General features: G+C 67.2%; 109 protein-coding genes and 1 pseudogene (2 of these 110 only partly in view). 49 read left to right on the plus strand and 61 right to left on the minus strand.

From position 1 onward, the window contains the following. Positions 1-964 carry the 5' portion of an aromatic ring-hydroxylating oxygenase subunit alpha gene (locus tag GFK26_RS32330; protein WP_153285571.1) on the minus strand. It extends 110 nt beyond the left edge of the window, so only the first 964 of its 1074 coding nucleotides appear in the window; its start codon is at positions 962-964; its stop codon lies beyond the left edge, outside the window. 349 nt (positions 965-1313) lie between these two features. On the opposite strand from GFK26_RS32330, the gene GFK26_RS32335 reads away from it, so the two are divergent. The 3 genes from GFK26_RS32335 to GFK26_RS32345 are packed head-to-tail and all read left to right on the plus strand — an operon-like array spanning position 1314 to position 3725. Then, complete coding sequence (locus tag GFK26_RS32335; RefSeq protein ID WP_153285572.1) at positions 1314-2342, plus strand: ABC transporter substrate-binding protein; 1029 nt, start codon at positions 1314-1316, stop codon at positions 2340-2342. Further along, positions 2339-2866 carry a nucleoside deaminase gene (locus tag GFK26_RS32340; protein ID WP_153285573.1) on the plus strand — a complete coding sequence of 176 codons (528 nt, stop codon included), beginning with the start codon at positions 2339-2341 and terminating at the stop codon, positions 2864-2866. Before GFK26_RS32335 ends, GFK26_RS32340 begins: the two co-directional genes overlap by 4 nt. Before the next feature lie 28 nt (positions 2867-2894). After that, the gene (locus GFK26_RS32345) at positions 2895-3725 is read left to right on the plus strand and encodes an urease accessory protein UreD (RefSeq protein WP_153285574.1); all 831 of its coding nucleotides are present in this window, start codon (positions 2895-2897) and stop codon (positions 3723-3725) included. Between the two features lie 157 nt (positions 3726-3882). Here the strand turns inward: GFK26_RS32345 and GFK26_RS32350 are convergent, their stop codons facing one another. Further along, a complete protein-coding gene (locus tag GFK26_RS32350) occupies positions 3883-4578 on the minus strand; it encodes a DAPG hydrolase family protein (protein WP_153285575.1) in 696 nt (231 codons plus the stop codon). 111 nt (positions 4579-4689) lie between these two features. On the opposite strand from GFK26_RS32350, the gene GFK26_RS32355 reads away from it, so the two are divergent. Then, positions 4690-5349, plus strand: coding sequence for a TetR/AcrR family transcriptional regulator (locus tag GFK26_RS32355; protein ID WP_153285576.1), 660 nt, complete (start codon positions 4690-4692; stop codon positions 5347-5349). 56 nt (positions 5350-5405) lie between these two features. Here GFK26_RS32355 and GFK26_RS32360 read toward each other — a convergent pair whose 3' ends face one another. Both GFK26_RS32360 and GFK26_RS32365 read right to left on the minus strand, forming a co-directional pair. Continuing rightward, positions 5406-5825 carry a sel1 repeat family protein gene (locus GFK26_RS32360; protein ID WP_153285577.1) on the minus strand — a complete coding sequence of 140 codons (420 nt, stop codon included), beginning with the start codon at positions 5823-5825 and terminating at the stop codon, positions 5406-5408. A 105-nt stretch (positions 5826-5930) separates the two neighbouring features. Beyond that, the gene (locus GFK26_RS32365) at positions 5931-6983 is read right to left on the minus strand and encodes a YeiH family protein (RefSeq protein ID WP_153285578.1); all 1053 of its coding nucleotides are present in this window, start codon (positions 6981-6983) and stop codon (positions 5931-5933) included. A gap of 70 nt (positions 6984-7053) precedes the next feature. On the opposite strand from GFK26_RS32365, the gene GFK26_RS32370 reads away from it, so the two are divergent. Continuing rightward, positions 7054-7947: a LysR substrate-binding domain-containing protein gene (locus GFK26_RS32370; protein ID WP_153285579.1), complete on the plus strand. Its 894-nt coding sequence runs from the start codon at positions 7054-7056 to the stop codon at positions 7945-7947. Positions 7948-8000: 53 nt separating this feature from the next. Here GFK26_RS32370 and GFK26_RS32375 read toward each other — a convergent pair whose 3' ends face one another. Beyond that, positions 8001-8207, minus strand: a complete 207-nt coding sequence (locus GFK26_RS32375) for a YbdD/YjiX family protein (RefSeq protein ID WP_153285580.1) — start codon at positions 8205-8207, stop codon at positions 8001-8003. A gap of 5 nt (positions 8208-8212) precedes the next feature. Further along, positions 8213-10285: a carbon starvation CstA family protein gene (locus GFK26_RS32380; RefSeq protein WP_153285582.1), complete on the minus strand. Its 2073-nt coding sequence runs from the start codon at positions 10283-10285 to the stop codon at positions 8213-8215. 220 nt (positions 10286-10505) lie between these two features. Here GFK26_RS32380 and GFK26_RS32385 point away from each other — a divergent pair, with 220 nt between their 5' ends. The 9 genes from GFK26_RS32385 to GFK26_RS32425 all read left to right on the plus strand — a co-directional run bounded on the left by GFK26_RS32385 (position 10506) and on the right by GFK26_RS32425 (position 20808). Beyond that, positions 10506-10937, plus strand: a complete 432-nt coding sequence (locus GFK26_RS32385) for a type IV pilin protein (RefSeq protein ID WP_153285583.1) — start codon at positions 10506-10508, stop codon at positions 10935-10937. Then, on the plus strand, positions 10928-11395 hold the full coding sequence (locus GFK26_RS32390; RefSeq protein ID WP_153286180.1) for a GspH/FimT family pseudopilin: 468 nt from the start codon (positions 10928-10930) through the stop codon (positions 11393-11395). Before GFK26_RS32385 ends, GFK26_RS32390 begins: the two co-directional genes overlap by 10 nt. After that, positions 11396-12013 (plus strand): type IV pilus modification protein PilV, encoded by a 618-nt coding sequence (gene pilV, locus GFK26_RS32395; RefSeq protein ID WP_153285584.1) that lies wholly within the window; start codon positions 11396-11398, stop codon positions 12011-12013. Positions 12014-12024: 11 nt separating this feature from the next. Then, positions 12025-13080 carry a PilW family protein gene (locus tag GFK26_RS32400; protein WP_153285585.1) on the plus strand — a complete coding sequence of 352 codons (1056 nt, stop codon included), beginning with the start codon at positions 12025-12027 and terminating at the stop codon, positions 13078-13080. Further along, positions 13077-13628, plus strand: coding sequence for a pilus assembly PilX family protein (locus tag GFK26_RS32405; protein WP_228121830.1), 552 nt, complete (start codon positions 13077-13079; stop codon positions 13626-13628). The genes GFK26_RS32400 and GFK26_RS32405 overlap by 4 nt, the downstream gene beginning before the upstream one ends. Beyond that, a complete protein-coding gene (locus GFK26_RS32410; protein ID WP_153285586.1) occupies positions 13622-16951 on the plus strand; it encodes a pilus assembly protein in 3330 nt (1109 codons plus the stop codon). The genes GFK26_RS32405 and GFK26_RS32410 overlap by 7 nt, the downstream gene beginning before the upstream one ends. A 242-nt stretch (positions 16952-17193) precedes the next feature. Further along, a complete protein-coding gene (locus GFK26_RS32415; protein WP_153285587.1) occupies positions 17194-18036 on the plus strand; it encodes a DUF6502 family protein in 843 nt (280 codons plus the stop codon). Next, complete coding sequence (locus GFK26_RS32420; RefSeq protein ID WP_153285588.1) at positions 18033-19394, plus strand: DUF5666 domain-containing protein; 1362 nt, start codon at positions 18033-18035, stop codon at positions 19392-19394. Before GFK26_RS32415 ends, GFK26_RS32420 begins: the two co-directional genes overlap by 4 nt. A gap of 106 nt (positions 19395-19500) precedes the next feature. Further along, positions 19501-20808: an FAD-dependent oxidoreductase gene (locus tag GFK26_RS32425; RefSeq protein ID WP_153285589.1), complete on the plus strand. Its 1308-nt coding sequence runs from the start codon at positions 19501-19503 to the stop codon at positions 20806-20808. A 21-nt stretch (positions 20809-20829) separates the two neighbouring features. Here the strand turns inward: GFK26_RS32425 and GFK26_RS32430 are convergent, their stop codons facing one another. From GFK26_RS32430 to GFK26_RS32500, 15 genes are all read right to left on the minus strand, one after another. After that, positions 20830-21387 carry a C40 family peptidase gene (locus GFK26_RS32430; RefSeq protein ID WP_153285590.1) on the minus strand — a complete coding sequence of 186 codons (558 nt, stop codon included), beginning with the start codon at positions 21385-21387 and terminating at the stop codon, positions 20830-20832. 105 nt (positions 21388-21492) lie between these two features. Beyond that, positions 21493-22137: a DUF938 domain-containing protein gene (locus GFK26_RS32435; RefSeq protein WP_153285591.1), complete on the minus strand. Its 645-nt coding sequence runs from the start codon at positions 22135-22137 to the stop codon at positions 21493-21495. A gap of 143 nt (positions 22138-22280) precedes the next feature. After that, positions 22281-23072, minus strand: a complete 792-nt coding sequence (locus tag GFK26_RS32440; protein ID WP_153285592.1) for a HEPN domain-containing protein — start codon at positions 23070-23072, stop codon at positions 22281-22283. Next, entirely contained in the window at positions 23069-24190 is a 1122-nt protein-coding gene (locus GFK26_RS32445; protein WP_153285593.1) for a DUF262 domain-containing protein, read from the minus strand. The genes GFK26_RS32440 and GFK26_RS32445 overlap by 4 nt, the downstream gene beginning before the upstream one ends. A 977-nt stretch (positions 24191-25167) precedes the next feature. Then, positions 25168-25845, minus strand: coding sequence for a response regulator transcription factor (locus GFK26_RS32450; RefSeq protein WP_153285594.1), 678 nt, complete (start codon positions 25843-25845; stop codon positions 25168-25170). A gap of 5 nt (positions 25846-25850) precedes the next feature. Then, a complete protein-coding gene (locus GFK26_RS32455) occupies positions 25851-27215 on the minus strand; it encodes a cache domain-containing protein (protein ID WP_153285595.1) in 1365 nt (454 codons plus the stop codon). Positions 27216-27245: 30 nt separating this feature from the next. Continuing rightward, the gene (locus GFK26_RS32460) at positions 27246-28184 is read right to left on the minus strand and encodes a VTT domain-containing protein (RefSeq protein WP_153285596.1); all 939 of its coding nucleotides are present in this window, start codon (positions 28182-28184) and stop codon (positions 27246-27248) included. 150 nt (positions 28185-28334) lie between these two features. Continuing rightward, positions 28335-29345, minus strand: a complete 1011-nt coding sequence (locus GFK26_RS32465) for an aldo/keto reductase (protein WP_153285597.1) — start codon at positions 29343-29345, stop codon at positions 28335-28337. A 244-nt stretch (positions 29346-29589) separates the two neighbouring features. Then, the gene (locus GFK26_RS32470) at positions 29590-30846 is read right to left on the minus strand and encodes an MFS transporter (protein WP_153285598.1); all 1257 of its coding nucleotides are present in this window, start codon (positions 30844-30846) and stop codon (positions 29590-29592) included. Positions 30847-30955: 109 nt separating this feature from the next. Continuing rightward, complete coding sequence (urtE, locus tag GFK26_RS32475) at positions 30956-31648, minus strand: urea ABC transporter ATP-binding subunit UrtE (RefSeq protein WP_153285599.1); 693 nt, start codon at positions 31646-31648, stop codon at positions 30956-30958. Between the two features lie 261 nt (positions 31649-31909). After that, complete coding sequence (gene urtD, locus GFK26_RS32480) at positions 31910-32788, minus strand: urea ABC transporter ATP-binding protein UrtD (protein ID WP_153285600.1); 879 nt, start codon at positions 32786-32788, stop codon at positions 31910-31912. Next, on the minus strand, positions 32785-33999 hold the full coding sequence (gene urtC, locus GFK26_RS32485; protein ID WP_153285601.1) for an urea ABC transporter permease subunit UrtC: 1215 nt from the start codon (positions 33997-33999) through the stop codon (positions 32785-32787). The genes urtD and urtC overlap by 4 nt, the downstream gene beginning before the upstream one ends. After that, on the minus strand, positions 33996-35543 hold the full coding sequence (urtB, locus tag GFK26_RS32490; RefSeq protein WP_153285602.1) for an urea ABC transporter permease subunit UrtB: 1548 nt from the start codon (positions 35541-35543) through the stop codon (positions 33996-33998). The genes urtC and urtB overlap by 4 nt, the downstream gene beginning before the upstream one ends. Positions 35544-35725: 182 nt before the next feature. Beyond that, positions 35726-36994, minus strand: a complete 1269-nt coding sequence (urtA, locus tag GFK26_RS32495) for an urea ABC transporter substrate-binding protein (protein WP_153285603.1) — start codon at positions 36992-36994, stop codon at positions 35726-35728. Between the two features lie 115 nt (positions 36995-37109). Beyond that, the gene (locus GFK26_RS32500; protein WP_153285604.1) at positions 37110-37433 is read right to left on the minus strand and encodes a nucleotide pyrophosphohydrolase; all 324 of its coding nucleotides are present in this window, start codon (positions 37431-37433) and stop codon (positions 37110-37112) included. Here GFK26_RS32500 and GFK26_RS32505 point away from each other — a divergent pair. Genes GFK26_RS32505 through GFK26_RS34405 form a run of 3 tightly spaced genes read left to right on the plus strand, consistent with a single transcriptional unit; the run spans position 37416 to position 38523 of the window. Beyond that, positions 37416-38111, plus strand: a complete 696-nt coding sequence (locus GFK26_RS32505) for a nucleotidyltransferase domain-containing protein (protein WP_228121831.1) — start codon at positions 37416-37418, stop codon at positions 38109-38111. The two genes, GFK26_RS32500 and GFK26_RS32505, sit on opposite strands and share 18 nt — an antisense overlap. Then, positions 38095-38256 (plus strand): hypothetical protein, encoded by a 162-nt coding sequence (locus tag GFK26_RS34400; protein WP_228121832.1) that lies wholly within the window; start codon positions 38095-38097, stop codon positions 38254-38256. The genes GFK26_RS32505 and GFK26_RS34400 overlap by 17 nt, the downstream gene beginning before the upstream one ends. 27 nt (positions 38257-38283) lie before the next feature. Continuing rightward, positions 38284-38523, plus strand: a complete 240-nt coding sequence (locus tag GFK26_RS34405) for a hypothetical protein (RefSeq protein WP_228121833.1) — start codon at positions 38284-38286, stop codon at positions 38521-38523. 48 nt (positions 38524-38571) lie between these two features. Here GFK26_RS34405 and GFK26_RS32515 read toward each other — a convergent pair whose 3' ends face one another. After that, positions 38572-39609, minus strand: coding sequence for an alpha/beta hydrolase family esterase (locus tag GFK26_RS32515; protein ID WP_153285605.1), 1038 nt, complete (start codon positions 39607-39609; stop codon positions 38572-38574). A gap of 50 nt (positions 39610-39659) precedes the next feature. After that, positions 39660-40586, minus strand: a complete 927-nt coding sequence (ppk2, locus tag GFK26_RS32520; protein WP_194273993.1) for a polyphosphate kinase 2 — start codon at positions 40584-40586, stop codon at positions 39660-39662. Positions 40587-40782: 196 nt separating this feature from the next. On the opposite strand from ppk2, the gene GFK26_RS32525 reads away from it, so the two are divergent. The 7 genes from GFK26_RS32525 to GFK26_RS32555 all read left to right on the plus strand — a co-directional run bounded on the left by GFK26_RS32525 (position 40783) and on the right by GFK26_RS32555 (position 47141). Then, complete coding sequence (locus tag GFK26_RS32525) at positions 40783-41817, plus strand: transporter (protein WP_153285606.1); 1035 nt, start codon at positions 40783-40785, stop codon at positions 41815-41817. Positions 41818-41914: 97 nt separating this feature from the next. Further along, positions 41915-42772 carry a 3',5'-nucleoside bisphosphate phosphatase gene (locus GFK26_RS32530; protein ID WP_153285607.1) on the plus strand — a complete coding sequence of 286 codons (858 nt, stop codon included), beginning with the start codon at positions 41915-41917 and terminating at the stop codon, positions 42770-42772. Continuing rightward, positions 42769-43746: a DMT family transporter gene (locus GFK26_RS32535; RefSeq protein WP_153285608.1), complete on the plus strand. Its 978-nt coding sequence runs from the start codon at positions 42769-42771 to the stop codon at positions 43744-43746. Before GFK26_RS32530 ends, GFK26_RS32535 begins: the two co-directional genes overlap by 4 nt. A gap of 16 nt (positions 43747-43762) precedes the next feature. Next, a complete protein-coding gene (locus tag GFK26_RS32540) occupies positions 43763-44398 on the plus strand; it encodes an L-threonylcarbamoyladenylate synthase (protein WP_153285609.1) in 636 nt (211 codons plus the stop codon). A gap of 43 nt (positions 44399-44441) precedes the next feature. Then, positions 44442-45113 carry a site-2 protease family protein gene (locus GFK26_RS32545; protein WP_153285610.1) on the plus strand — a complete coding sequence of 224 codons (672 nt, stop codon included), beginning with the start codon at positions 44442-44444 and terminating at the stop codon, positions 45111-45113. A gap of 17 nt (positions 45114-45130) precedes the next feature. Further along, positions 45131-46462 (plus strand): tryptophan--tRNA ligase, encoded by a 1332-nt coding sequence (locus tag GFK26_RS32550; protein WP_153285611.1) that lies wholly within the window; start codon positions 45131-45133, stop codon positions 46460-46462. Between the two features lie 76 nt (positions 46463-46538). Next, positions 46539-47141, plus strand: a complete 603-nt coding sequence (locus GFK26_RS32555) for a LuxR C-terminal-related transcriptional regulator (protein ID WP_056578680.1) — start codon at positions 46539-46541, stop codon at positions 47139-47141. Between the two features lie 86 nt (positions 47142-47227). Here GFK26_RS32555 and shkS read toward each other — a convergent pair whose 3' ends face one another. Beyond that, entirely contained in the window at positions 47228-48643 is a 1416-nt protein-coding gene (gene shkS / locus GFK26_RS32560) for a surface-behavior sensor histidine kinase ShkS (protein WP_153285612.1), read from the minus strand. A 198-nt stretch (positions 48644-48841) separates the two neighbouring features. On the opposite strand from shkS, the gene GFK26_RS32565 reads away from it, so the two are divergent. After that, entirely contained in the window at positions 48842-49243 is a 402-nt protein-coding gene (locus GFK26_RS32565) for a phage holin family protein (protein WP_101489232.1), read from the plus strand. 22 nt (positions 49244-49265) lie between these two features. On the opposite strand, the gene GFK26_RS32570 is transcribed toward GFK26_RS32565, so the two are convergent. Further along, positions 49266-50630: an amidohydrolase gene (locus GFK26_RS32570; RefSeq protein ID WP_153285613.1), complete on the minus strand. Its 1365-nt coding sequence runs from the start codon at positions 50628-50630 to the stop codon at positions 49266-49268. A gap of 182 nt (positions 50631-50812) precedes the next feature. Here GFK26_RS32570 and GFK26_RS32575 point away from each other — a divergent pair, with 182 nt between their 5' ends. The 4 genes from GFK26_RS32575 to GFK26_RS32590 all read left to right on the plus strand — a co-directional run bounded on the left by GFK26_RS32575 (position 50813) and on the right by GFK26_RS32590 (position 57807). Beyond that, a complete protein-coding gene (locus tag GFK26_RS32575) occupies positions 50813-51763 on the plus strand; it encodes a LysR family transcriptional regulator (protein ID WP_153285614.1) in 951 nt (316 codons plus the stop codon). A gap of 198 nt (positions 51764-51961) precedes the next feature. Then, entirely contained in the window at positions 51962-53182 is a 1221-nt protein-coding gene (locus GFK26_RS32580) for an efflux RND transporter periplasmic adaptor subunit (RefSeq protein ID WP_153285615.1), read from the plus strand. A 9-nt stretch (positions 53183-53191) separates the two neighbouring features. Further along, complete coding sequence (locus GFK26_RS32585) at positions 53192-56353, plus strand: efflux RND transporter permease subunit (RefSeq protein ID WP_153285616.1); 3162 nt, start codon at positions 53192-53194, stop codon at positions 56351-56353. After that, positions 56353-57807 (plus strand): efflux transporter outer membrane subunit, encoded by a 1455-nt coding sequence (locus GFK26_RS32590; RefSeq protein ID WP_153285617.1) that lies wholly within the window; start codon positions 56353-56355, stop codon positions 57805-57807. Before GFK26_RS32585 ends, GFK26_RS32590 begins: the two co-directional genes overlap by 1 nt. An 86-nt stretch (positions 57808-57893) precedes the next feature. Here the strand turns inward: GFK26_RS32590 and GFK26_RS32595 are convergent, their stop codons facing one another. From GFK26_RS32595 to GFK26_RS32625, 7 genes are all read right to left on the minus strand, one after another. Beyond that, the gene (locus tag GFK26_RS32595; protein ID WP_153285618.1) at positions 57894-58211 is read right to left on the minus strand and encodes a hypothetical protein; all 318 of its coding nucleotides are present in this window, start codon (positions 58209-58211) and stop codon (positions 57894-57896) included. Positions 58212-58293: 82 nt separating this feature from the next. Further along, positions 58294-58788, minus strand: a complete 495-nt coding sequence (locus tag GFK26_RS32600; protein ID WP_153285619.1) for a pentapeptide repeat-containing protein — start codon at positions 58786-58788, stop codon at positions 58294-58296. Beyond that, positions 58785-59108 carry a hypothetical protein gene (locus GFK26_RS32605; RefSeq protein ID WP_228121835.1) on the minus strand — a complete coding sequence of 108 codons (324 nt, stop codon included), beginning with the start codon at positions 59106-59108 and terminating at the stop codon, positions 58785-58787. The genes GFK26_RS32600 and GFK26_RS32605 overlap by 4 nt, the downstream gene beginning before the upstream one ends. 85 nt (positions 59109-59193) lie before the next feature. Beyond that, positions 59194-60747, minus strand: a complete 1554-nt coding sequence (locus tag GFK26_RS32610; protein ID WP_153285621.1) for a DUF6396 domain-containing protein — start codon at positions 60745-60747, stop codon at positions 59194-59196. 95 nt (positions 60748-60842) lie between these two features. Continuing rightward, positions 60843-62969: a phospholipase D-like domain-containing protein gene (locus GFK26_RS32615; protein ID WP_153285622.1), complete on the minus strand. Its 2127-nt coding sequence runs from the start codon at positions 62967-62969 to the stop codon at positions 60843-60845. Continuing rightward, on the minus strand, positions 62966-65809 hold the full coding sequence (locus GFK26_RS32620) for a type VI secretion system Vgr family protein (protein WP_153285623.1): 2844 nt from the start codon (positions 65807-65809) through the stop codon (positions 62966-62968). Before GFK26_RS32620 ends, GFK26_RS32615 begins: the two co-directional genes overlap by 4 nt. A 249-nt stretch (positions 65810-66058) precedes the next feature. Continuing rightward, positions 66059-67486 carry a short-chain fatty acyl-CoA regulator family protein gene (locus GFK26_RS32625; RefSeq protein ID WP_153285624.1) on the minus strand — a complete coding sequence of 476 codons (1428 nt, stop codon included), beginning with the start codon at positions 67484-67486 and terminating at the stop codon, positions 66059-66061. Between the two features lie 120 nt (positions 67487-67606). Between GFK26_RS32625 and GFK26_RS32630 the strand changes: the two genes are divergently transcribed. From GFK26_RS32630 to GFK26_RS32650, 5 genes are all read left to right on the plus strand, one after another. Next, positions 67607-68017 carry an acyl-CoA thioesterase gene (locus GFK26_RS32630; protein ID WP_153285625.1) on the plus strand — a complete coding sequence of 137 codons (411 nt, stop codon included), beginning with the start codon at positions 67607-67609 and terminating at the stop codon, positions 68015-68017. Then, on the plus strand, positions 68014-69171 hold the full coding sequence (prpC, locus tag GFK26_RS32635) for a 2-methylcitrate synthase (RefSeq protein WP_153285626.1): 1158 nt from the start codon (positions 68014-68016) through the stop codon (positions 69169-69171). Before GFK26_RS32630 ends, prpC begins: the two co-directional genes overlap by 4 nt. A gap of 63 nt (positions 69172-69234) precedes the next feature. Next, entirely contained in the window at positions 69235-71829 is a 2595-nt protein-coding gene (gene acnD, locus GFK26_RS32640; RefSeq protein WP_153285627.1) for a Fe/S-dependent 2-methylisocitrate dehydratase AcnD, read from the plus strand. Between the two features lie 2 nt (positions 71830-71831). Further along, complete coding sequence (gene prpF, locus GFK26_RS32645) at positions 71832-73022, plus strand: 2-methylaconitate cis-trans isomerase PrpF (RefSeq protein WP_153285628.1); 1191 nt, start codon at positions 71832-71834, stop codon at positions 73020-73022. Positions 73023-73051: 29 nt separating this feature from the next. Further along, positions 73052-73915, plus strand: coding sequence for an isocitrate lyase/PEP mutase family protein (locus GFK26_RS32650; protein ID WP_153285629.1), 864 nt, complete (start codon positions 73052-73054; stop codon positions 73913-73915). A gap of 6 nt (positions 73916-73921) precedes the next feature. Here the strand turns inward: GFK26_RS32650 and GFK26_RS32655 are convergent, their stop codons facing one another. The 24 genes from GFK26_RS32655 to fliE all read right to left on the minus strand — a co-directional run bounded on the left by GFK26_RS32655 (position 73922) and on the right by fliE (position 98218). Then, the gene (locus GFK26_RS32655) at positions 73922-74656 is read right to left on the minus strand and encodes an RNA polymerase sigma factor FliA (protein ID WP_153285630.1); all 735 of its coding nucleotides are present in this window, start codon (positions 74654-74656) and stop codon (positions 73922-73924) included. A gap of 25 nt (positions 74657-74681) precedes the next feature. Then, positions 74682-75485 (minus strand): MinD/ParA family ATP-binding protein, encoded by an 804-nt coding sequence (locus tag GFK26_RS34410; RefSeq protein WP_153285631.1) that lies wholly within the window; start codon positions 75483-75485, stop codon positions 74682-74684. Between the two features lie 5 nt (positions 75486-75490). Beyond that, positions 75491-77830: a flagellar biosynthesis protein FlhF gene (gene flhF / locus GFK26_RS32665; RefSeq protein ID WP_228121836.1), complete on the minus strand. Its 2340-nt coding sequence runs from the start codon at positions 77828-77830 to the stop codon at positions 75491-75493. Next, positions 77827-79938, minus strand: a complete 2112-nt coding sequence (gene flhA, locus GFK26_RS32670; RefSeq protein WP_153285632.1) for a flagellar biosynthesis protein FlhA — start codon at positions 79936-79938, stop codon at positions 77827-77829. Before flhA ends, flhF begins: the two co-directional genes overlap by 4 nt. Beyond that, positions 79935-81077, minus strand: a complete 1143-nt coding sequence (gene flhB / locus GFK26_RS32675) for a flagellar biosynthesis protein FlhB (protein ID WP_153285633.1) — start codon at positions 81075-81077, stop codon at positions 79935-79937. The genes flhA and flhB overlap by 4 nt, the downstream gene beginning before the upstream one ends. 123 nt (positions 81078-81200) lie before the next feature. Then, a complete protein-coding gene (gene cheZ / locus GFK26_RS32680; protein ID WP_153285634.1) occupies positions 81201-81833 on the minus strand; it encodes a protein phosphatase CheZ in 633 nt (210 codons plus the stop codon). A 316-nt stretch (positions 81834-82149) separates the two neighbouring features. Continuing rightward, a complete protein-coding gene (gene cheY, locus GFK26_RS32685) occupies positions 82150-82545 on the minus strand; it encodes a chemotaxis response regulator CheY (RefSeq protein WP_180288722.1) in 396 nt (131 codons plus the stop codon). Positions 82546-82584: 39 nt separating this feature from the next. Next, positions 82585-83613: a protein-glutamate methylesterase/protein-glutamine glutaminase gene (locus GFK26_RS32690; protein WP_416222579.1), complete on the minus strand. Its 1029-nt coding sequence runs from the start codon at positions 83611-83613 to the stop codon at positions 82585-82587. Between the two features lie 65 nt (positions 83614-83678). After that, on the minus strand, positions 83679-84272 hold the full coding sequence (gene cheD, locus GFK26_RS32695; protein ID WP_153285635.1) for a chemoreceptor glutamine deamidase CheD: 594 nt from the start codon (positions 84270-84272) through the stop codon (positions 83679-83681). After that, positions 84269-85096 (minus strand): CheR family methyltransferase, encoded by an 828-nt coding sequence (locus GFK26_RS32700; RefSeq protein ID WP_228121837.1) that lies wholly within the window; start codon positions 85094-85096, stop codon positions 84269-84271. The genes cheD and GFK26_RS32700 overlap by 4 nt, the downstream gene beginning before the upstream one ends. A gap of 91 nt (positions 85097-85187) precedes the next feature. Continuing rightward, positions 85188-86474, minus strand: a complete 1287-nt coding sequence (locus tag GFK26_RS32705) for an EAL and HDOD domain-containing protein (protein ID WP_153285637.1) — start codon at positions 86472-86474, stop codon at positions 85188-85190. A gap of 25 nt (positions 86475-86499) precedes the next feature. Further along, a complete protein-coding gene (gene cheA, locus GFK26_RS32710; RefSeq protein ID WP_153285638.1) occupies positions 86500-88524 on the minus strand; it encodes a chemotaxis protein CheA in 2025 nt (674 codons plus the stop codon). 52 nt (positions 88525-88576) lie between these two features. Beyond that, complete coding sequence (gene motB / locus GFK26_RS32715; protein WP_153285639.1) at positions 88577-89485, minus strand: flagellar motor protein MotB; 909 nt, start codon at positions 89483-89485, stop codon at positions 88577-88579. A 13-nt stretch (positions 89486-89498) separates the two neighbouring features. Next, positions 89499-90359: a flagellar motor stator protein MotA gene (gene motA / locus GFK26_RS32720; RefSeq protein WP_099791973.1), complete on the minus strand. Its 861-nt coding sequence runs from the start codon at positions 90357-90359 to the stop codon at positions 89499-89501. Positions 90360-90421: 62 nt separating this feature from the next. Continuing rightward, positions 90422-91012, minus strand: coding sequence for a flagellar transcriptional regulator FlhC (gene flhC / locus GFK26_RS32725; protein WP_153285640.1), 591 nt, complete (start codon positions 91010-91012; stop codon positions 90422-90424). Continuing rightward, a complete protein-coding gene (gene flhD, locus GFK26_RS32730) occupies positions 91009-91314 on the minus strand; it encodes a flagellar transcriptional regulator FlhD (RefSeq protein WP_319361120.1) in 306 nt (101 codons plus the stop codon). Before flhD ends, flhC begins: the two co-directional genes overlap by 4 nt. A 409-nt stretch (positions 91315-91723) precedes the next feature. Further along, positions 91724-92008: an EscU/YscU/HrcU family type III secretion system export apparatus switch protein gene (locus tag GFK26_RS32735; protein WP_153285642.1), complete on the minus strand. Its 285-nt coding sequence runs from the start codon at positions 92006-92008 to the stop codon at positions 91724-91726. Then, positions 92005-93219: a flagellar hook-length control protein FliK gene (locus GFK26_RS32740; protein WP_153286186.1), complete on the minus strand. Its 1215-nt coding sequence runs from the start codon at positions 93217-93219 to the stop codon at positions 92005-92007. The genes GFK26_RS32735 and GFK26_RS32740 overlap by 4 nt, the downstream gene beginning before the upstream one ends. Positions 93220-93250: 31 nt before the next feature. Then, positions 93251-93616, minus strand: coding sequence for a flagellar protein FliT (locus tag GFK26_RS32745; protein ID WP_228121839.1), 366 nt, complete (start codon positions 93614-93616; stop codon positions 93251-93253). Further along, on the minus strand, positions 93616-94035 hold the full coding sequence (gene fliS / locus GFK26_RS32750; RefSeq protein ID WP_153285643.1) for a flagellar export chaperone FliS: 420 nt from the start codon (positions 94033-94035) through the stop codon (positions 93616-93618). The genes GFK26_RS32745 and fliS overlap by 1 nt, the downstream gene beginning before the upstream one ends. 14 nt (positions 94036-94049) lie before the next feature. Continuing rightward, complete coding sequence (gene fliD / locus GFK26_RS32755) at positions 94050-95498, minus strand: flagellar filament capping protein FliD (protein ID WP_153285644.1); 1449 nt, start codon at positions 95496-95498, stop codon at positions 94050-94052. A 55-nt stretch (positions 95499-95553) separates the two neighbouring features. Continuing rightward, positions 95554-95916, minus strand: a complete 363-nt coding sequence (locus GFK26_RS32760) for a flagellar protein FlaG (RefSeq protein WP_153285645.1) — start codon at positions 95914-95916, stop codon at positions 95554-95556. A gap of 170 nt (positions 95917-96086) precedes the next feature. Beyond that, on the minus strand, positions 96087-97733 hold the full coding sequence (locus tag GFK26_RS32765) for a FliC/FljB family flagellin (RefSeq protein WP_153285646.1): 1647 nt from the start codon (positions 97731-97733) through the stop codon (positions 96087-96089). A 164-nt stretch (positions 97734-97897) separates the two neighbouring features. Continuing rightward, positions 97898-98218: a flagellar hook-basal body complex protein FliE gene (gene fliE / locus GFK26_RS32770; RefSeq protein ID WP_153285647.1), complete on the minus strand. Its 321-nt coding sequence runs from the start codon at positions 98216-98218 to the stop codon at positions 97898-97900. Positions 98219-98500: 282 nt separating this feature from the next. Between fliE and fliF the strand changes: the two genes are divergently transcribed. The 13 genes from fliF (at position 98501) to fliR (ending at position 109546) form a co-directional block, all read left to right on the plus strand. Then, a complete protein-coding gene (gene fliF, locus GFK26_RS32775) occupies positions 98501-100204 on the plus strand; it encodes a flagellar basal-body MS-ring/collar protein FliF (RefSeq protein WP_153285648.1) in 1704 nt (567 codons plus the stop codon). Next, positions 100197-101195, plus strand: coding sequence for a flagellar motor switch protein FliG (fliG, locus tag GFK26_RS32780; RefSeq protein ID WP_153285649.1), 999 nt, complete (start codon positions 100197-100199; stop codon positions 101193-101195). Before fliF ends, fliG begins: the two co-directional genes overlap by 8 nt. Further along, complete coding sequence (gene fliH, locus GFK26_RS32785) at positions 101182-101940, plus strand: flagellar assembly protein FliH (RefSeq protein WP_153285650.1); 759 nt, start codon at positions 101182-101184, stop codon at positions 101938-101940. The genes fliG and fliH overlap by 14 nt, the downstream gene beginning before the upstream one ends. Positions 101941-101944: 4 nt before the next feature. Continuing rightward, positions 101945-103369 (plus strand): flagellar protein export ATPase FliI, encoded by a 1425-nt coding sequence (gene fliI / locus GFK26_RS32790; protein ID WP_153285651.1) that lies wholly within the window; start codon positions 101945-101947, stop codon positions 103367-103369. After that, entirely contained in the window at positions 103366-103824 is a 459-nt protein-coding gene (gene fliJ / locus GFK26_RS32795) for a flagellar export protein FliJ (protein ID WP_153285652.1), read from the plus strand. The genes fliI and fliJ overlap by 4 nt, the downstream gene beginning before the upstream one ends. A 19-nt stretch (positions 103825-103843) precedes the next feature. Continuing rightward, complete coding sequence (locus GFK26_RS32800; RefSeq protein WP_153285653.1) at positions 103844-105166, plus strand: flagellar hook-length control protein FliK; 1323 nt, start codon at positions 103844-103846, stop codon at positions 105164-105166. 117 nt (positions 105167-105283) lie between these two features. Beyond that, complete coding sequence (gene fliL, locus GFK26_RS32805; protein ID WP_153285654.1) at positions 105284-105799, plus strand: flagellar basal body-associated protein FliL; 516 nt, start codon at positions 105284-105286, stop codon at positions 105797-105799. A gap of 30 nt (positions 105800-105829) precedes the next feature. Then, positions 105830-106831 carry a flagellar motor switch protein FliM gene (gene fliM, locus GFK26_RS32810; RefSeq protein ID WP_101489195.1) on the plus strand — a complete coding sequence of 334 codons (1002 nt, stop codon included), beginning with the start codon at positions 105830-105832 and terminating at the stop codon, positions 106829-106831. Further along, positions 106824-107252, plus strand: coding sequence for a flagellar motor switch protein FliN (gene fliN / locus GFK26_RS32815; RefSeq protein WP_153285655.1), 429 nt, complete (start codon positions 106824-106826; stop codon positions 107250-107252). The genes fliM and fliN overlap by 8 nt, the downstream gene beginning before the upstream one ends. After that, on the plus strand, positions 107249-107731 hold the full coding sequence (gene fliO, locus GFK26_RS32820) for a flagellar biosynthetic protein FliO (protein ID WP_153285656.1): 483 nt from the start codon (positions 107249-107251) through the stop codon (positions 107729-107731). The genes fliN and fliO overlap by 4 nt, the downstream gene beginning before the upstream one ends. Positions 107732-107754: 23 nt before the next feature. Beyond that, positions 107755-108486 (plus strand): flagellar type III secretion system pore protein FliP, encoded by a 732-nt coding sequence (gene fliP / locus GFK26_RS32825; RefSeq protein WP_373696566.1) that lies wholly within the window; start codon positions 107755-107757, stop codon positions 108484-108486. Further along, a complete protein-coding gene (gene fliQ, locus GFK26_RS32830; RefSeq protein ID WP_062469313.1) occupies positions 108483-108752 on the plus strand; it encodes a flagellar biosynthesis protein FliQ in 270 nt (89 codons plus the stop codon). The genes fliP and fliQ overlap by 4 nt, the downstream gene beginning before the upstream one ends. A 44-nt stretch (positions 108753-108796) precedes the next feature. Beyond that, on the plus strand, positions 108797-109546 hold the full coding sequence (fliR, locus tag GFK26_RS32835) for a flagellar biosynthetic protein FliR (protein WP_153286188.1): 750 nt from the start codon (positions 108797-108799) through the stop codon (positions 109544-109546). 164 nt (positions 109547-109710) lie between these two features. Here fliR and GFK26_RS32840 read toward each other — a convergent pair whose 3' ends face one another. Both GFK26_RS32840 and GFK26_RS32845 read right to left on the minus strand, forming a co-directional pair. After that, entirely contained in the window at positions 109711-110142 is a 432-nt protein-coding gene (locus GFK26_RS32840) for a GNAT family N-acetyltransferase (RefSeq protein WP_153285658.1), read from the minus strand. A gap of 96 nt (positions 110143-110238) precedes the next feature. Beyond that, positions 110239-110751: a DUF1579 domain-containing protein gene (locus tag GFK26_RS32845; protein ID WP_153285659.1), complete on the minus strand. Its 513-nt coding sequence runs from the start codon at positions 110749-110751 to the stop codon at positions 110239-110241. 151 nt (positions 110752-110902) lie between these two features. Here GFK26_RS32845 and kdsA point away from each other — a divergent pair, with 151 nt between their 5' ends. Continuing rightward, on the plus strand, positions 110903-111754 hold the full coding sequence (gene kdsA, locus GFK26_RS32850) for a 3-deoxy-8-phosphooctulonate synthase (protein WP_153285660.1): 852 nt from the start codon (positions 110903-110905) through the stop codon (positions 111752-111754). Positions 111755-111825: 71 nt separating this feature from the next. On the opposite strand, the gene GFK26_RS32855 is transcribed toward kdsA, so the two are convergent. Together GFK26_RS32855 and GFK26_RS32860 are read right to left on the minus strand one after the other, a co-directional pair. Continuing rightward, positions 111826-112491, minus strand: a complete 666-nt coding sequence (locus GFK26_RS32855) for a carboxymuconolactone decarboxylase family protein (protein ID WP_153285661.1) — start codon at positions 112489-112491, stop codon at positions 111826-111828. 93 nt (positions 112492-112584) lie between these two features. Beyond that, positions 112585-112857 (minus strand): annotated as a pseudogene (locus GFK26_RS32860) (cupin domain-containing protein); the annotation flags it as partial. 16 nt (positions 112858-112873) lie between these two features. Here GFK26_RS32860 and GFK26_RS32865 point away from each other — a divergent pair. Continuing rightward, a complete protein-coding gene (locus GFK26_RS32865; protein WP_265590118.1) occupies positions 112874-113446 on the plus strand; it encodes a LysR substrate-binding domain-containing protein in 573 nt (190 codons plus the stop codon). Here GFK26_RS32865 and GFK26_RS32870 read toward each other — a convergent pair. Beyond that, positions 113443-113541, minus strand: partial view of a cyclophilin-like fold protein gene (locus GFK26_RS32870; protein WP_153285662.1) — the end only. The gene runs 243 nt beyond the window's last position; the window shows 99 of its 342 coding nt (coding positions 244-342); its start codon lies off the right edge, out of view; it ends in the stop codon at positions 113443-113445. The two genes, GFK26_RS32865 and GFK26_RS32870, sit on opposite strands and share 4 nt — an antisense overlap.

Here is a 113541-nt window from a genome sequence, read left to right on the forward strand (position 1 = left end):
ACTCCATCGAATACTCCACGCCGCGCCGCCGCGTGTCGACCAGCGCATCGGGGTCGGTCGATTCGAGGATGTCCTTGTCCTCGCGCGTGATCTCCTCGTCGAAGTCGATCAGCATCTGCGCCGCGCAATCGGCCTCGGTGTCGTTGCGGAACAGCCACTGGCACAGCTGCATGCGCCCGTCGTCGATGGGCGTGAAGCAGTTGATGATGATGTGGCGGATGCCGCTCGGGTACTCGATGTCGAGCCGGCGCGCGAACGGCAGGAAGTAGGCGTTGCGCATGTGACGCGTGGTGATCGCATCGGTCACGCCGCTGATCGAATGGAACTTCACCGGGTTGGTCGCTTCGATCACCGTCTCGGCGTAGAAGCCCGACTCGTTTTCCACCAACTCGTACTTGCTTGGCTTCGGGCTCGCGGCCACGCCGAAGGTGGCGCGGTGCACGAAACTGAAGTGCGAGTTGTCGAACGAATTTTCGAGTGCGCGCATCGGACTGGTCTGCCATTCTTCGTAGAACTGGAAGATCGTGCGATAGCCCGGGTCTTCGAATTCGGGAATGGCCGGGATGTCGGCGATGGGCTCCTCCAGCGCCACCCAGGCGTAGCCGTAGCGCGCGGTGCAGTGGTAGGCGGTGGTCTTGTACTCGGGCGAGATCTTGCGGTCGGGCTCGTACTGCGGGATGCGTACTACCTGGCCGCTGCGGTCGTAGGTCCAGCCGTGGTAGCCGCACTGGATCGCGCCCTGCCCGCAGGCCTTGCCTTCGGTGTCCACGCACCAGCCCTTCGAGAGTTTGGCGGTGCGGTGGCAGCAGCGGTCGCGCAGCGCGGCCGGCTGGCCGTTGGCATCGAGAAACAGAACGATGTCTTCGCCCAGCAGCCGGAAAGGCTTGGGGCCGTGGGCCAGTTCGGTGAGCGGCATGACGGCATGCCAGAACTTGCGGAAGACGGGTTGTTGGGTGACGAGCATGGGCGAACTCCTTCGATGTTGCGTGTGGGGACGAACGTGAAAGAGCAATTTCCTGCTTCGTCGGCATGCTTGATAAAAAACATGCGCGAGGCTGAACGCTTCTACTCTGCGCCGATCGACTTGCAATTAGCGCGCCCGGATTGTGGCGCGCCCCGGCCGCGCGTCCAAGCCCCGTGCCCCGATGCCCGAGCGCCGCACCCTGGCATGCCTCATGCAAGACAGCTGGCAAGAGTAGAAGCGTTCAGCAGCGCACGCACCATCCCCGTGCGCCCGCCCGGAAATTGCTCTTGAGGCGCCTCCCGCCCTGGTGGGAGGCATCCGTCAAGACCACCGACTCCGAGGCCCCACCATGCAACGCCGATCCTTTCTTGCCGCAGCTGCCACCACCCTCGCCGCCCCTGCCGTGTTCGCGCAGGGCGGCAAGCTCACCCCGCTCAAGTTCACGCTCGACTTCCGCATCAACGGCCAGACCGCGCCCTTCTTCCTGGCACACGCCAAGGGCTACTACCGCGACGAAGGGCTGGACGTGACGATCGACACCGGCGCCGGCTCGGTCGCCTCGATCACGCGCATCGCGAGCGGCGTGTACCAGCTGGGCCTGGGCGACATCAGTTCGCTGGTCGAGTTCAATGCACAGAACCCGGGCACGCCCGTGGTGCAGGCCGTGTACCAGTACTACAACCGTGCACCGTTCGTGATCATCGGCCGCAAGGACCGCGGCGTGACCGGCGACTTCAAGAGCCTCACGGGCAAGAAGGTGGCCGCCGCCGCCGTCGAGTCCACGCGCCGCGCCTGGCCGATGGTGGCGCGCAAGCAGGGCATGCGCGGCGATGCCTTCCAGTGGCAGACCACCGACTTCAGCGCGCGCGACAACGTGATGGTGCGCGGCGACGTCGATGCCGCCACCTACTTCCACGACTCGGCCGTTTCGCTCTTCGCGCGCATGAAGGCCGACGAACTCTCGGTGCTCAAGTATTCGGACGCGGGCGTCAACCTGTACGGCAACGCGATCCTTGCGAGCAGCAACCTCATTGCGCAAAATCCGAAGGTGGTGGCGGCCTTTCTGCGCGCGACCAACCGAGCCATCGTCGAAACTTTTTCCAACCCCGCACCGAGCATCGCGGCCATGCGCCAGCGCGAACCGATCCTCGACGAGAAGGTCGAACTCGAACGCTGGAGCCTCACGGCGCAGTACGTGGGCGCGGCGGACACGCGCGGCCACGGGCTGGGCGACATCCGCAAGCTCACGCTCGAACAGCAGGTCGACGAGGTGGCCGACACCTACGGCCTCAAGACGCGGCCCTCGGCCGACGCCCTCTTCAACAGCTCGATGCTGCCTGCGCGCAGCGAGCGCCTTCTTCCCGCACCCAAGGCATGAACGTTCCTGAAAATTCCACCCCCGCCTTCCCCGACGAAAACACGCTCGACGAGCGCGACGGCCGCTACCTGCGCAAGGCCATCGTGTGGTCGCATGCCGCGCGCCGTCGAGGCAACCGGCCCTTCGGTTCGGTCATCGTCTCAGCCGCCGGCGAAGTGCTGGCCGAGGCCGCGAACAGCAACACCGAAACCGGCGACTGCACCGCGCACGCCGAGGTGAACGCGCTGCGCGCGCTGGCCGGTCGCGGCCTCACGCGCGAGGAGCTGGCCGGCGCCACGCTCTACGCCTCGGGCGAGCCCTGCGTGATGTGCGCGGGCGCGATCTTCTGGTCGAACATCGGCCGCGTGGTGTTCGGCATCGACGCGCAGCGGCTGCGCGTGTTCCGCGGCGAGCGGCAGGACCAGCGCGACGCGGAGCTGTCGTGCCGCGACGTGTTCCGCGCGTCGCCGCATCCAATCGATTGCATCGGGCCGGCGCTCATCGATGAAGCGGCTGCCGCGCATGACAGCGCGTGGAAGACCTGAGCCTGTGACGGCGCACTAGACTCGCCGCATGCCCTGGCACGCCCGTCTCCACCTCGCCTACCAACAAGAAGCCGACCGCAGCGTCGCCCGTTTTCGCCACGACGGCCCGCTGCGCGTCCTGCAGAGCCTCTACCCCGAGGGCGATGCGGTGTGCCACCACGTGCTGGTGCACCCACCGGGCGGGCTCGTGGGCGGCGACACGCTCGACATCGACATCGAAGCCGCCGACGGCAGCCACGGCCTGATCACCACGCCCGGCGCCTCGCGCTTCTACCGTTCCGAAGGCGAAACCGCGCTGCAACGCACGCGCATCCGGCTCGCCTCCGGTGCGCGGCTCGAATGGCTGCCGCTCGAAGCGATCTGCTACAGCGGCTGCCAGGCCGAGAACCGGCTCACCGTCGAAACTGCACCGGGCGCCGAGATGATCGGCTGGGACGTGTGTGCGCTCGGCCTGCCGAACGCCAACCAGCCCTTCGAACGCGGCACCTACCTGCAGCACATCGAAGCCCCCGGCGTGTGGCTGGAGCGCGGACGCATCGATGCGAACGACCACCGCCTGCTGCAAAGCCCGCTGGGGCTGGGCGGCCACCGCTGCCTCGCCTCGCTGTTCGTGGTGACCGGCTCGCCGATGATCAAGGCACGGCGCGAAGCCCTGCTGACGCAGGCGCGCACGCTGCTCGAAGCGCACGAACTGCACGAGAGCGCGGGCGCGACCAGCCCGCACGCGGAAGTGGTCGTGCTGCGCGTGCTTGCGCCGGTGGTCGAGCCCGCGATGCAGCTGCTGCGGCAGGTCTGGCAGGCGTGGCGCAGCGAGTTGTGGCAACTGCCGGCGGCCACGCCGCGCATCTGGGCGACCTGAGAAGCGGGCGACAGTGCGGCGTATCAGGCCGGGACGTCGGTCCCCGGCAGTCGCCGCTACTTTCGTTTTTTCCGGCGTGGTGCGCACGGACAACGTGCGCACGAGTCGGCCTCGCTTCTTCAATCCGGGGAGGCCCTTCGTTGACGACTCTTGTCGGCTACCAGGGCAGAGGCGCGGCCTCGCCGTTGGCATGCTCGCCGTAGTACAGCGACGGCAAAAAACGAGAGAGGTACGTGAACTCCGAATAGCAATGGCGCAGCAGCCCCAGGCCCAGTTCGTCCGGCACGTCGACCGCCGGCTGCGCGCTCGACTGTCCCAACAGGAAGCGGCTGCGCAGCACGCAGCCAAAGGGCGTGTCGCGGGCTAGGTGAATCATCTGCCCGTCCTGCGGATCGCCGTTGGCGTCCAGCGTGATGTGCTCGCCGAAGCCGATGCGCGCATACACCGCCGCCGACGCGCGCTTCTGCGCGAAGGCCAGGTCGAGTTGCTCCGTGTCGAACAACTCGCGCGGGTCATGGAACTTGAGTTGCGCAGCCACCGGCGGAATGTCGGCCAGCGACTCCACCGCGCGAATCGACGCACCGATGTAGCTTTCGCCCTTCTTCCAATGCGTGTCCCAGCCGCGGTGTTCGACGTGGTCGTGCGGATGCCACCACTTGATGTGCTGCGTGGTCTCGAAGAACTTGAACCACCAGTCGAGCATGCGGCCGGTGCAGCCATGAAGATCGGTGCGCACGGCCACGACAAGGCAACCGCTGGGCAGGCGGGAAATGCCGGTTTCCAGCCGCAGCGGCGCGATCTGCAACAGGTCGTCGATGCGGGAAATCTCTGGATGGAAGGGATGCTCGATCATGTGTTTTCCGATCATTTCTTGAAGAGGAGAAATGATCTTACATTAAGGAAACGCTTTGCGTTTCTTTAAATTGGATAATGCCCCACGGAAGGCTCCGCAACGAAAGACCGCATGGAACACACAACGAACCCCACCGCCCGGCCACGCGGGCGGCCGGCAAGGCCCGAGCACGAGATGGGCGAGGCTGCAGTGGCCGCCGCCACCTGGCTGCTGCTGAACGAAGGCTATGCCGCCACGACGATGGAGGCCGTGGCCAGGCGCGCCGGCCTTGCCAAGAAGTCGCTCTACCGGTTCGCGGCCAACCGCGAAGACCTGGTGGCGTTGGTCGTACGCAGCTGGACCGACGAATTCAAACCCGTGCTGGCGACCGAAGTTCGTTCACAGGCGGACGTGTTGCCCGCGCTGGCGGAAATACTGCGGGTGATCGCGGCGCGCGTGCTGTCGGCCGACGCGGTCGGCCTGTTCCGGCTGCTCACCACTGACTTTCCGTCCAAGGCGGACCTGCTGGAGGTGTACGAACGCAACGGCATCGAGCGCGGCCGGCGGATGCTCGTCGACTGGCTCAAGCGCCAGCGCAAGAACGGGCTGCTGCAGGTGAAGGAGCCCGAAGCGGTGTGCGACCTGATGCTGTCGATGGTCATCGCCGAGCCCTTGCGGCAGATGGCGCTGGGCGTGACACCACCGGTGCCGGCGTGGGATCCGTCGCCGCGCATCGAGGCGGCGCTTCGGCTGATGAACGGCGAAGCGTTCTCGGTCGCGGCAAGCGCCTAGGAGGGAACGGGTGTCACCACCCGGTGCGCACGAAGTCCCTTGCCATCAGCCGCAAATCAGCCGCAAGCCACCTTGCCGGACGGCGCGCTGCGCAACCTGTTGAGAAACGCCAGTTGCACCCTGGCCGTTTCGCTCCCCTTCTCGGCGGCGCGCAGCATCCACGTGCGTGCCTCGCAGCGGTCGGCCTTCACGGCGGACCCATACAGCGTGGGGCCCGTCAGCAGCACCATGCCCAGCATCTCCTGCGCCTCGGGATGGCCTTCGGTGGCGGCCTGGCGCAGCTGCACGAGCATCGTGCGGTAGTCGCGCCCGGCCTGGGCTTCGAGGGCGAGTTGATAGCGCTGCTCGGTTTGCAGGTCGGCGTTCACATCGAAAGGCTTCGCTGCAGCGCCGGCGGCGACCAGGCACAGCGCGCCTGACAGGAAGATGCGCCAGCGCAGCGACCAGTTGGCGATCTGTTTGAGTTCGGATGACATCGGTTTTTTCTCCACCAGTTGCGTGGCACCGATGGTCCCGCGAAGGGGCGCGCAGGAGAAACTGGAATTCACGCAGGACGCCTCAGGCGCCGCCTGAGCCCGGGCTTAGAACACCGCCAGCACGGCCGCATTCACCGCATAACCGCCGACCGTCAAAAACACGAACAGCAGCGCCCCCAGCTTGAGCGGCTGCGCCCCGGCCTTGCGCAGGCTCGCGGCGCTGGTGCGCAGGCCCATCGCGGCCATGGCGGTGGCGAGCAGCAGCGTGTCGAGCTGCACCAGCGCGGCGACGAGTGCGCGCGGCAGCACGTCGAGCGAATGCACGGCGCTCACGGCGATGAACAGCACCGCGAACCATGGCACGCGCACCTGGCGCCAGCAGGCGCGCAGGCTCGCGGTGCCCGGCGTCGATGCCGCCACGCGGAACGACAGGCCCATGAGGAACGGCGCCAGCATCATCACGCGCAGCATCTTCTCGACCACGGCCGCATTCGCCGCGCCCGGGCTGACCGCCTCGCCGACCGCGACCACCTGCGCCACCTCGTGGATGGTCGATCCCGCGAAGAGACCGAAGGCATGTTCCGTGAGGCCGAGGTACGGATAGACCAGCGGGTACAGCACCATCGACAGCGTGCCGAACACGACCACCGTGGCGACGGCGATCGACACCTTGTGCTCTTCGCCGCGCACCACGGGCTGCGTGGCCATCACGGCGGCGGCGCCGCAGATGGCGCTGCCCGCGCCGATCAGCGCGGCCGTCTCGCGGTCGAGCCCCAGCCAGCGCGTGCCGATGCGCACGGCGAGGCCGAAGGTCAGCGCCACCATCGCCATCGCGATCAGCACGCCGGGCCAGCCGACGGCGCCGATGTCGCTCAGCGAGATGCGAAAACCGTAGAGCACGATGCCCGCGCGCAGCAGCACGCTGCGCGCAAAGTCCACGCCGGCGCCGGTGCGGTCCGACACCGCGGGGAACACCGTGTTGCCCGCCACCATGCCCAACGCGATGGCCAAGGTCAGCGCGCTCAGGCCCAGGTGCACCATCGGCGGCCACTCGGCCAGCAGCGCGGCGGCAGCCGCCAGCGCTGCGGCGAAAAGCACGCCGGGGCCGCAGCGGCGAACGAAGGAAAAACCGGGCAAGGAGGCGGCAAGGGACGACATGGGCCCAAGCTTAGAAATCGACAGACCATGAGTCAAAGACATAAACTTCACCGATGCATGAAGTTAAGTTATGACCCTCAACCTGCACCTGGTGCGCCTGTTCGTCGCCGTGGCCGAGGCGGGCAGCTTCTCTCGCGCGGCCGAGGGCCTGTGGATCAGCCAGCCCGCAGTGTCCAAGGGCATCCGCGAGCTGGAGCACCAACTCGACCTGACGCTCATCGAGCGTGGCGCGGGCAAGGGCTTCCGTCTCACCGAGGCCGGCGCGTCGCTGCTCACGCATGCGCGCGGCATCTTCGCGATGGAGCGCGCGGCGCTCGACGATGTGCGTGCGCGCGTCGGCGTGCAGCGCGGCAGCCTCACGCTGGGCGCCAGCACCACGGTGGCGAGCTACTGGCTGCCACCGCAGATCGCGGCCTTCTGCGCGGCCTTTCCGGCGGTGGTGCCGCGCGTCACGGTCGGCAACACGCAGTGGGTGTGCGAGCAACTGCTCGAATGCCGCATCGACCTCGCACTGGTCGAAGGCCGTGTGGACGCAGACAGCGAAGCGCGCATCGACGTGCGCGAATGGACCACCGACCCGCTCGCCATCGTCGCGCCGCCCGACGCCGCGCTGCCCCGCCGCGGCGTGACGGCTGCGCTGCTGGGCCGGCAGAACTGGATCCTGCGCGAGCCCGGCTCGGGCACGCGCCAGGCCACCGAGGCGCTGTGCGCGACGCACGGCATCGATGCGCCGCCGTGGATGGAAATGGCAAGCAACGAAGCCATTGCGCGCACCGTGGCCAGCGGCGTCGGCATCTCGATGCTGCCGCGCGTGGTGGTGGCCGACATGCTCGCGCTGGGCACGCTGCGCGAGCTGAAGCTGCCAGGCGCGGTGCTGTCGCGGCCGCTGTACCGGCTGAGCCTGAAGAACCGGCCGCTCTCGCCGGCGGCGCTGCGGATGGCGCAGATCCTCGACGCCTCGTGAAATGAAAAAAGGGCGCATCGTGTGCGCCCTTTGTCGTTGTCAGCCGCTGCGTGCTAGCAGCAGCGCCCCTTGCCCCCGCCGTAGCGCGCCTCGAGCCGTTCGCGAAAGAAATCCTCGTAGCTCATCGGCGCCCGGTCGGGGTGGGTGGCCATCATGTGCGTCAGGTAGACGTCGTAGTCGGGCAGCCCGACCATGAGCCGCAGCGACTGCTTGATCGAGCGGGCGATGTAGCGCCCGGCTTCGGATAGGGCGAGGCCCATGGCGTTCAGTGGGCGGCGGACGAGGCCGCGCCCATCGACTCGAACGGCGTCTCCTGCGTGGTCGGCCGGTTGGCCGCGCGCGCCGCGAAGCAGGCCTTGATGCTGTAGACCAGCACGCTCAGCACCACGAAGATGAACAGCGCACACAACGCCGCGTCGAGCCGGTCGTTGAAGACGATGCGCGACATGGCTTCGGGCGTCTTGGCCGGCGCAATCAGCACGCCGTTGGCCAGGCCGTCTGCGTACTTCGACGCATGCGACAGGAAGCCGATCTTCGGATCGCTCGAGAAGATCTTCTGCCAGCCCGCCGTCAGCGTGCAGGCCAGCAGCCACACGGCCGGCGCTGCCGCCACCCAGGCGTAGCGCTCGCGCTTCATGCGGAACAGCACGACCACACCCAACATGAGTGCCACCGCGGCGAGCATCTGGTTGGAGATGCCGAACAGCGGCCACAGCGTGTTGATGCCGCCCAGCGGATCGACCACGCCCTGGTACAGGAAGTAGCCCCAGGCCGCCACGCACAGCGCGGTGGCGATCAGGTTGGCCGGCAGCGAGTCGGTGCGCTTGAGCGCGGGCACGAAGCTGCCCAGCAGATCCTGCAGCATGAAGCGGCCGGCGCGCGTGCCGGCGTCCACCGCCGTGAGGATGAACAGCGCCTCGAACAAAATCGCGAAGTGGTACCAGAAGGCCATCATGGCCTGCCCGCCGATCACCTGGTGAAGGATGTGGGCCATGCCCACGGCCAACGTCGGCGCGCCGCCGGTGCGCCCGAGGATGGTGGTCTCGCCCACGTCCTTGGCCGTCTGCAGCAGCATCTCGGGCGTGACTACGAAGCCCCAGCCCGAAATGGTGGCGGCGGCCTGTTGCACCGTGGTGCCGACCAGCGCGCCCGGGCTGTTCATCGCGAAGTAGATGCCCGGCTCGATGCACGAGGCCGCCACCAGCGCCATCACGGCCACGAACGACTCGGCCAGCATGCCGCCGTAGCCGATGAAGCGCGCGTGGCGTTCGTTGTCGAGCATCTTGGGCGTGGTGCCCGAAGAGATCAGCGCGTGGAAGCCCGAGACGGCACCGCAGGCGATGGTGATGAACAGGAACGGGAACAGGCTGCCCGACCACACCGGGCCGTTGCCCTGCGCAAACTGCGTGAGGGCGGGCATCTGCAGCGTCGGCATCACCACCACGATGCCGATGGCCAGCGCGATGATCGTGCCGATCTTCAGGAAGGTCGACAGGTAGTCGCGCGGTGCCAGCAGCAGCCACACCGGCAGGCTGGCGGCCACGAAGCCGTAGCCCACGAGCATCCAGGTGAGCGCCTTGCCGTCGAACGTAAAGGCCGGACCCCACACCGGATGCTGGCTGACCCACTGGCCGCCGAAGATGGCCGCCATCAGCAGCACGAAGCCGATCACCGACACCTCGCCGATGCGGCCCGGGCGGATGTAGCGCAGGTACACGCCCATGAACAGCGCCACGGGAATCGTCGCGGCCACCGTGAAGCTGCCCCACGGCGATTCGGCCAGCGCCTTCACCACGATGAGGGCCAGCACCGCCAGGATGATGATCATGATCATGAAGGTGCCGAACAGCGCGATCATGCCGGGCACCACGCCCATCTCCTGCTTGACCAGGTCGCCCAGCGAGCGGCCGTCGCGGCGCGTGGAAATGAACAGGATGATGAAGTCCTGCACCGCCCCCGCGAACACCACGCCCGCCAGCACCCACAGCAGACCGGGCAGGTAGCCCATCTGCGCCGCGAGCACCGGGCCCACCAGCGGACCGGCGCCCGCAATGGCCGCGAAGTGGTGGCCGAACAGCACGTTCTTGTCGGTCGGCACGTAGTCCAGGCCGTCGTTGTGGCGGTGCGCGGGCGTCTTGCGGTTGGCGTCGAGCCCCAGCACCTTGTCGGCGATGAACAGGCTGTAGTAGCGGTAGGCGATCAGGTAGGTGCAGAGGGCGGCGGTCACGACCCAGAGGGCGTTGATGCTTTCCCCCCGGCTCAGGGCGACGGTGCCCAGCGCGAAAGCGCCGAGCACGGCCACGGCCAGCCACACCAGATGGCGGCGAATGTTGGGCATGCGGATGTCTCCTCGATATGAACCGGGCGAGTGTTCCCCGCCCGCCGCGGCGCCGCATCCGTCGAACTGCGCGGTCCGGGCGGGTGGAATTGCCTAATGGATAACCCCTAACCACGTTCCGCCGAACGGTCATTGGCGGCGCTGCGAGGCGCTTGGGTTTACGTTAAATGTGATAAATTCACATTCACTAACAATGTGAAACAACTCTGACGAGTCCACGATGACCCAGCATTCGCAGGCGCGCACAAGCGGCGGCTTCACATTGATCGAAGTGATGATCACGGTGGCCATCGTGGCCATCCTGGCGTCGATCGCCTACCCGTCCTACCTGCGCTACATCATTCGGTCCAACCGGTCGGCGGCCCAGGGTTACATGCTTGAGGTCACCAACCTGCAGCAGCGCTATCTGCTGGATGCACGGGCCTACGCCGCCAATCTTGCAACGCTGAATTCGAGCGTTCCTTCCCATGTGTCGTCCAACTACACGGTCACGACCGCCCCCAAGACCGGAACCACGCTGCCGGGCTTTCGGGTCACGGCCACGCCGATCGGCAGTCAACTCGCCAGGGATACCGATTGCGCAGAGCTGACGATCGACGAATCGGGGACAAAGACCGCGTCGGGCAACAGCGGAGTTGCAGGATGCTGGTAGGCCGCCGCTCGCGCGGCTTCACGCTGATCGAATTGGTCACGGTCATCACGATCATGGCGATCCTGGCTGCCATCGCGGCGCCTTCTTTCAGCGCATTCATTGCCAACCAGCGCATTCGCAACGTCTCCTTCGACCTGATGGCAGCCATCACGCTCGCCCGGAGCCAGGCTGTGACCCGAAACGGCAATGTGTCCCTGCGCAAGGTCGGCACCGACTGGGACGGCGGCTGGAAGGTGAGCAACGACACCCTCACGTTCCAGAACCAGGAGGCCTACAAGAACCTCTCCATCACCGACTCGGCGGGCCTGAGCGCCATCACCTACGGCAAGGACGGCCGCCCGGTGACAGCGAGCACGAAATTCACCATCGCACCATCAGCCGCGGTGAGCGGCGTGAGTTCGCGCTGCATCTCCATCGGCCTGAGTGGCGTGCCGAGCAGCAACACAGGAGCCTGCTAGATGTCGCCCCGTCGTTCTTCCAACCGCCGTCTCCATGTGGCCGCGCCCCAGCATGGGATCGCGCTGATCGAAGTGCTGGTCTCGCTCGTCATCCTCTTGTTCGGCCTGCTCGGCCTGGTGGGGGTGAGCAGCCGCTCGAGCCTGGCCGAGATGGAGTCCTACCAGCGGATCCAGGCCCTGCAACTCGTACAAGACATGGCGGACCGTCTCAACGCCAACCGGAAAGTCGCGAGTTGCTACTCCAACGATGCGACCGGCGTGCAATTGGGCACGGGCACTGGCAATACGGGGGCCCCGAGCTGCACCATCGGCAATGCACAGCAACAGGCGCGAGCCACGGCCGATCTTGCGGCCTGGGACAACATGCTCAAGGGACAGGCCGAGATCCAGTCGGGCGCAAACCTCGGCGCCATGATCGGCGCCATCGGCTGCGTAACCCTCGACGATGCCGCCGACAACGTCTACATGATTGCCGTGTCCTGGCAAGGCCTCGCCAAGACGGCCGCGCCGACCCTGGCCGATGGCAGCACCGCGTTTCCCTGCGGCAACGGCAGCTATGGCGATGAAAAACTGCACCGGGTCGTCACCACAAAGGTTCGAATGGGAGCACTGTCGTGAGGATACGAACCATGGTTCACCGCCAGCGGATCAGCCGGGGGTTCACGCTGGTCGAGTTGATGGTGGCTATCACCCTGGGCCTGTTCCTTCTGATCGGCCTGAGCAGCCTGCTCGTGTCGACCGTGAGTTCGCGTTCGGAACTCGACAAGTCCTCGCGGCAGATCGACAACGGGCGCTACGCATTGCAGGTGCTCAGCAAAGACATACAGCTCGCCGGTTTTGTCGGTGCATCCTCAAGCACGGCTTTCGCCAACATGACGCCCGTGGCTTGCCCCACGGGCATTACGGACCTCGGCTACGCGGCGACAACGAGCCCAGGCACCTCCAGCGTCCCCCTGCCGGTCTACGCGCTGGACAGCGTGCCGAGTTGCTTCGACAACGTCATGCCTGGCACTGCCATGCTGGTCGTCACCCGCGTCAGCACCAACGCGGTGAACGTGGCGTCGGCGGCCAGCGGCGAGCGCTACCTGCAGGTATCCACCTGCACGAATGACTCGCTGCCCTTCGTGGCGGCCACCGGGTCCTCGGCGGCGAGCTTCACGCTGAGGCAGAAGGACTGCCTTGCGTCCAGCCTCGCGCCGCTGCGCAAGATCGTGCAGCACGTGTACTTCTTGAGCACCTGCAACGCATGCGGCTCCGACACCACGCCCACGCTCAAGATGGCCGAGTACCTCAACGGCGCAATGACCATCACGCCGCTGGTCGAAGGCATCGAGAACGTCCAGTTCGACTACGGCATCGACATGGATGCCAACGGTTCGCCGGATTGCTATACCAGCAATCCGCACAGCCCTCCCACGACGGAAGTCGCGGCTGCCGTGTGCCCACAAACAACGCCCGCCTATGACTGGACGGCCGCCGCGACCAATTGGGCCAACGTGATGGCAATCCGCATTCACGTGCTGGCGCGCAACACGGAAGCCAGCAGCGGCTGGACCGACGAAAGAACCTACGACCTTGGCCTGGCGACGCCGACCGCAGGGCCATTCAATGACCACGTCAAGCGGCACGTCTACAGCACGGTTGCCCGCCTCTACAACAACTCAGGCCAGAGAGAAGTGCCATGAACCGTTTGAAAAATGACCGCACCCGCCGGGGCCAATCGGGTGCGACCTTGCTGGTCTCGATGATCTTCCTGGTGGTACTGACGCTCATGGTCGTTTCTGCAGTCAAAGTCACCACCGTCAACACAAAGCTGGTCGGCAACATGCAGACCGAGAACGAAGCCAATGCGGCCGCGATGCAGGCAATCGAAGCGGCGATCAGCACCGACTTCACCTCGATGCCGAAGGCCAGCACCACCACAGTGGACATCAACAACAGCGGCCAGGCCGGCTCCGCGTACACCGTCGCCGTGCCGGCGCCCGTTTGTACCGGTATCAAGCCCATCAAGCTCAGCGAGCTGGACGCCAGCCAGGCCAGCGACCAGCCCTGCTATGTGAGCGGCGCCTCGCAGAACACGGGCATCGCCGGCGGGGGCACAGGCGGCGATTCGCTGTGCTCGAACTCGAACTGGGAAGTCAACGCAACTGCCACGCCGCCCGCAGGCGGCGCAGCCGCGGCAACCACGCACCAGGGCATCGCGGTGCGCGTCGTGGTAGGTGCAGCATGTTGATCGAATGGGAGCAGGACATGAAGAGGCCTTCGAATTTCTGGCGGCTGGGTGCCTTGGCACTGCTTGCCCTGGCAAGTGCCGGCGCGCGAGCCGACGACATCGACATCTATCAGGGCACGACCAGCGGCGCCGCCCCGAACCTGTTGATGATCCTCGACAACGCGGCGGCGGCGAGTGCGAGTTCGACCTTCACCTGTTCCGACCCCAACCTGGTGGTGAACGATCCGACGAAGAACCTGGGCTTTGAGCAGTGCGGGCTGTACAGCGCCATCAAGGCCCTCGGCACCGATGCGGCCCTCAAAGGCAACATCAACCTGGGCCTGATGTACTTTCCTTCCGGACAGACCGATGGCGGCACTTTTGTCTTACCCAAACCGTCGCCGGCGCCGAGCTCGCTGGAGCGGATGGATGACACGGGCCTCGACAAGATGCTCAAGCAGGTCGCGGCGCTGAGCCTTGCCACTGACAAGAGCAACAACAACCAGATTTCCCAGGCCATGCAGGAAGCCTGGGCCTTCTATCAGGGGAAGACTGGCCTGTCGGGCACCACCTACCCGGGGCTGGCGAACCAGCAAGCCTGCGGCAGGAATTTCGTCCTCTACATCACGCTGGCCACCAACAACCAGAAGATGCAGGACAGCGGGAACCTGGGCGGCAATGCACTGCAGGCGGCGCAAGGCCTGACGAGCCTGCCGGCGCAACTGCCGATGCTGGCATGGAGTTCTCCGATTGCGCCGAACAAGGTCCCCAAGAGCGGACCTCCGTACGCAACCGACTACTCCGACGAGTGGGCGTACTTCATGTCCACGGGGGCCTCGCCCCACCTGAAGACGCCCTACCCGGGCATCACCACCTACACCATCATCCTGAGCGACGGGACCAATCCCGAGTACGAGCAGCTCATGGCTAGCATGGCCAGCCATGGAGGGGGGCAGTATTTCGTGGTGCAGATCGGCGACGTCAAGGGACTGGCCGCCGCCATCAGCCGGGTGTTCAGTGACGTGCAAGCCGTCAACAGCGTGTTCGCGGCGCCGGTGTTGCCGGTGAGCGCCAACATGCAGGGGACCTACGTCAACCAGATCTTCATGGGCATGTTCCGCCCCGACGGCAGCGAGAACCCGCGCTGGATGGGCAACCTCAAGCAGTACCAGTTCGGCGTGGACACCACCGACCCGACTGCGCCGCAGTTGTTTCTCGCCGACGCCTCGTGGGGAAACTACTCCGCAGGCACCAACGCCAACCGGGCGCTGAGCGCGGCGGGCACAGGTTTCATTTCACCTACGGCGGTCAGCTTCTGGAGCGCCAAGGACATCAGTTCCCTGCCCGACTCCAAGGGCGGTTTCTGGCTCAACGCGTTCAAGGCGCAAGGCGCCAGCGATGGCCATGACTGGGCAGACGGGCAGATCGTCGAGAAAGGCGGGGTCGGGCAGCAGATCCGCCTCAAATACCTGACCGACTCCTACCCCCCGACCTCGACGGCAAGCGCGACAACATCGCGCAATGTGTACACCTGCGTTGGCAGCGGCTGCGTTGCCAACGCGGCACTGAGTGCGATGCCATTCAAGGTCAGCAACACGAACCTCACGGCAACGGCGCTGGGCATCACGGCCAGTTCGGTGACCGCCGCCAACCTGATCAACTGGGCGCGCGGCGACGACACCTCCGCGAGCGGCGACTCCGCCGCCGGCCCGGAGGCCAGCCGCCCCCCCGATACCGGCATCACGGTTCGCGGCTCGGTACATGGCGACGTGCTGCACTCGCGGCCCGCGGTGATCGACTACGGCGGCACGACCGGCGTGGTGGTGTTCTACGGCGCCAACGACGGCATGTTCCGCGCCGTCAACGGCAACCAGCCCAACAACCCCAACGACCCCAGCAAGCCGAAGGGCAACTGCACGTTGTCGCCGACCTGCGCGATCTCCGTGAAGGACGCCACCGACACCACGGCCCGTGTTCCTCCGGGCGGCGAACTGTGGAGCTTCGTGCCTTCGGAGTTCTACTCCGGTCTGCAGCGGCTCTACCAGAACAGCCCGGCGCTGAAGCTGGGCAGTTCCACCGCCGGTGTCGCAAAGACCTATTTCTTCGATGGTGCACCAGGCGTCTACCAGAACAGCGCCACGGGCACGGCCTATCTCTTCCTGTCGGCGCGTCGCGGTGGGCGGCTGCTCTACGCGCTGGATGTGAGCGACCCGGTCAACCCGAAGTTCATGTGGAAGCGCAGCAACGCCGACACCGGCTTCGGGGAGCTCGGGCAGACCTGGTCGCAGCCGAAGGTGGCGATGATCAAGGGCCACGCGAACCCGGTCCTGATTTTCGGTGCCGGCTACGACACCAACGAGGATGCCGAGCCGCCCGCAGCCGACACCATGGGCCGGGGGATCTTCATCCTCGACGCGGTCACCGGCAACCTGCTGTGGCAGGCCGGGCCGGGCGGAAGCGGCACGACCTGCACCGGCAACCCCTGCAAACTGGCGGGCATGAACTACGCGATTCCAGCCGACATCACGCTGGTTGACCGCGACTTCGACGGCTACATCGATCGGCTCTACGCAGCCGACACCGGCGGCAACATCTGGCGCGTGGATCTCCAGCCGACCGGCAGCGGCGACGCGAGCACCTGGCAGGCCTCCCAGCTCGCCGCGCTCGGCGGAACCGGCGCGACCAAGCGCAAGTTCTTCTTCTCGCCCGATGTGGTGCTGACGAAGACCTACGACGTGGTGCTGGACATCACCGGCGACCGGGAGCATCCGCTGCTGACCCAGAAAGCCAGCGGCATCGTGAACCGCTTCTACATGATCAAGGACACCAACGTGGGAGGCGACGGAGCCGGCTGGACACCCGTGCGTGACGACACCAGCAGCACAGCGGACGTCGCACCGACCACACTGTTCCACGCCACCGCCTCCGCCCCTTACAACAACACCCTGAGCGGTTTCTACGTGACCCTGGGCGGCGCGGGCGAAAAGGGCGTGAACGCGCCCACCACCGTCGGCGGCATCGTCTACTTCGGCACCAATCAGCCCATCGTCCCGAGCAGCACCAGCTGCCAGGCCAACCTGGGCACGGCGCGCAGCTACGGCGTCAATTTCCTGACAGGCGCCACGACCTCCAAACTGCTTCACGGCGGTGGGCTGGCGCCGTCGCCGGTGTTCGGCGTCGTCACGGTCACCGTCGACGGCAAGGAGCGGCGGCTGCCGTTTCTGATCGGCGGCGGCGGTGGCTCCGGCGCGGACGGAAGTTCAGGGCTCGGCGCGCAAAAGCCGAACATCCCCATCAATGCAACGAGAAAGAGAACTTATTGGTATCGGGAAACCGACCGCTGAGAGGCATCACCATCTGCCGCGCCACCACCCCCAGCGCCGAGCAGTCCCGCGCCGTGAGCATCAACGCCACCGGACGCACCACCGTCACCCGGTCGAACAGCGTCACCTGCCCCGCAACCTGACGCCGCCCGGCGCGGGCCGCTGGAGGACCGACGACAATAGCGCCCCGTGCCAAGGCCGGGCGCCGGCCCCGCCTTCTTGCTTCGACCACCCCCTCACCAGGAACAACGCTCCCCGCATCCATGGAACACCGGCTGGACTGGGCCCTTGCCGCCTGCGCTCGCATCCTCAGGCCCGTGGTCCGGCTGGCGCTGGCCATGGGCGTCAAGCACCCGCACCTGGAAGCCCTGCTGCGCGACCTGCTCATCGAGGAAGCCCAGCGCACCTGGCGCGGCCAGGGCGTGCCCCGGCCCAACCTCAGCCAGCTTTCGGTCACCACCGGGCTGAACCGCAAGGTCGTCACCGCCAAGGTCCGCGCGACCGTCGACCCGCTGCCCCACACCGAGCTGTCAGCGGCGGCCAAGACTTTTACGTTGTGGTTACAGATGACCACCGACGACGACACCCTGCGCCGCCTGCCCGTCGTCACCGAGGGTGACGGGCCGTCGTTCGAGCGCGTGGCCCGCCTGGCCAGCCGGGGCAACGTGCACCACCGCACCATCCTCGACGAGCTGGTGCGCCTGCAGATGGTGGCCGAAAGCGACGGCACCGCCGAACTCACGGCCGACGGCTTCGTGCCGGTGGAAGACCTGCAATCGATGCTCGCCTTCCTGGGCGACAACGGCCGCGACCACCTGCTGGCCGCCGTCTCCAACACCCTGGGCGACACGCCCCGCATGCTCGAGCGCGCCGTGTACGCGCGCGGGCTCACGCTGGCCGACTGCACAGCCATCGAACGCCTCGTGCGCGAACGCTGGGCCGGCCTGCACCACGAGCTGGCCCGCGAGATGACCCAGGCCGTCGACCGCGCGGCCCCCGACGCCAAGGCGAAGGCGCGCATCCGCGTCGGCATCTACACGTATTACGAAGACGATGAAGGCGCGCCCCCTGCCGGCGCGCCCCAGAAGAACGAGCCTCCCCGATGAACACCACCCTCACCTCCTTGCGACTCGCGCGCGGCCTGCTCATGGCCGGCGTCATGGCCCTGCTTCTGTCCTGCGGAGGCGGCGGCGGCAGTGGCGGCGGCACGCCGGGCTTCGGCGCGCCCGGCAGCGCGGCCAGCGGCACCGGCACCGGCGGTGGGGGCGGCGACGGCGGCTCGGGTGACGCAGGCAGCGGCACCGGCAGTGGTACTGGCAGCAACGGCGGCGGCGACACCACCGCCGGCAACACCAACGGCGACGGCTCGGGCGTGGGCTCCGGCGGCACCGGCGTGAGCGCCGACGCCGCCGGCATCGGCGCGGCCGACGGCCTGGGCAGCGTGATCCTCAACGGCCTGCGCTACAACACCGACAGCGCCACCTTCAGCCTCGAGGACACCACCGAACTGCAGATCGGCATGAGCGCGCGCATCGCCGGCAAGGTCGATGCCGACTTCAACAACGGCATCGCCGCCACGGTCGTCTCGGCCGCCGAGCTGCGCGGCGCCGTGTCGGCCATCGACCCGAAGGACGGCAGCTTCACCGTCATGGGTGCCCGCGTGACCACCGACAACGCCACCGTCTGGGCCGGCGCCAAGGGCGACACCGACCTCGTCGACGGCACCATCGTGCAGGTGTGGGGCCTGCCCGCCGCACCGGGCACGCTGCGCGCCACGCGTGTCCAGGTGGCGCCCGCCACCACCGCCCCGCTGGTGACCGGCACCGTGCAGAACCTCGACCGCGGCGCCCAGCAGTTCACGCTCGGCCTGCTGACCGTCGACTTCGGCGGCGCCGCCTTCGGCCCCGGCATCGACGCCGCGAGCCTGGCCAACGGCGCCATCGTCCGCGTGCGCGGCACGGCGGCACCGGCCGCCGGCCGCTTCACCGCCACCCAGGTGCAGGGCTGGTACGCCATTCCCTCGGCCGACGGCATCGCGCTGCAGCTGGCGGGCGTGGTCACCGACTTCGCCACGCTGGGCGACTTCCGCGTGCTCGGCAACAAGATCGACGCGCGCAATGCGCAGATCCCCCCCGGGACGGTCGGCGCCGTCGGCAACGGCGTGAAGGTCGAGGTCGACGGCTTCCTCTCGGGCCAAGTGCTCGTGGCCAAGAAACTGCGCATCCGCTACGTGCCCGGCACCGGCGGGCCCGTGTCGTTCACCGTGATCGGCCCCATCGCCAACTACGTGTCGGCCGCCGACTTCATCGTGCGCGGCCAGCGTGTGGATGCCAGCGGCTCCGGTACCATCTTCGACAACGGCACCGCCGCCGACCTGGGCAACACCAGGCGCGTGACCGTCGTCGGCGACCGCGTGGTCGACGGCGTGCTCATTGCACAACGCGTGAGCTTCACGTTGCCCTGAGGTCCGGGCCCCGGCGGTCCGGCCGCGCAGTGCGTACACCGAGGGTGCACGCACCGCGCACCCCACAGGCCACGCCACCCATGGCGCGACCGGATCGATCGGAGCCATGGACACGCACACCACCGCTGCCCCCGTTCCCACGTCGCCCCGCTGCTGCATTGCCGGCGGCGGCCCGGCCGGCATGGTGCTGGGCCTGCTGCTTGCGCGCGCAGGCGTGCCCGTCGTCGTGCTCGAAAAACACCTCGACTTTCTGCGCGACTTCCGCGGCGACACCGTGCACCCGTCCACGCTCGAAGTGCTGCACGAACTCGGCCTGCTCGACGCCTTCCTGCAGCGCCCACACAACCGCATCGAAGAGCTGCGCGGCACCTACGAGGGCCGCAGCGTGCCCATTGCCGACTTCAGGCGGCTGCCCACCCACGCCCGCTTTCTGGTGCTCATGCCGCAGTGGGAGTTTCTGGACTTCATGTGCGACGAGGCGCGGCGCTACCCCGGCTTCGAGCTGTGGACCGACGCCGAGGCCACCGGCCTGCTGCAGGACAACGGCCGCGTCAACGGCGTGAAAGTGCGCGTCGGCGCCCGCAGCCCCGACAGCGGCGGCCCGAGAGACATCGAGCTGCACGCCTCGCTCATCGTCGCCGCCGACGGCCGCCACTCCACCTTGCGCGACGCGGCAGCGCTGCCGCACATAAGCTACGGCGCGCCGATCGACGTGCTGTGGATGCGCATTCCCAAGCTGCCCGGCGACCCCGAGGCCACCGGCGGCCACATCGCGGCCGGCCGCTTGCTGGTGACGCTCAACCGCGGCGACTACTGGCAGTGCGCCTTCGTCATCCGCAAGGGCGGCCGGGTCGAACTGCAGTCGCGCGGCATTGCCGCGTTCCACGCCGAGATTGCACGCATCGCGCCCTTCTTTGCCACGCGCCTGCCCGAGGCCCTGCCCGACTGGGAGGCCGTGAAGCTGCTCGAAGTGAGCGTCGACCGGCTCGAATCGTGGTCGTGCCCCGGCCTGCTGTGCATCGGCGACGCCGCGCACGCCATGTCGCCCGTGGGCGGCGTCGGCATCAACCTCGCCGTGCAGGACGCCGTGGCCGCCGCCAACCTGCTGGCCGCGTCGCTCGCCGGCAGCGCCACCGACAAGGAGATCGACACCCTGCTGCCCCAGCTGCAGCGCCGCCGCGAATGGCCCGTGCGCGTCACGCAGGCCGCGCAGCGGCTCGTGCAAGACCGCGTGCTGATGCCGGTGCTCAGCCGCAAGGCGGCCACAGCGGCTGCCGCGTCGTCATCGATCGCGCCCCGCCCCATGCCCTTGCCGCTGCGCCTGCTGGGGCGCTGGCCGTGGCTGCGCGCCCTGCCCGCGCGCGCCGTGGGCATCGGCGTGCGGCCCGAGCACGTGCAGTCGCCGCGGAAGTAGCGAGCAGTCAGGATCGTCGAATCAGCCGGGCCGGCGCGCCTGCGTCGCCTGCCGCGACCAGTACACGCCGTCGAGCCGGTCGAGCCGCACCTCGCCGCCCGTCGACGGCGCGTGCACGAAACGACCGTCGCCCACATAGATGCCCGCATGCGTGGGCGACGCCGAGCCGAACAGCACCAGGTCGCCCGAGCGAAGCTCCGACATCGGCACCGGCCGCCCGAAGCCCGCCATGCGCGACACCGTGCGCGGCGGCACCTGCCCCACGCTCTGGCGGTACACGTAGCCGATGAGCCCGCTGCAATCGAAACCGCCCTCGGGCGAGTTGCCGCCATAGCGGTACGGCGTGCCGACCAGCCCCAGCGCATGGATCGTGATGCTGTTCGACTGCTCCGAGGTCAGCGGCGGGATGTTGCTGCTGGGCACCGAACCACCGGGCACGCGCGTCGGCGGCGGGCTCGCGCAGCCGATGGCCAGGAGGCAGGCGGTGACGGCGGGGATCAGTCGGAACAGCAGCCGCTGCGAGAGCAACAGCGATGCGGGGGAAGAACGTGAGGGCGTCGGCAGGGATGTGTCGAGCATGGGCGCAGGCCGGTCTTGTGGACGTGGCCCGACTCTAGCGCGAGTGAGCCGGATCGCAATGCAGAGCCCCTTGGCGGGCGATGACGCCCTCGCTCTTCTTCATCGTCAGCTGAAGCCGAAGACCAGCAGCAGGTTGTTCGAGGGCATCGCGTGCCGCTCGCGCAACGCGAGGCCGACGCGACGCGCTTCTGCCACCACGTCGTCGAGACGGCGAATGCCCCATGCGGGATTGCGCGCGCGCAGGTCTTCGTCGAACGCCAGATTGCTCGGTGCCGTGGGGCCGTGCTGTGCTTCGTCTTCGAAGTAAGGCCCGTAGGTGATCAGCACGCCGCTGCCGGAACGCAGATGCCGCGCAGCACCGGCCATCAGCGCGGCGCAGGTGGGCCAGGGTGCGATGTGCAGCATGTTGGCGCAGTAGATGGCGTCGAACTTTTCTTCTTCTTTGCCTTGCGCGAACGCGAGGCCTTGCGAGGGCCACTGCGGCGCCATCACGTCGAGCAGCAGCGGCGGGCGCAGATTGGGCAACGCGGCTTGCTCGACGCGACTGGCGATCGCGGGGAGCGAGCGGGCGTCTGCGTCGGTGGGCTGCCAGGTCCATGAAGGCATGGCGGCGGCGAACCAGGCGGCGTGTTGGCCTGTGCCGGAGGCGATTTCCAAGGCGGTGCCGTGCTCATCGAGGATGCGGGTCAGGGCATCGAGGATGGGTTGTTTGTTGCGGTCTGTGGCGGGGCTGAAAGGCAGTTCAAACATCAAATGGGGGCGGACTGGCGGACTTAATGGACATCAAAAACTTTTCTTCTTACTTTCCCAAGCCATCTAAAAATTAACCCCAAAACCACACATTAGGCTGCAGGCCATCAAATTAAATTTGAAATCAGCGTTTTCCAACTTCATTACTTTTTTGCTCGATTTTGTATTTGGTTTTCAATAGCAACAGCAACGGCCGACAAGAGGTATTTATGACTTCTGAGCACCGGCTCCGTGACATCCGAAGCATTGCCTCCAATGTGTGCAATTCTATTCCTGTACCGTGAGATTATTTCCAACTCATCTTCCAAAAGTTTCCTCACATCTCTAGCGGAATTATTTTTTTCCTGCTTAAGCGCAATTTTTATTGCCGGATCTTTTGCCGCCACATCTAGATCCACCCTTTTTCCCAAACCTTCGGCGCGCTCGCAAAAATTTTTCAATCGAATCAAACCGTCAACATCACTCAGAGCTTCACCATTGAATTGAACCGCTTGTGAACCAGTCGCACAGGAACCTAAAATCCTACACAGATCGTCATGATTGAAGGTGATGTAGTCCGGAGGAGAATCCATTCTTCGCAATAGCTTTGCGGTTTCTCGAATATTAAAATTCACCAACGTCTTGTGATGCGCGTTGGGTGGTTTTGCTTCTTGGTTCAAGTTATCGGCCATGGCTTTAAGCGTAGTCCTTAGATACTCTTCAAAACCAGCGGTCATGGTGATGTAAACAGAATTCAGCAACAATTGCCGATTGGGGGCCACTTCATTCAGACGCGACGCAACGAATTTCTTTTCATCGCCCTCTAGCCCGTCAAAATTGACATTCCCCTTAATCAGGCCTTGCAGCTTTGTTGCACCTTCGATCCAGTCGAGCCATTTAAGGCTATTTTCTGTGAGTTGATCGAAGTTAATCTTCTGCGGTGAACCACTGGTCACAGGACATCTCGAAAAATAGATTCAACCAAATTCAGACGCTCTTGAATTGTTTTCGCAGTATTGCCGCGCCCAACGAGGAGTCCATAATTCTCTTCATTGCCAAAAGTCGCGTGAACGCTTCTTTTCAGTTTTGCCTTGTTACGCAGCAGTCGCTGACGAGATGTATAAACCCTGTCACAAGCAATAATTACAGCATCATAAAAGGGTTGCGAAACCTTTTCTTCGGGGTCGAGGGCTGCTTTAAATGCATTTTCACCAAACAATTCGTGCGCCAATTCAACTCTAGATCTAAATTCCACCGTCATTTCCAAGGCTTGATCTTCATTTATGTTTCGATTTCTCTCCATGCATTTATCGAGTATTGATTTCATCGAGCCCTTGATATCCTTTGGATTTCGAAGAGCAAAAAATCTCAACACAATTTCGCAATCTATCATTCGCTTGAATAGCGGGTTACTTTCAAGCGCTGGGCTTACCTGCCCATCAACAAAATGATCTTCGTAACGCGGCACGCCAATAAGATCATTAAACTGAGGAAGTCCCGCAAGCTCTACAAGAAGAGTAGAGAATCTTCCGGAATAGACGCAATTTCTCAATTCTTGCGCATTCAATTTTTGACCGCCGGTATTGAGGCGCTCAAAAACAATTTGACGCAATTCATTAGCACTACTAGGGTCGGCCATACTTTGAAGCACAACGGCGGATATTCTGCGTCGATCCAGCCCTCGCTGCACTTTTGTTGGCAGATCGCTATAAATCTTACCATTGAGCTCTTTCCAATGCTCGAGCCCCACTAATTTCAACCTATTTCCATAGAAAGAAATTATTGATGAAAGTCGTTGCTGCCCATCCATTACTTCATATCTGCTGTATTCCGGCTCAAAGAGGAACACAGGCGGTATTGGAAGATTCATTAGTAAAGATTCTATGAATTCAGATTGACGTCGTTTATCCCAAACTTGTCGTCGCTGATATTCTGGCTGGAGATTCATCCATTGCTTCTTCTGAACGAAATCGATTACTTGCGGCAGCAGAAAATCACTTCTCTCCTGTGCTATTTCTTTATCTTCTTGAGCATATCTACCTTCAATTTCTCGATTTGTTTTTGCTGTAGCCAATTAAGTAACTCCTGAAAATTCACTACGAACGCTTGGTTTTTCGGTCCAGCTTGAGAGTATGGCCTTTCAAGGCTTCCCACAACCAGATCAACTTGAGTTGTCGCAGGCCAACCGCGGATTTCGCTTCGTCAAGCGACCACTTTCAAGGCGTGGAAGCTCAATTTCCGATGAACTCGCCTTCTGCAACAGAGTAAGAGTGTGCTGACAGTTCTGCGCAAATGGGCCCTGATGATGGCGCGCTCTCAGACTCTCCACGCGCTTGCAAGCGTGTGTACTGGCCAGTCGCTCTCGCACACTCATCGAATTTCGGCAACCAGACCACCGCTACCGCCCCGATATCCAACACCAAGGCCAAGCCCCTCACCCTCACCCTCCCCTCCCCACTCTCCTGAAACAACGCCGCCGCATCCCGCGCCAAATCCGAAGCGATCCAAAGCAGGTTGTCCCGATGCCCTGCCCCCGCATCTTCAAACCATCCATCGCCGGCGCCATAGCAGCACCACAGCAGCGAGTTCAGTTGTTCCAGCTTGCATTCCAGCAGGTCTGCTGCACTGGGTGTGGTCGCGTGGGGAGAGGCCGGCCCGGTAGCGCGGGCCATAATTCGATCAGCCATTGGTGTGCTCTCTTTCCAAAGTAAATGCACGTCACTTGGTTAGACGGTCATGGTGTTCGCGCACCGTGGCCGTCGCCTTTTGTGCCTCACGTTCGCATCGATCGATCTGCATCGATGGCCCGCCGTGAGGCGAAGCGGTTCATTCACTCAATCAGTCGGTAGTTCGTGGTGCGCGCCCACATAGCGGGTCGTTTCATCACAGGGGCGTTCACTGTAGAGAAGTCCTGCCCGGCGCACAGAGATATTTCGCCGAGGAATGCGCGGTTCGCGCAAGTAATCGCACTGCGGCAGCGGCGATTCACAAAGCCCTGACAGTCAGGCCCTGAAAGCAGGGCGCGAGCCCCGCATCAACAACAGCAGCGCCTCAGCCCTGCCCGCCGAACTCTCGCGCGTGCTCCACCGCGTACTTGATGAGCTCCGCCTGCCCTTCGATGCCCAGGCGCCGCTTGATGCTCTGGCGGTGCGCCTCCACGGTGCGCACGCTCAGGCCGAGGTCGCGCGCGATCTGCTTGCTCGATTCGCCGCGGCCGAGCGCGCTCAGGATCTCGCCTTCGCGCGGCGTGAGCAGCGGGCGCGGGGTCTGGTTGCGAAAGAGTTTTTTCGACACGGCCGGGCTCAGGAAGGTGCCGCCCGCCGACACGGCCTCGATGGCGGCCACGATCTCTGCAGCCGGCGCGTCTTTCAGCACGTAGCCGCGCGCGCCGACCTGCAGGGCCTTCTGCACGTACTCGGGGTTGTCGTACATGCTGAGCATGACGATGTGCGGTGCGGGCTGGTGCTGTGGTTGTTGTTGCAGCAGCAGCGCCGCCAGCTCGATGCCGTTCATGTCCTTCATGCCGACATCCATGAGCACCAGGTGCGGCTGCGCGGGGCCGATGAGCGCCAGCGCCTCGGCCGCGCTGCCGGCCTCGCCCACGATCTCCAGGCCGGGCATGGAGCCCAGGCGCGCGCGCAGGCCGTCGCGCACCAGCGGGTGGTCGTCTACCAGGAACAGGCGCACGACCACAGGGGCAGCAGCAGCGGTGGCGGGGACTTCATTCATGGTCGCTATTCTGGCTTTGCGCGCCGCACGGGCACTTCGGCCACGATGGACGTGTGGCCCCGGCCCGAGCGCATGCGCAGTTGGCCTTCGATCGATTCCATGCGCTCGCGCATGTTGCGCAGGCCGATGCCGCGGCTCGGGTCGAGCTGCATGGCCTCGACGTTGAAGCCGACGCCGTCGTCGCTGATCTCCAGGCGCACGGCCTCTTCGTCGAAACCCAGTGCAATGTGCACCTGTTGCGCACGCGCGTGTTTGCGCACATTGGTCAACGCTTCTTGCGTGACGCGAAAGAGCGCGGTCTTGGCTTCTTGCGACAGCTCGAAGGGCTCGCCCTCGACCATGATCGATGCGTCCACACCCCCTTCTTCGCCGAACTCGGCGCCCAGGCGCTCCAGCGCGGCGGGCAGGCCCAGGGTGTCGAGCACCGCGGGGCGCAGCCGGTGCGAGATGCGGCGCACCTCGATGAGCGAATCGTTCAGCCGCTGCAGCGCCTTGCCGAGCGCGGGCGGCGGCGACTGGTGCGCGCGGTCGAGCGACTCGACGGCCGATTCGATCAGCAGCTTGGCCGACACCAGCGTCTGGCTGGTGCCGTCGTGCAGCTCGCGCGCGAGGTGGCCGCGCTCTTCTTCCTGCGACTGCACCACGCGGCGCGCGAGCAGGCGCAGCTTGGCTTCGGCGGTGCGGTGCTCGCTGAGGTTGAGCAGCAGCCCGGCCGCGCTGACCACGCCCAGGCACAGCGCGGCGATGCCGGCAATCCACAGCAGCGTGGCGGTGACGTTGGCGTTCATCTGCCGGTCGAGGGTGTCCATGGTCGACTGGATGTCGTCCAGGTACAAGCCGGTGCCGACCATCCAGTTCCAGCGCGGCAGCGCAGTGACGTAGCCGAGCTTGGGCGCCATCTGCGCGCTCGAGGGCTTGCGCCATTCGTACTCGACGTAGCCGCCGCCCTTGTCGCGCGCGCCCTTGATCAGCTCCTGGATGGTGAAGCGGCCATGCGAATCGCGCAGGCCCCACAGGTTCTGGCCGACCAGCTCGGGCTGGCGCGAGTGCATGAGCGAGTTGCCGTCCATGTCGTAGACGAAGAAGTAGCCGTCGTCGCCGTAGTTGAGCGTGGCCAGCCGGCGCAGCGCTTCGGCGCGCGTGGCCTCGTCGTCCAGGCCCGATTCGTACAGCGGCAGCAGGTTGCTCACGGCCAGCTCGACATAGCTGCGCAGCTCGCTGCGGCGCTGCGCCATGTAGCTGCGCTCGATGAGGGCACGCTCGCGCTGGGCCAGGTCGTGCTCCTGGTGGCGCACGGCCAGGGCCACGAGCACCAGCGCGATGAGCAGCGGCGCGACGGCCAGCGCGACGATCTTGGTGCGGAGGTTCATCGGCTGTGCAGGCGCCCCGTGCGTCTCATCTCAATGCATGCTCGTCGGCCGCCCCGAAGCCACCCACGCATCGAGCCCACCCGTCAGCGGCAGCGCCCGCCGCGCCCCACGCGCCAGCAGCACGCGCGCAGCCTGCGCGGCGGAGACTTCGTTGGGGCAATTGCAGTACAGCACCACGTCGCGATCGGGGTCGATCGTCAGGTCGAGGTTGCGCTGCTGCAGGGCCTTGAGGGTGTACGACAGCGCGCCCGGAATGCGGCGCGGGTCGACCTGCACACCGGCTTCGCCGCGCACGTCGATCACCAGCGGCGGCACGTCGCCGCTCATCAGGTCGAACAGTTCGTCGACGCTGATGCGCGGCATGCCGGTGAGCCGTGCGAAGGCACGGCGGCGCCAGTAGCGCACGGCGAGCATCACGAGCAGCACCACGCCCAGCGCGGCGGTGGCGATGCCGCCGGCCTGCGCCAGCATGGCGAGCACCTGCTGGATCTGGTCGCGAAAGAGCCAGCCCAGGCCGAGGAAAAGGCCCGTCCAGACCAGCGCGGCCAGGATGTCGAAGCCGATAAAGCGCCGCACCGACATGCCCAGCGCGCCGGCCATGGGTGGGGCCACCACGGAGACGCCCGGCACGAACTTGGCGGCCACGAGCGACATGCCGCCCCAGTCTGAAATGAGTGATTCGCCGCGGCGCACGCACGAGTCCTGCGACAGCGAGATGCGGCACAAGAGCCGCATGAAGCGGTAGCCGAAGCGGCGTCCGGCATAGAACCACGCGCCGTCGCCCAGCAGGTTGGCGGCCACGGCGGCCAGCACCACGCCGACCACCGACACGTCACCCGCCGCGAGCAGCGCGCCGGTGACGACCAACACGGCCGCAGCCGGCACGGGCAGCCCCAGACGCGCGGCAAAGCTGGCGCCAAACACCACCAGGATCGCGTTCTGCACCAGCAGCGACATCAGCTGCGCCATGCGGGCCGCCGTTCGGTCGATGCCGGCTGCCGCAGGGCGGCGCGCCGGAAGGTGGTGTGGGAAGTCGTCATGCCGGCCGCGATTCTCCTGCATGGCCCAAGCACGTACTGCGCGCAGGCCATCCGGGGGCGCCGGCACGCGCCCGTTCGCTCAGCGAGGCGCGTCGCCCTTGCGGTACTCGGCCGTGAGCGCGTCGAGCTTCTGCTTGAGCGCGGGGTCGAGCACGTAGCTGGCGGCGGCGACGGTGGCGTCGAGCTGTTCGGGGCGGCTGGCGCCCAGCAGCGGCGCGGTGATCAGCGGGTTGGCCATGACCCAGGCGACGGCCAGCGTGGCCAGCGGCACGCCGGCTTCGTCGGCCAGCGCGTGCAACTGCGTGACGGTGTCGAAGCTGCGATCGTTCCAGTAGCGGTCCTGGTACATGTTGCCGGCGGTGCCAAGGGTGAAGCGGGTGTTTTCCTCGGGCTTGGCGCCGGGCTTGTACTTGCCGGTGAGCAGGCCGCCGGCCAGCGGGTTGTAGGGAATCACGCCCAGCCCCTCTTCGCTCGCGAGCGGCAGCAGCTCGCGCTCGATTTCGCGGAACAGCAGGCTGTAGCGCGGCTGCACCGACACGAAGCGCGTGAACCGGTGCAGGTCGGACTTGCCGAGCGCGCGGGCCAGCCGATAGGCCAGGAAGTTCGACACGCCGATGTAGCGCGCGCGGCCCGACTTCACGATGACGTCGAGCGCCTCGAGGCTCTCTTCGAGCGGCGTCTCGCGGTCGTCCATGTGCAGCTGGTACAGGTCGACGTGGTCGGTCTTCAGCCGCTTGAGCGAGAGGTCGATGGCGTCGAGCAGGTGCTTGCGCGAGGCGCCCTGGTCCCAGGGGTTGGGGCCGACCTTGTTGACGGCCTTGGTGGCGACCACGAAGCGGCGGCGGCCGGCGGTGCCCTGCTTTTCGAGCCAGTTGCCGATGATCTCTTCGGTGCGGCCGGTGGTCTCGACGGTGCCACCCAGCGGGTACACGTCGGCGGTGTCGAGGAAGTTGATGCCGGCGTCGGCGGCCTTGTCGAGGATCTGGTGCGACACGGCCTCGTCGGTCTGCAGGCCGAAGGTCATGGTGCCCAGGGCCAGGCGGGACACGGTGAGGCCGGTGCGGCCCAGGCGGGTGGTGGGGATGCTCATGCGCGCGCGCTCCAAGGGGTAGGAGAAGAGGGAGGAGGAAGGGGCGGCGGTCATCATAGGCACGGCCGGGCATTCCTGCAGGCGGGCGAGATTCGGGCGTGCGGCCGGCCTTACAGCCTGCGGGAAAACAGGCCGGCGCGTCCCTGCACGTCGCGCGCATCCGAAGCGCTTCGGGGCTTGCGCGCTTTGGCGTGTCGCCCGGCGATTTCGAGGTCGATCGCCGCCGCCGCCGCTGGACAGTCTCTCACCCCGCCGACCCTTCGCAAGCCACGGCCACCGACCGCCGCGCATCCGCCCGCGCACTCGCCAGCGCCCAGGCGAAGATGCCTACGCCCGCCAGTGCGAGCAGTGCGCCGACCCAGCCGGTCGAGGTCCAGCCCAGGCCGGCCGCGATGGCGACGCCGCCGAGCCAGGCGCCGAGGGCATTGGCCATGTTGAAGGCCGAGTGGTTGAGCGCAGCGGCGAGCGTTTGCGCGTCGCCGGCCACGTCCATCAGGCGGATCTGCAGGGCCGGGCCGATGGCGACGGTGGTGCCGATCAGGAACACGGTGAAGGCCGCCGTCACGACGTGGTGCGCCGCGAAGGTGAAGGTGGCGAGCACCAGCGCCGCATACACGAGCACGCCGCCGATGGTGCGCATGAGCGACTTGTCGGCCAGCCGCGAGCCGACGAGGTTGCCGGTGACCATGCCCAGGCCGAACAGCGCGAGCACGAAGGGCACGCCGCCCAGCGGCAGGCCGGCCACTTCGATCAGCGTGGGCTTGATGTAGCTGAACACGGCGAACATGCCGCCGAAGCCGATGGCGCCGATGCCGAGCGTGAACCACACCTGCTTGCGCTTGAGCGCGCCGAGTTCGCGCCAGGGGCTGGCGCCGGCGGCGGGTGCGATGTCGGGCACGTCGCGGCGCAGCAGCACCACGGCAACCAACGCAATGACGCCGACGAACACGAAGGCCGCGCGCCAGCCGAACAGCTGGCCCAGCCACGCCGCGATGGGCACGCCGACCAGCGTGGCGCCGGTGAGGCCCAGCATCACGAGGCCCACAGCACGCGCGCGGCGCCCCGGTGGCGCGAGCGTGGCGGCCACGAGCGCGGCCACGCCGAAGTAGGTGCCGTGCGGCAGGCCGGTGGCAAAGCGCAGCAGGTTGAGCGACAGGTAGCCGGGCGCCATCGCGCTGGCGAAGTTGCCGGCCGCGAACACGGCCATCAGCGCGATCAGCAGCGCGCGTCGGCCCCAGCCGGCGGCCAGCACCGCGAGCACGGGCGCGCCGATGACCACGCCCAGCGCATAGGCGCTGATGACGTGGCCGGCCTGCGGGATGGTGACGGCGATGTCTTTCGCGACCTCGGGCAGCAGACCCATGATGACGAACTCGCCGGTGCCGATGGCAAAGCCGCCAACGCCCAATGCGAGCACCGCGCGCAGGAACTGCTGGGACGAGACAGACGGCGAAATGGCGGTGGTTTCCGCGCCTTCGCGGGCGGACGGTGAGGCGTTCAAGGCCGGGCTCCTGGGGGGTGCCCGGCGAGCGCGGGCAAGGCCCGATTCTAGGGTAAACCCCTAAATTGTGAAGATGCGCTCGTGCCTGGCATCGGTACCGTCTTGCAATTCAGATCGCAACCAGCTGCCGCACGCCCTGCGCTTCCATGTCCTTGCCCAGGCCGCGCGCAATGACTTCGCCGCGCTCCATCACGAGGTAGTCGTCGGCCAGCTCCTGCGCAAAGTCGTAGTACTGCTCGCACAGCACGATGGCCATGTCGCCGCGGTCGGCGAGCATGCGGATGACGCGGCCGATGTCCTTGATGATGCTGGGCTGGATGCCCTCGGTGGGCTCGTCGAGGATCAGCAGCTTGGGCTGGGGCGCGAGGGCGCGGGCAATTGCCAGCTGCTGTTGCTGCCCGCCCGACAGGTCACCGCCGCGCCTATTGATCATCTGCTTGAGCACCGGGAACAACTCGAACAGCTCCGCAGGAATCGGCGTGCCGCCGCTCTTGTAGGCCAGCCCCATGCGCAGGTTCTCCTCGACCGTGAGCCGCGCGAAGATCTCGCGGCCCTGCGGCACGAAGCCGATGCCGGCGCGGGCGCGCTCGTACGGCGTGGCCTTCTGGATCGGTTTGCCTTCGAGTTCGATGCTGCCGCTCTTGATGGGCACGAGGCCCATCAGCGACTTCAGCAGCGTGGTCTTGCCGACGCCGTTGCGGCCGAGCAGCACGGTGACCTTGCCCAGGTGCGCCTCGAAACTGACGTCCCGCAGGATGTGCGAGCCGCCGTAGTACTGGTGGATGTTCTTGACTGTCAGCATTGGCTTGCGCCTTCCATGGCATTGGCAAGAGGTACCCGGCAGGCGGCACGGCGCGGTCGGCCCCACTGTGCCGGCCCTTCGGGCTGCCCTGCGGTGCTCGCGCTTCGCGGGGTCTCGCAGAACTCGCTTCGCTCAGACAGCTGCGAGCCCTGATCCGCGAAACGCTGCGCTCCTCGGCGGCACAGAGGGGCCGCCCACACCGCACCGCCCGCCGGGCACCTGTCGTGGATTCGGCGGCGGCTGCCTCGGCGTCGGGTGATCTCAGCGGCCAAGGTAGACCTCGATGACGCGCTCGTCGGCCTGCACTTCGTCGAGCGTGCCTTGCGCGAGCACCGAGCCGTCGCACAGCACGGTCACGATCTCGGAGATGGTGCGGATGAAGCTCATGTCGTGCTCCACCACCATCAGTGAATGCTTGCCCTTGAGCGTGAGGAAGAGTTCGGCGGTGCGCGCGGTTTCCTCGTCGGTCATGCCGGCCACGGGCTCGTCGAGCAGCAGCAGCTTCGGGTCTTGCATGAGCAGCATGCCGATTTCGAGCCACTGCTTCTGGCCGTGGCTCAGGTTGCCGGCCAGGCGCGACACGCTGTCGGCCAGGTGGATGGTTTCCAGCACTTCGGCCAGGCGGTCGCTCTGCGCCGAATCGAGCCTGAACAGCATCGACGCGCGCACGCCCTTGTCGGTCTTCAGCGCAAGCTCGAGGTTCTCGAACACGGTGAGGTGCTCGAACACCGTCGGCTTCTGGAACTTGCGGCCGATGCCCAGCTGCGCGATGTCGGCTTCGCGGTGGCGCAGCAGGTCGATGGTGCTGCCGAAGAACACGGTGCCCGAATCGGGCCGGGTCTTGCCGGTGATGATGTCCATCATCGTGGTCTTGCCTGCGCCGTTGGGGCCGATGATGCAGCGCAGCTCGCCCGGTGCAATGTCGAGCGAGAGCTTGTTGATTGCCTTGAAGCCGTCGAAGCTCACGCTCACGTCCTCAAGGTACAGGATGCGGCCGTGGGTGATGTCGACCTCGCCCGGCGTCGCGATGCGGCTGAAGCCTGCGGCGCGGCCGCCCGATTCGGTCTGGCCCGTGGCCGTGTGCAGGCCGGCCGCGCGTGCGGCGCGCTCGGCGCCGGCTTCCATGAGGTCGGGTGTCATGCGCGGGCTCCCTTCGCGTCCACGGGCAGCGAGACGAGTGCCTCAGGCTCGACGCCCTTCTCTGCGGCGATGGCGCGTCGTGCATCCTGCACGGGTTCGGCCGGCGCCGCCTTCTCGCGGGACAACCACTTCTTCACCAACCCCACGATGCCGTTCGGCAGGAACAGCGTGACAGCAATGAACAAGGCGCCCAGGAAGTACAGCCAGTACTCGGGGTAGGCCACGGTGAGCCAGCTCTTGGCGCCGTTGACGATGAACGCGCCGATGATCGGCCCGATCAGCGTGGCGCGACCGCCCACCGCGGCCCAGATCGCGATCTCGATGGAGTTGGCCGCGCTCATCTCGCCCGGGTTGATGATGCCGACCTGCGGCACATACAGCGCGCCGGCCACACCGCACATGATGGCCGAGATGACCCAGATCGTGAGCTTGTACGGCAGCGGGTTGTAGCCCGAGAACATCACGCGCGTTTCGGCATCGCGAATGGCCTGCAGCACGCGGCCGAACTTGCTGCTGATGAGCCACTTGGCGAAGAGGAAGAAGCCCAGCAGCGTGAGGCCCGTGAGCGCGAAGAGCGTCATGCGCATCTCTTGCGTGGCGATCGGGATGTTCAGGATGCGCTTGAAGTCGGTGAACCCGTTGTTGCCGCCGAAGCCCGTCTCGTTGCGGAAGAACAGCAGCATCGCCGCGAAGGTCATGGCCTGCGTGATGATCGAAAAATACACGCCCTTGATGCGCGAGCGAAACGCGAAGAAGCCGAACACGAAAGCGATGAGGCCCGGCACCGCCACGATGAGCAGCAGCGTCATGCCAAAGCTGCCGCTGAAGGTCCAGTGCCAGGGCAGCTCCTTCCAGTCGAGGAACACCATGAAGTCGGGCAGGTCGCTCTTGTAGTTGCCGTCGCGGCCGATCTGGCGCATGAGGTACATGCCCATCATGTAGCCGCCGAGCGCGAAGAAGAGGCCATGGCCCAGCGAGAGGATGCCGGTGTAGCCCCAGATCAGGTCCATGGCCAGCGCGCAGATGGCGTAGCACATGATCTTGCCGACGAGCGCGACGGCGTAGTCGCTCATGTGCAGCGGGCTGTCGGCCGACACCACGATGTTGAGCACCGGCGCGATCGCGCACACCACGATCAGCGCGACGAAGAAGGCCGTCCAGCCCTTGCCGCTCAGCAGCGGCCCTTTGGTTGGCAACGTGACCTTGCTCATGCTTCCGCGCTCCGGCCCTTCATCGCGAAGATGCCTTGCGGGCGCTTCTGGATGAAGATGATGATGAAAACGAGCACCGCGATCTTCGCGAGCACCGCGCCCGCCCAGCCTTCGATGAACTTGTTGAGAATGCCCAGCCCCAGCGCCGCATACACGGTGCCCGCGAGCTGGCCGACGCCGCCCATCACGACCACCATGAAGCTGTCGACGATGTAGCTCTGGCCCAGGTCGGGGCCGACGTTGCCGATCTGGCTGAGCGCGCAGCCCGCCAGGCCCGCGATGCCCGAGCCGAGCGCGAAGGCGTAGGTGTCGATGCGCGCGGTGTTCACGCCCATGCACGAGGCGATCGGGCGGTTCTGCGTGACGCCGCGCACGAAGAGGCCCAGGCGCGTCTTGCCGATGAGCCAGCCCATCGCAAGCAACACCAGCGCCGCAAAGATGACGATGCAGATGCGGTTCCATGGCAGCGTGACGTTGCTCAACATCGTGAAGCCGCCGCTCATCCAGCCGGGGTTTTCTACGCCGACGTTCTGTGCGCCGAAGAGCGTGCGCACGAGTTGCTGCAGCATCAGGCTGATGCCCCATGTGGCCAGCAGCGTCTCGAGCGGGCGGCCGTAGAGGAAGCGGATGACGCCACGTTCGAGCACCGCGCCCACGAGCGCCGAGGCGAGGAACGACACGGGAATCGCAGCGACCAGGTACCAGCCGAACGCCGCCTCGGGCATGTACTTCTGGAAGATGCCCTGCATCACGTAGGTGGCGTAGGCGCCGATCATCATCAGCTCGCCGTGCGCCATGTTGATGACGCCCATCAGCCCGTAGGTGATGGCCAGGCCGAGCGCGGCGAGCAGCAGCACCGACCCCAGGCTGATGCCGCTGAACACGGCGTTGATGCGATCGCCCCAGACCAGCGCGCCGTCGATGTTCGCGATGGAGGCGGTGATGGCCGCCTTCACATCGGCTTCGGTCTCGTCGGCCAGGCGCTGGTTGAGCAGCAGCTTGGTGTCGGGGTTCTGGTTGTTGCCCAGTTCCTTGGCCGCGGCGAGGCGCTTGGCCTTGTCCGTGCTGGTGAGCATGCTCGCGGCGCGCACGAGTTCGAGCTGCGCCTTGATCTTCGGATTCTTTTCGGCGGCCAGCGCCTTCTCGACCATCGGCACGCGCGATTCGTCGGACTCCTTGAAGAGCGCCTGCGCGGCTTCGGCGCGCACTGCGTCGTCGGTGCTCGTGAGCTTGAGCGCGGCCTGCGCGGCATCGAGTGCGCCGCGCATGAGGTTGTTGTTGACGACGTCTTCGGCGGTGTCGGGCACCTTCAGCTCGGCGCCGGTGACAGGATCAAAACCCTTGTCGTCCTTCATCACGAAGACCTTGTCTTCGGTGTACTTCACGGCGTCGTCGGCCATGGCCTGGATGAAGGCGGAGGTCTTGTCGTCGGCAGTGAGCACGGCCTTGTTGAGCGCGGCGATGCGGGCTTCGGACTCGCCGGAGGCGATGGCCCGGGCTTCGTCGGCGGTCAGCGCGTGGGCGGCCGGCGCTGCGAGGAGCATGGCGGCGAAGGCGCAGTGAAGGGTTCGTCGAAGCATCATGAACTTGGAAGTTGGGGTTGGCCCCTTCCCCTTCCGGGGGAAGGTTGGGATGGGGGCACGCGGCGCCCGGACAAGCGCAGTGCTCGAATCGATCGCCGTCAGCCCCCCCCCTGCCCTCCCCCGAAGGGGAGGGAGAAACTCGCTTACATCGACTTGCCGGCAGGCTGATCCGGCTTCTTGTCGTTGCCTTCGATGTACGGGCTCCAAGGCTTGGCCTTCACCGGACCCGGCGTCTTCCACACCACGCCGAACTGCCCGTCGGCCTTGATCTCGCCGATGAACACGCTCTTGTGCAGGTGATGGTTCTTCTCGTCCATCTTCGAGACGATGCCCGACGGGGCCGTGAAGGTCTGGCCGGCCATCGCCGCGATCACCTTGTCGGTGTCGGTCGACTTGGCCTTCTCCACCGCCTGCTTCCACATGTGGATGCCGATCCAGGTGGCTTCCATCGGGTCGTTGGTGAGCGGCTTGTCCTTGTGGCCGGCGATGTTCTTGGCCTTGGCGTAGTCGCCCCATTGCTTGATGAACGCCGTGTTGGTCGGGTTCTTGATCGACATGAAGTAGTTCCATGCCGCGAGGTGACCCACGAGCGGCTTGGTGTCCACGCCGCGCAGTTCTTCTTCGCCCACCGAGAAGGCGACGACCGGCACGTCCTTGGCCTTCAGGCCCGCGTTGCCCAGCTCCTTGTAGAAGGGGACGTTGGAGTCGCCGTTGATGGTCGAGACCACCGCCGTCTTGCCGCCGGCCGAGAACTTCTTGATGTCGGCGACGATGGTCTGGTAGTCGCTGTGGCCGAAGGGCGTGTACTTCTCGTCGATGTCGGTGTCCTTCACGCCCTTACTCTTGAGGTAGGCGCGCAGGATCTTGTTGGTGGTGCGGGGGTACACGTAGTCGGTGCCCAGCAGCACCCAGCGCTTGGCGCCGCCGCCTTCCTTGCTCATGAGGTAGTCGACGGCCGGAATGGCTTGCTGGTTGGGCGCGGCGCCCGTGTAGAACACATTCTTCGAGAGCTCTTCGCCTTCGTACTGCACGGGGTAGAACAAGAGGCCGTTCATTTCCTCGACCACTGGCAGCACCGACTTGCGCGACACCGAGGTCCAGCAGCCGAAGATCACCGAGACCTTGTCCTGGCCGAGCAGCTGCTTGGTCTTTTCGGCGAACAGCGGCCAGTTGGAGGCCGGGTCGACGATCACGGGCTCGAGCTGCTTGCCCAGCACGCCGCCCTTCTTGTTGATGTCGTCGATGGCCATCAGCACCGTGTCTTTCAACACGGTTTCCGAAATGGCCATCGTGCCCGACAGCGAATGCAGCACGCCGACCTTGATGGTGTCGGCGGCAAATGCGGGGGCAGCACCAATGCTGGCCAGCGCGACGGCGGCGGTGAGCGCCTGAAGGGTGAAACGACGTTGCATGTGGACTCCTGCTCCGGGTTGATTGAACCGTTCGCCAGCACAGGGCTGGCGATGGAGGGAGTCTGCGGAACGCACCACCAAGGGGAAATACGCCGGGTGGCGTACACGGAGGTACTCAGGCGGGTGGCGGCACCGGGTACTTCACGGCGTTGGCGAGCATCTTGTGCTTCGCCGCCTCGACCGGGTCGATGTCGAGCTTGTCGGCGAGCTGCAGCAGGTAGAGCAGGACGTCCGCGATCTCGGTGCCGATCTCGGCGCGCTTGTCTTCAGGCAGCGACCGGCTCTGCGCCTCGGTGAGCCACTGGAAGTGCTCAAGCAGCTCGGCGGCTTCGACCGACAGCGCGGCGGCGAGGTTCTTGGGGGAGTGAAATTGCTCCCAGTCGCGGGCCTGCGCGAAGTCGCGCAAGGCCTGGGTCAGCGATTGCAGGTCATCGGCCATGACAGTCCTGTAGAGATTGAACAACCCAATTTGGGCATTAAGATACCCAAAATGGGTAAATTGAAATCACCAGCACCGGTTGTCGAGAAGTCCGCCAGCCTGGCGGACGCCCTGTTCACGACCACGCAGCAGCGTGTGCTGGGTTGCCTCTTCGGCCAGCCGGACCGGAGTTTCTTTTCCAGTGAATTGATCAAGCTTACCGGCGCGGGCTCGGGCGCGGTGCAGCGTGAACTCCAGCAACTGACCGCCAGCGGACTGCTCACGACGTCGCGTGTCGGCAACCAGAAGCACTACCGCGCCAACGCGGACGCGCCGATCTTCGAAGAGCTGTGCGGCATCGTGCGCAAGACCTTCGGGCTCGCAGGCCCGCTGCGCGATGCCTTGCAGCCGGTGGCCGACAAGATCGACGCGGCCTTCGTCTTCGGCTCGGTGGCCAAGAAGAGCGACACCGCATCCAGCGACATCGACCTGCTGCTGATCAGTGACGAACTTGCGTATTCGGATCTCTTTCTCGCCCTCGACACGGTCTCGGCGCGCCTCGGCCGTACAGTGAATCCCACCCTGTTCACGAGGAAAGAACTGATGCGAAAGCTCAAGGACGGCGAATCTTTCGCCACACGCGTCATGGCACAGCCCAAGCTCTGGGTGATCGGCGACGCGCATGCCCTCCCCGCTTGACAACCTGTGCGGTCCGTCGAAACCACTGACGGCCGAAGCACCCGATGCACGCGAGTTCGCGGGCCTGCTTCGCTCCGAGCTGGCGCGTCTGGCCGATGCGCAGGTCGCCCAGCTCTCGCTGGAAAGCCGCTTCGATCTGGCCTAGAACTCGGCGCATGCCTTGTGCCTCGCGGTGCTGCGATGGCATGGCTACCGATCGGGCAACCGCTTCATCGTCTTCCAGGTGCTGCCGCACACCCTGGCGCTGGGGCCGGAAGTCTGGCGCGTGCTGGCCAAGGGGCACGAGATTCGCAACCTCGGTGAATACGAAGGCGACATGAACATCGATGAGCGCATCGTGCGCGACCTCATCGCCGCCTCTCAGCGCGTGGCCTCGGCGCTGTCCGGGTTGCCTCCTCCTGCCACCTCCTAGCGCTGTCGCACACCGCGCGCCTGGTGTGTCCGTCAAGGCGCCAGCCGCTTACCGCACGCGCTTGAACTGCGCGGCCGCAAACGCCCACGCCATGCGCGTCGCATCCGGCCCGATCGGGTCGCTGAACAGCTGCCCCCGCGTCCCGCCGCTCCACGAGTGGCCGAGCCCCGCGATCTCGCACAGCGTGACGACGGTGCGGCCCTGGCGCTTGAAGTCGGTCACGCGCATGGCGCGGCGCTGGCCGCGCTGCAGGTCGCGCGCCACGCCGGCGTGCGCGCCCACGGCGGCGGCCCAGACGGCCGCGCTGCTCACGGCATTGCTGGGCGCGACGACCGCGTCGGCGTCGCCGTGCAGCACCAGCATCGGAGGCAGCGTCGTGAAGACGGCGGCCGCGCCCATGGCCTTGCCGACCGCGGTGACGAGCATCGGCGGCACGTGCTGGCCGCGCATGGCGCCGAGCGCGGTGGCCGACGACTTGGCGGCGCCCGGCGCGACGCCCGAGTGCATGACCACGGCGCGAAAGCGGTTCGCATAGCGCGTGGCCAGCAGCGCCGCCATGCTCGCGCCCGCCGACAGGCCGGCGATGGCCACGCGGTCGCGGTCCACGGGGTACAGCATGCAGGCCTGGTCGACGGCGGCCATCAGCGTGGCGGCCTCGGCGTCGGCCTTGCCCGAGCGGCGTTCGTACCAGTTCCAGCAGCCCTGCGGATGGGCGATGCGGTCCTGCTCGGGATAGAGGACGAGAAAACGCTGGCGCACCGCGAGTGCGTTCATGCGCGTGCTGGCCGCGAAGTCGCGCCCGGTCTGGCCGCAGCCGTGCAGCATGACCATGAGCGGGAGTTTCTCGCCGGGTTGCAGCGCCAGGTCGGCCGGGCGGAACAAGTGATAACCGCGCGCGCCACCCGCGCCCATCGCCATGCCGCTGAGCCAGTCGCCCTTGCCGGGCGGCGGCTTGAGCCGCTTGGCGGTCGCGCGTTGCACCTGACCCGCCACGCGCTTGCCGTTGCTCAGCGTGAGCTTGGTGAGCGCCTTCAGGTTGCGCTCGTAAGCGCGGGCGAAGAAGGAAGCGGTGGAGCGACGGGCCATGGCGCAGTGTGCAGGCAAAAGCGCCGGGCGGCCAAACGGCCGCGGACCCCTCAGTAGATCTCCGGGACGATCATGTTCGCAGGCACAGGCTGACGCAGGTAGTCGTCGTGCCGCTCGCGCGCAGGCAACTCGACCGGCGCATGCGCCACTTCCTGGTAGGGCAGCTGGCCCAGCAGGTGGCTGATGCAGTTCAGGCGCGCCTTTTTCTTGTCGACGGCCTGCACCACCCACCACGGCGCCTCGGGGATGTGGGTGCGCTCCAGCATGATCTCCTTGGCCTTGGTGTATTCCTCCCAGCGGCGGCGGCTTTCGAGGTCCATGGGGCTGAGCTTCCACTGCTTGAGCGGGTCGTGGATGCGGCCCAGGAAGCGCATGTGCTGCTCGTCGTCGGTGATGGAGAACCAGTACTTGATGACCTTGATGCCCGAGCGCACGAGCATCTTCTCGAACTCGGGCACGGTGCGGAAGAACTCCTCGTACTCGTCGTCGCTGCAGAAGCCCATCACGCGCTCGACGCCGGCGCGGTTGTACCAGCTGCGGTCGAACAGCACCATCTCGCCGGCGGCCGGCAGGTGCGCCACGTAGCGCTGGAAGTACCACTGCGTGCGTTCGCGGTCGTTGGGTGCGGGCAGCGCGGCCACGCGCGCCACGCGCGGGTTCAGGCGCTGGGTGATGCGCTTGATGACACCGCCCTTGCCCGCCGCATCGCGGCCCTCGAAAAGAATGACGACCTTCTGCTTGCTGTGCTGCACCCAGTCCTGCAGCTTGACCAGTTCGCCCTGCAGGCGGAACAGCTCCTTGAAATAGGCCTGGCGCGCCGCCTTGTCGGACACGGAAGACGCGGCCGAGGCGGGGTCGAGCCCGTCGAGGTTGCGGTCTTCGATTTCCAGCTCGAGCTCTTCGTCGTAGCTGTCGATCAGGTCGCGGGCGATGCGTTGCATCAGGTCTTCGTGGTCGGGAAGTGCGCTCGTCAGCATGATGAAAAGGGGCAAGAGTGGCGGGTAGACAAAAAGCATGCTGCACCCGCCGCATGACGGCGGCGTGACGGTTTTGCGGCTGATTTCTGTCAGCCGACACGCCGTTGTCACATGGCGCGAACACCATCCGGAGCACGCTAGCAGCCCGCCGACCGGGGGGCGCCTGTTGTTCCCACGTCTTTTCTGACCACGCACCTTGTCGGTATTTCATGACCTCGCCGCGCAGTCCTATGGCGGTGACGAAGCCGGGCTGATCTGCGGCTATCTGTTCGACGCCGCGGCGCCGGAGCCCGCGCGGGCGATCGATTCGGCGCAGGCCGCCACGTGGCTGGCCGACGCGGACCGCGTCGCGGACAGCGGCGCCTACGTGTGGCTGCACTTCAACCTGAGCCATGCCCATGCGGAGCGTTGGCTGACGCGGCACGCGGCGCTGTCGGACACCTTCTACGAAACGCTGCACGAAGGCTTGCCCTCCACGCGCATCGAGCGTGCCGACGACTCGCTGATCGCGGTCATCAACGACGTGCATTTCGAGTTCAGCTTCGAGCCCTCGGACATTTCCACGCTGTGGATCAGCGTCGGCCCGCGCCTGGTGGTCACGGCGCGGACCAAGCCGCTGCGCTCGGTCGACGCGCTGCGCACGGCCGTGAAGGCGGGCGAGGCGCCGCGCTCGAGCACCGAGCTGCTCGAGCACCTGCTGCGCGCGCAGGCCGACGTGCTGGTGAAGATCGTGCGTGGCGTGACCTCGCGCATCGACCGGATCGAGGACGAGCTGCTGGCCGGCCGCCTCGATCACAAGCGCGCGCGGCTGGGCGTGCTGCGCCGGCTGCTGGTGCGGCTGCAGCGGCTGCTGGCGCCCGAGCCGGCCGCGCTGTTCCGCCTGCTGCAGGGCCCGCCGGCGTGGATGGCCGAGGCCGACGCACAGGAGCTGCGCGGCTCGACCGAGGAGTTCTCGGTGGTGCTGCGCGACATGCAGGCGCTGCAGGAACGCATCAAGCTGCTGCAGGAAGAAATAGCGGCCAACGTCAACGAGGACAACAACCGCAGCCTGTTCGTGCTGACGGTGGTCACGGTGCTGGCGCTGCCGATCAACATCCTGGCCGGCCTGTTCGGCATGAACGTGGGCGGCATTCCGCTGGCGGAGCACAGGCACGGGTTCTGGATCGTGGTGGCGATCGTGGCCACCTTCACCGCGGTGGCCGCATGGACGGCATTCCGCAAGAAGCGCTGAGGCGCATGCCCCGTCGCATTAATGCTATTTATTTAGTAGCATCTTCCATAGCATCCATGCGCCCGCGTCAATATTCCAGACCCCCTAGAATGGCGGGGTGTCCTCCATTCTCAATGCCGATCTTCACTGCCACTCCGTGGTCTCCGACGGCACATTGACGCCCGAAGAACTGGCCGCACGCGCCGCCGCCAACGGGGTCGAGCTCTGGGCCCTCACCGACCACGACGAGGTCGGCGGCCAGCACCGCGCTGCCGCCGCGGCCCGCGCGAACGGCATGCGCTACCTCACCGGCACCGAGATCTCGGTGACCTTCGCGAACGAAACCGTGCACATCGTCGGCCTGGGCTTCGACCCCGACGACGCCGCCATGTCGCAGGGCCTGTACGACACGCGCGGCGGCCGCGGCAAGCGCGCGCAGGAAATGTCCGAGGGGCTGGCCAAGGTCGGCATCCATGGCGCCTACGAAGGCGCGCTCAAGTTCGTCGGCAACCCCGAACTGATTTCGCGCACGCACTTCGCGCGCTTCCTGGTCGAGCAGGGCCATTGCCGCGACACGCCCGAGGTGTTTCGCAAGTTCCTCACCGAAGGCAAGCCGGGCTATGTGCCGCACCGCTGGGCCTCGCTGAAAGATGCCGTGCAGTGGATCACCGCCGCCAAGGGCATGGCCGTGATCGCGCACCCGGGCCGCTACAAGTTCACGGCCAACGAGGAGTACGCGCTGTTCCTCGAGTTCAAGGCGCATGGCGGCCAGGCGATCGAGGTCGTCACGGGCAGCCACACGACGGCCGAATACGTCGAGTACGCCGACAAGGCGCTCGAGTTCGATTTCGCCGCCTCGCGCGGCAGCGATTTCCACAGCCCCGACGAGAGCCACTGCGATCTCGGCAAGCTGCCACCGTTGCCCGGCGCCCTCACGCCGGTGTGGGAACTGCTCGGCCACCGCATCCAGCAGTGAGCCAGAGCCCCGGGCCCGGCACCGACAACGCGGCCAGCGCCGCGCTGGCCCAGGCACGCGCCGCGGCGCAAATCAGCCGCCGCACCGAGTCCGAACGCATCCTCGCGGGCATCGGGCTGGTGATGCTGGCCGTGGCCTGCTTCGCCACGCTCGACACCGCCACCAAGTACTCGACGCTCGCCGTGCCCGTGCTCATGGGCGTGTGGTTCCGCTACGCCTTCCAGGCCGTGGCCACCACGCTGGTGCTGCTGCCGCTGCGCGGCACGGCCCTGCTGCGCACGCAGCACCCGCGCTACCAGGCGCTGCGCGGGGCGCTGCTGCTGGGCTCGAGCCTTTTTGCCTTCCTGAGCCTGCGCTACATGCCGCTGGCCGAGTTCACGTCGATCGTGCTGATCGCGCCGCTGGTCATCACGCTGCTGGCGGCCACCACGCTCAAGGAACAGGTCTCGCCGCTGCGCTGGACGCTGGTGGCGGGTGGCTTCCTCGGCACGCTGGTCATCCTGCGCCCGGGCGGCGGCAGCTTCAGCTGGGCCGTGTTGCTGCCGCTGGGGCTGGTGCTGACCAACGCCTGGTTCCAGGTGCTTACCAGCAAGCTCGCACAGACCGAGAACCCGCTGACGATGCACTTCTACACGGGCTGGGTCGGCACGCTGCTCGCCTCGGTGGCCGTGCCCTTCGCCTGGACCGCCCTGCCCTCGTGGGAATGGTGGGCGCTGCTGTGTCTCATGGGTTTCATGGGCACGGTGGGACACTTCATGCTGATCCTGGCCTACCAGCGCGCGCCGGCGTCCACCCTCACGCCGTACCTGTACGCGCAGATCGCCTTTGCGATGCTGGGCGGCTGGCTCATCTTTTCCCACGTGCCCGACCGCTTCTCGCTGATCGGCATGGCGATGATCGCCGTGTGCGGCGCCGCCGGTGCGTGGCTCACCGTGCGCGAGCGGCGTGTGCCGATCGAACCCGCGGAATCCTGATCAGGAGATCTTCCTCATGGCCCAGTACTTCGAAGTCCATCCCGAGAACCCGCAGCAGCGCCTGCTGAAGCAGGCCGTGGCGCTGCTCGCGCGCGGCGAGATCGTGGCGGTGCCCACCGACTCCAGCTACGCGCTGGCCTGCCACCTGGACGACAAGGACGCGGTCGACCAGCTGCGCCGCATCCGCCAGGTCGACGAGAAACACCACCTCACGCTGCTGTGCCGCGACCTGAGCGAGCTGGCCAACTACGCGCGCGTCGACAACAAGCAGTACCGCCTGCTGAAGGCCGCCACGCCCGGGCCCTACACCTTCCTGCTCGAAGCCACCAAGGAAGTGCCGCGCCGCGTGAGCCACCCGCAGCGCAAGACCATCGGCCTGCGTGTGCCCGACCACAAGGTGCTGCTGGAGCTGCTGTCGCTGCACGGCGCGCCGCTGCTGGCCACCACCCTCATCGCGCCCGGCGAGACCGAGGCGCTGAACGACGCACAGGAAATCCGCGACCGCTTCGAGAAGCAGATCGGCGCCGTCATCGACGCTGGCGCCTGCCCGTCGCAGCCGACCACCGTGGTCGACCTCACGCCCATGGGCACGGGCGACGACCCGGTCGTGGTGCGCCAGGGCCGGGGTGCACTCGCGGTGCTTGGCCTCTGACAAACGGCTCGGCCGCCCCATTCCTCTCTGACACAATCACGCAGTGGATATTTCCAATCTGATACAGACGGTCCTGATTTACGCACTGCCGGTGATCTTCGCGATCACCGTGCACGAAGCGGCGCACGGCTACGTGGCACGCCACTTCGGGGACAACACCGCGGCCATGATGGGCCGCGTGACGCTCAACCCGCTGAAGCACATCGACCCCATCGGGACCATCCTGATGCCGCTGATGCTGTACTTCGCGACTTCGGGCGCCTTCCTGTTCGGCTATGCCAAGCCGGTGCCGGTCAACTTCAACCGCCTGCGCCATCCCAAGCGCGACATGATCTGGGTCGCGCTCGCGGGCCCCGCGTCCAATTTCATCCAGGCCATCCTGTGGGCCGTGCTGCTGATCGCGATCGTCGCGGCCGGCGTCAATGAAACCTTTTTCATCAAGATGGCGCAGGGCGGCGTGCTGGTCAACCTCGTGATGTGGGCCTTCAACCTGTTCCCGCTGCCCCCGCTCGACGGCGGCCGCGTGCTCGCCGGCCTGCTGCCCAGCGGCCCGGCGCAAAATTTCCTGGCGCGCATCGAGCCCTACGGTTTCTTCATCGTGATGGCGCTGGTGCTTGCCGGCATCGTCAGCAACTACTGGCTGCGCCCGCTGATGGATGCCGGCTACTTCGTGGTCAACCTGCTCATCACGCCGCTCAAGGCAATGCTGCTCTAAGTTTCTTCTTCCGTCCCATGGCTTCGTCTTCTCCCGCTCCCCTGCGCGTCCTGACCGGCATCACGCCGTCGGGCACGCCGCATCTCGGCAACTACGTCGGCTCGATCCGCCACTCGGTGCGCCAGAGCGTCGCGGCCGGCGTCGAGAGCTACTTCTTCCTGGCCGACTACCACGCACTCATCAAGGTGCAGGAGCCCGCGCTCATCCAGCGTTCCACGCTCGAAATCGCCGCCAGTTGGCTGGCCTGCGGGCTCGACCCCGAACGCGTCACGTTCTATCGCCAGTCGGACATCGCCGAGATCACCGAGCTCACCTGGTTCCTGACCTGCGTCACCGGCAAGGGCGTGCTCAACCGCGCCCACGCCTACAAGGCCCAGCTCGACAAGAACATCGCCAAGGGCGAAGAGCCCGATGCCGACGTCACCGCGGGCCTGTTCATGTACCCCGTGCTCATGGGCGCCGACATCCTGATGTTCAACGCCCACAAGGTGCCCGTGGGCCGCGACCAGGTGCAGCACATCGAGATGGCGCGCGACATGGCGCAGCGCTTCAACCACCAGTACGGCGAGCACTTCACGCTGCCCGACGCCGAGATCGACGATGCGGTCGCCACCTTGCCCGGCCTGGACGGCCGCAAGATGAGCAAGAGCTACAACAACACGATCCCGCTGTTCGCGCCGCGCGCGCAGCTGCAAAAGCAGATCGCCAGCATCGTCACCGACTCGCGCGCGCCCGGCGAGCCCAAGGACACCGAGGGCTCGGCCCTCTTCCAGATCTACCAAGCCTTCGCCAGCACCGAGGAAACCGAAGCGCTGCGCAAGGCGTACGCCGACGGCATCGCCTGGGGCGACGCCAAGCAGGTGCTGTTCGAGCGCATCGACCGCGAAGTGGCGCCGCTGCGCGCGCGCTACGAGGCGCTCATGAACGACCCCGCCGAGATCGAGCGCATCCTGCTGCTAGGGGCCGAGAAGGCGCGCAAGCTGTCGCGCCCCTTCATGACCTCGCTGCGCCACGCGGTCGGCCTGCGCAACCTCGCGGCGGGCCGCGACGGCGGCGGCACCAAGGCTGCCAAGGTGGCAAAGCCCAGCTTCAAGCAATACCGCGAGAAGGCCGACGGCCTTTTCTATTTCAAGCTGCTCGATGCGCGCGGCGAAACCCTTCTGCAAAGCCGTGGATTCGCGTCACCGCAGGAAGCGGGCCGTACCATCGCCGACTTGCAGGCGCAACGCGGCGCGGCGCTCACGGCACTGGCCGCGCAGCTCGAACCGGTCGACGCGCAACAGGCTCGCGCCGCCACCGAGGCGCTGGAGGCACTGGCGGAGGCAACGTCCACCACTCAGGGACATTGATCCGGCAACGACCCGCAGGCCATCCGCCTACGGGTGCGACAAGAGAGAAGACGGTGCGATCACAAAGGAAGAAAACATGAGCATTTATGTCATCGACGACCACCCCCTGATGCGCGACGCGATCGTGATGGTCCTGCGTCGCCTGCGCCCCGCCGAGAACATCGTCGAGCTCGAGCGGCTCGACAAGCTCGCCAGTTCGGTCCAGCAGCGTGGCGCGCCCACCCTTTTCTGCCTGGACCTGAAGCTGCCGGACACCAATGGCGTCTCGGGCGTGATCGCGGTCAAGCAGGTCTATCCGAACGTGCCGATCGCCGTGTATTCGGCGGCCCCGGCTGCCGACATGGAAGACGCCTGCATCGAGGCCGGCGCTGATACCTACATCGAGAAGTCGGCCAGCTCCAACGAGCTGGCAGCCGCCCTGCGCGGCCTGCTGATGGCCGGGTCGGAAGACGACACCGAAGAGATGCCGGCCGCCAACAGCGGCAAGCTCTCCAAGCGCCAGACCCAGCTGATCGCCATGCTCGACAAGGGCATGAGCAACCGCGACATCGCGACCGACCTGGAGATCAGCGAACACACGGTGAAGGTGCACCTGTGGCGCCTGTTCCGCCGCCTGGGCGTGAAGAGCCGTACGCAGGCCCTGCACTACGCACGCACGAATGGGCTGCTCTCGGGCTGAGCCCGCGAAGCTGCTGGCTTGATCAGGAACCGCGCCTCGTGCGCGGTTTTTTCATGGGCGGTGCGAGAGCGCTTGAGGGCGACCGCTCAGCCGCCCGACGCACTCACCCGCGCCTGCGCCACCGCCTCGTCGGCATCGTGCAGCGCCACGCGGAACACGCTGCCGCTGCCCAGGCGCGAGCGCACGCTGACCGGGTGGCCCAGCACGTGCGACAAGCGCGCCACGATCGCCAGGCCCAGGCCGAAGCCGTCGGAGGTGCCGGCGTGGTCGGCCACCTTGTAGAACTCGAGGAACACGTCGCGCAGGTGCTCGGGCGCGATGCCGATGCCGGTGTCCCACACCTCCACGCGCATGCCCTCGCGGGTCTGGCGCGCGGCCAGCAGCACGCCGCCTTCGGTCGTGTACTTGATGGCGTTGGCGAGCAGGTTGCCGATCATGCGGCGCACGCGGATCGGGTCGGTGAGGAACGAGCCTTCGGTCACGTGCACCCGGAAGTCCAGGCCCCGGCTCTCGGCCACGGGGCGGTACTGCAGCTCGAGGTCGTGCAGCAGCTCGGCCACGTCGACGCGCTCGATGTGCAGCCGCACCTGCCCCGCGTCGATGCGCGCCAGGTCGAACATGGAATCGAACAGCGCGTTCACCGCGTGGGTGGCACGCACGATCTTCGGCGCAAGCTCGAGCACCAGCTCGGGCTCGTTGCGCAGCCAGTCGGCGTACAGCGACAGCGCCAGCACGGGCTGGCGCATGTCGTGCGCGGCGCTGGCCAGGAAGCGGTTCTTCATGGCCACGGCCGACACCGCCGCCTGCCGCTGCTGCGTGAGCGACTTGATGAGGATGTGGTTGTGGAACAGCAGCTCCAGGCTGTTGCGCGCCGTCTCATGGATGTTGCGGCCGGCGCGCAACAGCAGGAACCAGTGCAGCGCCGGCAGCAGCGGCATCAGGTAGCCGTACTGGAAATGCGGGTGCTGCATGGTGACGGCCACGAGGCGCACCAGCACCGCGCCGAGCATGGTGATGAACAGCGTGTTGACGTAGCGCTTGAGCAGCGGCGGGTGCAGCGCCAGCCCGTTGAGCGGGAAGGTGCCCACGCCGGCCACGATGAGCCAGCTCATGAACTGGTTGACCTGCGGCGTGCGCTCGAAGAACAGCAGCACCGAACAACCCCACACCACCGCACTGGTGCTCCACACGAAGCCGTAGCGGTCGGTGAACTGCTGCTGCGCGACCGCGCTGCGCCCGGCGTAGCGCACGGCATACACGCGCGCGCCCCAGGCCCGGCAGGCGGTGGCGATGATGCCGGCGGCCAGCCAGGTCAGCAGCTCCCAGCGGGGCACGTGGCCCCAGCCCAGGCCAACCATGGCCGGCATGAGCGCCGCCGAAACGATATAGGAGCCGCGCGCCGAGCGCATCAGGCTGCGGATGAGTTCCCCGCGCACCCACGACTCGGCCTCGTCGGCCGACGCCGGAGCGGGTGTCACGCTTGCGATCGACGCATTCGCCATGGATGCATGACCGCGGTTGATGCGGCCAAACCAGAGAAAGATGGAGACAGACGCCTGCGCAGGCGCCAGAAGTTCGCGATCTTAACGGTCTGTCGCCCACGGTTTCGGGAAGTAACCGCAGAAAATCCGCCCTCCCCGCACGCCGGCCCGCCGCGACACCCCGTTTACCATGCGGGCTGCCGACACACACCGCACCCCATGCTGAACAACATCACCCCTTTCCTCGTCCACTGGGCCATCACCGGCATCTCGCTGTGGGTGGCCAGCCATCTCTTCAAGGGACTCAAGTTCGACAGCACCGCGGCGCTGATCGTGTCGGCGCTGCTGCTCGGCCTGGCTAACGCGGTCGTCAAGCCGCTGCTGATCTTCCTCACGCTGCCGCTGACGCTGCTGACCTTCGGCCTGTTCCTGCTGGTCATCAACGCGCTGATGGTCATGCTCGTGGCGGCGCTGGTGAAGGGCTTCAAGGTGTCGGGCTTCTGGACCGCCCTCTTCGCGAGCATCTTCATCTCGCTGCTGAGCATCCTCATCGGCTCGTTCGTGACCGGCGGCGATCCGGCCGAGCAGATCCAGATGCCGCAGGGCGGCAACTGGCTCTGAGCGGCCAACGGAAGCAGCGCGCTCAGCGCTGCGCGCTCGCCATGTAGTCCACCGTCAGCTGCGACAGCGTGCGCACGCCGATCAGCAGGCTGGCTTCATCGACGAAGAAGCGCGGCGAGTGGTTGGGCTCGGCCTTGGCTGCGTCGCGACCGGGCGGCGTGGCACCGATCATCACGAACAGGCCGGGCGCCTTCTGCGCGAAGAACGAGAAGTCTTCGCCGCCCGTGCCCTTCGGAATCACGACCGGCTTGGCGCCCGGCACGCGCTGCAGGCTGGGCACCATCTGCGCCGTCAGGGCGGCGTCGTTCACGGTGGGCGCGTAGCCGTCGGCCTCGAAGCGGACCTCGGCCGTGCCGCCGCCGCTTTGCGCGATGTGCGAGGCGGTCTCGCCCATGCGCTTGATGATGAACTGGCGCATCTCGTCGTCGTAGGTGCGCAGCGTGCCGCTCATCTCGACCGCGTCGGGAATGATGTTGTAGCGCGTGCCCGCGTTGAAGGTGCCCACGCTGAGCACCGACGGCTCCTTGGTCACGTTGACCTGGCGGCTCGCGATGGTCTGGAAGCCCAGCACGATCTGCGAGCCCAGCACGATCGGGTCGACCCCGCTCCAGGGCTGCGAGCCGTGCGTCTGGCGGCCCTTCACGCTGACCTTGAAGGTGTCCGAACTCGCGGTGATGGGGCCGGGCTTGTAGCCGATCTGTCCGGTGTTCAGCCCCGAGACCAGGTGCAGGCCGAACACGGCGTCGGGCGTGGGCGCGTCGAAGGCGCCTTCGGCCAGCATGCGGCGCGCGCCGCCGATCTCGGCGTTGGGCAGCTTCTCCTCGGCCGGCTGGAAGATCAGCTTCACGGTGCCCGGCAACTGCGCCTTCATCGAGGCCAGCACCTCGGCCACGCCCATGAGGATCGCCACGTGGCCGTCGTGGCCGCAGGCGTGCATGACATCGACCGTAGCGAAACCCCACTGGGCACGGGCCTTGGAGGCGAAGGGCACATCGACCTGCTCCTTCACGGGCAGCGCATCCATGTCGGCGCGCAGCGCCACCACCGGGCCGGGCTTGGCGCCGCGCAAGGTGGCGACCACGCCGGTCACGGCCACGCCTTCGCGCACCTCGTAACCCAGCGCCTTCAGGTGGGCCGCGACCAATGCGGCGGTGCGCTTTTCCTGGTTGCCGAGTTCGGGGTGCTGATGGATGTCGCGGCGCCAGTCGATCACCTTCTGCTCGATGGCCTTGGAACGCTCGGCGATCAGCGGGTACAGCGGCACTGCGGCGGCCGGCGCGGGCGATGCCGCAGCGGCAGGCGCCTCCTGCGCCGAGGCACACAGGGACGAGACGGCAAGAACGATGGGCAGGCACAGGCGTGCGGCCGGACGGAATCGGTGGGACATGGTGAGGTGTTGTCTGAAAGCGGAAGAAGGGAAGGACCCGCCGGGCGGGAGCCCTTCGTCCGCACGGCCCCATCGGGCCGGCAGCCGATGCGCCCTTGTCTGCCGCCCGACCCCCTGAGCGTAGGAAGGCCACCGATTGGCGTCCAATCGCTTTTGCATCAACTGATAATGATTGCCTATCGATGGCTTCCGACACACCCACACCCTCTTCCGTGCTGCACGAGCGGCTGCTCGCGCGCTTGCGCCTGCGCCATCTGAAGCTGATCGACGCGCTGGCCGCGCACTCGCACCTGCGCCGCGCGGCCGACGCGATCCACATCAGCCAGCCGGCGGCCACGCAGATGCTGCAGGAGGTCGAGAGCCTGATCGACACGCCGCTGTTCGAGCGCCACGCGCGCGGCATGCGCATCACCGAGGCCGGGCGCCTGCTGGCGCTGCATGCGCGCATGGTGATCGACGCGATGCAGGTCGCCAGCGACAGCCTCGCGGCGCTGGCCGCGCAGGAGACCCGCGCACTGCGCATCGGCGCCATCGAGGCGGCCATCGCCAGCGTGCTGCAGCCCGCGCTCAACGGGCTGCATGCGAAGCACCCCAAGCTGCGCCTGTTCATCGAGGAAGGCAACATCGAACGGCTCACGGTCGGCCTGCGCGCGGGTGCCTTCGATGCCGTGCTGCTGCGCCAGCCGGCGCGCGTGCCCGACGCCCACCGCTTCGTGCCGCTGCGCAGCGACTCGGTGGTGGTGATCGCCGGCGTCAATCATCCGGCCGCGCAGCGCAAGCGCCTGCGGCTGCGCGACCTCGCCGACTCGCGCTGGGTGCTGCCGCCGTCGCACTTCGCGGTGCGTCAGGTGATGGAGGCCGCCTGGGCTGCCGAGCAGATCGTGCCGCGCCCGCACGCCATCCAGGTGCTCACGCCGCAGCTGGTGCGCGCCCTGCTCTCGCAGCCCGACGTGGTGGTGCCGGTGCCTCGCACCGTGCTCGACCAGCTCGACCGCTCGGCCGTGGTCGAGCTGCCGCTGCGCATGAACGCGCCCATCGCGCCACTGGGCATCCTGTACCGCAGCGACAACGCGGTCGGGCCGCTGGTGCTGCTGGTCGACTTCCTGGTCGCGCAGGCGAAAAAGAAGCCGTGACAGAAGCCCTGACGGCCACGGGCATCGCCCTGCTTCACACCTGCTTAACCGGGCGATAGCACACTCGACCCCACCCGCCGGCCCTTCCCGGGCATGGCACGGTTTCCGCTCTGTAAAGTTCGCCGCCCCCGCGCCGCGGCATTGAACTCGACGGCGCGTGCCCGCTCCATCTTTGGCTTTCGTCACTTCTGCCTGTCCATGCCCGTCCACTTCGCCTCCCGTTCCGCCCCGCTCCTCACGGCCCTGTGCATCGCCGCCGCCCTCGTGGGGTGCTCGCGCACCAACGTGGAGTCTCCGGGCATGGCCAAGGCGGCCCCCGAGAAAGAAGTCGGCATCGTCACGCTGAAGTCCGAAGTGCTGGCCCTGAGCACCGAGCTGCCCGGTCGCACCGCCGCCCCGGTCATCGCCGAGATCCGCCCGCAGGTCGGCGGCATCCTCAAGGAAAGGCTCTTCACCGAAGGCTCGCAGGTCAAGGCCGGCCAGGTGCTCTACCAGCTCGACCCGGCCTCGCTGCAGGCGGCGCATGCGAGCGCGCAGGCCAGCGCGCGCAAGGCCGAGTCGGCCCTGGCCACGGCCCGCACCGTGGCCAAGCGCAATGCCGAGCTGGTGAAGATCGACGCCATCAGCCGCCAGGTGTTCGATGAAACCCAGGCCGCCGCGCAGCAGGCCGAAGCCGACCTCGGCGTGGCGCGCGCCGCCGAGCAGACCGCGCGCATCCAGCTGGGCTACACCCGCATCACCTCGCCGATCACCGGCTGGGCAGAGCTCTCGACCGTGACCCCGGGCGCGCTGGTCACCGCCAACCAAGCGGCCGCCATGACCACCGTGCAGCAGCTCGACCCGATCCATGTGCACGTCACGCAGTCGAGCAGCGAACTCTTGCGCCTGAAGCGCGAGCTCGCCAGCGGCCGGCTGCAGCGCGCCAGCGAGGCCGAGGCACGCATCCAGCTGCTGCTCGAAGACGGCAGCCCCTACCCGCACGCCGGGCGCCTCACCTTCAGCGGCGTGACGGTCGATGCCGGCACCGGCAGCGTCACGCTGCGCGCCGTGGTGCCCAACCCCGACAAGCTGCTGATGCCCGGCATGTACGTGCGCGCCGTCTTGCAAGAGGGCGTGAACGACGCCGCCCTGCTCGTGCCGCAACAGGCCGTCACGCGCGCGCCCGACGGCAGTGCCTCCACGCTGGTGATCGATGCCGACAACAAGGTCGAGAAGCGCCCCATCCGCATCGGCCGCGCCATCGGCACGCGCTGGCAGGTGATCGACGGCCTGGTCGCGGGCGACCGCGTGCTCATGGAAGGCTCGCAGCGCGTGAAGGTGGGCGACAAGGTGCGCACGGTCGACCTGGGCGCCCGTCCCGCCAGCGCTGCCATCGCGAGCGCCAAGCCCGACGCTGCTTCCACCACCCTCGCGCGCTGAGGCCACGCCATGGCCCAGTTCTTCATCGACCGCCCCATCTTCGCGTGGGTGCTTTCCATCGTCGTCATGCTCGCCGGCCTGATGGCCATTCGCACGCTGCCGCTCGAGCAGTACCCCGACATCGCGCCGCCGCGCGTGTCCATCGGCGCCACCTACACCGGCGCCTCGGCCAAGACGGTCGAAGACTCCGTCACCCAGGTCATCGAACAGCAGATGAAGGGGCTGGACAACCTGCTGTACATGCAGTCGACCAGCAACTCGTCGGGGCAGGCGCGGCTGTCGCTCACCTTCGACGCGGGCACCAACATCGACGTGGCCCAGATGCAGGTGCAGAACAAGCTGCAGCAGGCCATGTCCCGCCTGCCGCAGCAGGTGCAAAGCCGCGGCGTCACCGTCACCAAGGGCGGCAACGACTTCCTCATGATCGTCTCGATGTTCTCCGGCGACGGCAGTGCCTCGGCGGTGGACGTGGGCGACTTCATCAGCAGCAACCTCGTCGACGTCATCAGCCGCATCGACGGCGTGGGCGAAGTGCAGACCCTGGGCACCGGCTACGCCATGCGCCTGTGGCTCGACCCCGACAAGCTGCGCAAGTACGCGCTCATGCCTTCCGACGTGGGCAGCGCCATCACCGCGCAGAACGCGCAGGTCTCGGCCGGCCAGCTCGGCGCGCTGCCGGCCATTGCGCAGCAGCAGCTCAACGCCACCATCACCGCGCGCAGCAAGCTGAAGACGGTCGAGGAGTTCGAGAACGTGGTGCTGCGCGCCACGCCCGACGGTGCCGTGGTGCGCCTGAGAGACGTGGCCCGTATCGAGCTGGGCGCCGAGAACCTCACGGTGCGTTCGGTGCTGAGCGGCCGCCCAGGCGCCGGCATGGGCATCGTGCTGGCCGATGGCGCCAACGCGGTGCAGGTGGCCGAGGCGGTGAAGGCCAAGGTGGCCGAACTGCAGCCGCTCTTTCCCAACCAGATGCAGACCTTCGTGAGCTACGACACCACGCCCTTCGTGAGCGCGTCGATCGACGAGGTGGTGAAGGCGCTGGCAGAAGCCATGCTGCTGGTCGTGCTGGTCATGTACATCTTTCTGCAGAACTTCCGCGCCACGCTGATCCCGGCCATTGCGGTGCCGGTGGTGCTGCTGGGCACCTTCGGCGTGCTGTCGATGGCCGGCTACTCGATCAACACGCTCACGATGTTCGGCATGGTGCTGGCCATCGGCCTGCTGGTGGACGACGCCATCGTGGTGGTGGAAAACGTCGAGCGCGTGATGCACGAGGAAGGCCTCTCGCCCAAGGAGGCCACGCGCAAGTCGATGGCCGAGATCACGCCTGCGCTGATCGGCATCGCGCTGGTGCTGTCGGCCGTGTTCATCCCCATGGCCTTCTTCGGCGGCTCGACCGGCGTGATCTACCGCCAGTTCTCGATCACCATCGTCTCGGCCATGGCGCTGTCGGTGTTCGTGGCGCTCACGCTCACGCCCGCGCTGTGCGCCACGTTGCTGAAGCCCGTTGCCAAGGGCGGCCATGCAGAACCCCGCAAGGGCGTGCTGGGCATGGTCGACCGCTTCTTCGCGGGCTTCAATCGCACCTTCGACAAGGGCGCCGACCGCTACCAGGGCGTGGTCGGCGGCATCATGCGGCGCGGCAAGCGCAGCCTCGTGGTGTACCTGCTCATCGCGGCCGTGATGGCGCTGCTGTTCATGCGCCTGCCCACGTCCTTCCTGCCCGATGAAGACCAGGCCTTCCTGCAGGTGCAGGTGACGCTGCCGCCGGGCGCGTCCGATGCGCGGCTGCAGCCGGTGGTCGCGCAGATGCAGGACTACTTCACCAAGCAGCCCGAGGTGGTGAGCGTGAACGTGATCACCGGGCAGAACGGCGACCAGAGTTCGGCACGCGCCTTCGTGAAGCTCAAAGACTGGGCCGAGCGCGAAGGCGCCGGCCAGTCGGCCGCCGAACTCGCGCGGCGCGCCAACAAGGAACTCTCGACGATCCGCGACGCGCGCATCTTCGTGCTGCTGCCGCCGGCGGTACGCGGGCTCGGCGCCAACGCGGGCTTCAACTTCCACCTGAAGGACATCAACGGGCTGGGCCACGACGCGCTCGTGAAGGCGCGCGACCAGCTCATCGACCTGCTCTCCAAGCGGCCCGAAGTCGCGAACGTGCGCAGCAACAACCTGGACGACACGCCGCAGTTCGCGGTGGACATCGACGACGCGCGCGCCGGTGCATCGAGCCTGGCCACGTCCGACATCGACAGCACGCTCTCCAGCGCCATGGGCGGCACCTACATCAACGACTTTCTGGACAACGGCCGCGTCAAGCGCGTGTACATGCAGGGCGACACCGCCTTCCGCATGCTGCCCACCGACATCGACCGCTGGAGCGTGCGCAACAGCCTGGGCCAGATGGTGCCGTTCCCGGCGTTCTCGAGCTCGCGCTGGACGTACGGCTCTCCGCAGCTGCAGCGCTACAACGGCAGCCCCAGCTACGAGTTCGTGGGTGATGCCGCGCCCGGCGTCAGCTCGGGCGTCGCGATGGCCGCCGTCGACGAAGTGATGAAGCAGATGCCCGCCGGCATCGGCTACGAATGGACCGGCGCCTCGTTCCAGGAACGCCTGTCAGGCGCGCAGGCGCCGCTGCTCTACGCCATCTCGATCCTGTTCGTGTTCCTGTGTCTTGCCGCCCTGTACGAGAGCTGGTCGGTGCCGTTCTCGGTGATCCTCGTGGTGCCGCTGGGCATCGTCGGCGCGCTGCTGTTCACCAGCCTGCGCGGCCTGAGCAACGACGTGTACTTCCAGGTCGGCCTGCTGACCACCGTGGGCCTGTCGTCGAAGAACGCGATCCTGATCGTCGAGTTCGCCAAGCAGCTGCAGGAGCAAGGCAAGGGCGTGATCGAAGCCACGCTGGAAGCCGTGCGCCTGCGGCTGCGCCCCATCCTCATGACCTCGCTGGCCTTCGGCTTCGGCGTGCTGCCGCTCGCCATCGGCACCGGCGCGGGCGCAGGCGGACGCCACTCGATCGGCACCGCGGTGCTCGGCGGCATGGTGGTCGGCACGGCGCTGGGCATCTTCTTCGTGCCGCTGTTCTTCGCATTGATTCGCGGCTGGCTGGAAGGCCGACGCAAGCCAGCCGAAGCACCAGAGGCCTTGCCCGCAGAACAGGGAGCGCAATGATGATTCGCTCCACCCTGCCCCGCCTTCCCCTGCGCGCACTGGCCTGTGCCGCCATGGCCTCGGCCGTGCTCGCGGGCTGCGTCAACCTCGCACCCGCGTATGAAACGCCCGCCTCGCCGGTGCCCGCTGCGCTGCCCTCGGCCGGCGTCACCGCCGCCACGCCGCTGGACATTGGCTGGCGCGACTTCTTCGTCGACAAGCAGCTGCAAGGCGTGATCGAACTCGCGCTCGCGAACAACCGCGACCTGCGTGTGGCGGCGCTCAACATCGAGCGTGCGCGCGCCCAGTACGGCATCGCGCGGGCCGACCTGTTCCCCACCGTCAACGCCGGTGCAAGCGGCACGCGCGCGCGCACGCCGGGCAGCCTGTCGACCAGTGGCGAATCGCGCATCGCCTCGCAGTACAGCGCCAACCTCGGCATGACGGCCTACGAGCTCGACCTGTTCGGGCGCGTGCGCAACCTCGGCGACTCGGCGCTGCAGAGCTACTTCCAGACCGAGGAAACGCAACGCAGCACGCAGATCAGCCTGGTGGCCTCGGTCGCCACCGCGTGGCTGCAACTGGCCGCCGACGAACAGCGCCTGCAACTCGCGCGCAGCACGCTCGAGAGCCAGCGCAAATCCTTCGAGCTGGTGCAGCGCAGCCATGCGCTCGGTGCGCAGTCGGGCCTTGCGCTGGCGCAATCGCAAAGCACGGTCGATGCCGCGCGCGCCGACGCCGCAGCCTTCGACAGCCAGGTCGAGCAAGACCGCAACGCGCTCGCGCTGCTGGTCGGCGCCACGCCGCCACCCGAGCTGCTGCCGACCGCCGCGACCACCGCCGACGTGGCGCAACTGCTCGTGCCGCCGGCCGGCCTGTCGTCGAGCGTGCTGCAGCAGCGCCCCGACGTGCGCGCCGCCGAGCACGCGCTGCGTGCGAGCAATGCCGACATCGGCGCAGCACGCGCAGCTTTTTTCCCGCGCATCGCACTCACGGCCTCGGCCGGCACCGCGAGCAGCACCCTCTCGGGCCTGTTCACCAGCGGCAGCAAGGCCTGGAGCTTCGCACCGTCGATCAGCGTGCCGATCTTCGACGGCGGCGCTAACCGCGCCAACCTGCAGGTCGCGCAGGCGCAGCAGAAGATCCAGATCGCCACCTACGAGAAGGCCGTGCAGACCGCCTTCCGCGAAGTGGCCGATGCGCTGGCCGAACGCCGCACGCTGGCCGAGCGCCTCGACGCCCAGCGCTCGCTGCGCAACGCCACCGCACGCAGCTTCGAGCTCTCGCAGGCACTCTTCAAGAGCGGCGCCGCCAACTACCTCGACGTGCTGGACGCGCAGCGCAGCGACTATGCGGCGCAGCAGACGCTGATCGGTCTGCAGCTCACGGAGCAGACGAACCGGCTGGCGATCTACAAGGCGCTGGGGGGTGGGTGGAGCGAAGTGGGAACGGCCAAAAAAGAAAACGGTGCCTGAGGAACGCTGCGCCACGCCTCGAGGGAGAAATGAGAGCTGGCGTCGAGCGCGCACTCATGGTGCCTGGCTGGGCCTGGTACGTGAGGCTAGAAAAGGCGGCACATGAAGTGCAAGCCGCCCGCATCGAATGCCCACACCCATACGCCGACGCCAACCGCAACAGCAATGAGGCCGAACGCGAAACGCCACAACCAATGCACCCCTGTGTTCAGGCACAACTGCAGGACGAAGAGCCCCAGCACCGAGACTACCCCGACCCAGAAGTAAAGCCCCCAGTTCACCCAGCCGTTGGCACACGAATATCCGTTACCAATACCAAAGGCCATTGCGACGAATGCGAGATAGGTCGCCAGGGGAACTGCCACCGCCAGCAACTTGTTGCTGTGTGAAATCCAGTGCTTCATGACGGATCGCCTCGCCTCAGGGTTAAGTGGTTCGCCGTGCCGCGCCTGGCAGAACGGGTAGATTGAATTCTCAAAATCATCCTCAATTGATCTGGCTTTTGCTCAGTTGCATGTGTTCGAACTGACTGCCCGTGAAGTCGACGTTCTCGCCGGCCAGGTCATCGGCCTCCACGGTCGTACCCGTGCAGTCCAGTACATCGACGTTGCGCCAGTGCGCCCCGTCGAAGGTCAACTCATTCCACTGGCAGCGCTCGAACTTGGATGCGCTGAACTGGCTCTGCGCGAACTGTGATCGCGTGAAAGTGCAATCGGTGAAGGTGCAGCCCGTGATGGCGATGCCTTCAAAGTCACACGCAGCGAAGGTACAGCCCTTGAATTCGCAACCTGTCCAGCCGGCTTGCCTGAAAGTGCAACCGGTGAAGCTGCTGCCGGTGAAGACACTGGCAGCGAACTGCGCAAGGTTCAGGTCCAGGCCTGCATAGGCGTAGTTGTCGCTCTGCCCGGCCAAGCCAGCCGGCGCACCGCCGGCGCCTTTGCGCCACCGGTCATGGTCGAGGATGATTTGCTGGCTGCTCATGGGCAGCCCCTTCGCAAGCTCGCCATGGTCAGCCGGTTGCCGTCCTGGATCTCCACTGCAACGCCCTGCGCAGAGAACTCAAGCAAGCAACCTTGTGCGTTGTACGCCAGACGCACTTCGCCACCGTCCAGAAAGCGGATGAAGTGCGACACCGAGCCAACAATCGGGGTGATCGTGTAGCTCCGAATGTCCAGCATGTTCTCGATGCCGATCGACTTGATCTCGTCCAGAGCCAAAACCGCCGTCGTGCGCGTGCGCACATGCAGGATGCCGTCGCAGTCTTCATGCATGGTCAACGGGGTGCTGGATTTGATTCGCACCGGTTGAGGGGCGTCACGCCGCGATTCAGTCATCTGCCGCACCCCCGATCCAAGCATTCCACGACAGACCCAGTCACGAGCAGCTTCATGCCGTAGAGGGCGGATTGCCCACGCCGACGTGCGTGATACCCACCGGGCCTTCACGGTTGGCCTGACCCCACCACTGCCAACTGACCTGCACGGGCTCCACATCCAGGTGCATGTCGCGCGGATCGGGGAAAGGTTCGCCCTGCAGCACGTAGCTTTGCCGGTGCCACTGGTTGAAGGTTGCGGCTAACGGATGGGCCTCGGACACGCTGCCGTGCCAGATGCCGGTCGCCGGGCAGGCCATCTCTCCCCAGCAACGCTGGGCATGCTCGGGCTCCACCGCTTCGCGCGCGACGCCCTGGGTCACGCGGGGATTGGCGCTCACCACCTTCGGGGCAGGCTGCGCGATGGGCTCGCCCTTGAAGTGGAAAAGGATGCGTCCGTCTTCGGGCAACAAGCCCGGGCGAGTGCGGTCGAACAACTCGTCGCGGGCGTAGCGCAGGGGCATCTGATCGGCATTCCATTGCGCATGCTGCTCGTTGCGCGGGTGCATCAGTTGCGCCAGCCAGTAGCCCGACACCAGCGCGGCCGTGCTCTCGTGCTGGGCCGGCACGGGCATCGCGAGCTTCTCGGGGAGGACGTGGCCTTCGGGCATGTGGGCACGGCCGGTGCGTTGGGACGCGGGGGAAGGCGGCGGCTCCGTTGGTGCGGGCGGCACGGGCACCACGGCCTTGGCGGCGTCGATCAGGGTCTCCTTGTTGCCGTCCCACTTGGGCAGGGCTGCTGGCGGCAGTGGCAGTACCTTGTCGAGGTTGGGGTACTTGATGAAGGGGTTGGTATAGAGGGCGTCGGCCAGCACTTTGTAGCGTCTCGCGCGAGAGGTGTCGGGGCCACTTCGGACCGGGTCGCTTCCATCATCGAATGAAGCAAATAGAGCGTTCGCAGTCCTCTCGCTGCCAAATTTCACGCCCTCATGAAGAGTTCTCAGCGCTCGGCTGGGATCGTCGCTGTGCAACGCAACGCCCAGTGCGAGTGCCGCATCCCCGCTTCCTTGTGCAAATGCACATTCAAGCATCTTGAAGGCAATAGGTCGGTTGCCCCAGAAGGATGGCGGCTCATCGTGAGTCCCCCTCAATTTGGCGCCGATGTAAGCCTGCGAAGCCATGCTCCCCATGTCCGCCGCCTTCTGCCAGAACGCATAAGCCACCGTCGCATCTCGTTTGAGTGAACCCACGCCCCCCGTGTAGTACGTTCCCATGTTGTCCCAGGCCGCCGGCACGCCCTTGGTCATCAGGTCTTCGGTCAGCTCGATGGCCTTCTCGTCATTCTGCTCAACGCCCACCCCTTTGAGGTAGAACCCCGCCAGATTGAACTGCGCCTTCCAGTGGCCTAGCTTCATCGCTTGCTCGTACAACTGCACGACCCTCGGGTAGTCGCGTTGCTCGGCCCACAGGTCGTGGTTGTCCAGCGCCAGCGCCTGCTGGAACAAGGCCTCGGCTTCGGGCGTGACCGGTGGATTGGCATCCGCCTCGTGCTTGCACTCGAAGGTGGGGCGGTGCGCGTAGAACTGGTCGAGCTTGGTGAAACGAGGCAGCTCGGAATCTTCTTGCATAGGGCATCCTGTCAGGAACAAGGTAGAGGCGAGCAAGGCAGCAATGCCGAGCCTCTGCACGCGGTCAGTTGTTGGGTTCATGAAAAGAACTTTCGCTACGCTAATTTGATGACCGGCGCATCCCGCGAGTCTTCGAAGGGATGGATGAAGCTGTTTTCTACGGGGGCCTTCCCTCCGGTCCTGTTGTATTGGTTGTAGAGCATCCGGTTCTTCCATTTCTCAAACGTGTCCGCAGTCTGCTCGCGGGTGCACTCGCCCCCATTGAGATCTTCCCCCGCCAGATTCCCCCACACCCGTTTTCTGGCTGCCTTCGTGAAGGCCCACTCCTCAGTGCACAGATTGAGTTCGCTGTCCGCCGCCATGCTGCGCGCATTGAGGTTGGCGCTGCCCAGCGTGGTGTAGACGTCGTCCACGAACATCAGCTTGCTGTGGATGTAGATCTCTCGGTAGCGCCCCGGCGTGATCGTGCATTCGGTCAGGTTCTGCGGGTCCACGTCGTCGGGCAGCCCGGCGTTGACGCCGGCCTTGGCGTTCTGTTCGGCCTGCTGCGCGGCGGCCTTCGCCTGCGCATCGTTGTCGCGCGCACGGATCCGGATGTGGCGCGCTTCGTTGTTCGCGTCCCAGGTCATCAGCATCGCTACCACTGTTTTGATGCCCAGGTCGTCCAGTTGGGCCTTCGCATCGACCGGGACGGCATCGACCGATGCGCCCACCGAGCCGCCCTGGGCGCCCTCACCCGCCTGCCTGCGCTGGCGCTCGCCGCGCACCTTGGCGTCGTAGGTGCCCATCTGGGCGCCCGCGCCCAACCCGCCCACGGTGTCGTAGGTGCGGGGCACCATCTGCCCGCGCTCGGGCTGCGGGATCACCACGAACAGGTACAGCGGCGCAATGTCCGATGGCCCGCACCCGGCGGCATGCATCTCCTTGCGGTAGCGCTTGCGGATGTCCTTGAGCATTCGCGGCCACTCGGCCAATTGGAAGTACTGGTTCTCCACGAAGATGTAGTTGACCGCGTTGGCACTGGCCAGCGTGTAGCCCTTGAGGATGGTGGCGTCCTGCGCCTCGGGCTGGGTGCGCTGCACCTGCACGCGGCAGCGCGCGCCCGCCGGCACGGGAATGTCCTTGCGCTGGATGGATTGGCGCTGCTGCGCCAGCGTGGGGCCGCCGAACAGACCCGTGCCGTTGCGGCGAACGACCTTGCCAAGCACACCGACCGGGCCCACGGCACCGGGCATCAGCGCCACGCCGTCGGCACTGTCCCAGCCTTCGACGAAGTTCTGGTTGATGCTGTACAGCGCTTCGCCCTCGACACGGATCGCGTAGTCGCGGTAGGGCTTGCGGTGCCACCGCCGGTCACTGTCGCTGTAGGTATAGCCCGGGCCATCGGCACTGAGTTCGCGCATCGGGTCGTTGAAACCGTGCCGAACGGTGTCCCAGTACTCGGTGACGGAATTCAGTCCCATGACGTAGGCGCACACGTTGCGGCGCTGGCCTGCCGGCGCGGCTTCGTAGTCGATCAGCACGGGTTTCTGGTGGTGCGTACCCACGACGGTCATCGAGGCGCTCTCTGTCAGGTCGCGTCGGGAGTCGGGCAGGTACTTGTTCAGGTTGGCGTTGATGTCGACCGGGTGCCCCCGACGCAGGCGCACCTCCAGGTTCTCGAACGCACCGGAGAGCGCGTCCTTCCACCATTGCTTGCAGAAGTTGGCGCGGTTGGTCAGCACCCAGGCGGGATGGGTGCGCGCACTGTTGTTCAATGGACCGTCGGGCCAGGTCACGTCTGTCTTGCTCGACAGCGATACGGGCGACCAGTTCGACGGAAAGTCCGGCACGTTGCCCGCCGGGATGTTGATGACCGGGCTGACGTACCACAGCAGCAAGCGCACCTTGACGCCCTGACGCGCCTTCTCCACCAGCAGCTCGCCGTAGGGGGTGCCATGCGGCCAGGTGGTGCGCGAGCGCGTCAGCGCCATGCCGGGATCGAAGCCCCACAGCACCAGTTCGATGCTGCGGGTGGCCCGCCGGATGTCCTTCTCGAGGGCCGCAAAGCCCTCTTCGCCGCCCATGAAGAACTGGAGCTGGTTGTTGTCGTGGATGGGATGGGTCTTGTGGTCGTATTCCAGGAACCACTGCAGGGTGCCCTTGGCCCTGCACTTGACCATGTCGATGTGGCTGGTCTCGGGCTTCTGGACCGCCTTGAGAAGTTGAATCAGATCGCTCATGGGCGCCGCCCCTTGCGTGTGTCGGCACCGCGCACGCGTTGGGCGCGGCGCTTGCCGCCGTCCTCGCCGTCCTCGCCGTCCTCGCCGTCCGCGCGGTAGCCCTTGTTGGACAGTTGCTGTTCGTCGCCTTCGGGGGTGGCTTGCCCGGATGCCATGCGCTCTGTGGCCATCGGCACGTCGTGCACGGCGCCGTTGGCCAGCTTGACCTGATAGCGCGCCCCCTTCTCGGCCTTGTCGATGGTCAGTCGTCCATAGTCGTCGAACACGGCTTTCGCCACCTCGCCGCCGTTCTTCAAAAGCGTGTAGGGCTGGCCGGCAAAGAACATCGGCGAGGGGCCCGGCACGTGCTGCACCGAGAACGCTGCCTGCGACTCGGGCGGCATCTGCTTCAGGGCCACCGACGCAAGCTGGCGTTGAGGCCCAGGCTTGTTGGCCGGCCCCACGAGGCTGTGCACGGCGGCGTGCTCGCGCCAGATGCCGTTGGTGCCGCTTTCGATGCCCGAGGCGTTCCAGCGCGTGTAGCTGGTGCCGCCGTTGACAAGCACTTCTTCCTTCGCCGTGATGGTGATCCGGTTGCCTTCCACCTTGACGTCCAGCTTGGCGATGACGTTGATGCAGTCCTTGAGCGCCTGGATGTCGATGTCCGAGGCTGCCGCCACCAGGCGGATGCCTTTTTCAAATGCAGCAATGCGCACGGCGTCCTTGGCGCTGGCCAGCAGGCTCGCGCCCGCAGCGATGCTGGTGTGCGCGCCGCTCGTGATCGCATGGTGTTCGTTGCTGGCCTGGTGCGTGGAGCCTGCGCTCGTGGTCTCGATGCCCGCCGGGCTGGCCAGCACCAGATGCGGTTCGCCGAACTCGGGGAACTCGCCTTCACCCGGGTTGCCGCCCGCACCCCTGATCGCATCGTTCTGGGCCTTGAGGTGCCTCGCCACCTCGTCCTGGTCGCCTGCGTCGTGGGCCTGGGCCTGTTGCGCCGCTTCGCCAAGACGCTCGTGCAGGTCACGCCCCCGCGCCAGCCGCTGCACGGTCTCCGCCATGTCGGTGATGTGGGCCTGGGCATCGGGTCGGCCTTCGGTGGTCACGAGCAACCCGTCTTGCGCGCGAATGACGCCATGGCCGTCGCTGCGCAATTCGAAACCCTGGCCCCGGGCGTCCTTGCGCCCGGCGTTGTCTTCGATGCGGCTGATGTGGCCCAGGCTCAGCGAACTGCTGTCGTGATCGCTCTTGAGCTGCGCCTGGATTCCTCCTTCGGAGTCGTCCAGGATCAGGTGATTGCTTCTGCCGCCGGGCTCGTTGCCATTGCGGCCCGCGAGTTCGCGGCTGCGGATGCCGCTCAAAGCCTTCTGCCCGGGCAGCTTCCAGGGTGGCATGCGCTGGGCGTTGTAGACCACGCCCATGACGATCGGGTGATCGGGGTTGCCGTCCAGGCATTGCACGACGACCTCACTGCCCACGCGGGGCGTGGAGACGGCGCCGGTTTCTCCGCCGGCCCACGGGCTCATCACGCGCACCCATGCGCTGCTGCCTTCGTCGTTGCGGCCTTCGCGGTCCCAGTGGAACTGGATCTTTATCCGCCCGTACTCGTCGGTGTGCAGGCTGCCTTCGCTGGCCGGGCCGACCACGGTCGCCGTCTGGGGCGCCAGCACGCGCTGCTCCGTACTGTGAAAGCCGCGTCCGGGACGCCAGGGGACAAACCGACGGCTGCAGGTGAAGCGATGGCGGTACTCGGCCAACTCACCCTCTTCTTGCAGATAGTTGTTGCTGATGCTGTGTTCAATCTCGACGATCAGGAACTCGCTCTCGGGGCCCTCGCCTTGCGTGCGCCCGAAGTGGTCAGCGAGGCGAAAGTAGCGCCCGGGCAGCACAAAACGGTTGTTGCCACGGGCTTCGAAATGCTTGGCGTTGGCTTCGATTTCATCGATGCGCAGCCGGGCACGTTCATCGCCATCACGGCTGGTCTTGAAGTGGCGTGCGCCGCCATATTCATGCACTTCAAGCTGAAGCACCTCACCCTGCCGATGGCTGCCGGTTGTGGCCGCGTGCAGGGGCCGGGGGTTCTTGAAATCGAATGCGCTCACAGCCGTGCCTCCGGAGACGATCTCGCGCACGGCGCTCCACTGGTGGATCGCGTCTTCTTCGCCAGCACCGCCTTCGCTCTGAAAGCGGATGTCGGGCGTCGTTCCATCGATGGCCGAGGCCAAGGTGGTGTCGTCGGACAAAACGAGCGTGTGGCCTTCGCGCGTGTGCTCGTACCAGTAGCTGTAGCCGGCGGCCTCCCAGCGCCGGTGCAGGTAGTTGTGATCGCTCTCCCCTTGAGCGCCGCCGCCCTGCGCGGCCATGGTGATGGCCGCGTCTTCGCCGCGCACTTGCCACTTCCATTGGGGCAGCGCGTCGTAGTCGCCGAAGATGGCCTGGGTCTGCTCCTGCAGGCTCTTGCGATGAAACAGCCGATTGTTAGAGCGCAGGCGCAGGTACTGCAGCCACGGACCCAAGCTGGCTTCGTAGAACGCGAGGTTGCCGTCGGTCCTGACGAGACGGAACGCGAAGACGATGCCGTTGAAATGGCGCAGCGTGCCATCGGGGCGCACGAGCTCGATGCAGAGCATCTTGCCCTGCATGTCCTTCAGCGCGAGATCAGCATTGTGGGAGAGCAATTCCGCCGTGAACGCGAAGTCGTGCGACAGGCCTTCGCTGGCCTCCAAACGGTTGATGACCAAGCCGGCTTCGGCAGGCTCCCCACCCTTGGGGAACGAGAGGCGCAGCAGCCGATTGTTCTGCCGATCGACAACCAATGGCGATGACGAGCGCGTGCGCGACGACACGCTGCCGTGAATGGACATGAGACTCCCTGAATAGCTTTTCTCCCTCGCGTCGCAAGGGGCGGTATTCAGTCGATTGTTCGAGTCCCTTCGGCTGCGCGGAAGTACCTGAAAGTAGCAAGCGCCCCTGTTTGTGACCAGCGCGGCAGCGAAAGCCGGTCAACCCATGCGTCATTCACACGCGAAGCGCATGCATGTGAATTTCCCTACAAGTTCAAGCATGCATGGTGACGTGCAAATGCCACGAAGCGTCTGTCATCCGCTGACGAATCACGCCCCCGCCACCGCATACGGCGTGAACCTGCTCTCGTTCTCGTTCACATCCAGCGGCCTTCCGATGAACGGGAACGCCCGCTGCGGGCAGGCCACGCGCTCGCACACCTTGCAACCCATGCCGATGGGCGTGGGCACGTCGGGGTCCTTCAGGTCGAGGCCCTTGGCGTAGACCAGGCGCGGGGCGTGGCGGATGTCGCAGCCCAGGCCGATCGAGAAGGTCTTGCTCGGTGAGCCGAAGCCGCGCTGGCCGTGCGACACGGTGCGCGCAATCCACAGGTAGGCGCGGCCGTCGGGCATGCGCGCCAACTGCGGCAACACGCGCCCGGGCTGCGCGAAGGCCTCGTACACGTTCCACAGCGGGCAGGTGCCGCCGGTCTTCGAGAAGTGGAAGTGCGTGGCCGACTGCCGCTTGGAGATGTTGCCGGCCCGGTCCACGCGGATGAAGAAGAAGGGCACGCCCGACGCGCCCGGGCGCTGCATGCTGCTGAGGCGGTGGCACACGGTTTCGAAACCGACGCCGAACTGGCGCGCGAGCAGGTCGATGTCGTAGCGCAGCGCCTCGGCCGCCTGCAGGAACGGGCCATAGGGCAACAGCACGGCCGCCGCGAAGTAGTTGGCCAGCCCGATGCGCGCGAGCGCGTGGGCCGGGGCGTCGCCGAAATTGGCCTGCGCGACGAGCGATTCGATGAGCGCGGCCTGCTCGAGCAGCGCCAGCTGCGTGGCCAGCTGGAAGGCCTGCTGACCCGGCTCGAGACCGGCCGACAAACGCAGCACGCGGCTGGCCGGGTCGTAGCGGCGCTGGCTGTCGAGCGCGCCCGCGGCGTCGTCGTCCGGCACCACGCGCACGCCGTGCACCTTCAGAAGCCGCTGCTGGAGCCATTCGGCGAGCGGTCCGCCGTGCGCGAGGGCCTCGGCCGCGAGCGATTCGGCGGCGGTGTCGAGCGGGTCGAAATGGTTCTGATGGGCAAAGAAGAAATCGCGCACCACCTCGAAGGGCATCGGCCGGCTGCGCGAGATCTCGCCACGCCCGTCGCCGAGTTCGGCGGCCATGAGTTCCAGCCGCTCCTGCGCCTCCTGATGGCGGCGGTGCAAGGCGAGCAGCGCGCGCGCCACGGCGGGCATCTGCGACGCCACCTCGCGCAGCTCGGGCAGCGCGACGGCCTCGCCGCCGGGGTTGTCCGCCAGCGCCTCGCGCATGCTGGCCACGAGCCGCGCCTCTTCGTCGTCGGAGAACTGCTGCACATCGACGCCGAGCGTCTTGCTGATGCGCAGCAGCACGGCCACGGTGAGCGGGCGCTGGTTCTGCTCGATCTGGTTCAGGTAGCTCGGCGACAGGCCGAGCATCTGCGCCAGCGCCACCTGCGTGAGGCCGCGTTCGGCGCGCAGCGTGCGCAGGCGCACGCCCATGAAGGTCTTGCTCATCGGGTCACCTCGTGGGTCTTTGCGATCTTCGCAATATTTGCAAAATCAGTCGTTTTCATTCGCAATGATTCGCCAATTCAGTCCTTCATTATGGGCGTTCGATTGCGTAAATTGCGAAGCATGACCCACCGATCTGCCGCCATCGAGCTGACCGACATCGTGTTCCCCGCGCACGCCAATCACTACGGCACGCTGTTCGGCGGCAACGCCCTGCTGCTGATGTCGAAGGCCGCATTCCTCGCCGCGCGCGCCTTCGCAAGGTCCGACGTGGTCATGGCCAGCCTGGGCGACGCGCAGTTCCTCGCGCCCGTGCCGGTCGGCCATGTGCTGCGCCTGCGGGCCTGGGTGACGCGCGCCGGGCGCAGCTCGCTCACGGTCTGCGTCACCGGCGCGGCCGAGCCGCCCGACGGCGAGCCCCGCCCTTCGCTGAAGGGCCTGTTCGAGATGGTGGCCGTCGATGGCCGCGGCCGTCCGACGCGCCTGCGCCACGCCTACCTGCACCCCGTGCCCACAGACAAGGAACCCGCATGAACGACATCGCCACCCCCACCGGCTTCAAGCCGAAGAAATCCGTCGCCCTGTCGGGCGTGACCGCCGGCAACACGGCGCTGTGCACCGTGGGCCGCACCGGCAACGACCTGCACTACCGCGGCTACGACATCCTGGACATCGCCGAGGTCTGCGAGTTCGAGGAAATCGCACACCTGCTGGTGCACGGCAAGCTGCCCACGTCCGCCGAGCTGCGCGCCTACAAGGCCAAGCTGAAGGCCATGCGCGGCCTGCCCGCGAGCCTGAAGGAAGCGCTGGAGCAGCTGCCCGCCAGCGCGCACCCGATGGACGTGATGCGCACCGGCGTCTCGTCGCTGGGCTGCCTGCTGCCCGAGAAGGAAGACCACAACCTGCCCGGCGCGCGCGACATCGCCGACCGCCTCATGGCCTCGCTCGGCTCGATGCTGCTGTACTGGTACCACTGGTCCACGCAGGGCCGGCGCATCGAGGTCGAGACCGACGACGACTCGATCGGCGCGCACTTCCTGCACCTGCTGCACGGGCGCAAGCCCAGTGCGCAGTGGGAGCGCGCGATGCACACCTCGCTCAACCTCTACGCCGAGCACGAGTTCAACGCCTCCACCTTCACGGCGCGCGTGGTCGCGGGCACGGGCTCCGATGTGTACTCGGCCATCACCGGCGCCATCGGTGCGCTGCGCGGCCCCAAGCACGGCGGCGCCAACGAGGTGGCCTTCGAGATCCAGAAGCGCTACGACGCACCCGACGAGGCCGAGGCCGACATCCGCCGCCGCGTCGCGGCCAAGGAAGTCGTGATCGGCTTCGGCCACCCGGTCTACACCGTGAGCGACCCGCGCAACGTGGTCATCAAGGGCGTGGCGCGCACGCTGTCGCAGGAGGCCGGCTCGACCAAGATGTTCGACATCGCCGAGCGGCTTGAAGCGGTGATGTGGGACGTGAAGCAGATGTTCCCCAACCTCGACTGGTTCAGCGCCGTGAGCTATCACATGATGGGCGTGCCCACGGCCATGTTCACGCCGCTGTTCGTCATTGCGCGCACATCAGGCTGGGCGGCGCACATCATCGAGCAGCGCATCGACAACAAGATCATCCGGCCGAGCGCCAACTACACGGGCCCCGAAGACCTGAAGTTCGCGCCGATCCAGGATCGGAAGTAAAAACACCCGAAGAAGAAAAAGCGCCCGTGCCTGCGTGCGGGTGCCGAGCGACAAGCGCCCCCCATGAACACCGACTACCGCAAGAACCTTCCCGGCACCGCGCTGGACTACTTCGATGCACGCGAAGCCGTCGAAGCCATCCAGGCCGGCGCCTGGGCCACGATGCCCTACACCGCACGCGTGCATGCCGAAAACCTCGTGCGCCGCTGCGACCCGGCGATCCTCGTGCAGAGCCTCACGCAGCTCGCCCTGCGCCGGCGCGATCATGACTTTCCGTGGTTCCCTGCGCGCGTGGTCTGCCACGACATCCTCGGCCAGACCGCGCTGGTCGACCTGGCCGGCCTGCGCGACGCCATCGCCGAACAGGGCGGCGACCCGTCGCAGGTCAACCCGGTGGTGCCGGTGCAGCTCATCGTCGACCATTCGCTGGCGGTGGAGTGCGGCGGCTTCGACCCCGATGCCTTCGCGAAGAACCGCGCCATCGAGGACCGGCGCAACGAAGACCGCTTTCACTTCATCGAATGGACGAAGCGGGCCTTCCGCAACATGGAGGTGATCCCGCCGGGGAACGGGATCATGCATCAGATCAACCTGGAGCGGATGTCGCCCGTCGTGCATGCGCAGGACGGCGTGGCCTACCCCGACACGCTGGTCGGCACCGACAGCCACACGCCGCACGTCGATGCGCTGGGCGTGGTCGCCATCGGCGTGGGCGGGCTCGAGGCCGAGAACGTGATGCTCGGCCGCGCCTCGTGGATGCGGCTGCCCGACATCGTCGGCGTGCGCCTCGCGGGCCGGCCGCAACGGGGCATCACGGCCACCGACGTCGTGCTCGCGCTCACCGAGTTCCTGCGCGCGGCAAAGGTCGTGGGCGCGTACCTGGAGTTCCACGGCGAAGGCGCGGCCAGCCTCACGCTGGGCGACCGCGCGACCATCTCCAACATGGCACCGGAGTACGGCGCCACCGCCGCGATGTTTGCCATCGACACGCAGACGCTCGACTACCTGCGCCTCACGGGCCGCGCCGACGAACAGGTGCGCCTCGTCGAGATCTATGCGAAGCAGGCCGGCCTGTGGGCCGACACGCTGAGCGACGTCGAGTACGAGCGCGTGCTGCACTTCGACCTCTCGAGCGTCGTGCGCAACATGGCCGGCCCGTCGAACCCGCATGCGCGCGTGGCCACCGCCGACCTCGCGGCGCGCGGCATCGCCGCGCCGTGGGACGACGTGCCCGGCCAGATGCCCGACGGCGCGGTGATCATCGCGGCCATCACCAGCTGCACCAACACCAGCAACCCACGCAACGTGATCGCCGCGGGCCTGCTCGCGCGCAACGCCAACCGCGTAGGCCTCGCGCGCAAGCCGTGGGTCAAGACCTCGCTGGCGCCGGGCTCGAAAGCGGTCACGCTGTACCTGGAAGACGCGGGCCTGATGCGCGAACTCGAACAGCTCGGCTTCGGCGTGGTCGCCTATGCCTGCACCTCGTGCAACGGCATGTCGGGCGCGCTCGATCCGGCGATCCAGCAGGAGATCGTGGAGCGCGACCTGTACGCCACCGCCGTGCTCTCGGGCAACCGCAACTTCGACGGCCGCATCCATCCGTATGCGAAGCAGGCCTTCCTGGCCTCGCCGCCGCTGGTGGTGGCCTACGCCATCGCAGGCACCGTGCGCTTCGACATCGAGAAGGACGTGCTCACCGTCGTCGACGGCAAGGAGATTCGCCTCAAGGACCTCTGGCCGACCGACGAAGAGATCGACGCCATCGTGAAGGCCAGCGTGAAGCCCGCGCACTTCCGCCAGGTGTACGAACCGATGTTCGCGATCCAGCCCGACACGGGCGAGAAGGTCGCGCCGCTGTACGACTGGCGCCCCGCCTCCACCTACATCCGCCGCCCGCCCTACTGGGAAGGCGCGCTGGCCGGCGAACGCACGCTCAAGGGCATGCGCCCGCTGGCGGTCCTGCCGGACAACATCACGACCGACCACCTGTCGCCGTCGAACGCGATCCTGCTCGACAGCGCGGCCGGCCAGTACCTGCACCGCATGGGCCTGCCCGAGGAAGACTTCAACTCCTACGCCACCCACCGCGGCGACCACCTCACGGCGCAGCGCGCGACCTTCGCCAACCCCACGCTGAAGAACGAGATGGTGCGCAAGGCCGACGGCACGGTGCGCGCCGGCTCGCTGGCACGCGTGGAGCCCGAGGGCGAGGTGATGCGCATGTGGGAGGCCATCGAGACCTACATGGGGCGCAAGCAGCCGCTGATCATCGTGGCCGGTGCCGACTACGGGCAGGGCTCATCGCGCGACTGGGCCGCCAAGGGCGTGCGGCTGGCGGGTGTCGAAGCGATTGCGGCCGAGGGCTTCGAGCGCATCCACCGCACCAACCTGATCGGCATGGGCGTGCTGCCGCTCGAATTCAAGCCCGGCACCAACCGCCTCACGCTGGGCCTGGACGGCACCGAGACTTACGATGTGACCGGCGAGCGCACCCCGCGCGCCGACCTCACTCTGGTCGTGCACCGCCAGAGTGGCGAACGGCTCGACGTGCCCATGACCTGCCGCCTCGACACCGCCGAAGAGGCCTCCATCTACGAAGCCGGCGGGGTGCTGCAGCGCTTCGCACAAGACTTCCTCGCCGCCACGAAAGCCGACTGACGATGCCGCACATTCCGCAGATCAAGATCCCCGCCACGTACATGCGCGGTGGCACCAGCAAGGGCGTGTTCTTCCGCCTGCAAGACCTGCCCGAAGCCGCGCAAGTGCCGGGCAAGTCGCGCGACGCGCTGCTGCTGCGCGTGATCGGCAGCCCCGACCCCTACGGCAAGCAGATCGACGGCATGGGCGCCGCGACGTCGAGCACGAGCAAGACCGTCATCCTCTCGAGGAGCGAGCGGCCCGGCCACGACGTGGACTACCTGTTCGGCCAGGTGTCGATCGACCAGCCTTTCGTCGACTGGAGCGGCAACTGCGGCAACCTCTCATCGGCCGTCGGTCCGTTCGCGATCAGCAACGGCCTCATCGATGCGGCACGCGTACCGCGCGACGGTGTGGCGGTCGTGCGCATCTGGCAGGCCAACATCGGCAAGACCATCGTCGCGCACGTGCCGATGACGGGCGGCGCGGTGCAGGAGACCGGCGACTTCGAACTCGACGGCGTGACCTTCCCCGCGGCCGAGGTGCAGCTCGAATTCATGGACCCCGCCGCCGACGAAGACGGCGCGGGCGGCGCGATGTTCCCGACCGGCAATCTCGTCGACGACCTGCACGTGCCCGGCCTCGGCACGCTGCAGGCCACGATGATCAACGCCGGCATCCCCACCGTCTTCGTGAACGCCGAGGCCCTCGGCTACACCGGCGCCGAGCTGCAGGACGCGATCAATGGCGACGCCGCCGCGCTCGCCCGCTTCGAGGCCATCCGCGCGCACGGCGCGCTGCGCATGGGCCTCATCCGCACGCTCGACGAAGCGGCCAGCCGCCAGCACACGCCCAAGGTCGCCTTCGTGGCCAAACCGGCGGGCTACACCGCATCGAGCGGCAAGGCGGTGGCGGCCGGCGACATCGACCTGCTCGTGCGCGCGCTGTCGATGGGCAAGCTGCACCACGCCATGATGGGCACGGCGGCCGTGGCCATCGGCACGGCCGCCGCCATTCCCGGCACGCTGGTGAACCTCGCGGCCGGCGGCGGTGCGCGCGAGGCCGTGCGCTTCGGCCACCCCTCGGGCACCTTGCGCGTGGGCGCACAAGCAACCCAGGTCGAGGGCGAATGGCGCGTGACCAAGGCCGTCATGAGCCGCAGCGCGCGCGTGCTGATGGAAGGCTGGGTCCGCGTGCCCGGCGACACCCTTTGAGCTTTCAGATTCATTCACAGGAAATTCCGATGTCGACTCGCAAGACCCTCCGTTCCCTGGCCGAGGCCCGCCGCGGCGTGCTGGTGCCGGGCGCTTTCAACGCGCTGTCGGCGCGCGTCATCGAAGACCTGGGCTTTGAAGCCATTTACGTCACCGGTGCGGGCGTTACCAACATGTGGTTCGGCCTGCCCGACCAGGGCTTCATGGGCCTGCACGAGATCGCCGACCACACGGCGCGCATCCGCGACGCCGTGAACCTGCCGCTGATCGTCGACGCCGACACCGGCTTCGGCAATGCGCTGAACGTGCGCCACACGGTGCGCGTGCTGGAGCGCGCGGGCGCCGACTGCATCCAGTTCGAGGACCAGGTCGCGCCCAAGCGCTGCGGCCATTTCTCGGGCAAGGACGTGATCTCCACCGAGGAAGCCGTCAACAAGATCAAGGCCGCCGTCGATGCGCGCACCGACCCCGACCTGCTCATCATGGCGCGCACCGACGCAGCGGCGACGCTGGGCTTCGAGGCCGCGATCGAGCGCGCGCAGAAGTTCAGCGAGGCCGGTGCCGACATCCTGTTCGTCGAAGCCGTCACCACGGCTGATGAGATCCGTGCGCTGCCCAAGCGCCTGCACAAGCCGCAACTCATGAACATGGTGATCGGCGGCAAGACGCCGATCTTCGGCGCCGAGGAACTCGGCGGCCTGGGCTACGGCATCGTGCTGTACGCCAACGCCGCGCTGCAGGGCGCGCTGGCCGGCATGCAGAAGGCGCTCACGGTGCTGCGCGACACACGGCGCATCGACGAAGACCCGTCGCTGGTCGCGCCCTTCGCCGAGCGGCAGCGGCTGGTGCGCAAGCCCGAGCTCGATGCGCTCGACGCGCGCTACGCCAGTTGAACTTTTCTACAGAGCGTCTTTGAGCTTCGCACGCAGCCGGCTCACCGCCTGCCCGTGCAGCTGGCACACGCGCGACTGGCTCACCTCGAGCACCGCGCCGATCTCGCGCAGGTTCAGCTCTTCCTCGTAGTAGAGCTTGAGCAGCAGCTGGTCGCGCTCAGGCAGCTCGCCAATCGCGTCGACCAACTGGTGGCGGAAGCCACTCTCCAGCAGACGCGCCAGCGGGTCGTCGAACTGGCCGCGGCCCTTGCGCGCATCTTGCGCATGCAGGTCGAGAAAGGGGTTGTCTGGGTCACCCTTGGCGAAGTCTTCCACGTACAGCAGCTGGCTTCCCTGGATGTCCTGCAGCATCGACTGGTAGGTCTCCAGGTCGACCTTCAGCTCCTTCGCGATCTCGCCTTCGGTGGGCGCACGGCCCAGCCGGTGGCCCAGTGCCTGGATGGCTTTCTCGATGCCGCGCGCCGACTGGCGCAGCCCGCGCGAGCCCCAGTCGCTGGCGCGCAGCTCGTCGAGCATGGCACCGCGGATGCGCTGGCTGACGAAGGTCTCGAACTGCGCGCCGCGGTGGTCCTGGTAGCGGCTCGACGCATCGAGCAGGCCGAGCATGCCGGCCTGGATCAGGTCGTCCAGCTCCACGCTGGCCGGCAGCCGCGCCATCATCTGCAGCGCGATGCGGCGCACCAGCGGCTGGTGCTGTTCCAGTAGATGCGATTTCTCGATGGTGCCCTGCGCGGTGTACACGGCCGTCCGTCCTCGTGCGCGGGTCTCAGGCGGCGAGCGCCTGTGGGAACACGGCCGGCCGCGCGGGCGTGCGCCAGGGCCAGCGGCCCATGTCGTCGGCGATGGCGCGGAAGTCGACCGCTGCTGCGCTGGCCGGAAAGGCCTCGAGCACGGTCTGGCGCAGCCGCGCCGCATCAGCCAGCCAGGGGTCGGTGCGCACCCAGCCCACGGGCAGCAGCGACAACGCAAGGTAGCGGCTGGCCGCCTGCGCGAGGTTGTGCATGACCTGCTGCGCGGTCCCCACGTCGGCCACGCCGTTGAGCAGAAAGCGCAGCTGCTTCAGCGCATGCGCTCGGTGCAGGCGCTTGATGCCCGCGTAGGCCGAGGTGATGGCTGCCGGGTGCGGCTGCAGCACCAGCAGCAGTTCGTCGGCGCCTTCAGCCAACGGCGACAGGCGGCCCTCGTCGTCGAAGGCTGCATCGACCAGCACGATGCCGCGCGGCCACAGCGTGCGCGGGTCGATGATCGCGCCGGGTGAAGCGGGCAGCACCTGCACGCCGCACACTGCGCTGGCCGCTGCCTGATCGATGCGCAACCGCCGACTCGCCACATCGGCCAGCGTGCCGCGCGGGCTCAGCGCCCACACATCGCAGACCGAACGCAGCTTCGGGTGATGCTCATCGAGCAACAGCACGTCCTTGCCCTGCTGCGCCAGCGCCGCGCCCAGGCTCATCGCGGCCGTGGTCGCACCCGCGCCGGGGCCCATGCCCGCGACAGCGATGACGCGCACCGGCGCCTGCCCGAGCAGCCGCCGCAGCCCGTCGGCCTGGTCCGTGACGTGTGCGTTCATGACCTTCAGCCCTGGCGTTCCAGCGCGCGTGGCGCTTGCGCGGGCCCTGCCGATTCGGTGCCCAGCGCATCGAGCAGCAGGAACAGCTTGCCCACACCCGCATACAGCGCGCCGCCCGTCATGGCGCGACCGGCGCGCGTGGCGCGGCCCGTGAGCTGGCCCAGCAGCAGGCGCGTGCGGTCGGCCCATTCGCCTTCGGCCTGCAGCAGGCGCCACACGGTGGTCGTGACCTGGCCGGCGACGAGCAGGCGCTTCATCATCTGAGGATCGCCGGGCTCGCCCATGCCGCCCGCGAGATGCACGCCGTCGCGCAGCAGGCGGAAGCACGGCTCGGCGTCAGCAGCCCAGCCCTGCCATTGCGCGAGTTGCGGTGCGCCGACCTCGGCGCCGAGGTTGGTGAGCACGCAGGTTTGCGACAACAGCTTGCGGCTGCGCGCATCGGCCACGCGCACAGCGATGCAGCGCAGCGCGGGCATGGCGTCGCGGTCGATGGCGCCGCGCGGCAGCACCTCGACTTGCGCTTCGCATTGCAGTGCAGCCTTGCCGCGATAACGCACAGCCCGTTCAGTCGCGTCATCGAATGCAAAGGCCAGGCGCGCGAGCGTGGTCGCGGCGCCGGTGCGCACGTCGGTCACGGCCGTGGTGCCCGGCGCGCGCGCCAGCCATTGCGTACCTTCGGCCTGCCACGCCAGCATCTGTTCGACCGCCGGCGGCTTGCCCAGCACATGCACGAGTCGCTTGCCGAAATCCTGTTGCTGCAGCCACTGGGCCTGACGCGATCCCGGCTGTGCCGACTGGCGCGCCGCAGCCGTCGAAAGCCACTGGTTCGGCGCGGCCAGCGGCAGGCCGCCTCGGTCCGACAGCAGCAGGCTGCCGTGGCACACGTAGGCGTCGCCGCTGTCCGTCGCGCGCAGGCCCACCTGCCCGGCCAGCGCGAGCACATGGGTGTCGCAACCCGCAGCCACCTCGCCGCGCGCGAACGCCGACAGGTCGTGCAGCACGGCCTTGGCATCGATCGCCTCGACACTCGCCTGTCGCCACAGCGTGCGCGCACCGTCGAAGCCGATGTGCGCACCGGCCAGCGCACCGGCCGTGGTCGCCAGTTCCTGCGCGTCATGCGCCATCGCACGGATCAGGCTCTGGTAGCGCAAGCGCAGACGATCGGTCTCACCCTGTGCCTGCACTGAAGGCGCGGCCTCGTCCGCCAGATCAGCTTCCGCCGGCACGAACAACGGGCTGTGCTGGCGCGGCTGAAACACGCTGTCCACCAGCTGCACGCGGTCGGCGCGCAGCAGGTTCTCGGGCACCTTCTGGCCGCCCGAGATGTAGTGCACCGGCAGGCGGTGGCGGATCACGGTGTCGATCAGCGCGCCCGGGTGCGTGGCCTCGTCGACCTTGGTGAAGATGCAGCCCGCCAGCGCATGGCCCTGGCGGTAGGCGTGCACCACCTCGTTGAGCGTGTCGCCGTGGCTGGTGGCGTTGAGCAGCAGCAGCCGCTTCACCGGCCGCTGGCTGCTGCCGAGCATGGCGATCTGTTCGGGCACGGCGCGGTCGCGCTGGCTCATGCCGACGGTGTCGATCAGCACCATGTGGCGGTCGCGCAGGTCGTGCAGCACCAGCTGCAGGTCGGCCGCGTCCTTCACGGCGTGCACCGGCACGTTGAGGATCTGGCCGTAGATGCGCAGCTGCTCGTAGGCGCCGATGCGGTAGCTGTCGGTGGTGACGAGCGCGAGCTTGTCGGCGCCGAAGCGCATCACGCAGCGCGCGGCCAGCTTGGCGGTGGTGGTGGTCTTGCCGACGCCGGTCGGGCCCATCAAGGCATAGACGCCGCCCTGCGCGAACAGCGCGTCTTCGTCTTCATGCACCGGCACCGCGCGCACGAGTTCGGAGCGTACGAAGGCCATGCCGTCGGCGTAGCTCTGGCCCGTGGGCAGCTTCTCGAGCATGGCCTTCGACAGGCGCGCGCTGAAGCCGGCGCCGAGCAGCGTGCGCAGCAGGCGACCGCGCACGGGGTCGCGGCGCTGGCTGTCGCTCCAGACCACGCTGGCGAGCTGTTCCTCGATCATGCCGCGCATCGAATGGAGTTCGCTGAGCACGGTGGGGTCGGCGGAGGCGGTCACAGGCGCAACTGCGGGCACAGCGGGCACTGCGGCCTGCACCGTCTCCTGCACATCGCCCTCGGCCATGGCGACGATCTCGACGCCCTGCGCAGTAGCACGGTGCGTGAGCACGATGGCCTCGGCGCCGAGGGATTCGCGCACCAGGCGCAGGGCCTCGCGGCCGGTGGCCGCGACGAATTTGCGTGCGGTGGTGCGCACGTCGCGCACGTCGGTCTGTGGATTCAAACGGCTCGTCCTCCAATGGCGGCGGTGATCTTGATGGTCCGGGCGTCAGGAATCTCGGCGTGCGAGAGCACCTTCAGCTGCGGCAGGCTGCGCCGCAAAAAGCGCGACAGCAGCACGCGCAGCGCGTGCTGCACGACCAGCACCGGCGCCAGCCCCATCTGCTCCTGCCGCACGATGGCGGCCTGTGCCTGCTTGAGCAGGTTGTCGGCAATGCCCGGCTCGATGCCGCTGCTGTTGTTCAGGGCCTGCTGCAGCACGCTGTCGAGCGAGCCGTCCAGGCCGATCACCTGCATCTCCTCGTCGCCCGGGAACAGCTGCTGCGTGATGGCGCGGCCCAGCGCCAGGCGCGTGAGCGTGGTGAGCTCGGTCGGGTCTTTCACCGTCGGCGCGTGCTCGGCCATCACATCGAGGATGGTGCGCATGTCGCGGATCGGCACCTCTTCGTCGAGCAGGTTCTGCAGCACCTTGTGCAGCGTGCTCAGCGACAGCACCTTGGGCACCAGGTCTTCCGTGAGCTTGGGCGCGGTCTTGGCGATCTGGTCGAGCAGCTGCTGCACTTCCTGGCGGCCCAGCAGCTCGGCCGCGTGGGTGTGGATCAGGTGGTTCAGGTGCGTGGCCATCACGGTGCAGGCATCGACCACGGTGTAGCCGTACACCTGCGCCTGTTGCCTCAGGCTGCCGTCGATCCAGGTGGCCTCCAGGCCGAAGGCCGGGTCGCGCGTGGGCGTGCCGGTCAGCGTGCCCGTCACCTGGCCGGGGTTGATCGCCATCCACTGGTTGGGGAAGGCCTCGCCGCGGCCGATCTCCACGTCCTTCAGGCTGATGACGTAGGCGTTGGGCTTGATCTCCAGGTTGTCGCGGATGTGGACCACCGGCACCAGAAAGCCCAGCTCCTGCGCGATCTTCTTGCGGATGCTCTTGATGCGGCCCAGCAGCTCGCCCTGCTGCGACTGGTCGACCAGCGGGATCAGCCGGTAGCCGACCTGCATGCCCAGCGGATCGACCATGGCCACGTCGTCCCAGGTGGCTTCGGCCTGCTCGGCCGCGACCGGCACGCCCGCCGCACCTTGCGCGGCGGCAGCGGCTGCGGCCTGCTTCGCCGCCTCCTGCGGCTTGCGCTGCACCAGCCGCCGCCCGAGCCACACCAGGCCGCCCGCGATCAGCAGGAAGGCCAGGTTCGGCATGCCCGGGATCATGCCCAGCAGGCCGACGATGCCGGCCGTGAGGAACAGCACCTGCGGATTGGAAAAGAGCTGGCCCGTGAGCTGGCTGCCCACGTCTTCGTCGGTGGTCACGCGCGACACGATCACGCCGGCCGCGGTCGAGATCACCAGCGCCGGAATCTGCGCCACCAGGCCGTCGCCGATGGCCAGCAGCGTGTAGGTCTTGGCGGCCGTGGAAAAGTCGAGCCCGTGCTGCACCATGCCGACCACCAGGCCGCCGATGATGTTGATGACCATGATGAGCAGGCCCGCGATCGCGTCGCCGCGCACGAACTTGCTGGCACCGTCCATCGAGCCGTAGAAGTCGGCCTCTTGCGCCACTTCGGCGCGGCGCTTGCGGGCGACTTCCTCGCCGATCAGGCCGGCGTTGAGGTCGGCGTCGATCGCCATCTGCTTGCCCGGCATCGCGTCGAGCATGAAGCGCGCGCCCACCTCGGCAATGCGGCCCGCGCCCTTGGTGATCACCATGAAGTTGATGAGCACGAGGATGATGAACACCATCACGCCCACCGCGAAGTTGCCGCCCACGAGGAAGTGGCCAAAGGCCTCGATCACCTTGCCGGCCGCGTCGGGCCCGGTGTGGCCGTGCATCAGCACCACGCGCGTGGAGGCCACGTTGAGCGACAAGCGCAGCAGCGTCGAGAACAGCAGCACCGCCGGGAAGGCCGCGAAGTCGAGCGCCTTCATGGTGTACATGCTCACCAGCAGCACCATCACCGACAGCGCGATGTTGAAGGTGAACAGCAGGTCGAGCAGGAAGGGCGGCAGCGGCAGCACCATCATGCTCAGGATGAGGATGATGAGGATCGGGCCTGCCAGCCCCTTCACGTGCGAGCCGGAGAACATCCGCGCCGGCAGGCGCATCAGGTCGTTCAGTGCGTTCATACGGCCGCCGGCGAGTACTGCAGATCGGCCGGCACCGGCAGGTCGGTCGGCGTGCGCGGCGCCTCACCGCCCTCGCTGTTCCAGCGCTTGAGCTGGTACACCCACGCCAGCACCTCGGCCACCGCGGTGTACAGGCCCGCCGGAATTTCCTCGCCCAGCTTCGTGTGCCGGTAGAGCGCGCGCGTGAGCGGCGGCGCTTCGAGGATCGCGACCTTGTGTTCCTTCGCCAGTTCGCGGATGCGCGCGGCCACCAGCTCGGTGCCCTTGGCGACCACGCGCGGTGCGCGCATGTCGCTGTCCAGGTACTGCAGCGCGACGGCGAAGTGCATCGGGTTGGTGAGCACGATGTCGGCCTTGGGCACCTCGGCCATCATGCGGCGGCGTGCCATCTGCTGTTGTTGCCGGCGGATCTGCGCCTTGATGTGCGGATCGCCTTCGCTTTCCTTGTGCTCCTGGCGCACGTCTTCGCGCGACATGCGCAGCTTGCGGTAGTAGTTCCACAGCTGAAAGGGCACGTCGACGAGCGCGACGAGAAAGAGCGTGGCGGCGATCAGCGCGCAGTGCTTGGCAACCAGCACCAGCGCGTGCGGCAGCGCCTCGTGCGCGGGCTGTGACATGAGCGCCATCACGGCCTCGATGTCGTCCACGATGACCCACCACGCCACGCCGCCGATCAGCGCCGACTTGGCCAGCGCCTTCACGAGTTCGGCCAGTGCCTGCGCCGAGAACATGCGGCCGATGCCGGCCAGAGGATTGAGTTTTCCGAAGTTCGGTGCGACGGCCTTGCCGGAGAACATCCAGCCGCCGAGCATCAGTGGCGCGGCCACGGCGGCCACGACCATCATGGCGAACAGCGGCCCGATGGCGAAAAGCGCCTGCAGCACCATGCGCCCGCTCTGCGAGAGCATGTGCGCAGGGTCGAAGGCGCTGGCACGGTCGAACTGCAGGCCGTGGCGCAGCGCGCCGTTCATGCTCGCGCCGAGCGACTCCGCGGCGAACCACAACCCGGCGCTCGCGGTGGCGAGCATGACGAAGGTGGTGAGCTCGCGCGAACGGGCCACGTTGCCTTCCTCGCGCGCCTTCTCCAGGCGCCGCTCGGAGGCGGGTTCCGTTTTCTCGAGATCGCTTTCCTCAGCCATTCATGCTCCGAACCAGCACTGGCGACGTACGCCTTGCCCAGACCCAAATTATTGAATCCGGTGGTTCGGAACAATCTGCCGATCAGGGCCGGTATCGCCCTGCTATTCGGACAATCAAGCGGCTCAGAACCCGAGGCTCTCGAGCAGGTCGTCGACCTGCGACTGGTCGGTCACGGCATCGGGGTTGCCAGGTTTCACCTGCGGTCCGTTCTGCAGGCTCTGCACCGCCTCGTGGCGCTTCTCGGGCGGCGAGTTGTCGATGAGCACCTGCAGCAGCTGCGTCTCGACGTCGTTCACGACTTCCATCATCTTCTTGATGACCTGGCCCGTGAGGTCCTGGAAGTCCTGCGCCATCAGGATCTCCATGAGCTGCGTGTTGATCGCGCTCGCACGCTGCGGCACGTCGCTCAGGTAGCCGCGCGTGTCGAGCACGAGCTCGCGCGCGTGGTCGAGTTCGATCGGGTTCTCGAACCACTGGTCCCAGCGCTGTGTCAGGGCCTTGGCGTCGGTGGCCAGCGCTTCCTGCAGCGGCTGTGCGACGTCGATGGCGTTGAGCGCGCGATGCGCGGCGCGCTCGGTCGTGGCCGCCACGTAGTTGAGGCGGTCGCGCGCATCGGGAATGGCTTGGGCGGCCTTGGCCACCTGCTTGTCCAGGCCCAGTTCGCGCAGGCCTTCACGCAACTGGCGCGTGAGGTGGCCGATGCGGCCTAGCAGTTCTTCGGTCGTGTTGGCGGGTTCCGGGGCGTTGTCGTTCATGTCAGTGATTCCTTGTGCTGCAGGGTCTGGTCTTTTCGGGGGGTGTGCACAGGCCACCGGGTACTTCCCTCCGCGAATGTCCCCCGGGCTTCGCCCTCCTCCTTGATTTCGCTGCGGGAAGCACCCAGTGCCCTGAGCACGGGGCACGCCGCTGGTGCTCGCCGATCAACGACCAATGCGCATGACGCTCACGTCGATGGGGTGCCTTGCGCAGCGAAATTAAGGGGGAGGCCGCAGGCCGGAGGACATTCGCGGAGCAAGGTACCCCGTCGGCGGGAGCGTCGCCCTGAACCAGAGCGCGCACACCCAAGCCACATCAAGCCGCCTCTTTGGCCAGCTTCTCGAAGATCTTCGTGATCTTCTCTTCCAGCGTCGCCGCGGTGAATGGCTTCACCACGTAGCCGTTGGCGCCGGCTTGCGCAGCCGCGACGATGTTTTCCTTCTTCGCCTCGGCCGTGACCATCAGCACCGGCAGCTTCTTCAGCTCGGGGTCGGCGCGAATCGTCTGCAGCATGGTCAGGCCGTCCATGTTCGGCATGTTCCAGTCAGAGACCACGAAGCCGAAGTTGCCGCCGCGCAGCTTCTCCAGGCCGGCCACGCCGTCCTCGGCCTCGTCGACGTTGAGGAACTCCAGCTCCTTCAGTAGGTTGCGCACGATGCGCCGCATGGTCGGGAAGTCATCCACAACCAGAATCTTGATGCTCTTATCGATCACGATGTTTCCAACTCCACAGGTCGTTATTCAAACTCGTCACACCCGGTTCGCGCGTTCACCGAACGTGCGAAGGTGCGCCATCACGCGGCGGCTGATTTCGTTCAGGGGCGACACCTCGTCCACCGCGCCCAGCGCCACCGCCTCGCGCGGCATGCCGAAGACCACGCAGCTGGCCTCGTCCTGCGCCAGCGTGTGCGCGCCCGCGCGCCGCATGCGCAGCAGGCCCTCGGCCCCGTCCTTGCCCATGCCGGTGAGGATGATTCCGATGGCGTTCTTGCCCGCGTGCTTGGCGGCCGAATCGAACAGCACGTCGATCGACGGCCGGTGGCGGTTCACGGGCGGCTCCTGGTCCAGGTGGGCCACGTAGTTCGCGCCGCTGCGCGCCAGCGACAGGTGAAAGCCGCCCGGCGCGATGTAGGCATGGCCCGGCAGCACGCGCTCGCCCTGCTCCGCCTCCTTCACGCGGATGCGGCACAGGCCGTCCAGCCGCTGCGCGAAGGAGCGCGTGAAGCCGGCCGGCATGTGCTGCGCGATGAGCACCGCGGGCGCGTCGGGCGGCAACGGCTGCAGCACCTCGCGGATCGCCTCGGTGCCGCCGGTGGAGGCGCCGATGATGAGCAGCTTCTCGGTGCTCAGCAGCGGGCTGCGCAGCAGCGCCTCGGGCGCGGCCTCGTGGGCGGTGCGTGCCGCCGTGGCCGCGGGCCGGGCGGGCAGCAGCCGCGCGCTGGCGGCCGTGCGGATCTTGCCGGCGATGAGTTCGGTGTAGTTGAGCAGACCGTCGCGCACGCCCAGGCGCGGCTTGGTCACGAAGTCGATGGCGCCCAGCTCCAGCGCACGCAGCGCGATCTCCGAGCCGCGCTCGGTGAGCGACGACACCATGACCACGGGCATCGGCCGCAGGCGCATGAGCTTCTCGAGAAACTCCAGGCCGTCCATGCGCGGCATTTCCACGTCGAGCGTGAGCACGTCGGGGTTCGTGACCTTGATGAGGTCGCGCGCCACCAGCGGGTCGGCCGCGGTACCGACCACGGTCATGTCGGGCTGGCTGTTGATGATCTCGCTCATCACGCTGCGGATCAGCGCCGAATCGTCGACGCAGAGCACCTTGATCTTTTTTTGGCTCGTCAGGCTCACCGGCTTCCTTTGGTTCTGTCGATCTCGTGCGGCGTGCCGGGCACCGACAGCCGGCGCAGCAGCTCGCCTTCGTCGTGGCGCACCCGCAGCACCTCGGTCTGCGCGCGCAGGCGGCGCACCACGGCCTTGCCGCTTTCGGGCAGAAAGCACACGCGGCGCGCGTGCGGACCGCGCAGGTCTTGCGCCGCGACCTCGATGCGTTCCGCCTGCAGGTAGCGCAGCACGAAGTCGGCATTGCGGTCGCCGATGTGCAGCGTGGTCATGCCGGCCAGCACCGCGCCGCCGCCGAACACCTTGGCCTGCAGCCGCTCGCGCCGCGCACCCGCGCGCACCAGCTCGCGCACCAGCACGTCCATGGCGTAGGCGCCGTAGCGCATCGAGCCCGCACCGGGCTCGCCGTCGTCGGGCAGCATGAAGTGGTTCATGCCGGCCACGCCCGCCTGCGCGTCGTGCAGGCACGCGGCCACGCAGGAGCCGAGCACGGTGCTCAGCACGGTGTGGTCGGTGGTCACGTAGTACTCGGAGGGCAGCAGCTTGACGGCCATGCGCCCGACATCGCGGTCGAAGTAATGATGGCTCGCCAGGCTCATGCAGTGCCCGGCGTGCGCGACAGCTCGTACACCGTCTGCCCCAGCGGCCGGAAGGCCGGGTTGACGAGCGACGCGTTCTCGGAGTGGCCGGCGAACAGCAAGCCGCCCGGCTTGAGCAGCGGCGCGAAGCGGTCGAGCACCTTCTTCTGCGTCGGCTTGTCGAAATAGATCATCACGTTGCGGCAGAAGATCGCGTCCACCGGCTCCTTCACCGCCCAGGTGTTGTCCAGCAGGTTGACGCGCGAGAACTTCACCAGCGCGGCGACCTCGGGGCGCACGCGCACCTTGCCGGCGTTGGTGCCGGTGCCCTTGTTGAAGAAGCGCCGCAGCCGCTCGGGCGACATGCGCCGCACCTGCTCGGTGGTGAAGACGCCGGTGGCGGCCTTGGCCAGCACCGCGGTGTCGATGTCGCTGGCGATGACGCGGGCCGAGCTGGCGCGGTCGCCCAGCGCTTCCATCAACGTGATGGCGATCGAGTACGGCTCTTCGCCCGTCGAAGCGGCGGCGCACCAGACGGTGATCGGTCCGGGCATCTTGCGCACGTGCGCGCCGAGCGTGGGAAAGTGATGCGCCTCGCGAAAGAACGAGGTCAGGTTGGTGGTGAGCGCGTTGATGAACAGCTGCCACTCGTCGCCGTCGTGGCGTGCCTCGAGCTGGTCCAGGTACGACGCGAACGCGGGCACCTGCAGCTCGCGCAGGCGCCGCGACAGCCGGCTGTACACCATCTGCCGCTTCTGCTCGCCCAAGGCGATGCCGGCGCGGCGATGGATGAGGGTCCGGATTCGGGAGAAGTCGTGGTCGGTAAAAAGGAACTCGGTCGTCACAGCCAGCCTGGAAGCGTGACTTTCAATGGTCACAGAGACCGCCGTTTCCAATGGGCCGATCAGACATGCAAAAGCCTTGCATTTCCACAGCTCAGGCGGGTGGCGCGGCCACCGCCGGGCCGGCGTCGAGCGCCCACACCAGCGCCGACAGCTGCGCGGCATTGACCTGTGCCGCGCTCAGGAAGAGCGCCTCGGACAGCCGCGCCGCGCGGCCGTCGTCGGTCTCGCAGCTTTCGGCCAGCGCCACGAAGGGGCCGTAGACACCGCTGCGCGAAAGAATCGCCTGCTGCACCGCCTCGGTGAGTTGCACCTTGCGCAGCACGCCTTCCATCGGCACGCCCAGCAGCTGGTCGAGCAGCGAGAACATGCCGGCAACGAACAGGTTGTCGGCCTCGCTCGGCGGCAGCATGCCCTGCCCCATCAGCTCGACGAAGCGCCCGCGCAAAATCGCCTTCTTCATCATGAAGGGCGAGCTGACCTTGTTGCTGGTGGCCAGCAGCAGCGACAGCCAGCGGTACAGCGGCGAATAGCCGAGCATGGCGACCGCATGGCGCAGCGAATGGATCTCGACCGCCAGCCCCACCGACGGCGAGTTGATGTAGCGCAGCAGCCGGTAGGTGAGCGCCGCGTCGTGCTTGAGCGCACCCTCGATCGCGCGCACGTCTTCGTTGCGCAGGATCATCTGCATCAGGTGCACGATGAGCTGCGACTCGGGCTGCAGTGCATCGGCCGTGTCGCGCGCCGGCGGCAGGCGCACGGCGCCATCGACGAACACCTGCACGCCGCGTGCGGCGCAGGCCTCGAACTCGGACCAGTTCGCCACACGCGCGGCGATGGGCGCCGGGCCTGCGGGCGACACGGCCGCCAGGTCGGCGGGCGCCACCTCCACATGCGTGACGATGGCGCGCAGTTCGTCGTCGTCCGGCAGCGCAGCGTCGCCGCACAGCATGAAGCCGAAGCCCTGCTCGCGCAGGAACAGCAGGATGGAGCGCATGTCGGGGTCCGTCAGCTCGTCGGCCTTCATGCAGAGCACGACGTTGCGCGGCGGCAGCGACTGCAGCTCGCTCTGGAACAGCGCATCGACCGTGACGTCGACGAACACCCGCTGTTCGCCCAGCAGCCAGCCGTGGCCGCCGGGGTTCAGGTGCAGGCCCAGCGTGTCCATGAGCGCCTTGACGCCAGCCGCCGCACCCGCATCGGTGCGCTGCCCGGCCGCGCGCCAGGCCATGCGGTAGCCGACCACGCGGCGCTTGCCGTCGAGCAGCATGGCGTAGGCGACATGGCCGTCGGCGCCGACCGCGGGTGCGATGGGTGGCATTGCCTCGGCGGGCACGCCGTTGCCGTCGGCGCCCGGGCGCCGGAAGAAATCGAACCTCATGCGGCCGTCCGTCGAATGAACTGGTTCAGGACGCGAGGGCGTCGGTGCTGCGGCGCGCCGCGCCAGCCAGTGCCGCCGCGCTTGCAGCCTGCGCGCGCTGGATGCGCGGCATGGCACCCACGTCGACGATGAAGGCCACGCTGCCGTCGCCCACGATGGTGGCGGCCGAGATGCCCGGCACCTTGCGGTAGTTGGTCTCCAGGTTCTTCACCACCACCTGGTGCTGGCCGAGCAGCTCGTCGACCAAGAGCGCGAAGCGGCTGTCGTCGGCCTGCACGATCACGAGGATGCCTTGCGTGGGCTGCGTCTGCGCGCCGGCCACGTCGAACACGCGGTGCAGCTCGATGAGCGGCAGGTACTCGCCGCGCACGCGGATCACGTGGCCGTCGGCGGTGATGGAATGCAGGTGCTCCGGCAGCGGCTGCAGCGACTCGATCACGTAGCTCAGCGGAAGGATGTACGCCTCGCTGCCCACGCGCACCGACATGCCGTTGAGGATGGCGAGCGTGAGCGGCAGCACGATGCGCGTCGACGTGCCCTGGCCGCCGCGCGAATGAATCTCGACATGGCCGCCCATCTCCTGGATGTTGCGCTTGACCACGTCCATGCCCACGCCGCGCCCCGAGATGTCGGTGACCTGCTCGGCCGTGGAGAAACCGGGCGCGAAGATCAGCTGCCACACCTCTTCGTCGGGCATGGCGTCGTTCACCGGCAGGCCCTGCTGGCGCGCCTTCGCGAGAATGCGCTCGCGGTTCAGGCCCGCGCCGTCGTCGCTCACCTCGATCACGATGTTGCCGCCGTGGTGCTGCGCCGACAGCAGCAGCTGGCCGGTGGCGTCCTTGCCCTTGGCCAGGCGCACATCGGGGGCCTCGATGCCGTGGTCCAGGCTGTTGCGCACGAGGTGCGTGAGCGGATCGACGATGCGTTCGATGAGGCCCTTGTCGAGCTCGGTCTCCTTGCCGTAGGTGTCCAGGCGCACCTGCTTGCCGAGCTTGGCGCTCACGTCGCGGATCACGCGCGGGAAGCGGCTGAACACGTAGTCCATCGGCATCATGCGGATCGACATCACCGATTCCTGCAGGTCGCGCGCGTTGCGCTCCAGGTGGCCCAGGCCGCTCAGGAAGCGCTCGTAGGCCACGGGGTCGAGCACTGTCGCGGCCTGCGTGAGCATCGACTGCGTGATGACGAGTTCGCCCACGAGGTTGATGAGCTGGTCGACCTTCTCGACATCGACGCGGATGGAGCTGGATTCCTTGGCACCGGCCGGCGCGGGTGCGGGTGCGGAGGCGGCCGGTGCAGGGGCCGGTGCGGCGGGTGGTTGCACGACGGGTTCTTCAACTGCGACCACGGGTGCGGCAACGTCGGCCACTTCGCGCGTGATGTCGATCTGCGATTCGTCGATGACGAAGCAGCACACGGCCACGATGTCGTCGGGGTCGCAGGTGGTGGCGAGCCGCACGGTGAGCTGGTCGTTGCTGCGCGTGCGCGTCAGCACAGTGCCGAGGTTGGTCAGCTCGCCGGCGAGCAGGTCGCATTCGCTGTCGGACAGGCGCGCGAAGCGGATGACGAGCACACCGTCGCTGCTGCCTTCGTCGGCCGGCGCAGCGGCTTGAACGACAGGCGCCGGTGCAGGCGCGGGGGCCGGCGCGGGCGCTGCGGCGTGGTTGTTCTCCATCGCCAGTTGCTGCAGCACGCCACAGATGTGGGCGACCCGGTCGGCGTCCGGCTCCTTGCCGGCCTGGTAGGCGGTGAGTTGTTCTTGCAAGGCGTCCTTCGTTTCCAGAAAGGCATCGATCATCGGAGCGCTCAGGTGCAGCTGCCCGTGGCGGGCCCTGTCCAGCAGCGTTTCGAGCACGTGCGTGGTGTTGGTCAAGGCGGTGAAACCGAAGGTGGCCGCGCCGCCCTTGATCGAGTGCGCCGCGCGGAAGATGGCGTTGAGCTGCTCGCTGTCGGGCGCCTCGACGTCGAGGTCGAGCAGCAGCTGCTCCATCTCCGCCAGCAGCTCGATGGCTTCGACGAAGAAGGCCTGGGTGAATTGACTGAGGTCCATCTGTGGTGCTCCGGGGCCCGCGCTCTCGCGCGCGGCCGCTTCCTTGTTCTTGTTATCCCGCCGTGTGTCCCGCCGCGGTGCGGGCCTGCGCGGCCGGCGGCGGCAGGCCGATGCGCGTGGCGCCGGCGTCGTTGCTGTTCTCGCGCTCGATGCGCTCCTGCGTGCGGTGGTTCAGCAAGATGATGCTGATGCGGCGGTTGATGGGATTGCGCGGGTCGGCGCGGTCCAGGTGCATGCTGTCGGCCAGGCCGATCACGCGCAGCACCTTGTCCTCGGCCATGCCGCCCGTGACCAGCTCGCGGCGCGAGGCGTTGGCGCGGTCGGCCGAGAGCTCCCAGTTGCCGTAGGCGCGGTCGTTGGTGTAGACGATGGCGTCGGTGTGGCCCGACAGCGTGAGCTTGTTGGGCAGGCCGTTGAGCACCGGCGCCAGCTCGCGAAGAATGGCGCGCATGTGCGGCACCACGCGGGCGCTGGCCAGCTCGAACATCGGGCGGTTCTCGCTGTCCACGATCTGCAGGCGCAGGCCTTCGGTCGTGATGTCGATGAGGATCTGCGAGCGGAACTGCTGGAACACCGGGCTCTTCTCGATGAGCTCGTCGAGCTTCTTCTTCATCTCGGCCAGGCGGCTCGCGTCGGCCGCGTCTTCGCTGTCGGCTTCGGTCTGGCGCACTTCGCCTTCGGTGTGCATCACGTCGGCGCCGCCGCCGGGGATCATGCTGGTGCTCATGCTGCTCTTGTCGCCACCGGCCAGCGCCACGCGCAGCGGCATGCGAAAGTGCTCGGCAATGCCTTCGCGCTGCTTCGGGCTCGAGATCGACAGCAGCCACATGACGAGGAAGAAGGCCATCATGGCCGTCATGAAGTCGGCATAAGCGATCTTCCAGCCGCCGCCCGCATGGCCGCCGCCATGCCCGCCGCCGTGGGCACGCTTGATGATGATGCGGGGCTTCGCGTCGCTCATGGCGGGTTGCGGATCAGCGCGCCTTGACTTCGCGGACGTGGTCGTCCAGCTCGGTGAAGGACGGGCGCTCGGTCGAGAACAGCACCTTGCGGCCGAACTCCACGGCCAGCTGCGGCGCGTAGCCGTTCAGGCTGGCCAGCAGCGTGACCTTGGCGCATTGATAAACCTTCATGGCCTCTTCGACCTTCTGTTCGATCAGCGAGGCCAGCGGCGACACGAAGCCGTACGCCAGCAGCACGCCCAGGAAGGTGCCGACCATGGCGTGCGCAATGAGCGCGCCCATTTCGGACGGCGGCAGGTGGGCCGAGCCCAGTGCATGCACGACGCCCATCACGGCCGCGACGATGCCCAGCGCGGGCAGCGCGTCGCCCACGCGCGAGAGGCTGTGGCCGGGCACGGCGGCCTCGTGACGGATCGTCTCGATCTCGTGGTCCATGAGGGCCTCGATCTCGTGCGCGTCGGTGTTGCCGCTGATGACCAGGCGCAGGTAGTCGCACAGGAACACGGTGATGCCCTCGTGCGCCAGGATGGTCGGGTAGCGGCTGAAGATTTCGCTCTGCGCCGGCGCTTCCACGTCGGACTCGAGCTTCATCATCCCCTCCTTGCGGGCCTTGGCGAGCAGCTCGTACAAGAGCGCCAGCAGGTCCATGTAGAGCTGGCGGTTGTGCTTGGAAGAACGCAGCAGCAGCGGCAACTCCCGGATGGTCGCCTTGATGGTCTTGCCGTTGTTGCCCGCAATGAACGCGCCGAGCGCGGAGCCGCCGATCATGAGCAGCTCCACCGGCTGGAACAGCACGCCGAAATGCCCGCCCATGAGGCCGTAGCCGCCGAAGACGGCGCCGATCACCACCAGATATCCCAACAGAACCAGCACGCGCTTCCCCTATGCCCTGAGGCGTCCAAAACAAAAAACCCGCGCCGGGCGCCGGGGCACTTTCACGAGACGGCGCCGCCGATATCGAGCACCGGACCGCCGGCGATCAGGCCAGCGCGGCGCACGGGCGCGAGCTTGGGCTTGCGCGCCTTGCCCGCGCGCGAAGGCGGGCGGCACAGCACGCACACATAGCCGTGCTTGTGGTCGTGCGCATGCGCCACGAAGTGCCCGCCGCAGCGGCTGCACGGACTCAGCTGCAGCATGTCGCTGTCGAAGAAACGCACCATGGTTTCGGCGCGCGTGAAGTCGAGCACGACCTCGCTGCCTTGCGATTCGACCTGCTCGGCGTAAAGCCGGTAGGCCTTGATGAGCGCGGGCAGTTCGTCCTCGCCGGCCTCGTCGCGCATGAAGCGGTAGATGTTGTAGAACATCGACGAGTGGATGTTCGCCAGCCAGGTCATGTACCAGTCGGTAGAAAACGGCAGCAGGCCCTTGGGCGGCGAGACGCCCTTGAGTTCCTTGTACAGGCGGATCAGCCGTTCGCGGCTCAGCGCGACCACGCCCTCCAGGAACTGCAGGCGCGCCCCCAGGCCGATGAGCTCGACCGCGAGCTGCACCTGCCGGACCTCGCCCAGGATGCTCTTGGCGGTCATGCGCTGGCCGACCCCGCCTTGCGCATCTGCGGCTGGGCTTGAGCCTGGGCCTGCGCCTGGCGCGCGCTCATCAGGATCGACATGTGGGCCTGCTGCAGCGCCGACTCCTTGCCCTCGCCGACCACGGCAAACATGGGCCGGTCGTCCAGGCGAAAGCTGCACAGCAGGAAGTTGGACGCGGCCAGCTTCACGATCTGGCTGAGCGACATGTTCATGAGCAGATCGGCCAGCTCGCGCCCCACGCCGAGACGGAACATGGCTTCCGCCCGGTCCCGCTTCACCAGCTTCTGCGCGAGCAGCATGTAGGCCAGATTGATCTCGCCGATTTCCTTCGAAATCACACCGCCTGCGTTGACATTGCAATTTTCCACGTCTAGTTCCATTTCCGATTCCATGTCGACTTCGCCGTCCAATCCAACATGTATACATTATATACACACTTATTTACACTTCGAAGACAAAGTAGCACAAAAAGTCAAATGGACGGTCGACGGGAAAGCCCGACCTTCCCTCTAGGGAATCGGTTTCATGCACGGTGAGTGCGGAATACCCAGGCAGCGCAAGCAATTGTTACTGGCGTGTGTATTTCGTCATTGGCAATCACGTCGTCAATTGAATTTAAAAAGACTATCGAGTACCAACCGCGTGAATATGAAGGCAGGTTTTTTAATCCTTCAATACATCAATGACTTTCCATAGAACGCCGCTTCGTCACGGCGCCGCAGCCTCGGCGCCGCCTTCCAGCCGGTGAATCCAGGCCATCACTTCCGCGACCGCCTGGTACAGCTGCGGCGGGATCTGGCGGTCGAGGTCGACCTGCATCAAGAGCTTCACGAGGTCGGCCGACGCATGTACGTAAAGCCCGTGCGTGCGCGCCTCGCGCATGATCGATTCGGCCACCACGCCATAGCCCTTCGCGACCACGACGGGCGCCTTGCGCGTGTCCGCGTGCGAGAGCACGACGGCGCTGTGGCGGTTGCGAAGGTCATCGCTCATCCCGCTTCCTTCGCCGTGACCTGCAACTGCTGCAGCTGAAGGCCCACGGCTTCAAAACGTTGCGCGAGCCGGCCGGCGTCGCCGCGCAGGCGGGCCACGGTGCTGTCTTCGCGCGCATGCAGGTGCGCCTGCACGGTCGGACCGCAAAGGCTCAGGCGCAGATCGACTTCGCCGAGGCGCGGCAACACGAGCGACACCGTGGTGGACCAGCGGCGTGCGCCTTCTTCGTCGGATGGCTCGCCTTCGCGTGCACCGGGCTTGGCTTGCTCTTCCTCGATCGCCCACGCCATCGGTACCTCGGGCCACGCGTGGCCGCTCCAGCGGAAGGCGGCGCTGGCCAGCAGGTCGAGCTGCTGGTGCACGACGGTGACGGCTTGCGGGTGGATCACTTCGGCGCCGCGTGGGGCGGGCGTGCTGGCGACATCGACTGCGGCGCGTGCTTGTTCTGCGATGCGGGGCGCGGGCATTTCCGGCTCAGCATCGGACACACCGTAAGCCGCTTGCACGCGCGCCGCATCCGGCGCGGGAGCGGTGACGGTTTCGCTGCGCGCGACCACGCGCTCAGGTTGCGTGATTTCAGATTCCGGCGCGTCGGCCGGCGCCGCTGCATTCGGCGCGGGCTGCGTCGCACCATCAGCCACAGTCAACGCCGTCGCGGCAGTCACCACGCCCTGCCCTGTTGGTGCCAACGTCGTCGCCACCATCACCGGACTCGCCCAGCGCGCCTGCGGCTCCCGCGCCATCTGCGCCAGCGTGCGCGTGCCCGCCGCGAACTCGGCCAAGTGCGATTCGTAGAACAGCCCGCTGTCCGACACCGTCTGCGCCAGCGTGCCCGAGAGCGCGGCGGCATTCACGCCTTGTCGCGCCACGGGCAGCAACAACGGCGCCTCACCACGCACCGGCCCGGGCTCGGCCTGCAGATCGGCCAGCACCGCGCCGATCACGCGCGCAGCCACCGACAGGCGCGTGTCGATGGAAGACGGTGCACCGCCACCTGCAGGCGCAGCCACGTCACCACCCGACGCCCCCGAGGGCACGAGCCGGTCCAGCGCCGCACGCGAAGGCAGGCGCACATCGTTCGCCGTCTTCGGCACGGCCACCGCCGCACCGGGCGCGCCCACCGTGGTCTCCGACTTGAGGCCGAGCAGGTCCAGCCGCGGCGTCAGGCGCGCGGCCATCAGCGCATCGATCAGTCCGGTGAGTCCCAGCATGGCCACGGTGGTGTTGTCCTGTCGGTTCGCGTCAGTGCGCGAGGCCGTAGGCCCTGCCCAGGTTCTTCTGGTGGTTCAGCGAATCCATGCGGCGGATCAGGTCGTCGAGCTGCGGCTTGATGAGCCCCGACAGCTCGGCCTGCTCGGTGCAGATGCGCTCGAGCAGGCGCAGCACGAGGTCGCGCTGTGCGGGCTCCAGCGACGCCAGCGGCTGGATCGCCTTCAGGCGCTCGACCGACGCCGAACACCGCGCCTCCAGCTCGGGCAGCTGCCCCCATTCCTTGGCGCGGGCCAGCGCCAGCATCCGCGAGATGCACGCGGCCAGCTGCTCGTAGCAATGAACGATCTCGCTGCGCACGGCCATCTGTTCCTGCCCCCAGGTCACGCTCTGCATCATCAGTTGGAAGGCCTGTCGTCGATCTCCCGCCAGGCGGAAGCGAGGTGGTCGAGCAGGCGGTCGGCTTCGTCCAGCGCCTGCACGTCGTTGCGCAGGTTGGCCAGCAGCAGGCGTTGCACGACGTAGTCGTACAGCGACGACAGGTTGCCGACGATGTCGGTGCCGCCCTCGCCGGCCGCCCCGGCATCGAGGCTGGCCTTCAGGCCGTTGTCGACGATGTTGATCGCCTTCGAAATCGCCTGCCCCTTGGCGCCGATGTCGCCGGCCGCCATGTGCAGGCGCGCCGCGCCGATGGCGGTCTTCGCGCCGTCGAACAGCATGTGGATGAGCTGCAGCGGCGACGCGCTCATGGCGCGGGTCTCGATGCCGACACGCGCGTAGGCGCCGACACCGGTGCGGGAGTGGTGAGAGCTGTACATGCGGCCTCCTGTCCTCAGCCCTTGCTGGCGTTCATCGCGTCGAACTGCTGCGCGAGGTACTTCAGCGTGCCGTTCATGCTGCTCATCGCCACGTCCAGCTGCACGAACTGCTTGCGGTAGCGCTCCACGGTCGCGTCGGCCCGCTCCTTCATTTCGGCGTACTGGGTGTCGATCTGCTTGAGCGTGCTTGTCACGCCGTCGGTGGCGGCCTTGAGCGCACCCTTGCTGCCGGTGAGGTCGTCGATCACCGCCGTGAGCTGCTTGCCGTAGCCGGTGGTGCTGCCGGTGCCGCTGGCAAAGAGCTTCGACACGCCTTCCAGGTTGGTGTCGATGGCCTTGTCGAGCTTGTCGTTGTCGACCGCGAGCGTGCCGTCCTTCTGGAACGAGATGCCGATCGACGTGAGCACCTTCAGGTCGTTCGCACCGCCGGGCTGGGGGCTGGTGAGCGTCTGGCGGATGCGCGTCTGCAGGTTGCGCAAGGTCGAGTCGCCCACGAGCGGCGCGGCGGTTTCGGCGTCGGTGTCGAAGGCGGTGAGCGACTTGGCCGTGCTCTGCAGCGCGTTGTAGGCCTTCACGAAATCGGTGATGGCCGTCTTCACTGCCGTCGTGCTGGCCTTCATCACGAGGTTGAGCTTGCCGGTCTGCACCAGCGTGAGCGTGGTGCCCTGGATGGCGTCGGTCACCGAGTTGGTCGTGCTGGTGACGGCGATGCCGTTGACGGTGAGCCTGGCGTTCTGCGCCGCCGCGGTCTGCTGCAGGTTCTGCGTGCCGGCGGGGTCGTTGTTCAGCAGGCTCTGCAGCGCGGCGTCGCCGTCCACCGAGATGCGCATGGCCGAGGTTTCGCCCGTCTTCGTGGAGGTGAGCACCAGCCGGTTGGGCGTGCCGCTGCCGTCGTTCACGATGGTGGCCGAGACGCCCGCGTTGGCCGCGTTGATCGCATCGCGGATGCCGCCCAGCGTGTTGTTGCTGGCGTCGATGGTGATCGGCTTGGCCGTGCGCGTGGTGTCCTTGTCGAAGGTGGCGCCGGTGTACTGGCCGGTCACGGGGTCGAGCGTGCCGCCCGAGACCTTGCCGAAGTCGATGGTGATCTTGCCGCTGCCGATCGCGGTGGTGGTGTTGGCCTGCCCCTTCGCGATGACCGACTGCGCCTGTGCGAGCTGCGAGATGTCGATGGCATAGCTGCCCGCCGAACGCGGGTCGGTGCCGGTGGCCGCCATGATGCCGCTCACGCTCGGCGTGCCGGTGATCGCCTGGAACAGCGCCGGGTCGCCCAGCTTCTTGGCCGCGGCCTGAATGCCGGCGAGCGCGCTTTGCAGCGTGCCGTAGGCCGAGAGCTTGCTGTTGTAGCTGGTCTGCTTGGCCTTCAGGGCCACGAGCGGCTGGTTCTCCGCGGTCTGCAGCTGGGTCAGCAATGCGCCCAGGTCAAGGTTGGAGCCAACGCCGATGCTGCTGATCGATGCCATGTCGAGGGTGTCCTGAAATGCGGATGAAATGAAGCGGTCTGGAAGCAGCGCGCCGTCAGGCCTGCTGGCTCACGAGCAGCCCGGCCTGCTGGTCCATGACCTTGGCGATGCGAACGACCTCTTCGGTCGGAATCTGGCGAATCACTTCGCCGTTGCTGCGGTCGACCACCTTGACGATGAGCTTGTCGGTGTCGCGGTCGAACTCGAACTGCAGGCTGATCGAACGGCTTTCGAGCGATGCGTTGACCGACTTCACCGCCATCTCGATCTGCACCGGCGTCGCTTCTTCGACCTCGGCCTTGCGCAGTGCCGTGGCCTCGGTCGCGGCTGTCGCAGCGGCGCCATCGGTGCGGCCGGCGAGCAGTTGCTGCAGCCATGGGCTTTCCACGGCAGTGGCGGCGGGTACGGGCTGGGACATGGTCTGCGTTCCGTTTCTTCTTGTGGAGTTCGTTGTCCTGTGCGGCCTCGCCCACAACGTGGCCGCACAGGACAACGCAGGCGGCTTCGGGTGTCCCCGAAGGCCTGCGAGCAAAAAAACAAAGACGCCGGGCGCCACCCTCGTGAGGCGCGCCCGGCGGTCTTCGCGAATTAACGCAGCAGCGAGAGCACGCCTTGCGTGGTCTGGTTCGCCTGCGCCAGCACCGAGGTACCGGCCTGCTGCAGGATCTGCGCGCGCGTCATGTTCGACACTTCCACGGCGTAGTCCGAGTCTTCGATGCGCGAACGCGACGACGACAGGTTGGTGATGGTGGTGCCGAGGTTGGCGATCACCGAGTCGAAACGGTTCTGCACCGCACCCAGCGAGGAGCGCAGCTGGTCGACCTTCGACAGGGCAGCGTCGAGGGCCTTGAGCGGGTCGACGGTGGAGGTGTTGCCGCTGCGGGCGTTCAGCGTGAAGGCGCCAGCCTTGGCCGAATCGGCGTAGACCGCGTTGCCAGCGCCGTCGGTCACTGCACCGTTGCTGTGCACGCTGTAGGTCGACACGGTGGTGGCCGAGTTGCCGAGCGAGCCGTCAGCGCCCACGTAGGCGCCGGTGACCGTGCCGTCCGCAGCGATCGTGACACCTGCCACGCCGCCGATGGTCGATGCAGCCACAGCCGTGCCGCCTGCTGCAGCCAGCTTGTCGTTCAGCGCGGCGGCCGAGATTTCGTCGCCGGTGACGTCGAAGTTGGCTGCACCGGCGGTGGCCGTGTAGGTCGTGCCGCCGACCTTGATGGTGCCGCCCGTGCTGCCAACGGCCGCCATGCTGGTCGTCAGGCTGGTCAGCGTGGCTGCCGTACCCGTACCGCCTGCGTTGTTCTGCGTCAGGTTGCCGACCGTGTCCACCCACAGCGCGGAGCCGTCGGCTGCGGTGATCGTGCCTGCGCTGTCGATCTTGACGTCCAGCGAGTTGCCGCCGATGGTGACCGTTGCGGTCTTGCTCTCGCCCGCTGCGGGCTGGAGCGAAGCGATCGTGGCGGCGTTGGTGCGGCCCGTTTCACCGAAGGTGAACTTCGACTTGGCCGCGTCGTAGGTGTAGGTGGAACCCACGGTAACGACCGAGTCGCCCGCCTTGGCGCCCGCCAGCAGCTGGCTGCGCGTGGCCAGCGTGTTGGTGGCCGTGACGTCGTACTTCTGCGTGCCGTTGACCGGCGCGCCGTTGACGGTAGCGCCAGCCAGCGTCAGGTCGTCCTTGGTGGCGGCCTTGTTCAGCGTGCCCGTGCCGTTCACGTTGAAGCTTTCCAGACCCAGGGTCTTGGCGCTGATTTCCTTCAGGTCGATGTCGATGGTTTCGCCATCGTTCGCGCCGACTTGCACCGTCAGCTTGCCGGCGTCGGCCGACAACACCTTCACGCCGTTGAACTGGGTCTGTTCCGAGACGCGGTTGATTTCGTCCAGGCGCTGGCCGATTTCAGCCTGGATCGAGTCCAGGTCGGTGGCCGAGTTGGTGCCGGTGGCGGCTTGCACCGACAGGTCGCGGATGCGCTGCAGGTTGTTGTTGACTTCGGTCAGTGCGCCTTCGGTCGTCTGGGCGATCGAGATGCCGTCGTTGGCGTTGCGCGAAGCTTGCGTCAGGCCCTTGATGTTGGCCGTGAAGCGGTTGGCGATGGCCTGGCCGGCGGCATCGTCCTTGGCGCTGTTGATGCGCATGCCGGACGACAGGCGCTCGATGGCAGTGTTCAGTGCCGATTGCGACTTGTTGAGGTTGTTCTGCGTGAGAAGAGAAAGGCTGTTCGTATTGATGACTTGCGCCATGTTCGACTCCTGATTGACAAAAGGTTGTGGACTCCGGCCATCGGCCGTAACGCTGGACCCGCTTCCACGGTGAGACTCAAGCCATCGTTGAAGGAGATATCGGCGGGTGTCCGCAAACCTTTAGGGCGACGACGAAAAAAGTTTGACGTCGCTGCCCTTCACCGTCATGCCTGCATGCCCATGATTTCCTGGTACGCCGTCACCAGCCGGTTGCGCACCTGCAGCCCGGTCTGGAACGCCACGTTGGCCTTCTGCAGATCGACCATCACGTCGTTGAGCGCCACGCCGGGCTTGCCCAGTTCGAACGATTCGGCCTGCGCATAGGCCTGCTGCTGCGCGCCGCTGATGTTGGCGAGCGAGCGCTGCAACTCGGCCGCAAAGCTGCCCGCGCCGGTCGGCGCAGAGGTTGCAGGCCCCATGCCGCTGGCGAGCGCGGTGGCGCGCATCTGCTGCAGGACGGATTCGATGGCATTCATGGGGGACATGGGGAAAAGTTCACTTCCAGCTGACTTGACACGGAGCGCGCGAGCGCTCCAACCGGCAGGCAGCGTACCAAGGGACAACCCCGATTCAAACGCGCAACTGAGGGCAAAACCCCCGGCTGTTCGACCGATCGAATTTGGGGGTGCCTGCTGAAAATCGTTCGCGAAACGAACAGGCCTAGGCCGAGATCGCCGGCCCCCTGGAATGACATCCCCCTACCGAATCCTCTCTCTCACCCCGGCGCCGGCCCTGTGCGGCGCAACGGCCGCAGCAAAGGCGCGCCGATGAGCACGGCCGCGCCCACGGGCAGCCTGCCGACGGGCGGCAACGGCCTGCCGCCGATGCTGGAGCGCATGCGCGCACAGCCGCGCCTGCCGCTGATCATTGGCGCCGCGGTGCTGGTGACGGTGGTCGCCGCCTTTGCGCTGTGGAGCCGCGGGCCCGACTACAAGGTGCTCTACACCAATGTGTCGGACCGCGACGGCGGCGCGATCATCGCGTCGCTGCAGCAGATGAACGTGCCCTACAAGTTCGCCGAAGGCGGCGGCGCGATCCTCATCGCGGGCGACAAGGTCGCGGAAACGCGCCTGAAGCTCGCGGCGCAGGGCCTGCCCAAGGCCGGCGGCGTGGGCTTCGAACTGATGGACAACCAGAAGTTCGGCACCAGCCAGTTCGCCGAACAGGTCAACTACCAGCGCGGACTCGAAGGCGAGCTGGCGCGCTCCATCGAATCGATCGGCACCATCGAAGCGGCGCGCGTGCACCTGGCGCTGCCCAAGCCGTCGCTGTTCGTGCGCGACCAGAAGAAGCCTTCGGCCTCGGTGGTGCTCACGCTCATGCGCGGGCGCAGCATCGACGAAGGCCAGGTGAGCGCCATCGTGCACATGGTGTCCAGCAGCGTGCCCGACCTGGACGCCAAGAACGTGACGGTGGTCGACCAGCGCGGCAACCTGCTGTCGTCGGCGCGCGGCACCAGCCAGGGGCTGGACGTGAGCCAGCTCAAGTACGCGCAGGAGATCGAGCAGGGCTACGTGCGCCGCATCGAGGCGATTCTTCAGCCGCTGGTGGGCGCGAGCAACGTGCGCGCGCAGGTCGCGGCCGACATCGACTTCTCGGTGGTGGAACACACCGACGAGAAGTACAAGCCCAACCAGGACCCGTCGCAGGCCGCGATCCGCAGCCAGCAGTCGAGCGAATCGGCGCAGCAGAACGGCGCACCGCCGGGCGGCGTGCCGGGCGCACTGTCGAACCAGCCGCCGGTGAACCCGACGGCGCCGATCACTGCGCCCCGGCCGCCGAACGCGCCCAACGCACCGGGGGCGGCGAACACGCCGCCCGCTGCCGCACCGGCCACCGGCCCGAGCAACACGCGCAAGGACGTCACGACCAACTACGAGCTCGACCGCACCATCCGCCACGTGCAGCAGGCCGCCGGCGGCGTGAAGCGCCTGTCGGTCGCCGTGGTGGTGAACCACCGCGACACGGTCGATGCCGCGGGCAAGGCCGGCAGCCACGCGCTCACGCCGGCCGAGCTGGAGCAGATCCGCAACCTCGCGAAGGAAGCGATGGGCTTCAGCACCGAGCGCGGCGATTCGCTCAACGTGGTCAACAGCGCCTTCGCCCGCGACGCCGAGGCCGGCCCCGCGCCCGAGCTGCCGTTCTGGCGCGACCGCGACAACCTCGCGCTCGGCAAGGCGCTGGGCCCCTACCTGCTCATCGGCCTGCTCGCGCTGTTCGCCTGGTTGGCCGTGGTGCGTCCGCTGATGCGCCGGCACCTGGCCCCGCCGCCGCCCGCGCAGCCCGTGGCCGATGCGGCCGACGTGACCACCACCCCCACCGACACGGCCCCGGCCGCGCCCGAAGAAACACTGCAGCAGCGCGAGTCCACACGCCAGAAGGCCGACATGGACTACGCCCAGCAGACCGCCGACAAGGACCCCAAGCTCGTGGCCGCCCTGATCCAGCACTGGATGCACACCAATGACTAGCGAGGCAGGAACCCGCAAGAGCGCCATCCTGCTCATGGCGCTGGGCGAAGACCGCGCCGCCGCCGCGCTGCACCTGCTGCCCACCTCCGAGGTGCAGGCGCTGGGCCTGGCGATGTCCAAGCTGAGCGCGGTGTCGCGCGACGAACTGGCCTCGGTGCTGGCCGAGTTCCGCCAGGAGACCGAGCAACTGTCGGCGCTGCACCTGGGCTCGACCAGCTACATCCGCGCCGTGCTCAAGAAGGCGCTGGGTGAGGACCGCGCGAGCAACCTGCTCGAAGACATCCTGCAGCCCGACGAGCCGCACGGCGGCATCGAGCGCCTGAACGAACTCGAGGCCGGCGAGGTGGCTGAGCTCATCCGCGACGAGCACCCGCAGATCCTTGCGACGCTGCTGGTGCACCTGGACCGCATGAAGGCGTCGGAGGTGCTCGAGAAGCTGCCCGCGCGACTGCGCCACGACGTGATCATGCGCGTGGCCACCTTCGGCGGCGTGCAGCCATCGGCGCTCAACGAGCTGACCGAGGTGCTGACCGAAATGCTCGCGGGCCAGGGCCTGCGCCGCAGCCGCCTGGGCGGTGTGCGCACCGCGGCCGAGATCGTCAACCTGATGAGCACCACAGTGGAAGAAGAAGCCATCGCCCATGTGCGCGAGCAGGACGAAGCGCTGGCCCAGCGCATCGTCGACGAGATGTTCGTGTTCGAGAACCTGCTGGGCCTGGAAGACCGCAGCATCCAGCGCCTGCTCAAGGACATCGAGTCCGACTCGCTCATCATCGCGCTCAAGGGTGCGCCGCTGGAGCTGCGCGACAAGTTCCTCAGCAACATGTCGCAGCGTGCGGCAGAAACGCTGCGCGAGGACATGGAGCTGCGCGGCCCCGTGCGCGTGTCGCAGGTCGAGACCGAGCAGAAGGCCATCCTGCAGGTGGCGCGCCGGCTCGCGGACGCCGGCGAGATCGTGATTGCGGCGCCTGGCACCGATGACTTCGTCTGACCCCGGCGCCTTCGGTGGCTCGCGTGAGCGACTCGCCGCCATCCACGCGGCCGCGCGCCAGGCGGGCGCCGGCACGCCTGCGCTGTCGGCGTGGGAGCGCTGGGAGATGGGCACGCTCGATGGCAAGGCACCACCGTCCGCCACGCGGCAGGCTGCGCAACGTCTCGCCCCACCGCCTGCACCTCCCGCACCGAAGGTCGACCTCGCCGAGCTGGCCCGCATCCGCAAGGAAGCACGCGCTGCGGGCGAAGCCGAGGGCCGCGCCGCCGGGCTGGCCGAAGGCCGCCAGGTCGGCCACACCGAAGGCCTGGCCACCGGCCTCGCCGCCGCCAGCGTGCATGCCGAACGCCTGCGCGCGCTGGCCCGCTCGCTGCCCGAGGCGCTGCGCGGCGCCGAAACCGAACTGGCCGAGACCGTGCTCGCGCTCGCACTCGACGTGGCGCGCCAGATCGTGCACCGCACCTACCAGGCCGAGCCCGAGTGGGTGCTCCCGCTGGTGCGCGACCTGCTGCATGCCGAACCCGCGCTGCGCGGCGAACCGCGCCTGCTGCTGCACCCCGACGACATCGCGCTGGTGAAGAACAGCCTGGGCAGTGAGATCGAAGCGGCCGGCTGGCAACTGCGCGCCGACGACAGCCTCGCGCGCGGCGGCTGCCGCGTGCAGTCGGCCACGGGCGAGCTGGACGCCAGCCTGGCCACGCGCTGGGCGCGTGTGGGTGCGGCGCTGCGTGGCGACGCCGCCTGAGCCGATGCAGACCGCCGCCACCAACCCTCATCTGAACAGCGTGCGCGCCGCGCTGGAGCAGGCGCGCGCCGACGTCGCGCGCTGCACGACCACGACCGCCTCGGGCCGCCTCACGCGCGCCGTCGGCCTCGTGCTCGAAGCCGTGGGCCTGCAGCTGCCCGTGGGCAGCGACTGCCTCATCGAACTACCGCCCGGCCATCCGCAGCGCCATGCCGAAGCCGAAGTCGTCGGCTTTGCGGGTGACCGCCTCTTCCTGATGTCGCAGACCGAAGTGGCAGGACTCTTGCCCGGCGCGCGCGTGTTCGCGCGGCCCGGCTTGCGCGACCCTGGCGCCACCGGCGATGCCCACACCAAGCGCCTGCCCGTCGGCGAAGGCATGCTCGGCCGCGTGGTCGATGCGGCCGGCCGGCCGCTCGACGGGTTGGGCCCGCTCGACGTGGCGCGCCAGGTGCCGCTCGCGGCGCCGCCGATCAACCCGCTGTCGCGCGCGGCCATCGACTCGGTGCTCGACGTGGGCGTGCGCGCCATCAACGCGATGCTCACCGTCGGCCGCGGCCAGCGCATGGGCCTGTTCGCTGGCTCGGGCGTGGGCAAGAGCGTGCTGCTGGGCATGATGGCGCGCTACACCAGCGCCGAGGTGATCGTGGTCGGCCTCATCGGCGAACGCGGGCGCGAGGTGAAGGACTTCATCGAGAACACGCTGGGCGAAGAGGGCCTGGCCCGCGCCGTGGTGGTGGCCGCGCCGGCCGACAACTCGCCGCTGCTGCGCCTGCAGGGCGCGGCCTACGCCACCTGCCTGGCCGAGTACTTTCGCGACCAGGGCAAGGACGTGCTGCTCATCATGGATTCGCTCACGCGCTATGCGATGGCGCAGCGCGAGATCGCATTGGCCGTGGGAGAGCCGCCCGCCACCAAGGGCTACCCGCCCTCGGTGTTCGCACGGCTGCCCGCCTTGGTCGAACGTGCCGGCAACGGCGCGCGCGACGCGCAGGGGCGCGGCGGCTCGATCACGGCCTTCTACACCGTGCTGTCCGAAGGCGACGACCAGCAGGACCCGATCGCCGATTCGGCGCGCGCGATTCTCGACGGCCACATCGTGCTCTCGCGCACGCTGGCCGAGGCGGGGCACTACCCGGCCATCGACATCGAAGCGTCGATCAGCCGCGCGATGACGTCGCTGATTCCGTCCACGCAGTTCGACACCGTGCGCCGCTTCAAGCAGATGCTGTCGCGCTACCAGCGCAACCGTGACCTGATCAGCGTGGGCGCCTACGCGCCCGGACACGACCTGCAGCTGGACCAGGCGATCGCGATGTACCCGCGCATCGAGGCCTTCTTGCAGCAGTCGATGCACGAACGCACCGGCTACGAGGAGGCCATCGCCCACATGGACAGCCTGTTCACCACCCCATCTCACGGACGCCCATGAGCAGCAGCAAGCTCCCCCTCGGCATGCTCATCGACCTGGCGCAGAGCCAGACCGACGACGCCGCGCGCCGCCTGGGCGCATTGCAAAGCGCGCACCTGAGCGCGCAGCAGAAGCTCGATCTGCTGCTGCAGTACCGCCAGGACTACCACGCGCAGCTCGACGCGCTGATGCGCGGCGGCCTGCCGTCGTCGCAGTGGCGCAACTACCGCAACTTCCTCGGCACGCTCGACCACGCGATCGCGCAGCAGCGCGCCATCGCCGAGCGGGCCGGGCACCAGCTCGACCGGGGCCGCACCGACTGGCAGCGCGAGAAGCGCCGCCTCAGCTCGTTCGACACGCTGGCCGATCGCGTGCGCGCGCAGGCGCTGATGGCGCAGGCCAAGCGCGAACAACGCGACAGCGACGAGCGCGCCGCCCGCCAGTTCTTCGACCGCGCCTCGCACTCCACCCACTGAATCTTCTCCAGGAACCGACATGCCTCCCATGATCCCGCCGTCCGTCACCCCTGCCGCCACGTCGCCGGTGGCACAAGGCGGTGCACGTGGCCGCAGCAGCGCCGACGAGACGCAGGGCCGCGCGTTCGGTGCGGCGCTTGAGCGTTCGCGTGCGAGCCAGGCCGAGAGGACATCGGATGCCGACACCGTGGTCGCGGAGGCCAAGCCGGCGCGCAAGACCGAGCTTGCGGAAGAGATGCGGGATGCGCAGCCTGCGGAACCGGATCTCGCGTTCCTTGCTGCGGCTGTCACGCCGCAACAGGCATTGACTCTTGCGGGACGTGCGGCCACGCAGAACAGTGGTGCGCCAGACACTGTCCTAACGCCCGATGCGCCAGCCGCCCTGCCTGCAGGCCCGGCGCGCCTGAGCAGCGATGCCGCAATCACGCCCGAACCCGCCCTCGCCACTGAAGACGCGTCCGCTCCCACCGCAACCGCCGCCGCACAGAGCGCAGCGACCGAAGCCGAGAACGCGGCACCGTCTTCGCTGTACGAGATCGTGCGCGCCGCCGTGGCCGCGCAGCCGATGGCTGTCGATGGAAAGAAGCCGGCTGCCGCACCGGCAGGCCCGTCCGTCGGCACCGCTGCATCGGGCCGCGCGGGCGCACCGCGCACCGTGAGCGCCACCACCACCGAACAGCTCGCAGCCGCCGCGCAAGCCCAGCCCGTCGGTGACGCGAAGCCCGCGACGGCAGACGCCGCACCTGTCGCCGCCGTGGCCGCAACCGCTTCAAGCGACGAGGCGGCAACCCCGTCCGCCTCCTTCGCGCTTCAACAACCTGCCGCGGCCTCCACCGAACGCACGACCGAGAGCCCCGCCGCACGCCCCGCCATGCACACGCTCGCCCCCGAAGTCGGCAGCGAGAAATGGGCGCCCGCACTCGGCCAGCAGCTCGCGCGCATGAGCCTCAGCGGCACGCGCACGGCCGAGCTGGACCTCAACCCCGCCGGCCTCGGCCCATTGAAGGTCACGCTGTCGATCGGCGAGCACCAGGCGCAGGCCGCGTTCGTGTCGGCGCACGAGAGCGTGCGCAAGGCCGTCGAGGCCGCGCTGCCGCAGCTGCGCACCAGCCTGTCGGAGCAGGGCATCACGCTGGGCCAGACCTCGGTGGGCGCGGACACGCGCGCGCCATTCGGACAGGACGCCGCGTTCGCACAGCAACAGCAGCAACAACACCAGCGGCAAGGCGCGTGGCGACCGCAGGGCACATCGGCCCCGGCTGACATCGCCCGCACGACCACGGCGGCACCCCGCCCCGCTGCCACCTCACGCACCGGCCCGGGCGTCGACACCTTCGCCTGAAACCGCCCCGCCCGCCTCCCGCAATGAACGGATGTGAAGCGCCTTTGTGCGCTTGTTCGGCCGTTCGCTCGCGGGGGACTTCGCAAAGAATAGACCGGACCCGTCCACCGTTTCATCATGGCTACCTCTTCTCCCGCCGCCACCGCGGCTGCGTCGGTCGCGCCCGACCCGTCGGCCTCGCGCCGCACCTCGAAACTGCTGATCGGGCTCGTGGCCGCCCTCGGCCTGGCCGCGGCCGGCGCGGCTGCGTACGTCTTCGTGCTGCCCCGCTTCAACGACCATGCCGCCGCCGAGACGGCCAAGGCACCGGTGCCCGAGAAGCCCATCTTCCTCATGCTGGAGCCGCTGACCGTCAACCTGCAGTCCGAAGGCCGCTCGCGCTTCCTGCAGATCGGCTTGGCGCTGAAGCTGCGTGACGAGCAGGCCAAGGCGCAGATCGTGGAGTTCATGCCCGAGCTGCGCAGCCGCCTGCTGGTGCTGCTGTCGAACCGCCCGCCCGAATCGCTGGTCACGTCGGAAGACAAGGCCCGGCTGGCCACGGAGATTCACAGCGCCCTGAACGCGCCGCTGGCCGAGGGCCTGCCCGAGCTGGGCATTGCGAGCGTGTCCTTCAACTCCTTCGTCGTGCAGTGACGACGATGCCCGTTTGCGGACCCGCGATCCATGGCGTATGAACAGGTGCTCTCCCAGGACGAGGTCGATGCGCTGCTGCAGGGTGTCACCGGCGGCGACCTCGACCAGGCCGCCGCGCCCGCGCCGCCGCCCGACGGCCTGCCGGCCTACGACCTCGGCGCGCCCGACCGCGTGGTGCGCAACCGCATGCACACGCTGGAGGTCATCAACGACCGCTTTGCGCGCGGCCTGCGCAGCGCGCTGCTGAACTTCATGCGCCGCAGCCCCGACATCTCGGTCGGGCCGGTGCAGATCCAGCAGTTCGGCGAGTTCGTGCGGCACCTGCCGGTGCCCGCGAACATCAACATGATCCACATGAAGCCGCTGCGCGGCACCGCGCTCTTCGTGTTCGACCCGAAGCTCGTGTTCCTCGTGGTGGACAACCTGTTCGGCAGCGACGGGCGCTACCACGTGCGCGTGGAAGGGCGCGACTTCACGCGCACCGAGCAGCGCATCATCAAGCGCCTGCTCGACCTGTCGCTGCAGTGCTACGGCGACGCCTGGCAGCCCGTGTTCCCGCTGGCCTTCGACTACGTGCGCGCCGAGATGCACGGCAAGCTCGCCAACATCGTCGCGCCCAACGAGGTGGTGATCAACACCACGCTGCAGATCGAGTTCGGCCCCATCGGCGGCTTTCTGCACGTGTGCCTGCCCTACTCGATGATCGAGCCGATCCGCGACCTTCTGTCCAACCCGATCCAGGACGAGGTCGAGGTCGACAAGCGCTGGGTCACGCAGATGTCGCGCCAGATGCAGGCCGCCGACGTCGAGCTCACCGCCGACTTCGTGACGATGCCATCGACGCTGGGCGACGTGATGAAGCTGCGCGTGGGCGACGTCATTCCCATCGAGCTGCCGTCGACGGTGGTCGCCAAGGTCGGCGGCGTGCCGGTGATGGCCTGCGGCTACGGCACCTCCAACGAGCGCTACGCCCTGCGCGTGCAACACATGATCTCCCACCAAGACAGCGATTCGAAGAACGACCATGACTGACAACACCTCTGCCGCCAGCGACGCGGACGACTGGGCCAGCGCACTGGCCGAGCAGACCGCGGCCAGCGCGCCCACGCCCGAGCCGGCCGTGGCGCCGGCCGCCGCGCACGTCTTCCAGCAGATCCAGGACGCACCGGCGGCCTCGTCCACGACGCCCGTGGACATCGCGCGCGTGCTCGACGTGCCGGTGCAGCTCACCGCCGAGATCGGCCGCACGCGCATCACCATCAAGAACCTGCTGCAGCTGTCGCAGGGTTCGGTGGTCGAGCTCGACGGCCTGGCCGGCCAGCCGCTGGACGTGCTGATCAACGGCTACCTCATTGCGCAGGGCGAGGTCGTGGTGGTGAACGAGAAGTACGGCATCCGCCTGACCGACATCGTCACGCCCTCCGAGCGCATGCAGAAGCTCGCGCGCGCATGAACCTGGCGCGGGTGTCTTCGCTGTTCGCGCGGGCCATCGCGCTGCTCGCGCTGGGCCTTCATGCGGCGCATGCGGCATTGCCCACCGTGCCCACGCCGGTGCGCGAAGCCGCGCCGCCGTCCGCGGTCGGCGGTGCGGGCCTGCTGCAGGCGGGCTTCGGCATGGCGGCGGTCGTCGGCCTGATCTTCCTGTGCGCGTGGCTGGCGCGGCGCTTCGGCCTGCAGCGGCTGGGCGGCGGCCAGGTGGTGAAGGTGGTGTCCACCGCCATGGTCGGCCCGCGCGAGCGCGTGGTCGTGGTGGAAGTGGCCGGCCAGTGGCTGGTGCTCGGCGTCACCGGCAGCCAGGTCAACACGCTGCACACGCTGCCGGCCCAGGCAACGCCTGCGGCAGTCACACCCATGTCGCCACAGAACCCGGTGGGCCTGTTCGCACAGAAGCTGCGCGACTCCCTCGCCGGCACGACCCGCACCACCCCATGACCCGCCCCGCTCTGCACCGCGGCCTGCGCACCGCCTTGCTGCTGCTCGCCGCCACGCTGCCCGCTGCTGCATGGACGCAAGGCCTGCCCGGCCTCACGAGCACGCCAGGCCCCGGCGGCAGCCAGACCTGGTCGCTGAGCGTGCAGACGCTGGTGCTGCTGACCTCGCTCACCTTCCTGCCCGCGCTGCTGCTGTCGATGACCAGCTTCACGCGCATCCTCATCGTGCTGGGCCTGCTGCGCACCGCCATCGGCACGCAGACTTCGCCGCCCAACCAGATCCTCGTGGGGCTGTCGCTGTTCCTCACCTTCTTCGTGATGTCGCCGGTGTTCGACAAGGCCTACACCGAGGCCTACGTGCCGTTCTCCGAGAGCAAGCTCAGCGCCGAGAAAGCGCTGGAGCGCGGCATTGCGCCTTTCAAGACCTTCATGCTCAAGCAGACGCGCGAGACCGACCTGGCGCTGTTCGCGCGGCTCGCCAAGGTGCCCGAGATGCAGGGCCCCGAAGACGTGCCGCTGCGCATCCTTCTGCCGGCCTTCGTCATCAGCGAGCTGAAGACCGCGTTCCAGATCGGCTTCACCATCTTCATTCCGTTTCTCATCATCGACCTCGTGGTGGCGAGCGTGCTGATGTCGATGGGCATGATGATGGTGCCGCCCGCGTCCATCGCGCTGCCCTTCAAGCTGATGCTGTTCGTGCTGGCCGACGGCTGGCAGCTGCTCATCGGCGCGCTCTCGCAGAGCTTTTACTTATGACGCCCGAATCCGTCATGACCATGGGCCACCGGGCCATGGAAATCTCGCTGCTGCTGGGCGCGCCGCTCCTGCTGGTGGCGCTGGTGATCGGCCTGGTGGTCAGCATCTTCCAGGCGGCCACGCAGATCAACGAGGCCACGCTGTCCTTCATTCCCAAGCTGCTCGCCGTGTTCGCGACGCTGGTCATCGCCGGGCCGTGGATGCTCGACCGCATGCTCGACTACATGCGCGCCCTGTTCGCCAGCATCCCGCAGATGCTGGCGTGACGCCCTCGGTTTTCTCCGTCACCTCGGGGCAGCTCGAGGCCTGGATGGTGGCCTTTCTCTGGCCCTTCGTGCGCATGCTGGCCATGGTCTCCACGGCACCGGTGTTCGGCGAGCCCTGGGCGACGCGGCAGCTGAAAGTCGGCATCGCCGCCGTGCTGGCCATCGTGATCTCGCCCACCATCGGCCCGTTGCCGGCCGTGCCCGTGGTGTCGGCAGGCGGCTTCTGGATCATCGTGCAGCAGGTACTGATCGGCGCCGCCATGGGCTTCTCGATGCGCCTCATCTTCACGGCCGTGCTGGCCGCGGGCGAGTACATCGGCCTGCAGATGGGCTTGTCGTTTGCGTCGTTTTTCGACCCCATGAGCCACGGCAGCACGATGGTGGTGTCGCGGCTGCTGAACATGCTGGCGATGCTGATCTTCATGGCGCTCGACGGCCACCTGCTCATGCTGGAAGCGCTGGCCGCGAGCTTTCACACACTGCCCATTGCCAACGCCCCGCTGGCGGCCGGCGGCTGGATGTTTCTGGTACTGGCCGCCGGCGACATCTTCGCGACCGGCCTGCTGCTGGCGCTGCCGCTGATCACCGCGCTGCTCACCCTCAACCTCGCCATGGGCATCCTGAACCGCGCCTCGCCGCAGTTCAGCATCTTCGCGGTGGGATTTCCGCTGACGCTGCTGGCGGGGCTGGTGATGCTGCAGTTGCTGATGCCGCACCTGGCGGCGTTCCTGGAGCCGCGGTTTGCGGAGGCGCTGGCGAACATGCTGCGGTTGACGCAGGGACTGCGGCCTTGAGGGCTGGACGCCTGCTTCCGGCTGTTCCGCCATTTCGAAGAACGGCAGTTTCTTTTTGAGGCTGAAGCCGCTCTGGGACCCGCTGCAGATATTTGGCTTCCCCGGAAGCAGACGTCTGTGAGGCAACCACCGGCTTGCGGGTGTTTATCCTCCCGATTCAGGCGTCAGGTTTCACTGAGGTAGCCCCTCTCCACCTGCTGTTGCTGATTCTCGAAGATGGCCATGGCAGTCTTCATTCGCATGAAGCCGAACTTCCTGTAGAAAGGTTCTTTGCCGGGGACCGCATACAAGATGATCTTCTTGTGACCGCATGACATTTCCACCAGCTCGCTGACAACCTGCTTGCCAAGGCCTGTGCCCTGATGGCTCGGCAATACCGCAATGTCGCAGATGTACGAGCAGTCTCCACCATCGGCAAGCGCACGCCCCGCCGCCACGAGCTTCGCATGCTCGTAGACAAAACACTTGAACATGCTGTTCGAGAAAACCTTTTGCAGATGAAGCGGCTTCTTCTCGCCCAGTGGGGCGGCGCGATACAGGGCAGAAAGTTCTTCCCAGTCGATTCCATCGGTGGCGTGTTTCCATTCGAGTGTCACTTGGGGCTCCGATGTCGGGTTGTGGCCGGCTGTAGCGGGTCGAGACACCGTCGCGAAGGCCAGCAGCAGGCATGTGGCGCTCCGGGGAGCGGTCGTTCAAGTCCCACGCGAGGGCGGCACACGGCGGTAGTTCACTTCAACAGCCAGAGCCTCGTCGCCAGCGGGACTGATGTTGTACATGCGCAGGTCGAGCGTGTCGTCGTCGGGTTGTTCGATGGTCGTGCGCCAGCCCCAGCGCGAGCCGCCTTGTCCGTCGCCGTAGCTGCCCAGCATCGACAGGCGCGGGTCGCCGCTGGCGCCGGTGCTGAACATGAGCGACGTGCCGGTGCCAAAGCTCTCGGCCCAGGCCGATTCGTAGCGGCGCTCGTCCAGGTGGTGGGCGATCAGTGCCACACCTTCCATCGGCTCGCCGCCGCAGTGGCCCGTGTATTCATGCAACAGCACGCGGCCGCCCAGCAGCACGCGGATGCTGCCGCGCTGCACCGATTCGTCGGCCGGCGCGCCGGGCTCGAACCAGAGGCGAAATCGGCCCTCCCACTGGCCCGCCATGCGCGCCAACTGCGCGTGCACACCTTCAGCCAGCGATGCTTCGAATTCCTTGCGACCCATGGGCTTTCCTTCAAGGCAGTGACGTGTTCGACGGATGAACTTTGCCACGACGGAAGAACGCGTCAACTCCCGGCACGCCCTGCAAGAACCTGGTTGGCGGCCGAAACCTGAACCGCGAGAATGCAGCCAACACCCTACAGAGGAGCTCATCTTGACCACCGTCGCCATCACCCCCGCAATCAACGTCAGCAACAGCGACGGCTTTGTCCTGTTCGGCGGCGTGAACGTCCTCGAGTCGAAGGACATGGCCCTGCGCGCCGCGGAAGAATACGTCCGCGTCACGCAAAAGCTCGGCATCCCCTACGTCTTCAAGGCCAGTTTCGACAAGGCAAACCGCTCGTCCATCCACTCCTACCGGGGCCCCGGCCTGGAAGAGGGCCTGAAGATCTTCGAGGCCGTGAAGGCGGCGTTCGGCGTGCCGGTTCTCACCGACGTGCACGAGCCATGGCAGGCGGCTCCCGTTGCCGAAGTGGTCGACGTCCTGCAGCTGCCCGCGTTCCTCGCCCGCCAGACCGACCTGGTCGTCGCGCTCGCCAAGACGGGCAAGGTCATCAACGTCAAGAAGCCTCAGTTCCTGAGCCCGACGCAGGTGCTCAACATCGTCGAGAAGATCAAGGAAGCAGGCACCTCCCCCGTCATTCTGTGCGACCGTGGCACCTGCTTCGGCTACGACAACCTCGTGGTCGACATGCTCGGCTTCGGCACCATGAAGAAGGTCACGGGGAATCTGCCGGTCATCTTCGACGTGACCCATGCGCTGCAGCAACGCGAGGCGAACGCCATCGCTTCAGGCGGGCGACGCGAGCAGGTGGCGGAGCTGGCACGTGCGGGCCTGGCGGTGGGCCTGGCGGGCCTCTTTCTTGAAGCGCATCCCGACCCGGCGCAGGCCAAATGCGACGGTCCCAGCGCGCTGCCGCTGGACCAGCTGGAACCTTTCCTCACGCAGCTGAAGGCGTTGGACGACCTGGTGAAGTCGTTCGCGCCGCTGCACATCCGCGCCTGAACGCCTGACGCTGTTTCCGGCGTCGCGGTATGCGGCGTTTTTCTCGATGCTGCAAGGCATCCCGACCCGATTCAACGTGCGGGGCGTGCGGCCAGCTGGCGGTCCAGCGCTTCGCGCGCCCTGCGGGCCGTCCCCGCGTCGACGCGGTCTGCAAGAACCTGGGTCAGCTGGTTCAGTTGGGCTGGGGTGATGCCCACGTTCATGCTGATGCCCATGTGGGACTGGAGCTGCGACTCGGCACCCGCAAGCGCCGACAGCATCCCGACCGTCGCCAGCTCGCGACTCGGCCAGTCGAGGTTGTCTCGCTCGAACACATCGCCGAAGAGATGCGTCTTCAGGTACTCGTCGATGGCCGGCGCGAACTCGAACAACGCGCCCTTGACGGGCTGCCCGACGAGCTTCGTCTGGTTGGCCGCGCCGGCTGCCCGCAGTGCGGCGCCCGTCGGAATGGGGCGCGAGGGCAGTTGCCCCTGCGCGTCCTGGACACCGCGCTGCTTGCGGACTTGCACGACCTTCATCAGTTCGCCCAGCGCATTGAGGCTGCGCGGAAATCCCGCATAGGCGTACACCTGCAGCAGGATCTCTTTCGCATCGTTCACCGAGAGGCCTGCGTCGAGTCCCTGTTCGAGCGCGGTGTTCAGGCGGGCGATGTCGCCCGCCGCTGCGAACGCCGCAATGGGAATGATGGATTGCTGGCGCTGCGACAGTGTCCCGGATGCGGTGCGCGTGGCGTTCATGTTCGTGGCTCCTGGGACCCGGTGCCGGCATGGCACGAGGCGGCGGCGAGGGACAGGGCGAAGGCCAAAGCCAACGCGCCGCCCTTCCCCTGCCTAGCGTTGGTTGTATTGCGCATCGGTGACCTTCTCCATCCATTCGACGTTCTTTCCGCCCACGGTGCCGGTGACGGCCAGGTGGACCAGTGCCGTGAAGGGCGCGGCGCCGTGCCAGTGCTTGACGCCCGGAGGACACCAGACGACATCGCCGGGGCGGATCTCCTGCACGGGCTTGCCCCACTCCTGCGTCAGTCCGAGACCCGACTGGACCACCAGGCGCTGTCCCGCCGGATGGGTGTGCCACGCGGAGCGGGCGCCGGGCTCGACGGTGCTGTGGCCCCGGCTCTTGCCGTTGCTCAAGCAGTATCCGGACATCGAGGTGGAGTTCAGCGTCGACTACGGCTTCACCGACATCGCAGCCGAACGCTTCGATGCCGGCGTGCGGGTGGGCAACCGTGTCGACAAGGACATGGTGGCGGTGCCGATCGCGCCGGCATTGAGGATGGCGGTGGCGGCTTCACCCGACTATCTTGCGGGCAAGTCCGTTCCCCGCAAGCCCGAAGACCTGACCGCACACCGCTGCGTGAACCTGCGGCTTCCCACGCACGGCGGGCTGTACGCCTGGGACTTCGAGAAGGGAAAGAAGCAGGTCAGTGTGCGGGTGCAAGGCCAGACGGTATTCAACAACACCTTCCTGATGCTGCGCGCGGCACTGGACGGCATGGGCTTCGCCTACGTGCCTTTCGACATCATGGAACAGCACATCCAGGAGCGGCGGCTGGTTCCGGTGCTGCAGGACTGGTGGCCGACCTTCCCGGGCTATCACCTGTACTACGCCAACCGCCGCCATCTGTCCCCCGCGCTCGCGCTGGTCATCGAAGCGCTGCGATACCGGGCGCCACCGCCCCGGCGCGCTTAGGGCTTGGAGAACCCGATCCGCGCGCTGCCGCCGCCGAGTGCCCGTGCCAGGCCAGAGGCGTCGTCCACGCGGCCGAGACGGGTGTACGCGTAGGG

Origin of the sequence: Variovorax paradoxus (assembly GCF_009498455.1) — a bacterium.
GTDB classification, from domain to species: Bacteria; Pseudomonadota; Gammaproteobacteria; order Burkholderiales; family Burkholderiaceae_C; genus Variovorax; species Variovorax paradoxus_H.

Coding starts and splice junctions, on each gene's coding strand:
- GFK26_RS32375 (WP_153285580.1), bottom strand. CDS start 8,207: ATGGGCCTCGCCCTATCCGAAGCCGGGCGCTACATCGCCCGCTCGATC.
- GFK26_RS32575 (WP_153285614.1), top strand. CDS start 50,813: ATGGCTTCCGACACACCCACACCCTCTTCCGTGCTGCACGAGCGGCTG.
- GFK26_RS32415 (WP_153285587.1), top strand. CDS start 17,194: ATGGAACACCGGCTGGACTGGGCCCTTGCCGCCTGCGCTCGCATCCTC.
- fliS (WP_153285643.1), bottom strand. CDS start 94,035: ATGTACAGCTCTCACCACTCCCGCACCGGTGTCGGCGCCTACGCGCGT.
- GFK26_RS32420 (WP_153285588.1), top strand. CDS start 18,033: ATGAACACCACCCTCACCTCCTTGCGACTCGCGCGCGGCCTGCTCATG.
- prpC (WP_153285626.1), top strand. CDS start 68,014: ATGAACGACATCGCCACCCCCACCGGCTTCAAGCCGAAGAAATCCGTC.
- GFK26_RS32540 (WP_153285609.1), top strand. CDS start 43,763: ATGGCCCAGTACTTCGAAGTCCATCCCGAGAACCCGCAGCAGCGCCTG.
- fliR (WP_153286188.1), top strand. CDS start 108,797: ATGGTGGCCTTTCTCTGGCCCTTCGTGCGCATGCTGGCCATGGTCTCC.
- GFK26_RS32765 (WP_153285646.1), bottom strand. CDS start 97,733: ATGGCGCAAGTCATCAATACGAACAGCCTTTCTCTTCTCACGCAGAAC.
- fliD (WP_153285644.1), bottom strand. CDS start 95,498: ATGGCATCGATCAGCAGCATCGGCGTTGGCTCCAACCTTGACCTGGGC.
- GFK26_RS32855 (WP_153285661.1), bottom strand. CDS start 112,491: ATGAACGCCACGCGCACCGCATCCGGGACACTGTCGCAGCGCCAGCAA.
- GFK26_RS32630 (WP_153285625.1), top strand. CDS start 67,607: ATGACCCACCGATCTGCCGCCATCGAGCTGACCGACATCGTGTTCCCC.
- urtB (WP_153285602.1), bottom strand. CDS start 35,543: ATGCTCCTCGCAGCGCCGGCCGCCCACGCGCTGACCGCCGACGAAGCC.
- GFK26_RS32390 (WP_153286180.1), top strand. CDS start 10,928: ATGCTGGTAGGCCGCCGCTCGCGCGGCTTCACGCTGATCGAATTGGTC.
- acnD (WP_153285627.1), top strand. CDS start 69,235: ATGAACACCGACTACCGCAAGAACCTTCCCGGCACCGCGCTGGACTAC.
- GFK26_RS32370 (WP_153285579.1), top strand. CDS start 7,054: ATGACCCTCAACCTGCACCTGGTGCGCCTGTTCGTCGCCGTGGCCGAG.
- GFK26_RS32610 (WP_153285621.1), bottom strand. CDS start 60,747: ATGCAAGAAGATTCCGAGCTGCCTCGTTTCACCAAGCTCGACCAGTTC.
- motB (WP_153285639.1), bottom strand. CDS start 89,485: ATGAGCGACGCGAAGCCCCGCATCATCATCAAGCGTGCCCACGGCGGC.
- GFK26_RS32760 (WP_153285645.1), bottom strand. CDS start 95,916: ATGTCCCAGCCCGTACCCGCCGCCACTGCCGTGGAAAGCCCATGGCTG.
- GFK26_RS32585 (WP_153285616.1), top strand. CDS start 53,192: ATGGCCCAGTTCTTCATCGACCGCCCCATCTTCGCGTGGGTGCTTTCC.
- ppk2 (WP_194273993.1), bottom strand. CDS start 40,586: ATGCTGACGAGCGCACTTCCCGACCACGAAGACCTGATGCAACGCATC.
- GFK26_RS32355 (WP_153285576.1), top strand. CDS start 4,690: ATGGAACACACAACGAACCCCACCGCCCGGCCACGCGGGCGGCCGGCA.
- GFK26_RS32555 (WP_056578680.1), top strand. CDS start 46,539: ATGAGCATTTATGTCATCGACGACCACCCCCTGATGCGCGACGCGATC.
- fliH (WP_153285650.1), top strand. CDS start 101,182: ATGACTTCGTCTGACCCCGGCGCCTTCGGTGGCTCGCGTGAGCGACTC.
- GFK26_RS32740 (WP_153286186.1), bottom strand. CDS start 93,219: ATGCTGGGACTCACCGGACTGATCGATGCGCTGATGGCCGCGCGCCTG.
- flhD (WP_319361120.1), bottom strand. CDS start 91,314: ATGCTGCTCGCGCAGAAGCTGGTGAAGCGGGACCGGGCGGAAGCCATG.
- GFK26_RS32590 (WP_153285617.1), top strand. CDS start 56,353: ATGATTCGCTCCACCCTGCCCCGCCTTCCCCTGCGCGCACTGGCCTGT.
- GFK26_RS32600 (WP_153285619.1), bottom strand. CDS start 58,788: ATGAGCAGCCAGCAAATCATCCTCGACCATGACCGGTGGCGCAAAGGC.
- urtA (WP_153285603.1), bottom strand. CDS start 36,994: ATGCAACGTCGTTTCACCCTTCAGGCGCTCACCGCCGCCGTCGCGCTG.
- fliO (WP_153285656.1), top strand. CDS start 107,249: ATGAACCTGGCGCGGGTGTCTTCGCTGTTCGCGCGGGCCATCGCGCTG.
- urtD (WP_153285600.1), bottom strand. CDS start 32,788: ATGACACCCGACCTCATGGAAGCCGGCGCCGAGCGCGCCGCACGCGCG.
- GFK26_RS32800 (WP_153285653.1), top strand. CDS start 103,844: ATGCCTCCCATGATCCCGCCGTCCGTCACCCCTGCCGCCACGTCGCCG.
- GFK26_RS32515 (WP_153285605.1), bottom strand. CDS start 39,609: ATGGCCCGTCGCTCCACCGCTTCCTTCTTCGCCCGCGCTTACGAGCGC.
- pilV (WP_153285584.1), top strand. CDS start 11,396: ATGTCGCCCCGTCGTTCTTCCAACCGCCGTCTCCATGTGGCCGCGCCC.
- GFK26_RS32745 (WP_228121839.1), bottom strand. CDS start 93,616: ATGATGCAGAGCGTGACCTGGGGGCAGGAACAGATGGCCGTGCGCAGC.
- GFK26_RS32845 (WP_153285659.1), bottom strand. CDS start 110,751: ATGGGTCGCAAGGAATTCGAAGCATCGCTGGCTGAAGGTGTGCACGCG.
- GFK26_RS32400 (WP_153285585.1), top strand. CDS start 12,025: ATGGTTCACCGCCAGCGGATCAGCCGGGGGTTCACGCTGGTCGAGTTG.
- GFK26_RS32500 (WP_153285604.1), bottom strand. CDS start 37,433: ATGGCCGATGACCTGCAATCGCTGACCCAGGCCTTGCGCGACTTCGCG.
- GFK26_RS32425 (WP_153285589.1), top strand. CDS start 19,501: ATGGACACGCACACCACCGCTGCCCCCGTTCCCACGTCGCCCCGCTGC.
- GFK26_RS32335 (WP_153285572.1), top strand. CDS start 1,314: ATGCAACGCCGATCCTTTCTTGCCGCAGCTGCCACCACCCTCGCCGCC.
- GFK26_RS32620 (WP_153285623.1), bottom strand. CDS start 65,809: ATGTCCATTCACGGCAGCGTGTCGTCGCGCACGCGCTCGTCATCGCCA.
- flhC (WP_153285640.1), bottom strand. CDS start 91,012: ATGACCGCCAAGAGCATCCTGGGCGAGGTCCGGCAGGTGCAGCTCGCG.
- fliJ (WP_153285652.1), top strand. CDS start 103,366: ATGAGCAGCAGCAAGCTCCCCCTCGGCATGCTCATCGACCTGGCGCAG.
- cheA (WP_153285638.1), bottom strand. CDS start 88,524: ATGGACCTCAGTCAATTCACCCAGGCCTTCTTCGTCGAAGCCATCGAG.
- GFK26_RS32650 (WP_153285629.1), top strand. CDS start 73,052: ATGTCGACTCGCAAGACCCTCCGTTCCCTGGCCGAGGCCCGCCGCGGC.
- GFK26_RS32625 (WP_153285624.1), bottom strand. CDS start 67,486: ATGAGCAAGACCTTCATGGGCGTGCGCCTGCGCACGCTGCGCGCCGAA.
- urtE (WP_153285599.1), bottom strand. CDS start 31,648: ATGCTGACAGTCAAGAACATCCACCAGTACTACGGCGGCTCGCACATC.
- fliN (WP_153285655.1), top strand. CDS start 106,824: ATGACTGACAACACCTCTGCCGCCAGCGACGCGGACGACTGGGCCAGC.
- urtC (WP_153285601.1), bottom strand. CDS start 33,999: ATGAGCAAGGTCACGTTGCCAACCAAAGGGCCGCTGCTGAGCGGCAAG.
- GFK26_RS32690 (WP_416222579.1), bottom strand. CDS start 83,613: ATGAGCGAGATCATCAACAGCCAGCCCGACATGACCGTGGTCGGTACC.
- GFK26_RS32595 (WP_153285618.1), bottom strand. CDS start 58,211: ATGAAGCACTGGATTTCACACAGCAACAAGTTGCTGGCGGTGGCAGTT.
- GFK26_RS32385 (WP_153285583.1), top strand. CDS start 10,506: ATGACCCAGCATTCGCAGGCGCGCACAAGCGGCGGCTTCACATTGATC.
- GFK26_RS32565 (WP_101489232.1), top strand. CDS start 48,842: ATGCTGAACAACATCACCCCTTTCCTCGTCCACTGGGCCATCACCGGC.
- fliM (WP_101489195.1), top strand. CDS start 105,830: ATGGCGTATGAACAGGTGCTCTCCCAGGACGAGGTCGATGCGCTGCTG.
- cheZ (WP_153285634.1), bottom strand. CDS start 81,833: ATGAACGACAACGCCCCGGAACCCGCCAACACGACCGAAGAACTGCTA.
- GFK26_RS32580 (WP_153285615.1), top strand. CDS start 51,962: ATGCCCGTCCACTTCGCCTCCCGTTCCGCCCCGCTCCTCACGGCCCTG.
- GFK26_RS32405 (WP_228121830.1), top strand. CDS start 13,077: ATGAACCGTTTGAAAAATGACCGCACCCGCCGGGGCCAATCGGGTGCG.
- GFK26_RS32380 (WP_153285582.1), bottom strand. CDS start 10,285: ATGCCCAACATTCGCCGCCATCTGGTGTGGCTGGCCGTGGCCGTGCTC.
- GFK26_RS32340 (WP_153285573.1), top strand. CDS start 2,339: ATGAACGTTCCTGAAAATTCCACCCCCGCCTTCCCCGACGAAAACACG.
- fliQ (WP_062469313.1), top strand. CDS start 108,483: ATGACGCCCGAATCCGTCATGACCATGGGCCACCGGGCCATGGAAATC.
- GFK26_RS32345 (WP_153285574.1), top strand. CDS start 2,895: ATGCCCTGGCACGCCCGTCTCCACCTCGCCTACCAACAAGAAGCCGAC.
- fliI (WP_153285651.1), top strand. CDS start 101,945: ATGCAGACCGCCGCCACCAACCCTCATCTGAACAGCGTGCGCGCCGCG.
- GFK26_RS32465 (WP_153285597.1), bottom strand. CDS start 29,345: ATGAGCATCCCCACCACCCGCCTGGGCCGCACCGGCCTCACCGTGTCC.
- GFK26_RS32570 (WP_153285613.1), bottom strand. CDS start 50,630: ATGTCCCACCGATTCCGTCCGGCCGCACGCCTGTGCCTGCCCATCGTT.
- GFK26_RS32550 (WP_153285611.1), top strand. CDS start 45,131: ATGGCTTCGTCTTCTCCCGCTCCCCTGCGCGTCCTGACCGGCATCACG.
- GFK26_RS32365 (WP_153285578.1), bottom strand. CDS start 6,983: ATGTCGTCCCTTGCCGCCTCCTTGCCCGGTTTTTCCTTCGTTCGCCGC.
- GFK26_RS34410 (WP_153285631.1), bottom strand. CDS start 75,485: ATGAACGCACACGTCACGGACCAGGCCGACGGGCTGCGGCGGCTGCTC.
- GFK26_RS32460 (WP_153285596.1), bottom strand. CDS start 28,184: ATGGCGCAGCTGATGTCGCTGCTGGTGCAGAACGCGATCCTGGTGGTG.
- GFK26_RS32615 (WP_153285622.1), bottom strand. CDS start 62,969: ATGAGCGATCTGATTCAACTTCTCAAGGCGGTCCAGAAGCCCGAGACC.
- fliG (WP_153285649.1), top strand. CDS start 100,197: ATGACTAGCGAGGCAGGAACCCGCAAGAGCGCCATCCTGCTCATGGCG.
- GFK26_RS32455 (WP_153285595.1), bottom strand. CDS start 27,215: ATGAACCTCCGCACCAAGATCGTCGCGCTGGCCGTCGCGCCGCTGCTC.
- GFK26_RS34400 (WP_228121832.1), top strand. CDS start 38,095: ATGCCCTCCCCGCTTGACAACCTGTGCGGTCCGTCGAAACCACTGACG.
- fliF (WP_153285648.1), top strand. CDS start 98,501: ATGAGCACGGCCGCGCCCACGGGCAGCCTGCCGACGGGCGGCAACGGC.
- GFK26_RS32735 (WP_153285642.1), bottom strand. CDS start 92,008: ATGAGCGATGACCTTCGCAACCGCCACAGCGCCGTCGTGCTCTCGCAC.
- GFK26_RS32410 (WP_153285586.1), top strand. CDS start 13,622: ATGTTGATCGAATGGGAGCAGGACATGAAGAGGCCTTCGAATTTCTGG.
- GFK26_RS32450 (WP_153285594.1), bottom strand. CDS start 25,845: ATGAATGAAGTCCCCGCCACCGCTGCTGCTGCCCCTGTGGTCGTGCGC.
- GFK26_RS32360 (WP_153285577.1), bottom strand. CDS start 5,825: ATGTCATCCGAACTCAAACAGATCGCCAACTGGTCGCTGCGCTGGCGC.
- cheD (WP_153285635.1), bottom strand. CDS start 84,272: ATGAGCCTGGCGAGCCATCATTACTTCGACCGCGATGTCGGGCGCATG.
- GFK26_RS32430 (WP_153285590.1), bottom strand. CDS start 21,387: ATGCTCGACACATCCCTGCCGACGCCCTCACGTTCTTCCCCCGCATCG.
- fliE (WP_153285647.1), bottom strand. CDS start 98,218: ATGTCCCCCATGAATGCCATCGAATCCGTCCTGCAGCAGATGCGCGCC.
- GFK26_RS32705 (WP_153285637.1), bottom strand. CDS start 86,474: ATGAGGTTCGATTTCTTCCGGCGCCCGGGCGCCGACGGCAACGGCGTG.
- flhA (WP_153285632.1), bottom strand. CDS start 79,938: ATGAACGCACTGAACGACCTGATGCGCCTGCCGGCGCGGATGTTCTCC.
- fliL (WP_153285654.1), top strand. CDS start 105,284: ATGGCTACCTCTTCTCCCGCCGCCACCGCGGCTGCGTCGGTCGCGCCC.
- prpF (WP_153285628.1), top strand. CDS start 71,832: ATGCCGCACATTCCGCAGATCAAGATCCCCGCCACGTACATGCGCGGT.
- GFK26_RS32350 (WP_153285575.1), bottom strand. CDS start 4,578: ATGATCGAGCATCCCTTCCATCCAGAGATTTCCCGCATCGACGACCTG.
- shkS (WP_153285612.1), bottom strand. CDS start 48,643: ATGGCGAATGCGTCGATCGCAAGCGTGACACCCGCTCCGGCGTCGGCC.
- GFK26_RS32435 (WP_153285591.1), bottom strand. CDS start 22,137: ATGTTTGAACTGCCTTTCAGCCCCGCCACAGACCGCAACAAACAACCC.
- flhB (WP_153285633.1), bottom strand. CDS start 81,077: ATGGCTGAGGAAAGCGATCTCGAGAAAACGGAACCCGCCTCCGAGCGG.